Source organism: Streptomyces sp. NPDC002779, assembly GCF_042888685.1.
GTDB lineage: Bacteria > Actinomycetota > Actinomycetes > Streptomycetales > Streptomycetaceae > Streptomyces.
The window spans coordinates 1-114,120 of record NZ_JBIAQC010000008.1 but is presented as its reverse complement, the minus strand read 5'-3'; the positions used below and the strand labels follow the sequence as shown (position 1 = coordinate 114,120).

Annotated in this window: 97 protein-coding genes (1 of these 97 only partly in view); 47 read left to right on the top strand and 50 right to left on the bottom strand. The window is 72.2% G+C overall.

What is annotated here, in order from left to right:
- The 4 genes in view from ACFYW5_RS23195 to ACFYW5_RS23180 are tightly spaced (each overlapping or abutting the next) and all read left to right on the top strand, a layout consistent with a single transcriptional unit that may run on beyond the window.
- On the top strand, positions 1–198 hold the 3' portion of the coding sequence (locus ACFYW5_RS23195; RefSeq protein ID WP_389418969.1) for an L-fuconate dehydratase. 1,131 nt of this gene lie to the left of the window's left edge; 198 of the gene's 1,329 nt are visible here — the last part of the coding sequence; its start codon lies off the left edge, out of view; it ends in the stop codon at positions 196–198.
- Entirely contained in the window at positions 195–950 is a 756-nt protein-coding gene (locus ACFYW5_RS23190) for an SDR family NAD(P)-dependent oxidoreductase (protein ID WP_389418968.1), read from the top strand. Before ACFYW5_RS23195 ends, ACFYW5_RS23190 begins: the two co-directional genes overlap by 4 nt.
- Positions 947–1,888, top strand: coding sequence for an aldo/keto reductase (locus tag ACFYW5_RS23185; RefSeq protein ID WP_389418967.1), 942 nt, complete (start codon positions 947–949; stop codon positions 1,886–1,888). Before ACFYW5_RS23190 ends, ACFYW5_RS23185 begins: the two co-directional genes overlap by 4 nt.
- Positions 1,885–2,703 carry an amidohydrolase family protein gene (locus ACFYW5_RS23180; protein ID WP_389418966.1) on the top strand — a complete coding sequence of 273 codons (819 nt, stop codon included), beginning with the start codon at positions 1,885–1,887 and terminating at the stop codon, positions 2,701–2,703. The genes ACFYW5_RS23185 and ACFYW5_RS23180 overlap by 4 nt, the downstream gene beginning before the upstream one ends.
- Here the strand turns inward: ACFYW5_RS23180 and ACFYW5_RS23175 are convergent.
- Positions 2,691–4,115, bottom strand: a complete 1,425-nt coding sequence (locus ACFYW5_RS23175) for a lipase maturation factor family protein (protein WP_389418965.1) — start codon at positions 4,113–4,115, stop codon at positions 2,691–2,693. The two genes, ACFYW5_RS23180 and ACFYW5_RS23175, sit on opposite strands and share 13 nt — an antisense overlap.
- A 141-nt stretch (positions 4,116–4,256) precedes the next feature.
- Between ACFYW5_RS23175 and ACFYW5_RS23170 the strand changes: the two genes are divergently transcribed.
- From ACFYW5_RS23170 to ACFYW5_RS23160, 3 genes are all read left to right on the top strand, one after another.
- Entirely contained in the window at positions 4,257–5,531 is a 1,275-nt protein-coding gene (locus ACFYW5_RS23170) for a DUF6777 domain-containing protein (RefSeq protein ID WP_389418964.1), read from the top strand.
- Positions 5,532–5,596: 65 nt separating this feature from the next.
- Positions 5,597–7,684, top strand: coding sequence for a SpoIIE family protein phosphatase (locus tag ACFYW5_RS23165; RefSeq protein ID WP_389418963.1), 2,088 nt, complete (start codon positions 5,597–5,599; stop codon positions 7,682–7,684).
- Between the two features lie 26 nt (positions 7,685–7,710).
- Entirely contained in the window at positions 7,711–8,574 is an 864-nt protein-coding gene (locus ACFYW5_RS23160) for an Fpg/Nei family DNA glycosylase (RefSeq protein WP_389418962.1), read from the top strand.
- A gap of 13 nt (positions 8,575–8,587) precedes the next feature.
- Here the strand turns inward: ACFYW5_RS23160 and ACFYW5_RS23155 are convergent, their stop codons facing one another.
- From ACFYW5_RS23155 to ACFYW5_RS23140, 4 genes are all read right to left on the bottom strand, one after another.
- Positions 8,588–9,769 carry a PP2C family protein-serine/threonine phosphatase gene (locus ACFYW5_RS23155; RefSeq protein ID WP_389418961.1) on the bottom strand — a complete coding sequence of 394 codons (1,182 nt, stop codon included), beginning with the start codon at positions 9,767–9,769 and terminating at the stop codon, positions 8,588–8,590.
- A 94-nt stretch (positions 9,770–9,863) separates the two neighbouring features.
- Complete coding sequence (locus ACFYW5_RS23150) at positions 9,864–10,517, bottom strand: zf-HC2 domain-containing protein (protein WP_389418960.1); 654 nt, start codon at positions 10,515–10,517, stop codon at positions 9,864–9,866.
- A 181-nt stretch (positions 10,518–10,698) separates the two neighbouring features.
- Entirely contained in the window at positions 10,699–11,214 is a 516-nt protein-coding gene (locus tag ACFYW5_RS23145; protein ID WP_389418959.1) for a hypothetical protein, read from the bottom strand.
- 135 nt (positions 11,215–11,349) lie between these two features.
- Positions 11,350–11,895, bottom strand: a complete 546-nt coding sequence (locus ACFYW5_RS23140; RefSeq protein WP_389418958.1) for a sigma-70 family RNA polymerase sigma factor — start codon at positions 11,893–11,895, stop codon at positions 11,350–11,352.
- A 211-nt stretch (positions 11,896–12,106) separates the two neighbouring features.
- On the opposite strand from ACFYW5_RS23140, the gene ACFYW5_RS23135 reads away from it, so the two are divergent.
- Positions 12,107–13,255 (top strand): CapA family protein, encoded by a 1,149-nt coding sequence (locus ACFYW5_RS23135; RefSeq protein WP_389418957.1) that lies wholly within the window; start codon positions 12,107–12,109, stop codon positions 13,253–13,255.
- A gap of 40 nt (positions 13,256–13,295) precedes the next feature.
- On the opposite strand, the gene ACFYW5_RS23130 is transcribed toward ACFYW5_RS23135, so the two are convergent.
- A complete protein-coding gene (locus ACFYW5_RS23130; protein ID WP_389418956.1) occupies positions 13,296–13,769 on the bottom strand; it encodes a MarR family winged helix-turn-helix transcriptional regulator in 474 nt (157 codons plus the stop codon).
- A gap of 72 nt (positions 13,770–13,841) precedes the next feature.
- On the opposite strand from ACFYW5_RS23130, the gene ACFYW5_RS23125 reads away from it, so the two are divergent.
- Positions 13,842–14,657, top strand: a complete 816-nt coding sequence (locus ACFYW5_RS23125) for an alpha/beta fold hydrolase (protein ID WP_389418955.1) — start codon at positions 13,842–13,844, stop codon at positions 14,655–14,657.
- Between the two features lie 27 nt (positions 14,658–14,684).
- On the opposite strand, the gene ACFYW5_RS23120 is transcribed toward ACFYW5_RS23125, so the two are convergent.
- Complete coding sequence (locus tag ACFYW5_RS23120; protein ID WP_389418954.1) at positions 14,685–15,146, bottom strand: universal stress protein; 462 nt, start codon at positions 15,144–15,146, stop codon at positions 14,685–14,687.
- Between the two features lie 598 nt (positions 15,147–15,744).
- Here ACFYW5_RS23120 and ACFYW5_RS23115 point away from each other — a divergent pair.
- A complete protein-coding gene (locus ACFYW5_RS23115; RefSeq protein WP_389418953.1) occupies positions 15,745–16,596 on the top strand; it encodes a polysaccharide deacetylase family protein in 852 nt (283 codons plus the stop codon).
- A 30-nt stretch (positions 16,597–16,626) separates the two neighbouring features.
- On the opposite strand, the gene ACFYW5_RS23110 is transcribed toward ACFYW5_RS23115, so the two are convergent.
- Positions 16,627–17,292, bottom strand: coding sequence for a class F sortase (locus ACFYW5_RS23110; protein ID WP_389418952.1), 666 nt, complete (start codon positions 17,290–17,292; stop codon positions 16,627–16,629).
- A 342-nt stretch (positions 17,293–17,634) separates the two neighbouring features.
- Between ACFYW5_RS23110 and ACFYW5_RS23105 the strand changes: the two genes are divergently transcribed.
- Positions 17,635–18,120 carry a hypothetical protein gene (locus ACFYW5_RS23105; RefSeq protein WP_389418951.1) on the top strand — a complete coding sequence of 162 codons (486 nt, stop codon included), beginning with the start codon at positions 17,635–17,637 and terminating at the stop codon, positions 18,118–18,120.
- A gap of 96 nt (positions 18,121–18,216) precedes the next feature.
- Here the strand turns inward: ACFYW5_RS23105 and ACFYW5_RS23100 are convergent, their stop codons facing one another.
- The 3 genes from ACFYW5_RS23100 to ACFYW5_RS23090 form a co-directional block, all read right to left on the bottom strand.
- Positions 18,217–18,762, bottom strand: coding sequence for a hypothetical protein (locus tag ACFYW5_RS23100; protein ID WP_389418950.1), 546 nt, complete (start codon positions 18,760–18,762; stop codon positions 18,217–18,219).
- Positions 18,763–18,975: 213 nt separating this feature from the next.
- The gene (locus tag ACFYW5_RS23095; protein ID WP_389418949.1) at positions 18,976–19,740 is read right to left on the bottom strand and encodes a DUF4239 domain-containing protein; all 765 of its coding nucleotides are present in this window, start codon (positions 19,738–19,740) and stop codon (positions 18,976–18,978) included.
- Between the two features lie 15 nt (positions 19,741–19,755).
- Entirely contained in the window at positions 19,756–20,382 is a 627-nt protein-coding gene (locus ACFYW5_RS23090) for a hypothetical protein (RefSeq protein WP_389418948.1), read from the bottom strand.
- Between the two features lie 270 nt (positions 20,383–20,652).
- Here ACFYW5_RS23090 and ACFYW5_RS23085 point away from each other — a divergent pair, with 270 nt between their 5' ends.
- From ACFYW5_RS23085 to ACFYW5_RS23075, 3 genes are all read left to right on the top strand, one after another.
- A complete protein-coding gene (locus ACFYW5_RS23085) occupies positions 20,653–21,609 on the top strand; it encodes an SCO0930 family lipoprotein (protein WP_389418947.1) in 957 nt (318 codons plus the stop codon).
- A gap of 237 nt (positions 21,610–21,846) precedes the next feature.
- Positions 21,847–22,659 carry an SAM-dependent methyltransferase gene (locus ACFYW5_RS23080; protein WP_389418946.1) on the top strand — a complete coding sequence of 271 codons (813 nt, stop codon included), beginning with the start codon at positions 21,847–21,849 and terminating at the stop codon, positions 22,657–22,659.
- On the top strand, positions 22,656–24,791 hold the full coding sequence (locus ACFYW5_RS23075; protein ID WP_389418945.1) for a putative bifunctional diguanylate cyclase/phosphodiesterase: 2,136 nt from the start codon (positions 22,656–22,658) through the stop codon (positions 24,789–24,791). Before ACFYW5_RS23080 ends, ACFYW5_RS23075 begins: the two co-directional genes overlap by 4 nt.
- A gap of 114 nt (positions 24,792–24,905) precedes the next feature.
- On the opposite strand, the gene ACFYW5_RS23070 is transcribed toward ACFYW5_RS23075, so the two are convergent.
- Positions 24,906–25,790, bottom strand: a complete 885-nt coding sequence (locus ACFYW5_RS23070; protein WP_250077382.1) for a LysR family transcriptional regulator — start codon at positions 25,788–25,790, stop codon at positions 24,906–24,908.
- A gap of 121 nt (positions 25,791–25,911) precedes the next feature.
- On the opposite strand from ACFYW5_RS23070, the gene ACFYW5_RS23065 reads away from it, so the two are divergent.
- From ACFYW5_RS23065 to ACFYW5_RS23035, 7 genes are all read left to right on the top strand, one after another.
- The gene (locus ACFYW5_RS23065; RefSeq protein WP_389419213.1) at positions 25,912–26,583 is read left to right on the top strand and encodes a succinate dehydrogenase; all 672 of its coding nucleotides are present in this window, start codon (positions 25,912–25,914) and stop codon (positions 26,581–26,583) included.
- A gap of 1 nt (position 26,584) precedes the next feature.
- On the top strand, positions 26,585–28,531 hold the full coding sequence (locus ACFYW5_RS23060; RefSeq protein ID WP_389418944.1) for a fumarate reductase/succinate dehydrogenase flavoprotein subunit: 1,947 nt from the start codon (positions 26,585–26,587) through the stop codon (positions 28,529–28,531).
- Positions 28,528–29,277, top strand: coding sequence for a succinate dehydrogenase/fumarate reductase iron-sulfur subunit (locus tag ACFYW5_RS23055; protein WP_389418943.1), 750 nt, complete (start codon positions 28,528–28,530; stop codon positions 29,275–29,277). The genes ACFYW5_RS23060 and ACFYW5_RS23055 overlap by 4 nt, the downstream gene beginning before the upstream one ends.
- 103 nt (positions 29,278–29,380) lie before the next feature.
- Positions 29,381–30,406 carry a hypothetical protein gene (locus ACFYW5_RS23050; RefSeq protein ID WP_389418942.1) on the top strand — a complete coding sequence of 342 codons (1,026 nt, stop codon included), beginning with the start codon at positions 29,381–29,383 and terminating at the stop codon, positions 30,404–30,406.
- A 130-nt stretch (positions 30,407–30,536) separates the two neighbouring features.
- The gene (locus ACFYW5_RS23045) at positions 30,537–31,310 is read left to right on the top strand and encodes a GNAT family N-acetyltransferase (RefSeq protein ID WP_389418941.1); all 774 of its coding nucleotides are present in this window, start codon (positions 30,537–30,539) and stop codon (positions 31,308–31,310) included.
- Positions 31,310–32,266, top strand: coding sequence for a lysophospholipid acyltransferase family protein (locus tag ACFYW5_RS23040; protein ID WP_389418940.1), 957 nt, complete (start codon positions 31,310–31,312; stop codon positions 32,264–32,266). Before ACFYW5_RS23045 ends, ACFYW5_RS23040 begins: the two co-directional genes overlap by 1 nt.
- Positions 32,267–32,277: 11 nt before the next feature.
- Complete coding sequence (locus ACFYW5_RS23035; protein WP_389418939.1) at positions 32,278–33,261, top strand: BtrH N-terminal domain-containing protein; 984 nt, start codon at positions 32,278–32,280, stop codon at positions 33,259–33,261.
- A 12-nt stretch (positions 33,262–33,273) separates the two neighbouring features.
- Here the strand turns inward: ACFYW5_RS23035 and ACFYW5_RS23030 are convergent, their stop codons facing one another.
- The 4 genes from ACFYW5_RS23030 to ACFYW5_RS23015 form a co-directional block, all read right to left on the bottom strand.
- The gene (locus ACFYW5_RS23030) at positions 33,274–35,610 is read right to left on the bottom strand and encodes an ATP-binding cassette domain-containing protein (RefSeq protein ID WP_389418938.1); all 2,337 of its coding nucleotides are present in this window, start codon (positions 35,608–35,610) and stop codon (positions 33,274–33,276) included.
- Positions 35,611–35,706: 96 nt separating this feature from the next.
- Positions 35,707–36,711, bottom strand: coding sequence for an LLM class flavin-dependent oxidoreductase (locus tag ACFYW5_RS23025; RefSeq protein ID WP_389418937.1), 1,005 nt, complete (start codon positions 36,709–36,711; stop codon positions 35,707–35,709).
- A gap of 60 nt (positions 36,712–36,771) precedes the next feature.
- A complete protein-coding gene (gene rpmF / locus ACFYW5_RS23020; RefSeq protein WP_389418936.1) occupies positions 36,772–36,942 on the bottom strand; it encodes a 50S ribosomal protein L32 in 171 nt (56 codons plus the stop codon).
- 74 nt (positions 36,943–37,016) lie between these two features.
- Positions 37,017–37,418, bottom strand: a complete 402-nt coding sequence (locus ACFYW5_RS23015; RefSeq protein ID WP_389418935.1) for a (2Fe-2S) ferredoxin domain-containing protein — start codon at positions 37,416–37,418, stop codon at positions 37,017–37,019.
- Positions 37,419–37,484: 66 nt separating this feature from the next.
- On the opposite strand from ACFYW5_RS23015, the gene ACFYW5_RS23010 reads away from it, so the two are divergent.
- Positions 37,485–37,976 (top strand): hypothetical protein, encoded by a 492-nt coding sequence (locus tag ACFYW5_RS23010; protein ID WP_389418934.1) that lies wholly within the window; start codon positions 37,485–37,487, stop codon positions 37,974–37,976.
- A 31-nt stretch (positions 37,977–38,007) separates the two neighbouring features.
- Here ACFYW5_RS23010 and ACFYW5_RS23005 read toward each other — a convergent pair whose 3' ends face one another.
- The 5 genes from ACFYW5_RS23005 to egtA form a co-directional block, all read right to left on the bottom strand.
- Positions 38,008–38,214 (bottom strand): dodecin, encoded by a 207-nt coding sequence (locus tag ACFYW5_RS23005; RefSeq protein ID WP_389418933.1) that lies wholly within the window; start codon positions 38,212–38,214, stop codon positions 38,008–38,010.
- 66 nt (positions 38,215–38,280) lie between these two features.
- Entirely contained in the window at positions 38,281–39,243 is a 963-nt protein-coding gene (gene egtD / locus ACFYW5_RS23000) for an L-histidine N(alpha)-methyltransferase (protein ID WP_389418932.1), read from the bottom strand.
- Positions 39,240–40,031, bottom strand: coding sequence for an ergothioneine biosynthesis protein EgtC (egtC, locus tag ACFYW5_RS22995; RefSeq protein ID WP_389418931.1), 792 nt, complete (start codon positions 40,029–40,031; stop codon positions 39,240–39,242). Before egtC ends, egtD begins: the two co-directional genes overlap by 4 nt.
- Positions 40,031–41,347, bottom strand: coding sequence for an ergothioneine biosynthesis protein EgtB (gene egtB, locus ACFYW5_RS22990; protein WP_389418930.1), 1,317 nt, complete (start codon positions 41,345–41,347; stop codon positions 40,031–40,033). The genes egtC and egtB overlap by 1 nt, the downstream gene beginning before the upstream one ends.
- Entirely contained in the window at positions 41,344–42,639 is a 1,296-nt protein-coding gene (egtA, locus tag ACFYW5_RS22985) for an ergothioneine biosynthesis glutamate--cysteine ligase EgtA (RefSeq protein ID WP_389418929.1), read from the bottom strand. The genes egtB and egtA overlap by 4 nt, the downstream gene beginning before the upstream one ends.
- A gap of 280 nt (positions 42,640–42,919) precedes the next feature.
- On the opposite strand from egtA, the gene ACFYW5_RS22980 reads away from it, so the two are divergent.
- Entirely contained in the window at positions 42,920–43,744 is an 825-nt protein-coding gene (locus tag ACFYW5_RS22980) for a TIGR02452 family protein (protein WP_389418928.1), read from the top strand.
- On the opposite strand, the gene ACFYW5_RS22975 is transcribed toward ACFYW5_RS22980, so the two are convergent.
- A complete protein-coding gene (locus ACFYW5_RS22975; RefSeq protein ID WP_389418927.1) occupies positions 43,729–44,175 on the bottom strand; it encodes a type II toxin-antitoxin system PemK/MazF family toxin in 447 nt (148 codons plus the stop codon). The two genes, ACFYW5_RS22980 and ACFYW5_RS22975, sit on opposite strands and share 16 nt — an antisense overlap.
- A gap of 55 nt (positions 44,176–44,230) precedes the next feature.
- Complete coding sequence (locus ACFYW5_RS22970; protein WP_389418926.1) at positions 44,231–45,655, bottom strand: amidase; 1,425 nt, start codon at positions 45,653–45,655, stop codon at positions 44,231–44,233.
- A gap of 196 nt (positions 45,656–45,851) precedes the next feature.
- Here ACFYW5_RS22970 and ACFYW5_RS22965 point away from each other — a divergent pair, with 196 nt between their 5' ends.
- Positions 45,852–47,240: a glycoside hydrolase family 43 protein gene (locus ACFYW5_RS22965; RefSeq protein ID WP_389418925.1), complete on the top strand. Its 1,389-nt coding sequence runs from the start codon at positions 45,852–45,854 to the stop codon at positions 47,238–47,240.
- 22 nt (positions 47,241–47,262) lie between these two features.
- On the opposite strand, the gene katG is transcribed toward ACFYW5_RS22965, so the two are convergent.
- Positions 47,263–49,452, bottom strand: a complete 2,190-nt coding sequence (gene katG, locus ACFYW5_RS22960; RefSeq protein ID WP_389418924.1) for a catalase/peroxidase HPI — start codon at positions 49,450–49,452, stop codon at positions 47,263–47,265.
- A 234-nt stretch (positions 49,453–49,686) separates the two neighbouring features.
- Between katG and ACFYW5_RS22955 the strand changes: the two genes are divergently transcribed.
- Positions 49,687–51,774, top strand: coding sequence for a sigma-70 family RNA polymerase sigma factor (locus tag ACFYW5_RS22955; protein ID WP_389418923.1), 2,088 nt, complete (start codon positions 49,687–49,689; stop codon positions 51,772–51,774).
- A gap of 94 nt (positions 51,775–51,868) precedes the next feature.
- Complete coding sequence (locus tag ACFYW5_RS22950; RefSeq protein ID WP_389418922.1) at positions 51,869–55,243, top strand: pyruvate carboxylase; 3,375 nt, start codon at positions 51,869–51,871, stop codon at positions 55,241–55,243.
- Between the two features lie 2 nt (positions 55,244–55,245).
- Here the strand turns inward: ACFYW5_RS22950 and ACFYW5_RS22945 are convergent, their stop codons facing one another.
- Entirely contained in the window at positions 55,246–55,887 is a 642-nt protein-coding gene (locus ACFYW5_RS22945; protein WP_389418921.1) for a methyltransferase domain-containing protein, read from the bottom strand.
- 133 nt (positions 55,888–56,020) lie between these two features.
- Between ACFYW5_RS22945 and pgm the strand changes: the two genes are divergently transcribed.
- On the top strand, positions 56,021–57,661 hold the full coding sequence (pgm, locus tag ACFYW5_RS22940; RefSeq protein ID WP_389418920.1) for a phosphoglucomutase (alpha-D-glucose-1,6-bisphosphate-dependent): 1,641 nt from the start codon (positions 56,021–56,023) through the stop codon (positions 57,659–57,661).
- A 286-nt stretch (positions 57,662–57,947) separates the two neighbouring features.
- Here the strand turns inward: pgm and ACFYW5_RS22935 are convergent, their stop codons facing one another.
- Together ACFYW5_RS22935 and ACFYW5_RS22930 are read right to left on the bottom strand one after the other, a co-directional pair.
- A complete protein-coding gene (locus tag ACFYW5_RS22935) occupies positions 57,948–58,481 on the bottom strand; it encodes a DoxX family protein (RefSeq protein ID WP_389418919.1) in 534 nt (177 codons plus the stop codon).
- A 92-nt stretch (positions 58,482–58,573) separates the two neighbouring features.
- Complete coding sequence (locus ACFYW5_RS22930) at positions 58,574–59,095, bottom strand: GNAT family N-acetyltransferase (RefSeq protein WP_389418918.1); 522 nt, start codon at positions 59,093–59,095, stop codon at positions 58,574–58,576.
- 7 nt (positions 59,096–59,102) lie between these two features.
- Here ACFYW5_RS22930 and ACFYW5_RS22925 point away from each other — a divergent pair, with 7 nt between their 5' ends.
- The 6 genes from ACFYW5_RS22925 (at position 59,103) to ACFYW5_RS22900 (ending at position 65,188) form a co-directional block, all read left to right on the top strand.
- The gene (locus ACFYW5_RS22925) at positions 59,103–59,681 is read left to right on the top strand and encodes a helix-turn-helix domain-containing protein (RefSeq protein ID WP_389419212.1); all 579 of its coding nucleotides are present in this window, start codon (positions 59,103–59,105) and stop codon (positions 59,679–59,681) included.
- Positions 59,678–60,859 (top strand): MFS transporter, encoded by a 1,182-nt coding sequence (locus ACFYW5_RS22920; protein ID WP_389418917.1) that lies wholly within the window; start codon positions 59,678–59,680, stop codon positions 60,857–60,859. The genes ACFYW5_RS22925 and ACFYW5_RS22920 overlap by 4 nt, the downstream gene beginning before the upstream one ends.
- 64 nt (positions 60,860–60,923) lie before the next feature.
- Positions 60,924–62,582 (top strand): hypothetical protein, encoded by a 1,659-nt coding sequence (locus ACFYW5_RS22915; protein ID WP_389418916.1) that lies wholly within the window; start codon positions 60,924–60,926, stop codon positions 62,580–62,582.
- A 135-nt stretch (positions 62,583–62,717) separates the two neighbouring features.
- Positions 62,718–63,581 carry a trypsin-like serine protease gene (locus ACFYW5_RS22910; protein ID WP_389418915.1) on the top strand — a complete coding sequence of 288 codons (864 nt, stop codon included), beginning with the start codon at positions 62,718–62,720 and terminating at the stop codon, positions 63,579–63,581.
- A 70-nt stretch (positions 63,582–63,651) separates the two neighbouring features.
- Positions 63,652–64,269: a TOPRIM nucleotidyl transferase/hydrolase domain-containing protein gene (locus ACFYW5_RS22905; protein WP_389418914.1), complete on the top strand. Its 618-nt coding sequence runs from the start codon at positions 63,652–63,654 to the stop codon at positions 64,267–64,269.
- A gap of 49 nt (positions 64,270–64,318) precedes the next feature.
- On the top strand, positions 64,319–65,188 hold the full coding sequence (locus ACFYW5_RS22900; protein WP_389418913.1) for a fructosamine kinase family protein: 870 nt from the start codon (positions 64,319–64,321) through the stop codon (positions 65,186–65,188).
- 5 nt (positions 65,189–65,193) lie between these two features.
- Here ACFYW5_RS22900 and ACFYW5_RS22895 read toward each other — a convergent pair whose 3' ends face one another.
- On the bottom strand, positions 65,194–65,652 hold the full coding sequence (locus tag ACFYW5_RS22895) for a MarR family winged helix-turn-helix transcriptional regulator (RefSeq protein WP_389418912.1): 459 nt from the start codon (positions 65,650–65,652) through the stop codon (positions 65,194–65,196).
- Between the two features lie 174 nt (positions 65,653–65,826).
- Here ACFYW5_RS22895 and ACFYW5_RS22890 point away from each other — a divergent pair, with 174 nt between their 5' ends.
- The gene (locus tag ACFYW5_RS22890; protein WP_389418911.1) at positions 65,827–66,186 is read left to right on the top strand and encodes a hypothetical protein; all 360 of its coding nucleotides are present in this window, start codon (positions 65,827–65,829) and stop codon (positions 66,184–66,186) included.
- 15 nt (positions 66,187–66,201) lie between these two features.
- Here the strand turns inward: ACFYW5_RS22890 and ACFYW5_RS22885 are convergent, their stop codons facing one another.
- A complete protein-coding gene (locus ACFYW5_RS22885; RefSeq protein WP_389418910.1) occupies positions 66,202–67,221 on the bottom strand; it encodes an NAD(P)H-binding protein in 1,020 nt (339 codons plus the stop codon).
- Positions 67,222–67,323: 102 nt separating this feature from the next.
- Between ACFYW5_RS22885 and ACFYW5_RS22880 the strand changes: the two genes are divergently transcribed.
- Positions 67,324–68,379, top strand: coding sequence for a helix-turn-helix domain-containing protein (locus tag ACFYW5_RS22880; RefSeq protein WP_389418909.1), 1,056 nt, complete (start codon positions 67,324–67,326; stop codon positions 68,377–68,379).
- Here the strand turns inward: ACFYW5_RS22880 and ACFYW5_RS22875 are convergent.
- The 3 genes from ACFYW5_RS22875 to ACFYW5_RS22865 form a co-directional block, all read right to left on the bottom strand.
- Positions 68,288–68,752: a hypothetical protein gene (locus tag ACFYW5_RS22875; protein WP_389418908.1), complete on the bottom strand. Its 465-nt coding sequence runs from the start codon at positions 68,750–68,752 to the stop codon at positions 68,288–68,290. The genes ACFYW5_RS22880 and ACFYW5_RS22875 overlap by 92 nt on opposite strands.
- A gap of 253 nt (positions 68,753–69,005) precedes the next feature.
- The gene (locus tag ACFYW5_RS22870) at positions 69,006–69,962 is read right to left on the bottom strand and encodes an FkbM family methyltransferase (protein WP_389418907.1); all 957 of its coding nucleotides are present in this window, start codon (positions 69,960–69,962) and stop codon (positions 69,006–69,008) included.
- 49 nt (positions 69,963–70,011) lie between these two features.
- Complete coding sequence (locus tag ACFYW5_RS22865) at positions 70,012–70,257, bottom strand: hypothetical protein (RefSeq protein WP_389418906.1); 246 nt, start codon at positions 70,255–70,257, stop codon at positions 70,012–70,014.
- A gap of 104 nt (positions 70,258–70,361) precedes the next feature.
- Between ACFYW5_RS22865 and ACFYW5_RS22860 the strand changes: the two genes are divergently transcribed.
- Complete coding sequence (locus ACFYW5_RS22860) at positions 70,362–71,267, top strand: LysR family transcriptional regulator (protein WP_389418905.1); 906 nt, start codon at positions 70,362–70,364, stop codon at positions 71,265–71,267.
- Positions 71,268–71,322: 55 nt separating this feature from the next.
- On the opposite strand, the gene ACFYW5_RS22855 is transcribed toward ACFYW5_RS22860, so the two are convergent.
- Entirely contained in the window at positions 71,323–71,886 is a 564-nt protein-coding gene (locus ACFYW5_RS22855; RefSeq protein WP_389418904.1) for an NAD(P)H-dependent oxidoreductase, read from the bottom strand.
- Positions 71,887–71,984: 98 nt separating this feature from the next.
- Here ACFYW5_RS22855 and ACFYW5_RS22850 point away from each other — a divergent pair, with 98 nt between their 5' ends.
- From ACFYW5_RS22850 to ACFYW5_RS22835, 4 genes are read left to right on the top strand one after another with little or no spacing between them, the layout of a single operon-like run.
- Positions 71,985–72,665: a TetR/AcrR family transcriptional regulator gene (locus tag ACFYW5_RS22850; protein ID WP_389418903.1), complete on the top strand. Its 681-nt coding sequence runs from the start codon at positions 71,985–71,987 to the stop codon at positions 72,663–72,665.
- A 46-nt stretch (positions 72,666–72,711) separates the two neighbouring features.
- The gene (locus ACFYW5_RS22845) at positions 72,712–73,758 is read left to right on the top strand and encodes a LacI family DNA-binding transcriptional regulator (protein ID WP_389418902.1); all 1,047 of its coding nucleotides are present in this window, start codon (positions 72,712–72,714) and stop codon (positions 73,756–73,758) included.
- A 17-nt stretch (positions 73,759–73,775) separates the two neighbouring features.
- On the top strand, positions 73,776–74,954 hold the full coding sequence (locus tag ACFYW5_RS22840) for a 4-hydroxybenzoate 3-monooxygenase (RefSeq protein WP_389418901.1): 1,179 nt from the start codon (positions 73,776–73,778) through the stop codon (positions 74,952–74,954).
- A 29-nt stretch (positions 74,955–74,983) separates the two neighbouring features.
- Positions 74,984–76,420 (top strand): aldehyde dehydrogenase family protein, encoded by a 1,437-nt coding sequence (locus ACFYW5_RS22835; RefSeq protein ID WP_389418900.1) that lies wholly within the window; start codon positions 74,984–74,986, stop codon positions 76,418–76,420.
- 9 nt (positions 76,421–76,429) lie between these two features.
- Here ACFYW5_RS22835 and trxA read toward each other — a convergent pair whose 3' ends face one another.
- Positions 76,430–76,846, bottom strand: a complete 417-nt coding sequence (trxA, locus tag ACFYW5_RS22830) for a thioredoxin (protein ID WP_389418899.1) — start codon at positions 76,844–76,846, stop codon at positions 76,430–76,432.
- Between the two features lie 140 nt (positions 76,847–76,986).
- Between trxA and ACFYW5_RS22825 the strand changes: the two genes are divergently transcribed.
- Complete coding sequence (locus ACFYW5_RS22825) at positions 76,987–78,420, top strand: dihydrolipoyl dehydrogenase family protein (protein ID WP_389418898.1); 1,434 nt, start codon at positions 76,987–76,989, stop codon at positions 78,418–78,420.
- 2 nt (positions 78,421–78,422) lie between these two features.
- Here ACFYW5_RS22825 and ACFYW5_RS22820 read toward each other — a convergent pair whose 3' ends face one another.
- The gene (locus ACFYW5_RS22820) at positions 78,423–79,070 is read right to left on the bottom strand and encodes a peptide deformylase (protein WP_389418897.1); all 648 of its coding nucleotides are present in this window, start codon (positions 79,068–79,070) and stop codon (positions 78,423–78,425) included.
- A gap of 135 nt (positions 79,071–79,205) precedes the next feature.
- Between ACFYW5_RS22820 and ACFYW5_RS22815 the strand changes: the two genes are divergently transcribed.
- Complete coding sequence (locus tag ACFYW5_RS22815) at positions 79,206–80,618, top strand: PepSY-associated TM helix domain-containing protein (protein WP_389418896.1); 1,413 nt, start codon at positions 79,206–79,208, stop codon at positions 80,616–80,618.
- Here ACFYW5_RS22815 and ACFYW5_RS22810 read toward each other — a convergent pair.
- Together ACFYW5_RS22810 and ACFYW5_RS22805 are read right to left on the bottom strand one after the other, a co-directional pair.
- A complete protein-coding gene (locus ACFYW5_RS22810; protein WP_389418895.1) occupies positions 80,608–81,054 on the bottom strand; it encodes a MarR family winged helix-turn-helix transcriptional regulator in 447 nt (148 codons plus the stop codon). The genes ACFYW5_RS22815 and ACFYW5_RS22810 overlap by 11 nt on opposite strands.
- Positions 81,051–81,563 carry a MarR family winged helix-turn-helix transcriptional regulator gene (locus ACFYW5_RS22805; RefSeq protein ID WP_389418894.1) on the bottom strand — a complete coding sequence of 171 codons (513 nt, stop codon included), beginning with the start codon at positions 81,561–81,563 and terminating at the stop codon, positions 81,051–81,053. The genes ACFYW5_RS22810 and ACFYW5_RS22805 overlap by 4 nt, the downstream gene beginning before the upstream one ends.
- 110 nt (positions 81,564–81,673) lie before the next feature.
- Between ACFYW5_RS22805 and ACFYW5_RS22800 the strand changes: the two genes are divergently transcribed.
- Entirely contained in the window at positions 81,674–82,639 is a 966-nt protein-coding gene (locus ACFYW5_RS22800; protein WP_389418893.1) for a pirin family protein, read from the top strand.
- Positions 82,640–82,785: 146 nt separating this feature from the next.
- Here ACFYW5_RS22800 and ACFYW5_RS22795 read toward each other — a convergent pair whose 3' ends face one another.
- The 6 genes from ACFYW5_RS22795 to ACFYW5_RS22770 form a co-directional block, all read right to left on the bottom strand.
- A complete protein-coding gene (locus tag ACFYW5_RS22795; RefSeq protein ID WP_389418892.1) occupies positions 82,786–83,085 on the bottom strand; it encodes a cupin domain-containing protein in 300 nt (99 codons plus the stop codon).
- A 142-nt stretch (positions 83,086–83,227) separates the two neighbouring features.
- Positions 83,228–83,680, bottom strand: coding sequence for a hypothetical protein (locus tag ACFYW5_RS22790; protein WP_389418891.1), 453 nt, complete (start codon positions 83,678–83,680; stop codon positions 83,228–83,230).
- Between the two features lie 194 nt (positions 83,681–83,874).
- On the bottom strand, positions 83,875–84,549 hold the full coding sequence (locus ACFYW5_RS22785; protein WP_389418890.1) for an HAD family hydrolase: 675 nt from the start codon (positions 84,547–84,549) through the stop codon (positions 83,875–83,877).
- A gap of 10 nt (positions 84,550–84,559) precedes the next feature.
- Positions 84,560–85,498 carry an FkbM family methyltransferase gene (locus tag ACFYW5_RS22780; RefSeq protein WP_389418889.1) on the bottom strand — a complete coding sequence of 313 codons (939 nt, stop codon included), beginning with the start codon at positions 85,496–85,498 and terminating at the stop codon, positions 84,560–84,562.
- A gap of 106 nt (positions 85,499–85,604) precedes the next feature.
- On the bottom strand, positions 85,605–86,405 hold the full coding sequence (locus ACFYW5_RS22775; protein WP_389418888.1) for an SDR family NAD(P)-dependent oxidoreductase: 801 nt from the start codon (positions 86,403–86,405) through the stop codon (positions 85,605–85,607).
- A 399-nt stretch (positions 86,406–86,804) separates the two neighbouring features.
- Positions 86,805–89,030 carry an MMPL family transporter gene (locus tag ACFYW5_RS22770; RefSeq protein ID WP_389418887.1) on the bottom strand — a complete coding sequence of 742 codons (2,226 nt, stop codon included), beginning with the start codon at positions 89,028–89,030 and terminating at the stop codon, positions 86,805–86,807.
- Positions 89,031–89,167: 137 nt separating this feature from the next.
- On the opposite strand from ACFYW5_RS22770, the gene ACFYW5_RS22765 reads away from it, so the two are divergent.
- Positions 89,168–89,935: a GNAT family N-acetyltransferase gene (locus ACFYW5_RS22765; protein ID WP_389418886.1), complete on the top strand. Its 768-nt coding sequence runs from the start codon at positions 89,168–89,170 to the stop codon at positions 89,933–89,935.
- Here the strand turns inward: ACFYW5_RS22765 and ACFYW5_RS22760 are convergent.
- From ACFYW5_RS22760 to ACFYW5_RS22745, 4 genes are all read right to left on the bottom strand, one after another.
- Positions 89,909–90,856: a class I SAM-dependent methyltransferase gene (locus tag ACFYW5_RS22760; protein ID WP_389418885.1), complete on the bottom strand. Its 948-nt coding sequence runs from the start codon at positions 90,854–90,856 to the stop codon at positions 89,909–89,911. The two genes, ACFYW5_RS22765 and ACFYW5_RS22760, sit on opposite strands and share 27 nt — an antisense overlap.
- Positions 90,853–91,827 carry an acyl-ACP desaturase gene (locus ACFYW5_RS22755; protein ID WP_389418884.1) on the bottom strand — a complete coding sequence of 325 codons (975 nt, stop codon included), beginning with the start codon at positions 91,825–91,827 and terminating at the stop codon, positions 90,853–90,855. The genes ACFYW5_RS22760 and ACFYW5_RS22755 overlap by 4 nt, the downstream gene beginning before the upstream one ends.
- A gap of 105 nt (positions 91,828–91,932) precedes the next feature.
- Entirely contained in the window at positions 91,933–93,156 is a 1,224-nt protein-coding gene (locus tag ACFYW5_RS22750; protein ID WP_389418883.1) for a beta-ketoacyl-[acyl-carrier-protein] synthase family protein, read from the bottom strand.
- Complete coding sequence (locus ACFYW5_RS22745) at positions 93,153–93,443, bottom strand: acyl carrier protein (RefSeq protein ID WP_389418882.1); 291 nt, start codon at positions 93,441–93,443, stop codon at positions 93,153–93,155. Before ACFYW5_RS22745 ends, ACFYW5_RS22750 begins: the two co-directional genes overlap by 4 nt.
- 280 nt (positions 93,444–93,723) lie before the next feature.
- On the opposite strand from ACFYW5_RS22745, the gene ACFYW5_RS22740 reads away from it, so the two are divergent.
- Positions 93,724–94,509 (top strand): thioesterase II family protein, encoded by a 786-nt coding sequence (locus tag ACFYW5_RS22740; protein ID WP_389418881.1) that lies wholly within the window; start codon positions 93,724–93,726, stop codon positions 94,507–94,509.
- Between the two features lie 328 nt (positions 94,510–94,837).
- Here the strand turns inward: ACFYW5_RS22740 and ACFYW5_RS22735 are convergent, their stop codons facing one another.
- Positions 94,838–97,846: an AAA family ATPase gene (locus ACFYW5_RS22735; protein ID WP_389418880.1), complete on the bottom strand. Its 3,009-nt coding sequence runs from the start codon at positions 97,844–97,846 to the stop codon at positions 94,838–94,840.
- Between the two features lie 588 nt (positions 97,847–98,434).
- Here ACFYW5_RS22735 and ACFYW5_RS22730 point away from each other — a divergent pair.
- On the top strand, positions 98,435–99,832 hold the full coding sequence (locus ACFYW5_RS22730) for an FAD-dependent oxidoreductase (protein ID WP_389418879.1): 1,398 nt from the start codon (positions 98,435–98,437) through the stop codon (positions 99,830–99,832).
- 164 nt (positions 99,833–99,996) lie between these two features.
- Here the strand turns inward: ACFYW5_RS22730 and ACFYW5_RS22725 are convergent, their stop codons facing one another.
- Both ACFYW5_RS22725 and ACFYW5_RS22720 read right to left on the bottom strand, forming a co-directional pair.
- Positions 99,997–100,389 (bottom strand): nuclear transport factor 2 family protein, encoded by a 393-nt coding sequence (locus tag ACFYW5_RS22725; protein WP_389418878.1) that lies wholly within the window; start codon positions 100,387–100,389, stop codon positions 99,997–99,999.
- A 28-nt stretch (positions 100,390–100,417) separates the two neighbouring features.
- The gene (locus tag ACFYW5_RS22720; RefSeq protein WP_389418877.1) at positions 100,418–100,855 is read right to left on the bottom strand and encodes a nuclear transport factor 2 family protein; all 438 of its coding nucleotides are present in this window, start codon (positions 100,853–100,855) and stop codon (positions 100,418–100,420) included.
- A 366-nt stretch (positions 100,856–101,221) separates the two neighbouring features.
- Between ACFYW5_RS22720 and ACFYW5_RS22715 the strand changes: the two genes are divergently transcribed.
- A partial coding sequence (locus ACFYW5_RS22715) for an SDR family NAD(P)-dependent oxidoreductase (RefSeq protein ID WP_389418876.1) occupies positions 101,222–114,120 on the top strand: 12,899 nt, incomplete at its 3' end.

Below are 114,120 nucleotides of genomic sequence, written 5' to 3'. Positions count from 1 at the left end.
AACCGGGTCATCGAGTACGTCGACCATCTGCACGACCACTTCCTCGACCCCGTGGTGATCCGTGAGGGCCACTACGCGGCACCCACCGCTCCGGGCTTCTCGGCGGCCATGCGCCCCGAGTCCCTCGCCCGGTACACCTTCCCGGACGGCTCCTACTGGACCACCGCCCTCGACGAGGAGAAGGGGCACGCCGCATGAACGACTTCGCGGGACTCAAGGCGCTGGTGACCGGGGGCGCCTCCGGCATCGGACGGGCCACGGCGCACCTGCTCGCCGCGCGCGGCGCCCGGGTCGCCGTCCTCGACCTGGACCCGGCCCCGGTGGAGGAGCCGCTGCTCGCGTACCGCGCCGACGTCACCGACGACGCCGAGGTGCGGGCCGCTGTCGCCGCCGCCGTGGCCGACCTCGGCGGCCTCGACGTGCTGGTCAACAACGCGGGCATCGGCGCCCAGGGGACCGTCGAGGACAACGACGACGCCGAGTGGCACCGCGTCCTGGACGTCAACGTCGTCGGCATGGTCCGCACGGCCCGCGCCGCCCTGCCGCGGCTGCGCGAGTCGCGGCACGCGGCGATCGTCAACACCTGCTCGATCGCCGCCACGGCGGGCCTGCCCCAGCGCGCGCTGTACAGCGCCACCAAGGGTGCCGTGCACGCCCTCACCCTCGCCATGGCCGCCGACCACGTCCGCGAGGGCATCCGCGTCAACTGCGTCAACCCCGGTACGGCGGACACCCCCTGGATCGGCCGGCTGCTCTCCCAGGCCCCCGACCCCGCTTCCGAGCGCGCCGCACTGGAGGCCCGCCAGCCCACCGGACGCCTGGTGACGGCCGAGGAAGTGGCGGGCGCCATCGCCTACTTGGCCAGCCCGCTGTCCGGCGCCACCACCGGCACCGCCCTCGCCGTGGACGGCGGCATGCAGGGCCTGCGCCTGCGGCCGGTGACCCCGTGACCCGGCTCGGCTTCGGCGCCGGAGCCCTCGGCAACCTCTACACCCCGATCAGCGACGAGCAGGCGTACGAGGCGGTCGGCGCCGCCTGGGACCGCGGCATCCGCTACTTCGACACCGCCCCGCACTACGGCCTCGGCCTGTCCGAGCGCCGCCTGGGCGCCGCCCTGCGCGAGCGGCCGCGCGAGGAGTACACGATCTCGACGAAGGTGGGCCGCCGCCTGGAACCGTCGGACGGGGACGGCGACGACCTGGCCCACGGCTTCGCCGTCCCCGCCACCCACCGCAGGGTGTGGGACTTCACCGCCGACGGCATCCGCCGCACCCTGGACTCCAGCCTGGAACGGCTGGGCCTGGACCGGGTGGACCTGGTCTACCTCCACGACCCCGACGACCACGCCGAAGAGGCCTTCCGCGAGGGATATCCGGCGCTGGAGAAGCTGCGCTCCGAGGGCGTGGTCGGCGCGATCGGCGCCGGGATGAACCAGGCGGAGATGCTCACCCGCTTCGTCCGCGACACCGACGTGGACGTGGTCCTCTGCGCCGGCCGCTGCACCCTGCTCGACCAGAGCGCCCTCGCCGACCTCCTGCCCGCCGCCGCAGCACGGGGCACGTCGGTGGTGATCGGCGGGCCCTTCAACTCCGGTCTGCTGGCGGATCCGCGGCCGGGAGCGACGTACAACTACGCCCGCGCGCCGCAGGAGTTGGTGGACCGCGCCCTGCGCATGAAGGAGACGGCCGAGCGCCACGGCATCACCCTGCGCGCCGCGGCCCTGGCCTTCTGCGCGGCCCACCCGGCGGTCACCAGCGTGCTCGTCGGCGCCCGTTCGGCAGCCGAAGTGCACGACTGCGCCGACCAGTTCGCTACCGAGGTGCCCGCCTCCTTCTGGCAGGAACTGCGGGACATGGGCCTGCTGGGCGGGGTGGGGGAGCTGCCGTGACGGTGGTGGACGCGCATGTCCATGTCTGGGAGCTGTCCGTCCGCGACCAGGGCTGGATCGCGCCGGGCAGCCTGCTCCGACGTGACTTCACCGTCACGGAGCTGGCGCCTCGGGCCCGCGCGGCAGGCGTGGAGCAAGTGGTCCTCGTCCAGACCGTCACCGTGCCGGAGGAGACCCCGGAGCTGCTGGCCCTGGCCGCCGGGCACGACCTCGTCACCGGGGTGGTCGGCTGGACCGACCTGACCGGCCCCGGCGTGGCCGAGGAACTCGCCCGTCTGCGCGCACTCCCCGGCGGCCGGTACCTCAAGGGCATCCGCCACCAGGTGCAGGGCGAGCCGGACCCGCGGTGGCTGCTGCGGGCGGACGTACGCCGCGGCCTGGCCGCCGTCGCCGAGGCCGGGCTGGTGTACGACCTCGTGGTGCTGCCCTCTCAGCTCCCCGCCTGCGCCGAGGCGGCCGCCGCCCTGCCCGGACTCACCTTCGTCCTGGACCACGCGGGCAAGCCGCCCGTCGCCTCCGGCGCCCTCGAACCCTGGGCCACCGACCTGCGCGCCCTGGCCGCGCTGCCCAACACGGTCTGCAAGCTCTCCGGCCTGCTCACCGAGGCCGACCCCGCCTCCTGGACGGTGGACGACCTGCGCCCGTACGCCCACACCGTGCTCGATGCCTTCGGGCCGCACCGGCTGATGTTCGGCTCGGACTGGCCGGTGTGCACCCCACTCGCCCCCTACGGTGAAGTGCTCGCCCTCACCCGGAACTTGGCCGAAGGGGACGATATCTTCGGCGGCACCGCTCGCCGCGTCTACGACCTGTGAGACACCCCCGCCAGCCGGGTCGGCGGCAGATACTCCCGCACATACGTCCGGTCCCAGCACGCGCCCGTCTCCCGCAGCTCGCGCCACGTCGTGAAGCGGTAGCGGAACAGGCGGGCGCGGATGTAGCGGGGCGGCGCGTCGGGCGGGAAGGGGGAGCGGCGCAGCAGTTTCAGGGTGGCCGGGTCGTTCTCCAGGAGGCGCTCCACCAGGGTGCCGAACCAGGCGCCCGCGTAGGCGGGGGAGAGCGCGGCGAACCACATCATCCAGTCCAGCCGGAGGTGGTACGGCGCGAACTGCCGCGGCCAGTGCCGGGGATCGCCGGGCTTGCCCTTGAACTCGTACTCCCGCCAGTCGGAGTCCTCGCGCGGTACGTCCTCGTCCGTGCCCTCGATCACGACCTCGTAGCGGACCCGGCTGACGCTGCCGAACGCGCCGTAGGTGTTGACCAGGTGGAGGGGGTCGAAGGAGCGGTTCATGACCTGGCGGCGGGAGAGCATGTTGCGGACCGGGCGGTAGCTGAGGGCGAGGAGCAGGGCGGAGACGGCGAGGACCACGACCTGGTACCAGGCGGGGGCGTCCGGCACCGCCGAGGGGGAGGTGCCGGGAAGCGCGAGCGCGGACAGCGCCAGCACGATGGTGATCCAGTTCAGCCAGGAGAAGTTCCCCGACAGCACCAGCCACAGCTGGGTGAGGATCATCAGGGCCGCGGCGGCCGTGGCGACCGGCTGGGGGGTGAACAGCAGGAACGGCACCACGAGTTGGGTGACGTGGTTGGCGGCCACCTCCACGCGGTGCAGCGGTCGCGGGAGACGGTGGAAGAACCAGCTCAGCGGGCCGGGCATCGGCTGGGTCTCGTGGTGGTGGTCGAGACAGGTCAGCTTCCGCCAGCACTCGTCGCCCCGCATCTTGATCAGACCCGCCCCGAACTCGACGCGGAACAGGACCCAGCGCAGCAGGAACAGCACCACGATCGGCGGGGCCACCTCGTCGTTGCCGAGGAGGACGGCGAGGAAACCCACCTCCAGCAGCAGGGACTCCCAGCCGAAGGAGTACCAGGTCTGCCCCACGTTGACGATCGACAGGTACAGCACCCAGGGCACCAGCCACAGCAGCATGGCGCCCCACAGCGGCAGCAGCCCGTCCACTCCGGTGAGCAGCGCCGCCGACACCGCGCAGCCCGACCAGGCGCACACCGCGAACAGCCGGTCGGTGTAGCGGAAGTGGAACAGGCTCGGTGCCGCCCGGAACGGCACCCGCGCCACGTGAGCGGGCACCGGCAGCAGGCCGCGCTCGCCGATCAGCGCGCGGAACTGGAGCGCCGCCGTCAGGAACGCGACGAGGTACACGCCGGCCAGCGCCCGCTGGAAGACCAGCCGGCTCAGCCAGTACTCGGGTGCGGTGAACCACTCCACGGCCTGCGCTCCTTCGATCCGTTGTGCTGCCAGCCTCCGCCGTTCGGTCACTCTGCGTGCATCGCCCCTCCGGTTGCGTAACCCATGCGGGTGAAGCAGACAATGAGTGGCGAACTGCCCGATAAGAGGCGGGAGAGTGCGGTGCGAACCCCCACAGGAACCCTGGTCACGGCCGGCGCGCTCGCCGCGGCGCTGCTGGTCACCGGCTGTGGCTCGGAGAGCGACAAGGGCACGGCGGCGAGCGGGGAGGTCTTCCTCCAGCCGGTGGCGGCACCGGGACCCGATCCCTTCACGGACTCCACGGCCACCTCGACGGCTACCCCGCCGCCCGTCACCCGAACGCCGCAGTCCACCCCGACCTCCGACGGCGTGCGCTCCTACTCCGGGTCCACACCCGGCCTGTACAGCGGCACCGAGCGCGTCGGCAGCTGCGATGTGAACCGGCAGATCGGCTATCTCACCGCCGACCAGGGCAAGGCGCGCGCCTTCGCCGGAGCCGCCGGCATCTCGGAGGCCGGGATTCCGCAGTACCTGCGCGGCCTCGCCCCCGTCGTGCTGCGCGCCGACACCGGGGTCACCAGCCACGGGTACCGCGCCGGACGGACGACCACCTATCAATCCGTCCTCCAGGCCGGCACCGCCGTCCTCGTCGACGACCGGGGCGTGCCCAGGGTGCGCTGCGCCTGCGGCAACCCGCTGAAGCCGCCCGCGGCGACCCAGGGCAGCCCCACCGTCAGCGGCCCCGCGTGGGCGGGTTTCCGTCCGGCCCAGGTCGTCGTGGTGACTCCGGCACCCCAGGTGATCGCCGACATCACGATCATCGACGTCGTCAGCAACACCTGGATCGAACGCCGGGTCGGCCACGACGTGCGGCACGACCGCCCCGTACCGCGGCCGCAACCGCTGACGCCCGGCACCTCGACGCCCGGCACCCCGAGCCCCGACGACAGCCTCGCCCCGGACGACGAGAGCGCCGAGCCGTCCGACGAGCGCACCGGCTCCACCACGCCCGAGGCAACGCCTGAGGGAGTCCCCGACGGAGCGCCCGAGGGACCGCTGGAGAGCACACCGGCCGACTGCGCGACCCCCACCGTCACCGTCACCCCCGGCGCCACCGAGGACGCCCCCGCGGAACCGCCGACTCCGACGGACTGCCCCAGTGTCACCGTCACGGCCACCCCGCCGCCGACCGAGCCGCAGCGCCCGCCGGCGCCCTCGGACGAGGACACCGGGACCGAGCCCTCGATGCCTGATGAGCCGGAGCTCTCCCTCGACGCCTCGGACGAGATCGGCCCGGGGACCGTGCCGGACACGCCCGACGTGCCCGACGCCGGCGGGCTGATCCCCGACGCGCCCGGGGAGCGGTCCGCCTCCGGCAGCATCTTCGGCAGCCCGACGGATGTCTTCACCAGTTGACGGCTCGCTCCCCGAGTCCGCCCTTCCCGGTCGAAGAATCGGACAATTCCTGGCAAGGTGGGCGCATGGTTGATCGGGGAGCGAGCGCCCTGTCACTCCCGGACGACTGGCCCGCCCACCCGGATCCGATCCTGGCGCTCAACCGCATGGGCAGCTTCGACTGGGACCTGGACAGCGGTCTGTTCCACATGGACGCCCAGGCCCACGAGGTCTTCGACCTGCGCCCCGACGAGTACGACGGCCGCCCCGAGAGCCTCGGCGTCCGGGTCCCGCCGGCCGAGGGGCACCGCCTCGACACCATGGTCGCCCAGGCCATCAAGGACGGCAGCGAGAACTACGGCGCCTACTTCCGCCTGCGCCGCCGCGACGGCAGCCTGCGCTGGACCCACACCCAGGGCTACATCCGACGCGACGGGACCGGCCGCCCGCGCCGCATCATCGGCATCGTCCGGGACGCCACCGACGAGCTGGCCGAGAGTGCCGCGCGCCGGGACCGGGCCGAGGCGGACGAGGCGCGCCGGCAGCAGACCAACGTCGTCGAGCTGACCACCGCCGCGCTGGCGCACGCCCGCACGGTCCAGGACGTCATCGACGTACTGAAGGACACCCACGGCCTCACCCATCTGGGCGCCACCAGCCTGGTCATGGGCCTGGTCGAGGCAGGCCGGATCCGGCTGATCGCCGAGGGCCCGGCGGGCAGCTTCGTCCCCGGCACCAGCGTCACCCGCCTCGACGAGCCGTACCCGATGAGCGAGGTGGTGCGGACCCTCACCCCGCGGTTCATCGAGTCACCGCAGGAGTTCGCGGACGGCTATCCCCGGCTGTGGCAGCACATCACCGGCCTGGACATCACCTCGGCCGCCTATCTGCCGCTGATCGCCCAGGCCCGGCCGATCGGCGCCATGGGCCTGCTCTACAGCGACCGGCGCGGCTTCTCGCCCGAGGACCGCAACGTCCTGGTCGCCCTCGGCAGCAGCATCGCGCAGAGCCTGCAGCGGGCCATGTTCTACGAGCAGGAGAAGGACCTGGCCACCGGCCTCCAGCAGGCCATGCTGCCGCGCACCATCCCGAGCGTCCCCGGCGCCGACGTCGCCGTCCGCTACCGGGCCGGCACCGCGGCGGGCACCCTCGGCCGGGACATCGGCGGCGACTGGTACGACCTGATCCCGCTGCCGGGCGGCCGGGTCGGCGCGGTCATCGGCGACGTCCAGGGCCATGACACCCATGCCGCCGCCGTCATGGGCCAGCTCCGCATCGTGCTGCGGGCCTACGCGGCCGAGGGGCACACCCCCGCGACCGTGATGGCCCGCGCCTCGGTCTTCCTGCACGAACTGGACACCGACCGGTTCGCGACCTGCTTGTACGCCGAGGCCGACCTGTCCACCGGGGTGGTGCAGGTGGTGCGGGCCGGCCATATCGACCCGCTCGTCCGGCAGCCCGACGGCACCTGCCGGCGGGTGGCCGTGGACGGCGGCCTGCCGCTCGGTCTGTCGGCCGAGTTCGGGAGCCTGGAGTACCCGGTGCGCACCCTGGAACTCGACCCCGGGCACACCCTGCTGCTGTGCACCGACGGTCTGGTGGAACAGCCCGGCCTGGACCTCGACGAAGGCATGCAGACGCTCACCGCCCTGGTCGCCGACGGCCCGGACGACGTGCGCAAACTCGCCGACCGGCTGATCGAGGTGGCCGAGGAGCGCGGCGGCGACGACGATGTCGCCCTGCTTCTGCTGCGGCGCCGTGGCCTGGACGCCCCGCAGACCGGCGGGCGGCTGCAGCAGCACGTGGCGCCGGGCGACCCCGAGGCGCTCACCCAGGCCCGCCACATGATCCGCGCCGCCGTGCGGGCCTGGGGCTCCGGCGAGCGGGACGACGAGATCGAGCTGGTCGCAGACGAGCTGATCACCAACGCCCTCATGCACACCGAGGGGGCCGCGATCGTCACGCTGCGGGTGCTCACCGGCGCCGACCGCCGGCTGCGGGTGGAGGTCGAGGACTCCTCCAGCGCCCTGCCCCGGCGCCGGGAGGCGGGCGACGACGGGGTGTCCGGCCGCGGCCTGCTCCTGGTGGAGCTGCTCACGGACGTCTGGGGAGTGGAGGCCCGCGGCGGCGGCAAGTGCGTGTGGTGCGAGTTCGTGGTGCCCGGGCGGAACTGAGCCGTCCCCGGTGGCACTCTGGACGTATGCCGGAACTCCCCGAGGTGGAAGCGCTCAAGGACTTCCTCACCGAGCGCCTGGTCGGCCACGAGATCGTCCGGGTGCTGCCCGTGGCGATCAGCGTGCTGAAGACGTACGACCCACCCCTGGCCGCCGTCGAGGGGCACGAGGTCTGCGCGGTGCGCCGGTACGGCAAGTTCCTGGACCTCGAGACGGCGGACGGCCCCCACCTGATCACCCATCTCGCCCGCGCCGGCTGGCTCCACTGGAAGGACCGCCTCCCCGACGGCCCGCCCCGGCCCGGCAAGGGCCCGCTGGCCCTCAGGGTCGCGCTGGAGACCGGCGAGGGCTTCGACCTGACCGAGGCGGGCACCCAGAAACGCCTGGCGGTCTACGTCGTCCAGGACCCGCAGGACGTCCCGGGCATCGCCCGCCTCGGCCCGGACCCGCTGGCCGACGACTTCGACGAGCCCCGCCTGGCGGCCCTCCTGAAGGACGAGCGCCGTCAGCTCAAGGGCGCCCTGCGGGACCAGAGCCTGATCGCCGGCGTCGGCAACGCCTACAGCGACGAGATCCTGCACGCGGCGAGGATGTCCCCCTTCAAACTGGCCGCGAAGCTGACCCCGGCGGAGACGGGCACCCTCTACCGGGCCCTGCGGACCACGCTGACCGAGGCGGTGGAGCGTTCCCGGGGCCTGGCGGCGGGCCGGCTGAAGGCGGAGAAGAAGAGCGGGCTGCGCGTCCACGGCCGCACCGGCGAGCCCTGCCCGGTCTGCGGCGACACCGTCCGCGAGGTGTCCTTCAGCGACTCCTCGCTCCAGTACTGCCCGACCTGCCAGACCGGCGGGCACGTCCTCGCCGACCGGCGGCTGTCCCGGCTCCTCAAGTAGTCCGCGCTGGCCGTCACTTGGTGCGGGGCCACCACTCGAACATCACGATGGTCGCGTCGTCCCGCAGCCGGTTGCTGGGGGTGTCGGTGATCGAGTGGATGAGACGGCGCAGCGTCTCCGGCGCCAGCTCGCCGGCCGAGGTGGCCCGGATGACGTAGTCGGCGAACCGCTCCAGGCCGAACTCGCCGCCGTCCTCGGTCCGTGCCTCGATGACCCCGTCGGTGTACATGAGCACCCGGTCGCCGGGTTCCAGGGCGAGCTCATGGGTCTGCCGCGGCCGCGTCGAGAACCGGCCCGGCAGGCCCATCGGCGGCTCGGGGTCGCGCTCCATGGCGTCCACGATCAGCCGCCGATCGCGGATCAACAGGGGCATGGGGTGGCCGCAGTTGCTCCAGCGCAGCATCCCGGTCTCCAGGTCGAGCTGGGCGAGGATGCCGGTGCAGAACTGGTCCGGCAGCCACTCCGCCAGCGCCTCGTCCACGCACGACACCAGGTCCGGCAGATCCGCGCCGGTGCGCCGCGCGTTGCGGAAGGCGGCGAGCGACACCGCGGTGGTGAGCCCGGAGGCGAGGTTGTGCCCCATGGCGTCCAGCACCGCGATGTGCAGGGTCGTCTCGGTCAGCGAGTGGTCGAAGGCGTCGCCGCCGATCTCGTAGGCCGGTTCCAGCACCCCGGTGGACACGACGTGCGCGGTGCCGATCGTGCGCGGCGGCAGGAAGGCGCGGAGCATCTCCGCGGGCAGCTGCATCGGCTCGGAGCGGGTGCGCCGTACGAAGGAGTCCTTGTACAACCGCTTGGACGTGATCATCATGGCCAGCAGGGCGGCCAGGGCCCGGCCGCGGCGCAGGGTCCGCGAGGTGAGGGACGGGGCGTGCACCGCGAGGACGCCGAGCCGCTCGGCGCCGTCCAGCAGGGGGAACCAGGCCGTCAGGCCGCCGTTCTCGGACTCCTCCACGCGCAGGGACTGCGTGCGGTACGTCCAGCCGGCGAGGGTGGTGTCGATCTCCAGTGCCTCGGCCACGTCGGTGAGCGGGACGAGCTGATGCTGCTGGAGGTCGGCGAGGTAGACCACGGACTGCTGCAGGCCCAGGGCCTTGGAGCAGCGGGCCACGGCGGTGGCCAGTTCGAGCGCGGCGTTGGCCGGGTCGGCGAGGAACTCCTCCAGCGGACCGTCGTCGGCGTCGGGCGTCCCCACCTGCGCTCCCCTCGTCGGGACCTGGGCTCTCGGGTGTGTCCCCAGCAGTGTCACACCGGGGTGCCGGGCCCGCCCGCCGACGGGGGCAACGGGGTCACCGGGAGGGCAGGGTCACCAGATGCTCCCCGTCCGAGGTGCGGACCTCGTAGTGGGCGATCTCGTGCGTCCGGAAGGCGGCGGCGCCCATCATCGTGTTCTCGCGGGCGTCATGGCGGGCCACGCTCCAGCTGGTGATCACCTGCGCCGAGCCGTCGCGGCCGACGGCGATCAGCCGGCAGGCGCGGGGGCCCGCCCCGTCCTTGACCTTCAGCTCGACCTGGGTGCCCCAGGGCTCGCTCTCGGCCGTCACCTGCGCCCACACCCCGGAGCGTTCGTCGGTGGCCGAGACCGGTCGTGCCGTCGAGCCCTCGTCCGCCGCCGTCATCGCGACCCCCGGCGCGGCCAGCGCCACCGCCGCCGACGCGGCCAGGCCGGACAGCAGGCGCCTGCGGCCGGTGCGGTGGCGTCCCGCCACCTCGCCCAGCAGCCGGTCCAGCAGCCGGGGGCCCGGGCCGGCCATCGGGTGCACGGAGCGCGGAGTCGCCCTGCGGTACAGCATCAACTGCCGTGTCGCGGGGCCGAATTCCGTCACGTGTGCCGCGCAGCTGGGGCACTCCATGAGGTGATCCTCGAAGCGGAAGGCGTCCGCCTCGTCCAGCACGCCGAGCGCGTACGCGGCGACGTCGCGATGCCTCTCCAGGGACCTCATGCGGAATCCTCGTGCCGTTGGGTGCGGGGTGGGTTACTCCTTGCTCCCACCCGTACGCACCGGACAGCCGAATCACTCAAGCACCGCACAGAATCCCGACCAAGGGTTTCGGAGCGGCCGGGGCGGCGGATTGGTCCCGTCCCGGAAAATTTTCCACGGGGCTTCGGCCGCTCGGCCGCGCCTAGAACAGGTGGATCGCCAAGTGCCCGAGCGGCAGCCCCAGCTGCCAGGCCGGCGTCCACACCTTGGGGCCCTCGTCCTCGCCCCCGGGGGCGCCGCCGCCCGGCACCGCGTTCAGGTCCGGTGCGAGCAGTTCGGTCTCCTCCAGCCAGCGCCACGCCGCCTCGGCGAGGTCCAGATCGGGAGCGGGCGCGCCGGACTCGATCGCCTCGGCGGCCCTCCTCGCCATGCGCTCGCGCACCCAGTCCTGCCACGGCTGGTCGTACGCCGTCAGCGACAGCCAGGTGTCGAGCTGGGAGACGACGCGGATGCCCGAGAGCTCACCCCCGGCGTCGGACAGGAAGATCGTCAGCGCCAGCGCGTCCCGGCCGGCGCGGAACTCGAAGGACGTCGGCGGCATCAGATCGCCGGTCCGCAGCAGTTCGTCGGCGATGTACTCGGCGTACAACCACGCCATGGGAACGGTCAGTTCACCGCCGTCGGTGCCGTCGGTGCTCTCTTGGCCTCTGTGCTGCATCCCTTCCTGCCTTCCTCCGGTGCGTACGCGTCGCCCGAACCGGGCTTCCAGTCCGGAACACGGATGAAGACAGCCGATTACTCAACCATGGTCCACGGCAAGGCGCTTTACGGAGGTTTGACCCGGCCTTGGGTTTCACCGCAGGTCGGCCGCGTATCCGGGAAGCACCCGGCGCAGGGCGCGCAGCGCGTAGTACGCGCGGGACTTCACGGTACCGGCCGGGATGCCGAGGGTCTGCGCGGCTTCCGCCACACTGGCCCCCTGGAAGTACACCAGCACCAGGACTTCACGGTGCTCCGGAGTGAGTGTCTTCACAGCCTCCCGCACATCGAGGGCGGCGGCCGCTCGCTCCGCGTGGTCGGCGCAGACCCGGGCGTTCTCCAGGATCGCGTCGCCGACCTCCGGCGGCCGCGCCTGCCGGGCCCGCCGCGCGTCGATGGCGAGCCGCCGGCCGACGGTCAGCAGCCAGGGCCGTACGGAGTCGAAGTCGTCGGCGCGCAGGGCCTCGGGATGCTGCCAGGCGCGGACCAGGGTCTCCTGCACCAGATCCTCGGCGCGCTGACGGTCTCCGTCGCAGAGCCTGAGCAGCAGCGCGAAGAGGGGCCGGCCGTGCTCGCGCTGGAGTGCGGCGAGCTCGTGCTCGGCGGTCGTCCCGTTCATCAGAGTGGTTCCGGCCGTCATGGCCGTATGGCATCGCAGGGCGCCCGTCGAGGACAGGCCGCGCACAAGGGTCTGCGACGGACGGTCGATCGCGTCGACGAACGGTTCGACGAACGGTCTCGGCCATCACCGGCGCAGGGCCGGACGGGCTAAGAGGCGTGTCGGAACCAGGTACCGATGTGTGCTGATTCTTACCTATTGATGGGTAAATACGACTACATCGGGGTGAGAGATGATCGCACGCAGTAGACAGGTGGCCCTGGCCCTCACCGTGGTCCTGGCCGCGGGCGCGGCCTGCCAGGCCGACCGCCATGAGGCCCCGGGGCGTCCCGCCCCCTCCGCCACCGGCTCCGGTGGCTTCACTCTCGTCGCCTCCGGCGACGTCCTGCCGCACAGCTCGATCATCGACCGCGCCCGGTTCGACGCGGGCGGCCGGGGCTACGACTTCCGCCCCATGTTCGCCGGGGTGAAACCCCTCGTGACCCGCGCCGACCTGGCCCTGTGCCATATGGAGACGGTCTACGGCGAGAACGGGAACTACACCGGCTACCCCGCCTTCAAGTCCCCGCCGGAAGTCGCCGCGGGCCTCGCCGCCACCGGCTACGACGGCTGCTCGACCGCCTCCAACCACAGCCTCGACGACGGCGCCGACGGCATCCGCCGCACCCTGGACGCCCTCGACCGGGCCGGCGTACGGCATGCCGGATCCGCCCGCGCGGAGGCCGAGGCGCGCACGGTCACCGTGCTGCGCGCCGGCCGGGCGCAGGTGGCGCACCTCGCCTACACCTACGACACCAACGGCTATCCCCTCCCGCCCGGACAGCCCTGGGCGGTCAACCTGATCGACGAGGGCCGGATCCTCGCCGACGCCCGGGCCGCCCGCCGGGCGGGCGCCGACGTGGTCGTCGTATCGCTGCACTGGGGCACCGAATGGCAGGACGAACCCGACCGGCAGCAGCTGACCCTGGCCCGCTCGCTCACCGCGGCCCGCACCGGCGACCGCCCCGCCGTCGACCTCATCCTCGGCACCCACGCGCACGTCCCGCAGGCCTACGAGAAGGTGAACGGAACCTGGGTGATCTACGGCATGGGCGACCAGATCGCCGGCCAGATGTTCAACCACGCGGGCAGCCCCGACCCGCGCGGCAACCAGTCCACGCTCGGCCGCTTCACCTTCGCCGCGCCGAAGCGCCCCGGCGGGCGCTGGGAGGTGACCAAGGCCGAATTCGTGCCCCAGCTGTTCGACGTCGACGCCGGCCGGGTGGTCGACCTCAACCAGGCGCTCGGACAGGGCGCCGACGTCACGGGTGTGCGGGACCGGATCCGGGACGTGGTGTTCAGCCGGGGCGCGGCCGAGGACGGGCTGGTGATGGGGGAGTAGGCCCGATGCCCGGGGTCGGCCCCTGCGCCGGGGGCGGCGCTCAGTCCATGTCGACGTGGTCGAAGGTCTTGAGCATCTCCTTCAGCACCCGCTTGCACGCCCGCAGTTCGGCGTCGGTCAGATCGCCGCCGACCTGCCGGTTCAGGGCGTGCTCGCGGGCGAGGATCGCGTCGATCACCGCCTCGCCCGCGGCCGTGATCCGGATCAGCGAGGAGCGCTGGTGCGCCGGGTTGGGCGTGACCTCCGCCCAGCCCTCGGCCACCGCGTCGTTGACCATCCGCTGCACGAACTGCCGGGACAGCGCCATCAGTCGGCCCATCTGGGGCACCGTCATGGCCTCGTGCCGGCGCAGCAGCCCCAGGACGGATCGCACACCGACGGAGACCCCCTCGACCTGTTCGCCCTGCTCGACCTTCCGCAGCCCGCGGCGGTAGACCGCGCCGATCAGGTCGAACACCTCGGAGACATGGTGGCCGAGGGCGTCGGGGGGAAGCGGGGCGTCGTTGTCGTTCACCCGGACATCATGCACCGCCCCATCATGACAACCAGGTTGTCAAACCATCCAGAGAATGACACCTTGGTTGTCATGACTGCTGCCTCGGAGCTTCGCTTCTTCCCGTCCGCCGACGGTGACCTCGCCTACCTGGACACCGGCGCGGGGGATCCGGTGGTCCTCCTGCACTGCGGGTTCGTCGACCACCGCTACTGGGCGGACCAGATACCGGCGCTCGCCGCCGAGTACCGCGTGATCGCGCCGGACGTACGCGGCCACGGCTTCTCGGCCAACGCGAGCGCGCCGTTCCGCTGGGCCGACGACCTCGCCGGACTGCTGCGCCACCTCGACGCGGGGCCCGCGGTCCTGGTCGGCGTGTCGATGGGCGGGGTGATCGCCACGGACACGGTGCTGGAACACCCCGAACTGGTCCGCGCCGTGGTCACGTGCGGTGCCGCGACCGGCGATCACCAGTACACGGACCCGTGGACCCGCGAGATCCAGGCCGAGTTCGCGCGCACCCTGGGCGCCGGTGACATCGAGGGCTGGCTCGCGGCCTTCCTGCGGGTCGTGCCCGGCGAACACCGTAGCGCCGCGGACATCGACCCGGAGATCCTGCGCCGGCTCAGGGAGATGGCCCTGCACACGATCATGAAGCACACGCCGGGGGAGAAGGACTGGCACATGCGGGTGACCGACTCCTGGTCCCGGCTGGCCACGATCGACGTACCCGTGCTCGCGCTCAACGGCACCCTCGAACCGGCCGACATGATCGACGCCGCCGAACGTCTCGTCCGCGAGGTCCCGCACGGGCGGGCGGAGACGGTCGAAGGCGTCGGCCACTACCTCTCCATGGAGCGGCCGGACGCCTTCAACCGCGTGGTGCTGGAGTTCCTGCGCTCCCTCTGACGCCCCGTGAGACCCCGGCCGGGCCGGTCACGGCACCACAGTCACCGGCCAGCGCCCCGCCTTCACCAGCCGGATCGCGACCGAGCCGACGATCCGGTGCCCCGCCTGCTCCGAGGCGCCCACCACCACGGCGTCCGCCTTGAGGTCGTCGGCCGCCTTCACCAGGCCGTTGTAGGGGTCGCCGCGGAAGGTGTGGAACTCCCAGCGCACATCGAATATCCCCCTCGTGCGCTCCGTCGCGTCCCGGATCTGCGCCACCAGATCCTCGGCGATCTCGTCGGTCACCTCGGCGACCGGCGCCCCGAGGGCCGCCCCCGCCGCCATCACCGGCTGGACATACACCACGGCGAGCAGAGCGTGCTGACGCCGGGCGAGGCCACCGGCGTACGCCGCCGCCCGCAGGGAGGAGTCGGAGCCGTCCACCCCGACCAGGATGACCTTGGGTCCGTCCGTGCCCCGCTCGAACCGGTGCGTGTGCTGTTCCGTCACGCGCCGAGGCTATCGGAGCTCACGGGCCGGTCCCCGGGGAGAGGATGACGGCCCGCGCCCCGCGAGCACCGCGGTGCCGCGCGCCGACGGCGTTCGTCCTCCCCGCGGGCCGGGCCCCCGAGGGGAGGCTCGACCGGCGAGAACGCCGCCGCCCCCGCGGAGGCCGCCCGGCTCCGTCCCCTCGGCGAAGCCCCCGCCGCTCGCGTCCCGTTCACCCCGTCCCGCACCACCGCGTACGCCCCTGCGCAAACTCCGCGAAAACGGGCACCCGAACGACGGCCCGCGCCCCGCGTGCACCGCGGTGCCGCGCGCCGACGGCGTTCGGCCTCGCCGGAGGGGACCAGGCCGGGCGCGTCGAGCCGGACGCGGACCTGTCCGCACAGGTCCGCGTCCGGCATCGGCAGAGCGGCAGCCGCGCACCAGCAGGGCAGCGGCCGCGCGCCGGGGCGGCCTGACCATTCGGGAGACCTTCCCGTTCCCCCCGGTTCCCCCTGATGCGCCGCCGCTGACGGTCCGTCATGGGCCGGGCGGGTGGAATCGTGCCGCCGCTGAGGTGTCGTCGTGGTGCGCCGGTGCCCGGCCGGGCGACTGATGAGTCATGCAGAAGGATCCGTTGCTCACCCGGCTGCTCACCCGCCGCCGGGCCCTGCTCGCCGGCGTCACCGCCGTCGGGGCGGCCGGCACCGCCGGGCTGTTCGCCCTGGGCGGGGACACCGAACCGGTCAGGCCCTCCGCCGCCCCGGCCGCGGGCCCCCAGGCGCGCAGCGCCCTCAAGCCCTCCTCCTACCGACTCCAGCCCCTGACCGGCTACGGCCCGCCCCGGGCGGCGCCCCGCCGCACCCTGGTCCGCCGTACCCCGCTGCTGCGGGTCTCCGGCCGCGGCCGGACCATGGTGCTGACCTTCGACGACGGCCCCGACCCGCGCTACACACCCGCCATCCTGGACACCCTCGCGGAGTACCAGGTGCGGGCGATGTTCTTCGTGTGCGGAGAGATGGCCGCCGCCCGCCCCGATCTGCTGGCCCGGATGGCCGAGGAGGGCCATGTCGTGGGCAACCACACCTGGTCCCACCCGCTGCTGACCCGGCTGACCCGCGGTCAGATCCGCTCCCAGATGGAACGTACCTGCGACATCGTCGAGGAGGCCGGGGGCGAACGCCCCCAGTGGTTCCGCGCCCCCTACGGCGCCTGGAACCGCGCCGCCTTCCAGCTCGGCGCCGAACTGGGCATGGAACCGCTGGCCTGGACGGTCGACACCCTCGACTGGACCACCCCCGGCACCCGGACCATCGTCGGCCGGGTGGAGAACGGCGCCGCCCCCGGCGTCGTGGTGCTCTCGCACGACGCCGGGGGCGACCGCTCCCAGAGCGTCCACGCCCTGCGGGACTATCTGCCCGACCTGCTGGACGCCGGCTATCACGTCACCGTCCCCCGGCGGCAGTACGCCTGACGGGCTCCCGCCCGCCCGGCCGGGGAACGCTCAGCGGACCTCGACCAGGCGGGCGAAGGCCACCACATTGCCGTTGTAGCCGTTCTGCTTGGAGAAACCGCCGCCGCAGGTGATGACCCGCAATTCCGCGGCGCCCTTGGAGCCGTAGACCCGGTCGCCGGGGAAGTTGTTCTTCTCGAACACCTCGATGCCGTAGATCTCGAACACGGCCGTCTTTCCGTCCTTGCGCGCCACCTCGACGCGATTTCCCTTCTTGAGGGCGCCGAGCCCGTAGAAGACGGCGGGCCCCTGGCTGTTGTCGACATGGCCCACGACGACCGCGGTGCCCTTCTCGCCGGGCGAGACGGCGCCGGTGAACCAGCCCGCCAGGTTCGGGTCCTCCGGCGGCGGGGCGTCCACCCAGCCCTCGGCGTCCAGACCCACGGCCAGCATCGGCGCGTCGACCTGGATCGCGGGGATCCGGACCCGGTCGGGCACGGCGTACGGCAGCGGGGCGGGGGCGCCCCCGAAGGTGGTGGCGCCCTGCACCCGGCTGTCGGCGGCGGCGGCCGACGCGGGCTGCGGAGGGCCGACGTCGAATTCCCCCGAACCATTCCGAATGAGCGCGAGGCCGGTCAGCAGAACAAGCGCTATCACGCCCCAAGGAGCACGCTTCTTCCGCTGCTCCTCCTCTTCGGCCAGCTCGGACCCAGACATTCGTTACCCCTCTCGACGCGGCCGTCGCCCCGTCATTCGCGCATACGAGAACGCTAAGTCCCGAGCGGGAAACCGGCGACGGGTGCGGCTGCGAACGGGTGGCCCCGACTCCTTTCGGCATCCGGTGGTGCGCCATCCGAGTTGCCGTCGAAAGGAATTTTCTGACCGGCCGTGACCTGCGACAATATCCGATTGTGCGCTTTTCTCCCGGCGTGTCCTCTCACCAGGACGGACCATTCCCGAAATGCGGCCTCCTGATCGGCATCTGAGGGTCTGTCTGGGAGGCGCTTTCTCGCCGATCGACCGGGGACGGTTCCCGGGGCGTCTTCCGCGGAGGATCAGATGCGCAACTCTCGTGCCCTGGCGGTGTCAGCGGCGGCGGTCGCCGCCCTCGGGCTCGCCGCCCCCGCGGCCGTCGCCTGGGACCAGCCGAGCAACATCGTCGCCCTGCCCAGTGTCATCGCCCGCGGGGGCCAGATGACCATCACCGTCGACGGCTGCCGGGACGGCGGCACCGCGACCTCCAACGCCTTCCCCTCGACCCGGCTGTCGCCCATCCATGGCGCCAACGAGACCTCGAAGGGCACCGCGACGATCAACAGCCACGCGAGCCCGGGCACCTACGACATCACCGTCACCTGCTCCGGCAGGACCCTGACCCGTCCGGCCGCGTTCACCGTCATCGGTGGCGTGCGCGGCGGCATCGGCGGCAGCTCCTCGTCCGGGGCCACGCCGACCGACATCGCCATCGGTGGCGGTCTGGTGGCCGCCGCCGTGGTCGGTGGCGGACTGTTCTGGATGCGCCGCAGGTCCGAGAAGGGGATCTGATCCGCAGCCGTTCGGGGATCGCACGTCAGTGAAGGCCTTCGCCCCGGCCCCCCTTGCGGGGGGAACCGGGGCGAAGGCCTGTGCGCGCTGCCGGCGTCAGCCGCCGTCCTCCGAGGTGCGCTTGCGGGAGAGGTGGTACGCCGCCCCGATGGAGCCCGCGATGAGCGCGGCACCGAGCCCGATCTCCTGGAGGTCGAACCCGGCGAAGGTGCCGCCCTCGCCCGCGTGGACGCCCTTTTGCGGGTGCGGGTGCGGGTGCGGCTGGGGCGAGGGGCGGTGGGTGGGCGTGCGGCCGCCGGCGATGGTCAGATCCGTCGAGCCGCTGATGTTGTCGCAGGAGAACGTGACCTTGTACATCGCGCCCGGCCTGGCGTCCCAGTCCACGACCGCTGTCGCCTGGGACTGATGCGGGCGGATGGTGACCGTGTCGAAGACCGCCGAGGTGACCGTCGCCGGTCCTCTGCAGCCGCCGTCCCGTTCGAGTCTGAGTGCGACCTGCCCGCCCGCGGCGATCGTGGAGGGCAGGACGCTGAAGCCGAACGGCGTGATGTTCTCCTCGTCCGCGGCCAGGGCGGCCGGCGCGGTGAGGGTCAGGGCGGTCACGCCCAGCAGCGCGGCCGAAGCGACGCGTATCGCGCGCATGGTGGTTCCTCCGGGTCCCCGAGGAGCAGCTGCGGACCTTTTCCGCTTGCGCCAGAAATGCACCTCGATGATCGAAACGCTAGGAAGGTGCGCACACCCGCGCGAACGCAGTCGTACAAATGGGGCAAGCGTGTGGGCCGCTCGGGGGACAGCCGTTCCTGCGGCCGGGGGACGGTGGCGGCGTGGCGCCTTCGTCCCCCGGGTGCGTTCCCCTCAGCCCTTGGCGTCGGGGAAGAGGTTCAGGAACGGCTCAGCGGATGCCGTGATGCCACGGCTGTAGGGCGCGTCGAAGTCCCAGATCAGGAAGAGCAGGAAGGCGATCAGCGCCGAGAACAGCACGGCGAGGATCAGCTCGCGCGGGGTCCGCCGGATCTGCAGGGCGAGGATCATCCCGATGGTGACGACGGCCCCGGCGATCAGCCCGAACCACACCACCCCCGGCATGGTCTCCCCGGTCGAGTTGGCCCGGGCGTTGCGCGCCTGGTCCGCGGCGGCGACCTGGTCCACGATCGGCTGGTAGGCCTGGGCCTCGAAGTCGGTGCGCGGCTCGTAGTCGGTGACGTCCTCGCGGACCCGCTGGAGGAGCTGGGTGCCGCGCTCGGTGACCTCGCCGTGGTCGGCCATCGCCTGCCACTCGGTGGTGACGACGTGTCCGACATAGGCGTTGACATCCTCCCGAATACGGTCACGCACCTCCGGTGGGTACACCCGGACCCGCTCGGAGATCTCGTGCAGGGCGATCGCCTCCGACTGGACGTGGTCCTGCGCCGCACTGCGCCCCTCCCACACCCCGGCGATGGCCAGGCCCAGGACGATGGCGTAGACCACGCCGATCCACATCGTCATGTACTCGATGACGTCCGGCGTCTCGGAGGGGTCCTCGTCCTCCGCCGCCGTGCGATGGCGGACGAAGGTGATGGCGACCACCACGACGCAGGCGGCCAGCATCGCGAGGGTGAGAACAAGCCATTCCGGCAAGGGGTGCCTCCAGGATCAGCGCGGGCGCAGCGCGGCGACGGCGACGATCGCGGGCGCGGCGATGAGCAGGACGAAGGTGAGCGGGGCGGTGGCGCTGCGGGTGGGCGGCCGCTTGGCGGTGGGGCGGTGGCGCGGGTAGTGCACCGGGGCCGCGGAGGGGCCCGGGGCGGGCGTGGCCGACGGCGTCGGAGTCGGCTTCGGCTCGGGCTGCGGGGCGGGGATGGTGGGCGGGGGCGGTTGCGGGAGGAGGGCCGCGGGCGCCGGGGGCGGTGGGGGCTTCGGTGCTGGTGGCGGGGTGGGTGCGGGGATGGGCTCGGGCGGCTTCGGGGTGGGCTTCGGTGGGGGTTCCGGGGTGGGGGTCGGCTTGGGCGGCGCGGACGTGGGCGTGGGGGTCGGGCAGGGCGTCGGGGGAGGAGGGGGCGGAGGGGGAGGCGGCGGCGGTGGGGGGCACGCCGGGGGAGTGGGCCAGGCGGCGCTCCCGGCGACCGCCACCGCCTCGGTGCCGCCCGGTCCGGTCGAGGCGTAGGCGCAGGCGTCGGCCGCCGCGGGACCGGCCGGCGCCCCCACGAGCAGCCAGCTCAGCGCCAGCAGGGCCAATATCCGGGCGGCGAGGGCGGATTGGGTCGTTTCGGGTGCATGCACGACACAGGATCCTGCGGCCTGGCCGACGCCCAGAAACCTTTCTTCGCAGGGGAATGCCCCGAAGGGAGGACGGGAGCGGCGGGCCGTTTGATGGACGGCCCGCTCGCCCGTCCGCCGACCCGATCACCCGTGCGAGGGCGGCCGGTGTCACAGGTTCCGGAAAGAAAATCGCGCCCCGGTTGAACACAGCCGGGGTTCCCGTGCGTACCCAGTGTCGTGCGGCGGCGCAGCAGGGCGCTGCAACACCCGTACATATATGGGGAGTTGACGATGAAGACCTCGTGGCGGAGCGCTTCGCTCGTGGTGAGCGCCGTGGCAGCACTGGCGCTGACGACGGCGTGCGGTCAGGAGACCACCCCGCCGGCGAGCAGCCAGAACGTCGGTGCGACAGCGGCGGCCGGAGACTACGGAACCGCGGGGACCGGCCTGGGCGACGCCGCCGAGTCCGGCACCGCCGGGGCCGGTGCGCAGGGTGCCGCGACCCAGACGACCCCCGCCGGTGAGCTGGCCGTCTCCACCGACGAGGAGCTCGGCCAGGTGCTGACCGACAGCGCCGGGCTCACCCTCTACCGCTTCGACAAGGACACCGCCGAACCGCCCAAGACGAACTGCGAGGGCGACTGCGCCACGACCTGGCCTCCGGTTCCCGCGGACGACGCCGGCGCCGGCGCCGGCGTCGACAAGTCCCAGCTCGGCGAGGTCACCCGGCCCGACGGAACCAAGCAGCTGACGATCGGCGGCTGGCCGGCGTACCGTTACGCCAAGGACGTCAACGCGGGCGACACCAAGGGGCAGGGCGTGGGCGGCACGTGGTACGCGCTGGCCCCCGACGGCAAGAAGGCCCAACTGGCCGATTCTCCCGGCCTGTCCACCCGCAAGGACCCCGGCCTCGGCGAGATCGTCGTCGACAAGAACGGCATGACGGTCTACCGCTTCATGAAGGACGAGGCCTGGCCGGAGCCGGTCTCCGCCTGCACCGGCGCCTGCCTGGAGAAGTGGCCGGTGGTGGCGCCGGTGGCGAACAACGACACCAAGGGCGTGGAGAAGAAGGGCCTGATGAGCTTCACCCGGCCCGACGGCGCCAAGCAGCAGACGGTCGACTGCTGGCCGATCTACACCTTCGCCGGTGACAAGGCTCCCGGTGACACCAACGGTCAGGGCGTCGGCGGCACCTGGTACGCCGTGGCCCCCGACGGAAAGCCGGTCGGCGCGCCGGAAAAGAAGTAGAAGGCGGGTACTTCGCAGGCGAGAGAGCCGGACGAACGGCCGGCGCGCGCCCACGGGTCCACCCCCTCCGCACCGCACGGAGGGGGTGGACCCGTGGGTCGTGGTGCGGGCGAATTCGGCACGTGCCGCAGGCAGTGACCGGGAACGGATGGTCAATTTCCGTTTCCGCTCGCTCCTTTGGCGGGCGATCAGTAGCCTCAGCTCGAACACCGGATCGCCTGAGCCTTGGAGAGATAGATGGAGCGTCCCGCCTGGGCACCACGGAGCATCGACATCTCGGTGCCGAGCGTCTCGCGAATCTACGACTACTACCTGGGCGGTTCGCACAACTTCGAGGTCGACCGGGAAGCCGCGCGCAAGGCCATGGGGTTCATGCCGGGCCTCCCCAAGATCATGCAGGCGAACCGGGCGTTCATGCGCCGCGCCGTGCGTTACGCGGCCGGCGAGGGGATCACCCAGTTCCTCGACATCGGCTCGGGCATCCCGACCTTCGGCAACGTCCACGAGGTGGCCCAGGCGGCCAGCCCCGGCGCGCACGTGGTCTACGTCGACCACGACCCGGTGGCCGTCGCGCACAGCCAGGCGGTCCTGGACGGCGACGAGCACACCGACGTCGTCGCGGCCGATCTGCGCAAGCCCCGGGAGATTCTGGCGAGCCCTCAGGTCGAGCGGCTGATCGACCTGAACCGTCCGGTGGCCCTGCTGCTCGTTGCCATACTGCACTTCGTGGAAGACGCGGACGACCCGTACTCAGCGGTGGCCGAGCTGCGCGACGCGCTCGCGCCCGGCAGCCTGCTGATCCTCACGCATGCCTCGTACGAGGGAATCCCGCTTCCCGCGGAGCGGGCCGAGGGCACGGTGGGCGTATACAAGGACATTCGCAACCCGCTGATCATGCGCTCGCGCGAGGAGATCGCGCGGTTCTTCGAGGGGTACGACATGGTGGAACCCGGACTGGTGTCGATGCCGCGGTGGCGGCCGGACACCGCACCGGAGGATGAGGACCCCTGGGCCTTCTCCGGTTTCGCGGGCGTGGGGCGTACGGCGTGAGCGCGGAGCCGGACGGGCCGGAGGACAGACTGCGCCGGTTCGCGACCATCTGGAGCCGGGCGGTGTTCCCGGTGACCTCGACGTCGTCGACCCGCCCGGAGTTCGAGGAGCAGCTGCTGCCGCTCGCCCGCCGGTTGAGCGTGGCGCTCAGGGCCAGGACCTTCGACGCCGAGGAGGGCCGGGCGGTGGGCGCCGCCCTGGTGGGCGCGCACTGTACCGACCCCGAGGCGCTCAGCCGCAGTCTCGACTGCGTCGAGGCCTATCTGGTGCTGTACTGCGGCGGCGACGGCCCCCGGGAGGACCTGCGGGCCCGCTCCGCGCGGCTCCAGCACGCCATGGCCGCCGGGTACGCCCAGGCGCTGCGCGAGCGGACGCTGGCCGAGCAGGAGGCGATCTCCGTGGCCGCCCTGAAGGCGCAGGGCGTGGTGGCGCAGGCCCTGCACGCCAGTGAGGCCCGCTTCCGGGCGGTGTTCGAGGGCGCCGCCATAGGGATCGGCATCGCCGACCTCGGGGGCAACATACTGCAGGTCAATGGCGCCCTGGTGCGTATGTTCGGCGGCGCCGAGCAGATGGTGCGGGCCCGCAACGTCATGGACTGGACGCATCCCGAGGACGCGCCGCAGGTCTGGAAGCTCTACGAGGAGCTGGTGCGCGGCGAGCGCGAGCACTACCACGTGGAGAAGGCGTTCTACCGTCCCGACGGCACGGTCCTGTGGACCAATCTGACCGTCTCCCTGCTGCGCGACGCCGACGGCAACCCCGAGTACCAGCTCGCCCTGATGGAGGACACCACCGAGCGCCGGCTGCTCAACCTCCGGCTGCGCTACGAGGCTACGCACGACGCGCTCACCGGGCTGCCCAACCGCACGCTGTTCTTCGAGCGCCTGGAGAAGGCCCTCGGTGCGGGGGAGGGCCAGCGGTTCGGGCTGTGCTACCTCGACCTGGACGGCTTCAAGACCATCAACGACAGCCTCGGCCACGCGGCCGGCGACCGGCTGCTGGTGGAGGTCGCCGACCGGCTCCAGGCCTGCGCGACCGCGCCCGGTGAGATGGTCGCCCGGCTCGGCGGCGACGAGTTCGTGGCGCTGACCACGGGACCGGACACCGCCCGCGAGGTCGACGAGCTGGCCGCCCGGATCATGAACGCGCTGGTCGCCCCGATCAGCGTCGACGGCCGGGAGCTGACCGTGCGCGGCAGCATCGGCATCGTGGAGGGAGCGGCGGGCGAGCGCAGCCCGGCGGAGGTGCTGCGCAGCGCCGACATCACGATGTACCGGGCGAAATCGGCGGGGGGCAACCGCTACGAGCTGGCCGATCCCGAGGCCGACGCCCGCGCCATCACCCGGCACGGACTCACGACATCGCTGCCGACCGCCCTGGACCGGGGCGAGTTCTTCATCGAGTACCAGCCGTTGGTGCACCTCGGCGACGGCAGCGTCCGCGGCGCCGAGGCCCTGGTGCGCTGGCTGCACCCGCAGCACGGCGTCCTCGGTCCCGACCGGTTCATCCCGCTCGCCGAGCACACGGGACTGATCGTTCCGCTCGGCCGCTGGGTGCTGGAGCAGTCGGTGCGCCAGGCCCGGGAGTGGCGCGACCGGCACTCGGACGCGGGCCCGCTGCGCATCAACGTCAACCTCTCCCCGTGCCAGCTCACCCACCCCGGCCTGGTGCAGGACACGGTGGACATCCTGGAGCGCACGGGCGTCGACCCCGACGCGCTGTGCCTGGAGGTCACCGAGTCGGCGCTGATCGGCGCAGACGACGACCTGCTCAAGCCGCTGCGCCGGCTGGCCGAGATGGGCGTCGACATCGCCCTGGACGACTTCGGCACCGGCTACTCCAACCTCGCCAACCTGCGCCGGCTGCCGGTGAGCGTGCTGAAGCTGGACCGCTCCTTCACCCAGAGCATGCAGCAGTTCCCGGCGGACCCCGTCGACCTCAAGATCGTCGAAGGGATCGTTTCCCTCGCCCACAGCCTGGACCTCACGGTGACGGTGGAGGGCGTCGAGACCGGCGCCCAGGCCGAACAGCTGCGCATACTCGGCTGCGACACGGCCCAGGGCTGGTACTACGCCCGCCCGGGCCCCCCGGAGCGCCTGCACGAGCTGGCGCTGGTCGACGCGACGGGTTGAGCTTCCCGACCGCCCCTTGGGAAAACCCCCAAGGGGCGCGGGGAACTGCGCGAGCAACCACAGACGATCGGCATCCCGCAACGGCGATCCACCGAGCAGACGCCCCCCGGGACGTCACCGCTCCAGCAACATCCGCTGCAACTCCCGCGCGGCCCGAGGCGGAGCCACATCGCTGCGGTGGGCCAGCGCGATCGTGCGGTGCAGGCCGGGACGGGCCAGCGGGGTGACCCGTAGGCCCCGCCCCGCCCGCGCCGCCACCATCCGCGGGACCACCGCCACGCCCAGCCCCGCCCGCGCGAAGCCCAGGACCGCGTCCATCTCGCCGCCCTCCACCGCGAAGTCCGGTTCGAAGCCCTCCGCGCGACAGGCCGCGACGGTGAGTTCGCGCAGGTCGTAGCCGTGGCGGAACATCACCAGGCGTTCGCCCTCCAGGTCGGCGACGCTGATCGCGCGCTTGCCCCGGCCGGGCTTCGGGGCGTCCGGGGAGGAGACCACGACCAGGTCCTCGCGCAGCAGCTCCACCGTCGCCAGGGCCGGTGACGGGGTCGGCAGCGGGAGGACCACCAACGCCAGGTCCAGCGCGCCGCGGGCGAGCTCGCGTACCAGGTCGTGGGAGCCGCCTTCCTCGATCAGCAGGCGGATGCCGGGGTAGCGGTCGTGGAAGGCGCGCAGGACGTCGGGGAGCAGACCGGTGCACAGGCTCGGGGTCGCGCCGAGCCGGACCCGACCGCTGCGCAACTGCACCAGCTCCTGGACCTCGAGCCGCGCTGTATCCGCGTCGGCCAGGATGCGCCGGGCCAGCGGCAGCAGGGCCTCGCCCGCGTCGGTGAGCGTGATGTTGCCCCGGGCCCGCAGGAACAGGTCCGCGCCCAGCTCCCGCTCCAGGGCCTTGATCTGCTGGGACAGGGACGGCTGCGCCACGTGGACCAGGTCGGCGGCCCGGGTGAAGTGCCGGGTCTCGGCGACCGCCACGAAGTACTGGAGCTGCTGGAACTGCATGGCACCCACGATAGCCGTTGGCTATGGAAACGAGCCGGATGATGTCTTGGACCGATCGGTCACCCGCCCCGTACCGTCTGGTGACATGGCTCTGGCAACGCGGACGGACCGACGACCGTCCATGGCACGCACGGTGTGGGACAGCTCCGTCGGCAAGAAGACCGTCATGGCGGTCAGCGGGCTGATCATGCTGTCGTATCTGGTCGTCCACATGATGGGAAACCTGAAGATCTTCTTCGGGGCCGGGGAGTTCAACGAGTACGCGCACTGGCTGCGCACGGTCGGCGAGCCCTTCATGCACTACGAGTGGACGCTCTGGCTCGTCCGCGTCGTGCTGGTGGTCGCCGTGATCGCGCACGGCGTCTCCGCGTACCAGCTCAGCCGCCGCGACATCAAGGCGCGGCCCAGCAAGTACGTGCACAAGAAGCCGCGGGCGAGCTACGCCACCCGCACCATGCGCTGGGGCGGGATCATCCTCGCCCTGTTCATCGTCTGGCACATCCTCGACCTGACGACCGGCACCGTGCACTCGGGCGGATTCGAGGAGGGGCGCCCGTACCAGAACGTCGTGGACACCTTCTCCACCTGGTACGGCAACGTCATCTACATCGTGGCGGTGCTCGCCGTCGGCCTGCACATCCGGCACGGCTTCTGGAGCGCCGCCCAGACCCTGGGCGCCGGCAGCCGCACCCGCGACCGCGCCCTGAAGGCCGTAGCAAACGTTCTCGCGCTTGTGCTCACCTGCGGCTTCCTCGCCGTGCCCGTGGGCGTCATGACCGGAGTGGTGAGCTGAGATGACCTACACCGACTACCAGACCGGCGAGCCGGTCGTCGACAGCAAGGCGCCCAAGGGCCCGGTCAACGAGCGCTGGGACAAGCGCCGTTTCGAGGCCAAGCTGGTCAACCCCGCCAACCGGCGCAAGCACACGGTGATCGTCGTCGGCACCGGTCTGGCCGGCGGCTCGGCCGGCGCCACGCTCGCCGAACAGGGCTACCACGTCGTCCAGTTCTGCTACCAGGACTCCCCGCGCCGCGCCCACTCCATCGCCGCGCAGGGCGGCATCAACGCCGCGAAGAACTACCGCAACGACGGCGACTCCGTCCACCGGCTGTTCTACGACACCGTCAAGGGCGGCGACTTCCGGGCGCGGGAGTCCAACGTCCACCGCCTCGCGCAGATCTCGGTGGAGATCATCGACCAGTGCGTAGCCCAGGGCGTGCCCTTCGCCCGCGAGTACGGCGGACTCCTCGACACCCGCTCCTTCGGCGGCGTCCAGGTCTCCCGGACCTTCTACGCCCGCGGCCAGACGGGCCAGCAGCTCCTCCTCGGCGCCTACCAGGCCCTCAGCCGGCAGATCGCCGCCGGGAACATCGAGATGCACCCGCGCACCGAGATGCTCGACCTGATCGTGGTGGACGGCCGGGCCCGCGGCATCGTCGCCCGGGACCTCGTCACCGGCAAGATCGACACGTACTTCGCCGACGCCGTCGTCCTCGCCAGCGGCGGTTACGGCAACGTCTTCTACCTGTCGACGAACGCCATGAACTCCAACGCCACCGCGATCTGGCGGGCCCACCGGCGCGGCGCTTACTTCGCCAACCCCTGCTTCACCCAGATCCACCCGACCTGCATCCCGCGCACCGGCGACCACCAGTCCAAGCTGACGCTGATGAGCGAGTCGCTGCGCAACGACGGCCGGATCTGGGTGCCGAAGGCCAAGGGCGACGACCGCCCCGCGAACAAGATCCCCGAGGACGAGCGCGACTACTACCTGGAGCGCATCTACCCCTCCTTCGGCAACCTCGTGCCCCGTGACATCGCCTCCCGCGCCGCGAAGAACGTCTGCGACGAGGGCCGCGGAGTGGGACCGGGCGGGCAGGGCGTCTACCTCGACTTCGCCGACGCCATCAAGCGCATGGGCCGCAAGGCCGTCGAGGCCAAGTACGGCAACCTCTTCGACATGTACCAGCGGATCACCGACGAGGATCCGTACCAGGTGCCGATGCGGATCTACCCCGCCGTGCACTACACGATGGGCGGACTGTGGGTCGACTACGACCTGCAGACCACCGTCCCCGGCCTGTTCGCGATCGGCGAGGCCAACTTCTCCGACCACGGCGCCAACCGCCTCGGCGCCTCCGCGCTGATGCAGGGCCTGGCCGACGGCTACTTCGTGCTGCCGGCGACCATCAACGACTACCTGGCCAGGAACCCGCACCAGGAAGCGGTCACCACCGACCACCCCGTCGTCCAGGACGTGCTGGCCGAGACCGAGGACCGGATCAACCTCCTGCTCTCGGTGAACGGCGACCGCACCCCCGACTCCTTCCACCGCGAAGTCGGCGAACTGATGTGGGAGTTCTGCGGCATGGCCCGCACCGACTCCGGGCTGCGCAAGGCGCTGGAGCGCATCCCGCAGATCCGCGAGGAGTTCTGGCGGCGGATCAAGGTGCCCGGCACCGGCGAGGAGTTCAACCAGTCGCTGGAGAAGGCCAACCGCGTCGTCGACTACCTGGAGCTCGCCGAGCTGATGTGCCTCGACGCGCTGCACCGCGCCGAGTCCTGCGGCGGCCACTTCCGCGAGGAGTCCCAGACCCCCGACGGCGAGGCCGAGCGCCGTGACGACGAGTTCTCCTACGCGGCCGCCTGGGAGTTCACCGGGACCGGCGAGGCGCCGGCCCTGCACAAGGAAGACCTGGTCTTCGAGTACGTCCACCCCACTCAGCGGAGCTACGCATGAAGCTCACCCTGCGCGTCTGGCGGCAGAAGAACGCCGACGCCGACGGCGCCATGTCCACGTACGAGGTGGACGGGATCTCCAAGGACATGTCGTTCCTGGAGATGCTCGACACGCTCAACGAAGAGCTCATCCTGCGCGGCGAGGACCCGGTCGCCTTCGACCACGACTGCCGTGAGGGCATCTGCGGCGCCTGTTCCCTGGTCATCAACGGCGACGCGCACGGCCCCGAGCGGACCACCACGTGTCAGCTGCACATGCGGTCCTTCCAGGACGGCGACACGATCGACATCGAGCCGTGGCGGGCATCCGCGTTCCCGGTGATCAAGGACCTGGTGGTGGACCGGTCGGCGTTCGACCGGATCATCCAGGCCGGCGGTTACATCACCGCGCCGACCGGGGCGGCGCCCGAGGCGCACGCGACTCCGGTGCCCAAGCCGGACGCCGACTTCGCCTTCGAGCACGCCGAGTGCATCGGCTGCGGGGCGTGCGTCGCCGCCTGTCCGAACGGCGCGGCGATGCTGTTCACCTCGGCCAAGGTCAACCACCTGAACGTGCTGCCCCAGGGCGCTCCCGAGCGGGAGACCCGGGTGCTGGACATGGTGGCCCAGATGGACGACGAGGGGTTCGGCGGCTGCACGCTGGCCGGCGAGTGCGCCACGGCCTGCCCCAAGGGCATCCCACTGGTCTCCATCACCAGCATGAACAAGGAGTGGCTGCGGGCCACCCGCAAGGTGGGCAAGCGGTAGCGCCGCGGGCCAGGTGAACGTTCGCCGACAGGTGCGGACGAGCGGGGCCGGGAGGGTGCTCCCCGGCCCCGTTTCGCCTGACCGGGCTCGCTACGCTGCCCGTATGATCATGGGAAGTCACCAGCGGGAGTGGCTGGTTGAGGCCGTCGGCCGTTTCGAGGCCGCCGTGCGCGCACAGGAACCGGACCGGGCGGAAGACGCGTTCCACGAGCTGTACCGGAGCTTTCAGGACGCGGCACCGCAGGAGGCCGCCCAGGCCGCCCCGCGGCTGGCCGCGCTGCTGCCCGAGGTGCCCCCGGGGCCGCGCGCCACCATAGCCGTCATCGTCGGCGCCTGCGTGGAGCGCGGCGCCGACCCGGCGCCCTGCGCGCCGTACGTCTTCGTGGAGCTGGCCGAGACGCTGGCCGCGGTGGGGGAGTTCTGCGAGCGCTGGGCGGAGACCGGCGGCGGGGACTTCCCCGATCCGGAGCCCGGCGAGGCGGACCCGGCGCTCTTCGAACGCGTCGGGTGGGAGCCTGCCCTGGCCTGGCTGTCGATGCCCCAGTGGGAGATGGCGTCCCTCGCCATGCTCAACCACCCCGCCGTGCGCACCGCGCTGGACGGCTCGCTGCGCGCCCGGCTGCTGCGGGCGGTGCGGACCGTGGCGGAGGCGTCGGGCCACGAGTTCAAGTGCCTGACGTACGCCCTGCTCGTCCTCGACGACGAGCCGCTGGTCGTGCTGCACCGCCCCACCGGCACCGGCTACCGGCTGCGGATGAGCGGGATCGGCGACAACTTCCAGCTGCACACCCTGCTCGCGGACGTCCTCGTCGGCGGCGGCCATGTGCCCGGCCGGGCCCCCTCCCCGCAGGAGGCGGCGGTCTGCCGGGACGCGCCGGGGCAGGTGCACACCGTGGGATCGTTCAACCTGGTGGCGCCCGGCGGGGAGTGGGTGTGGAACGAGGGCACGCCCACCGACATCCCGGTCGTCGACGGCGTACGCCTGCTGGTCCTCGACCCGCCGCCCTACGAGCGCAGCTGGCCCTCGGGCCGGTTCTTCCCGCACATGAAGGGCGACCTCGTCCTGGAGCGGGTGCTCGACGCCGCGGAGACGCGGTACTGGCTGGAGGGGTGCGCGCCGCCCCGGTGACGGCGGCCCGAGCGTTCCGTTCAACAACCTCACATCCCCGCTCCTGACGCCGGTCACGCCCCGGACGCCCGGTGTCGGAAGAACTGGTTCGGCCGCTCAACCGTCCCCGGCCCGTGACCAGGAGTCAGCCATGACCGGCGTTTCCACGCTCGACCGCCCCCCGCAGCCGGCGGCCCCCACCCGCTACACCGTCAGCGTCGCCCGCACCGAGGACGACGTGCGGGCCGCCCAGCGGCTGCGGCACAACGTCTTCGCCGGGGAGATGGGCGCCCTGCTGTCCACCCCGCAGCCGGGGCACGACATCGACGCCTTCGACGCGTACTGCGACCACCTGCTGGTCCGGGACACGTTCACCGACCAGGTCGTGGGCACCTACCGGCTGCTGCCTCCGGACCGCGCCGCGGTCGCCGGAGGGCTCTACTCGGAGGGCGAGTTCGACCTCGCGCCCCTCGACCCGATCCGGCCGGGCCTGGTCGAGGTGGGGCGCTCCTGTGTCCACCCCGACCACCGCGACGGCGCGGTCATCGGCCTGATCTGGGCCGGGATAGCCCGCTACATGGTGGACAACGGCCACGAGTGGCTGGCCGGCTGCTGCTCCGTCCCGCTCGCCGACGGCGGCGCCCTCGCGGCTGGCACCTGGGACCGGGTGCGGGACAAGCACCTGGCGCCCGAGGAGTACCGGGTCCGTCCGCTGCTGCCCTGGAACGCCGAGGGCGTGGCCCGCCCCGAGGGCCGTACCGAACTGCCCCCGCTGCTGCGCGGCTACCTCCGCCTCGGTGCCTGGGTCTGCGCGGAGCCCGCGCACGACCCGGACTTCGGGGTCGCCGACCTGTACGTGCTGCTGTCGATGCGCCGGGTCAACGCGCGCTATCTGAAGCACTTCCTCTCGCTCGTCCCGGCCTGATGACCATGCTGCGCACGGTGCCGGTGGGGGTGCGGGTCCTGCCCCCGCGGAGTGAGCGCCGGGTGGCGGCGGCCGTGCCCCGCCCGGTCGTGCCGTCGAGCGCCTGGCTGCCGACCGCGCCCTGCTCCCCGCAGGTCTGCGTCGCCTCCGCCCGCTCCCTGGCCGACGTGCCGCGCGCGACCCTGCGGCTCGGGGCACTGCTGGTCACGCTGGCCGTGGGCATCGCCCTGCTGCCGGTGTTCGGGGCCGTCCCCGCCGCCCGCCGGGACCCGCTGATCCGGTGGTGGAGCCGGGCCGTGGTCCGGGCCAGTGGGGTACGCGTGCGCATCACCGGTGCGGCGGCGCCCCAGGGAGGTCTGCTGCTGGTCGCCAACCACATCTCGTGGCTGGACATCCCGCTGCTCGCGGCGGTGCGCCCGGCCCGGATGCTGGCCAAGGCGGAGATCCGGCGCTGGCCGGTGGCGGGCGGGCTCACCGCGCGCAGCGGCGCCCTGTTCATCGAGCGGGACCGGCTGCGCGCGCTGCCGGACACGGTCGCCCGGATCGCCGGGACCCTGCGCTCCGGTGCCGCGGTGGTCGCCTTCCCGGAGGGCAGCACCTGGTGCGGCCGGGCGCAGGGCCCCTTCCGCCGGGCGGTGTTCCAGGCCGCGCTGGACGCGGGTGTGGCGGTGCAGCCGGTGCGGCTGAGCTACCGGTTCGACGGCGGTCCGGCGAGCACCGCGCCCGCCTTCGTCGGGGAGGACTCCCTGCTCTCCTCGCTGTGGCGGGTGGTCATGGCCCGCCGCCTGGTCGCCGAGGTCGAGATCCGCCCCGAGATCCCGGCGGGCACCCACCCCGACCGCCGTTCCCTGGCACGGGCGGCCCAGCCGCGACCGGCCGGAGGAGAACTCTCCTGGGCGCACGCGGCGCCGGCGGCGGAGCGGTCGCGGGGGCCGAGGGGGCGTGCGGGACAGTAAGAATGAGCGGCATGACGATGGTGAAGGACCTCGACGTCCGCGGTATGCAGCACTGCGAGACGACGGCGCTGGGCGTGTTGCTGCGGCATGCAGGACTCGACTTGTCCGAGCCCGCGCTGTTCGGCCTCGGCTCCGGGCTGTCCTTCCTCTACTGGGACAGCAAAGCCATGGGCTTTCCCTTCCTGGGAGGCCGCGTCAAGCCGTTCGAACTCACGAGGAACCTGGCCGCCGAACTCGGGCTCGAACTGCAGGTCAGGGAGACCACATCGGCACGCAAGGCGTGGCAGGACGTGGCGGGACCCCTCGACGCCGGCCGGCCGGTCGGCCTGCAGCTCGACAGCTACCACCTGGACTACTTCAGCACCAAGGTGCACTTCGGCGGGCATGTCGTGGCCATGTACGGCTACGACGAACAGGACGCCTACCTGGTGGACACCGCCGCGCAGGGCGGAGCCGTCTCGACCGGGCTCGCCGGGCTGGCCAGGGCCAGAGCCGAGCGCGGCCCCATGACCGCCAGGCACCGCTCCTTCACCATCACGGCGCCCGGCAACGCGCCGTCACCGCAGGACCGGATCATCCCCGCGATCAAGAAGTGCGCCCACGCCTTCCTGAACCCACCGATTGCGAACCTGGGCGACCGGGGCATCGAGAAAGCGGCCAAAGAAGTACCGAAGTGGCTGCGGCGCAGCGCGAATCCGCAGGAGGACCTGCCCCGGGCGGCCGTCCTCATGGAGAAGGCCGGCACCGGCGGCGCCCTGTTCCGCAATCTCTACCGGGACTTCCTCGCCGAGTCCGCCCAGCTGATCGACAACAGCCACCTGCGCACCGGGCACCGTCTGTACTCCGAGGCCGCCACCCTCTGGACCCAGGTGGCCGGGCTCGTCGCGACAGCGGGGGAATCGGGCGACGTGGAGAACCTCGAGCAGGCCGGAACCATCCTCCACGAGCTCGCCCGCATCGAACGCGACGCGATGCGGGCCCTCAGCCTGCTCTAGGAGCCTGATCGGCTAGGAAGCGGCCATCGCGCGGGCCAGATACCCCGCCGTGGCGCTCCCCTCCGTCCGTGCCACCTCCGCCGGCGGCCCCGTCGCCACGATGCGGCCGCCCGCGTCACCGCCGCCGGGGCCGAGGTCGATCACCCAGTCCGCGCCCGCCACCACCGCCATGTCGTGCTCGACGACGACCACGGTGTGCCCGGCGTCGACCAGGCCGTGCAGCTGCCGCATCAGTACCTCGACGTCGGCCGGGTGGAGTCCGGTCGTCGGCTCGTCGAGGAGGTACAGGGTGTGCCCGCGCCGGCCGCGCTGGAGTTCGCTCGCCAGCTTGATCCGCTGGGCCTCGCCGCCGGACAGCTCGGTCGCGGGCTGCCCGAGCCGCAGATAGCCGAGGCCGACGTCGAGCAGCGTGCCGAGGCTGCGGGCGACGGACGGGGTGTCCGCGAAGAAGTCCGCCGCCGCCTCCACGGTGAGGTCCAGCACCTGCGCGATGTTCCGCCCCCGGTACGTCACTTCCAGCGTCTCGGGACGGTAGCGCGCGCCCCCGCAGTCGGGGCACGCCGCGTACGTGCTCGGCAGGAACAACAGCTCGACGCTGACGAACCCCTCGCCCTGACAGGTCTCGCAGCGCCCGCCGGCGACGTTGAAGGAGAACCGGCCGACACCGTAACCCCGCTGCCGCGCCTGGTCCGTGGCCGCGAACGCCTTCCGCACGACGTCGAACAGGCCCGTGTAGGTGGCAAGGTTGGAGCGCGGGGTGCGTCCGATGGGCTTCTGATCGACGCAGACCAGACGCCCGACGCCCGCGAGGTCCTCCGTGATCTCCCCGATCAGGGTGGACTTCCCGGACCCGGAGACCCCGGTGACCGCGGTGAACGCCCCGAGCGGGAACTCGGCCGTCACCGCGCGCAGATTGTGCCGGGTGACCGGGCCGACCTTCAACTGCCCCGTGGGGGTGCGCACTTCGCGTACGGGGGTAGGGGCGCGGTCGAAGAGGAAACGGGCCGTCGCCGACTCCTCGACCGCGGCGAGCCGCTCCGGCGGTCCGCTGTGGAGCACCTGCCCGCCGTGCTCGCCCGCGCGCGGGCCCACGTCCACCAGCCAGTCGGCGCCGCGCATCACGTCCAGCTGGTGCTCCACCACGAACACCGAGTTCCCGGCGGCCTTCAGCCGTGCCAGCACCGTCAGCAGCGCCTCCGTGTCCGCCGGGTGCAGTCCGGCGGACGGCTCGTCGAGGACGTAGACGACGCCGAAGAGTCCGGAGCGCAGTTGGGTGGCGAGGCGCAGGCGCTGGAGCTCGCCCGCGGAGAGGGTGGGGGTGGCGCGGTCGAGGCTGAGGTAGCCGAGGCCCAGCTCCAGGACCGGGGCGATCCGGGAGGCGAGGTCCTCGGTGAGGACGCGGGCGGTCTCGGAGGTGCCGTGCGGGATCCCGGCGAGCTCGACCAGGGGCAGCGCCGCGAGTTCGGCGATCGTCCGGCCGGCGAAGGTCACCGCGAGGGCCTCCGGGCGCAGCCTGCTGCCGCCGCAGGCCGGACAGGGCGCACTGACCAGGAAGCGCTCCGCCTTGGCACGCAAAGTCGCGCTCTTGGAGTCGGAGAACGTCTTCATGACGTACCGCCGGGCGCTCATGTACGTGCCCTGGTACGGCCGTTGGATCCGTTCGGCGTCCCGCACCGGATGCACCGTGACGACCGGCTGCTCGTCGGTGAACAGGATCCACTCCCGCTGCTCGGCCGGCAGCTCCCGCCAGGGCAGGTCCACGTCGTGGCCGAGCGCGTCCAGGATGTCCCGCAGGTTCTTGCCCTGCCAGGCGCCCGGCCAGGCGGCGACGGCACCGTCCCGGATCGACAGCGAGGGGTCGGGGACCAGCAACTCCTCGGTCGTACGGTGGACTTGGCCGAGGCCGTGGCACTCGGGGCAGGCCCCGGCCGCCGTGTTGGGGGAGAAGGCGTCGGAGTCGAGCCGTTCGGCGCCCGGCGGGTAGTCGCCCGCGCGGGAGAACAGCATGCGCAGCGAGTTGGAGAGGTTGGTGACCGTGCCGACCGAGGAGCGGGAGGTGGGCGCCGAGCGGCGCTGCTGCAGGGAGACCGCGGGCGGCAGTCCGGTGATCTCCCCGACCTTCGGCGCCCCCACCTGATGGATCAGCCTGCGCGCGTACGGCGCCACCGACTCGAAGTAGCGGCGCTGCGCCTCGGCGTAGATCGTGCCGAAGGCGAGCGAGGACTTCCCCGAACCGGAGACGCCGGTGAACACGGCCAGCACGTCCCGCGGGATGTCGACGTCCACGCCCTTGAGGTTGTGCTCACGGGCGCCCCGGACACGGACGTACGGGTCGTGAGGCTCGGGCATGGAGGGGACTCCGTGGATCGAAGGGACAAACTCCACAATTCTACGGGACCGGCCCGAAGAGTCGTCCGCGGGTCCACGACGCCGAGGCGGCATCGGTCACCCGGAAGCTCCCCTGATCCCGGCGAGGCGGCGGTAGGAGTCCAGCAGGGACGGGCGGTCGTAGGTGCTGGTGGTGACCAGGATTTCCTGGGCGCCCGTCTCCTTCAGCAGGATGTCCAGCTCGTCGGCGACCTGCTCCTCGGTGCCGGCGATGTGGCCGGTGAGGCCCTGCTCGTAGAAGCCGCGCTCTTTGGCGGTCATGGTCAGTGCCTCGACGCGTTCGGCGGGCGGCAGGGGCGGGAAGGTGCCGTGCGTGCGGGAGTACGCCATCGACCAGGCCTCCGGGATCAGCAGGCGCCGGGCCTTCTCGGGGGTGGCGGCCACGGCGATGGTGCCGGAGACGACGACGTAGGGTTCCGCGGCCCAGGGGGAGGGGCGGAAGTTCGCGCGGTAGTGATCGATGCCGCGCTGCATCTTCGGGCGGTTCCTGAGGTCACCGATGACCAGGGGCAGCCCGGCGCGGGCCGCGATGGCGGCGCCTTCCCCCATCGCGAGCACGAACGGCGGCACGGTCAGCCCCTCGGCGGGACGCGCGTGCACCCCGGTGGGCGACGTGCCCCGGAACCAGCCGAGCAGTTCGTCGAGTTGCCCGGTGAAGTCCTCGGCGTCGTCCTTGTCCCGGCCCAGCGCCCGGCGCACCCCGTCGGTGAAGCCGACGGAACGGCCGAGGCCCATGTCGATCCGGCCCGGGAAGAGGGACTCCAGCACCCCGAACTGTTCCGCGACGACGAGGGGCTGGTGGTTCGGCAGCATCACCCCGCCGGTCCCCACCCGGATCGTGCGGGTGGCCGAGGCGACCGCGGCGGCCAGTACGGTCGGGGCGGAACCGGCGACGCCGGGGACGCCGTGGTGTTCCGAGACCCACAGCCGGTGGTAACCGAGCCCTTCCAGCTCCCGCGCCAGGGCGATGGTGTCACGCAGCGCCTCGCCGTTCGAGTGGCCCTCGCGGGTGCGGGAGCGGTCGAGGACGGAGAAGCGGGTCTGCGCGATCACGGAACTCATACCGGGTACAACACCGGGCCGGCGTCAGGATTCCTGCCCGCCGGGTGAGCGCTTCTCCGCTCAGCCCTCGGGGTGCAGCAGCCCTCGCTCGTAGGCCCTGACCAGGTGCTGCGGCACCAGGTGCCGGACGCCGTCGACGGTGACCGGCACCAGGGTCGGGGTGGCGGCCTTCCACTGCGCTCGGCGGTGGCGGGTGTTGCTGCGGGACATCTTCCGCTTGGGGACGGCCATGACGAACCTCCTCGGTGGGTGAACGTCGAGGACGCTACATGAAAATGGATCCCATTAACAACTGAAGCCGGTGGTCAGCGGCGGGAGCGGACCCGCGCGTCCTTCGGCGGGTCGATGAACTGCAGCTCCAGCGCGACCGGCGGCTCGGCCACGCCGGGGCCGCCAGCCGCCAGCCAGCGCACGATCTCCTCGGTGCTGTCGTAATCCGTGGCGAACCCCACCCAGGTCGGCCGCCCTCCGGCACGCCGGCCCGCCGCCGAGGGGCCGACGACGATGACATTGGCCTGATCGCAGGGGCCCAGGCAGTCGGTCGTACGGATCCGGAAGCCGTGCTCCGCGGCCGCGGCGCGCAGCACCTCCAGTTGCCCCTCGTGATCGGTGCCCGGGTGCTTGCGGGCGTTGCCGCAGCAGCAGCCCCGGCAGACGACGAGCGTGCAGGCGGAAGCGGTCAGGGAGGTGCGGCGCGTCAAAGGCATGACAGAAGTGTGGCGCCTGCCGGGGCCGCCCCGGTCACCGGGCGGCCGCTGCGTAGGGTGGACGGCGTGACCGACAGCAGCAAGCGCCCGCTCGCCGTGTTCGACCTCGACAACACGCTCGCCGACACCGCCCACCGGCAGCGGTTCCTGGAGTCCCGGCCCCGTGACTGGGACGCCTTCTTCGCGGCCGCGCCCGCGGACCCGCCGATCCCCGAGGGCATCGCGCTGGTGCTGGACAGCGCCGAGGAGTGCGAGGTCGTCTATCTGACCGGGCGGCCCGAACGCTGCCGTGCGGACACCCTGGAGTGGCTCGCGGCCCAGCAACTGCCCGAGGGCCGTGTGTACATGCGGCGCGACACCGACCGCAGGCCCGCCCGGCGCACCAAGCTGGAGATCCTCCGCCGCCTGGCCAGGACCCGTCGGATCCGGGTCCTGGTGGACGACGACGAGCTGGTGTGCGCGGACGCCGAACAGGCCGGGTTCACCGTCGTACGGGCGCGCTGGACCGCCCCTTCCGCCGCGCTGAAGACCGCGCAGGAGCGGGAGGGGCGGACCTGAGCGGACCGGGGCGGCACGCCCGCCGGCCGGTCTACTCCAGGCGGAAGCCGACCTTCATGGTCACCTGCCAGTGCGCGATCTGCCCGTCGTTCAGCTGGCCGCGTACCTCGGTCACCTCGAACCAGTCCAGGTTGCGCACGGTCTGCGAAGCCCGCTCGATACCGTTGCGAATGGCCTGGTCCACGCCCTCGGGCGAGGTGCCGACGATATCCGTGACCCGGTAGGTGTGGTTCGACATGTGGGTGCTCCTCTCACACGCGTCATTCCACGGTGCCCCACGGTGGGACATCGCGCGAGCCGTCCGTCACCGCGCCACGCTCAGCGACAGCGCGAACCGGCCGTCCCGGTCCGTCCACCAGTGGGTCAGCTCCAGCCCCGACGCGGACAGTTCGCCGCGCACGCCCTCCTTGCGGAACTTCGCCGACACCTCGGTGTGCAGCTCCTCGCCGGCCGCGAAGTCGACGGCGAGGTCCAGGGCGGGCACCTTCACCGTCTGCGCGGCCAGGGACCGCAGCCGCATCTCGATCCACTCGTTGCCGGCGTCCCACAGCGCCACGTGCGCGAAGGCGCCGGGATCGAAGTCGGCGCCCAGTTCCCGGTTGACGACGGTCAGGACGTTCTTGTTGAACGCGGCCGTCACCCCGGCCGCGTCGTCATACGCCCTGACCAGCACCTGCTCGTCCTTGACCAGGTCCGTGCCGAGCAGCAGGGCGTCCCCCGGCGCCATCAGCGCGCGGACCCGGGCGAGGAAGGCCGCCCGCTCGGCGGGCAGCAGGTTGCCGATCGTGCCGCCGAGGAACGCCATCAGCCGGGGGCCCGGGGTGTCGGGCAGGGTGAGCCCGCCGGTGAAGTCGGCGATCAGCGCGTGCACGTCCAGGGCGGGCCGCTCCCCGATGAGGGCGTGCCCGGCCTGGGTGAGGGCGCTCTCGCTGACGTCGACCGGGACGTACGTGTGCAGGTCGGTGAGCGCGTCGATGAGGTACCGGGTCTTCTCCGAGGAGCCGGAGCCGAGTTCGACCAGGGTGCGGGCGCGGGTGGCCGCGGCGATCTCGTCGGCGCGGTCGACCAGGATCTCCCGTTCGGCACGCGTGGGGTAGTACTCGGGCAACTCCGTGATCTGCTCGAACAGTTCGCTGCCGTGGGCGTCGTAGAACCACTTCGGCGGGAGTGTCTTCGGGGTGCGGGTCAGGCCGTGCAGGACGTCGGCGCGCAGGGCGGCCTCCGTGGCGTCCTCGGGCAGCTGGCGGGTGAGAAGGAACGGGCTCACGTGCGGGGCTCCTTCGACGGTGCGGGGGCCGAGGACTCGCCCGGCTCCTTCAGCGGGGAGAGAGTGACGTCCGTGCGGCTCGCGACGAGGAGCGTGCGGTCCGGGACCTCGTGCCAGAGCGGATCGTCGTCGTACGGTTCGGAGGCCACGACCGTGCCGCGGCCGGGTGCGGTGAGGTACCACAGCGTGTCGCCCCAGGCGGTTGCCGTAATGCTGTCGCCGCTGGTCAGCAGCAGGTTCAGCCGGGCGTCCGGGGCCGCCTCGGCGACCTCCCGGACGGTGTCGGCCAGGGCCCGGGCCTCGCCGTCCCCGGCGCGCAGCCGGCCCAGGACCAGCGCCCACACGAACGCCGAGTCGTTGCGGGCCTCCAGCGACAGCAGGTCCGTCGCGGACAGGGTCCCGGCGAGCGGTGCGAGGGAGCCGGGCCAGCCCGGGACGGCGCCGTTGTGGCTGAACAGCCAGGTGCCGGAGGCGAAGGGCGCCGCCGCGGCCTCCGCGTCCGCCCCGGAGAGCGTCGCGTCCCGCACCGCGGCCAGCAGGGACGTCGTCCTGACGACGCGGGCGAGATCGGCGAAGGACAGGTCCGCCCAGATCGGCCCGGCCCGCCGGTACCGGGCCGGCACCGGATCACCGGCCGCGTACCAGCCGACGCCGAAACCGTCGGCGTTGACCGTCCCGTACCGCTGCCGTCCGGGGGCCCAGGACTGGCGGTACAGGCCGTGCGGAGGGTGCACCAGGCAGTCGGCGAGCGGCTTCTCGGGCCCCAGATACGCCACATGACGGCACATCAGACCGCCTCCGAGCGGGCCGTGCGGAACCCGGCGAAGATCTGCCGGCGGATCGGGTAGTCCCAGTTGCGGAACGTGCCCCGGCAGGCGACCGCGTCCACGGCGAACGAACCGCCGCGCAGCACCTTGTGGTCCGGCCCGAAGAACACCTCCGAGTACTCCTTGTACGGAAAGGCGACGAACCCGGGGTAGGGCAGGAAGTCGCTCGCCGTCCACTCCCACACATCGCCGATCAACTGCCGTACGCCGAGAGGTGATTCGCCCTCGGGGTAGCTGCCGACCGGCGCCGGACGCAGATGGCGCTGGCCGAGGTTGGCGTGCTCGGGGGCCGGGTCGGCGTCGCCCCAGGGGTAGCGGGCGGAGCGGTCGCCGGCCGGGTCGTGGCGGGCGGCCTTCTCCCACTCGGCCTCAGTGGGCAGCCGGCGGCCGGCCCAGCGGGCGTAGGCGTCGGCCTCGTACCAGCACACGTGCAGCACCGGCTCGTCGGACGGTACGACCTCGGTGACCCCGAACCGGCGCCGGAGCCACTGCTTGCCGTCCCGCCGCCAGAACAGCGGTGCCTGGATGGCGTGCTGCCGGATGTGGGCCCACCCCACCGGGGCCCACCAGCGCTCGTTGTCGTAGCCGCCGTCCTCGATGAACGCCTGGTAGGCGCCGTTGGAGACGGGCGTGGTGTCGATGAAGAAGGGTGCCACCTCGCGCCGGTGCGCGGGGCGTTCGTTGTCCAGCGCCCACGGCTCGGTGGAGGTACCCATGGTGAACGGGCCGCCGGGGACCAGGACTTCGGCCGGACCGGTGAACAGCGGGGCCGGTTCCGGGTCCGGGGCGGTGAGGGCCTGCGGCCCCTTGCGCAGCTGATGGGTGATCAGCATGGTTTCGTCGTGCTGCTGTTCGTGCTGGGCGATCATCCCGAAGGCGAAGCCCGCCTCGGTCAGCCGGGTGCCGTGGAACGCGGTGCTCTCCAGCAGGTCCAGGACCCGGCCGCGCACGTCGGCGGCGTACCGGCGGGCCTCGGCGGGCGGCAGCAGCGGCAGGGTGGGGCGCTCGGAGCGGGGGTGCTCGAAGGCGTCGTAGAGGCTGTCGATCTCGGGGCGCATGGCCTCCCGGCCCGCCACGGCCCGCAGCAGCCACTGCTCCTCCTGGTTGCCGATGTGCGCCAGGTCCCACACGAGCGGCGACATCAGCGGGGAGTGCTGCGCGGTGAGGTCGGGGTCCTCGACGCAACTGGTGAGCAGGGTGGTGCGGTCCCGCGCGGTGACCAGCGTGGTCACGGCCCGCTCCCGGAGCGTCTCGGGATCGATGGCGGGGTCGGTCATGTGCGGATGTCCTTCCCGGGCAGGCGGTCGAGCAGGTCGTCGGCGGGACATCGGCCCCGGGTGATGTAGCGGTCCCGGTAGGCCGCGACGGCTTCCGTGACCTCGGGGGTGGCGCCCATCCTGGGCAGCGCCTCCAGCGCGGCGGCAAAGCAGATGACGGCGGCCTCGTGCAGTTCGGGGTCGCTCATCGCGTGCCGGGCCGCGTCGGTCCACAGCGGGTTGTGCGGCGCGGGCACCGGCACCGCCCGCTCGGCCAGCGGCTTCACCGCGCGGTAGGCGGTCTCCGCGGCCGCGGGGTCGTCGAACAGGGCCGCCGTCACGGCAAGTGGGACGATCCAGCCGTCCTCGCCCGGCTGCGCGTCGATCATGCGCAGCTCCAGATGGCCCCGCGGCCGGACCGGTGGGAACAGGGTCGTCAGGTGATAGCCGAGGTCCTCCCGGGTGGGCGGTCTGGGCACCGCCGACCTGGTCCACTCCCGGAAGGTGAGCTCCTCCGGGATCTCCCACGGCCCGCTGTCCTGGCGTACGCACATCACCGGCGCGTCCAGCACATGCCGGGCCCATGCGGCGCGCGGATCGTCGTCCAGCGGGGGAGCGCCCGCCCGGCCCGCGCCGATCTCCATCCACAGCAGCTGCCGGGTGGAGCGCCAGCCGGTGGGTTCGTTCCCGGCGAGGGGGGAGTTGGCGAAGGCCGCCACCAGGACCGCACCGAGCTGATGGGCGAGCCACCAGCGCCGTACGTGACCCAGCGGGCCCGGCTCCTCGTGGCCGGCGTCGAGGCAGACCTGGACGGAGGCCGAGGTGCACATCATGGCGCGCCCGGCCGGACCTCTGCGGTCCAGGCAGGCCTCCATGGCGTCGTAGCGGGGCTCGCGCAGATAGCGGCGGGGTTCGTGCCAGGGGTCCTGGCCGATGCCGACCAGTCCGAGACCGTGCTCGCGCAGGGCCGCGCGGACGGCGTCGAGATCGGCGGAGACGGTACCGATGCACTCCATCAGGGAGGCGGCGGGCGGCGAGCTGAGCTCCAGCTGGCCGCCGGGCTCGACGGTGAGCGCCGACCTCAGGGGCACGGTCCGCAGGGCGGCGTAGGCCGCGCGCAGTCGTTCGGGTGTGACGGGAAGCTGCGGGCTGCGCAGCTCATGGACGAGCCATTCCACCTCGACCCCGAGGGTGCGCGGCGGGCCGGTCTTGAAGCAGATGCCGCGGACGAGGGCCTCGACCTCCGCCTCGGACACCGAGGTCCGGGGCTTGGTACAGCCGCTCGGCGGCGAACCGCCGGATGAATCTGGCATATCGGAATCCTCCTGATATTCCACCATGCCACCGGCCCGGCATTTCGGGTGGGCCGGGACGGCACACTCGTCCCACCCAAGACGCTGAGCGGGCTCCGCACAAGGGCGCCTCCCGGGATGTTCCGGATCGGACACATCCGGTTCCCGCCGGTTTCGGGGCCCGTTCGCGGGCCGGAAAAACTCCGTTGCACCACCCGTGGCCCATCGCCCACGATGCGTACATGAGCACGACGGGGGAGTGCGCCCGGCGCGCGCTCAAGGCGCTCACGGGGGTGGCGCCATGAGCGCGCGCCTGCGGGAGCTCGCACAGCAGACGGAACGGATCGTGGCCGCGGGTTCCTACCCCGCGTCCGACGGCCGTGAGGTGTCGATCGCCGCGGCGGTGGAAGCCGCCAGGCAGGGCACGCGCAGGTACGGGCCCGGCCCCGTGCCGGTGCCCCTGGCCTCCCCGGTGGACACGCACATCGAGGTCACGGGCGAGAGCAGCCTGGAGGCGGCGCGCCGCCTCGGCCCCGGGACGGCCGTCCTGAACTTCTCCTCGGCGCGCAACCCCGGCGGCGGCTATCTCAACGGCGCCCAGGCCCAGGAGGAGGCCCTGTGCCGGGCCTCCGCGCTCTACACCTGCCTGATCGAGCTCCGCGAGTTCTACGACCACCACCGGGCCCACCGCGACCCCTTCTACACCGACCGGGTCATCCACTCACCCGCCGTGCCCGTCTTCCGCGACGACCGAGGACGCCTGCTGGACGCGCCGTACACGGCCGGATTCCTCACCTCCGCGGCGCCGAACGCGGGAGTCGTCAGGCGTACGGCACCGGAGCGCGCCGCTGACCTCCCCGGGGCCCTCGCGGTGCGCGCCGAGCGGGTGCTGGAGGTGGCCGCCGTCCACGGCTACCGGCGGCTGGTGCTCGGCGCCTGGGGCTGCGGAGTGTTCCAGAACGAACCGGGGCAGGTGGCGGGTGCGTTCCGGGCGCTGCTGGGCCCGGGCGGACGGTTCGCGGGCCGCTTCGAGCGGGTCGTGTTCGGCATCCTCGACCGGACCCCGCGGACGACGACCCGGACGGCCTTCGAACGGGCGTTCCTGGAGCCTCAGCTCCAGCCGTAGCGCTCCCGCAGCCGGTGGCGGACCGCGTTGAACCGCATCCGGTCCAGCGCGCATGCCTCGCGCCGCATCCCCCGCTCGTGCAGCCGCAGCACTCGGTCCACGGCGACCCAGGAGTCCCGCCCGGACCGGTCCCAGGGCCCGCGCCCGATCGCCACCCAGTCCCGGTGCGCGTCATGCCGCTTGCTGGACAACTGCACGGCCAGGACGGTGCCGCCCGGCTCCCGGGCCACCACCAGCACGGGCCGGTCCTTGCCGCGGCCGTCGTTCTCCTCGTACGGCACCCAGGTCCAGACGATCTCCCCGGGATCCGGGTCGCCGTCGTGCGCGGGCGAGTACTCGGTGTGCACCCGGCCCACCTCGCGGGGGTCGGCCTCGACGGTGGCGAAGGGGCCCTGACGGCCGGGGATGTTCTCTTCGGTGGACGCAGTCACGGGGATCACGGTAGGGCGTGCGCGGAGGCGAACGGGCGTCGGGCACCCCGCCGGTCTATCCGGCCGGGATGTCCGAGGCGAGCTGCCCCGGCGGCCATGCCTCGTGCCAGCGCAGTTCCGCCTCCAACTGGGCGGCGAGCGACAGCAGAAGGGGCTCGCTGTGGGCCGGTCCCAGCAGTTGGGCGCCGACCGGCAGACCGCCTTCCACGAAGCCCGCGGGGACGTTCACGCCGGGCCAGCCCAGCACGTTCCACGGCCAGGCGAAGGGACAGGCGGCGATCATCGCGCGGTCGGTGGCGAGCCCGCCGAGCCCCAGCAGCGCGCCGATCCGCGGCGGGGGAGCGGCCGTCGTCGGCGCGAGCATCACGTCGTAGGCCTCGAAGAACGTGCCGATACGGCGGTGCAGCACCGCCTCGGCGCGCCGGGCCGCCCGCAGCGGTGCCCCACCGAGCAGCCGGCCCAGCCGGGCGGCGCCCAGGGTGCGCCGGTCCAGCAGCGCGGGAAAGGGCGACTCGCTCACGAACTCGGCGATCCCCATGGTGGCCCGCGGCACGAAGGCCAGCCCGATCTGTCCGTACGGCGGATCGGCCTCCTCGACGATGTGTCCCAGCGCGGCCAGTTTCTCGGCGAGTTCGACGACCTTGTCGCGCACCTCGGGCCGGAGCCGGGCGGGTACCGCGGTGAACGGGGGCTTCAGGGCCAGGGCGATGCGCAGTCGTCCGGGGTCGCGGCCCACGGCCGCCGAGGCGTCGATGGCCGGGGGACGGCAGGGGTCCCCGGCGTGGTTGCCGCTCGCCGCGTCCAGCAGCAGGGCCGCGTCGGCGACCGTACGGGCCAGCGTGCCGTTGACCGTGATGCCCTGGAAGGACTCGCCGCGCGGCCAGGTCGAGATCCGGCCGCGCTGCGGCTTGATGCCGACCAGGTTGGTCCAGGACGCCGGGATCCGCACCGATCCGGCGCCGTCCGAGCCGAGCGCGGCGGGGACCAGCCCGGCGGCGACGGCGGCGGCCGAACCGCCCGAGGAACCGCCCGGCGTGTACTCGGTGTTCCACGGGTTGCGGGTCTCGCCGAAGGCCGGGCCCTCGGTGAACGGCCACTGCCCCAGTTCGCAGGTGTTGGTCTTGCCGACGATCACGGCCCCGGCCGCGCGCAGCCGCCGTACCGCCTCGCCGTCCTCGGCGACCGGCGGGAACTCCCCCTGGCAGCCGAACGCGGTGGGCTCCCCGGCGACGTCCATGTCGTCCTTGACGGCGACCGGCACGCCGAGCAGCGGCCGCCGTCCGCCCGAGGCGAGTTCCCGGTCCGCCGCGTCCGCCTCGGCGAGCGCCGCCTCGGCGCGGACGATCCGGAAGGCGTTGAGGGAGCCCCGTGTCGCCTCGATGCGCGCGAGCGCCCGCTCGACCAGGGTCCGGGAGTTCACCTCCCCGTCGGCCAGCGCACGGGCGGACTCGGTGAGCCCTGCGGAACGGTCGAACGTCATACGGGGCACCTCCGGTGACGGCCTTGTCTACTGAACAGTAGCCTCTGGGGCGGCCTTTGCCTCGGCTTGTGTCGAGCGGTGCGCGGACCATTGACGCACTCTCGTCCCACCCCTACCTTCTGACCGATCTTCCGAACCGAGTTCGGTAAGTCGAACAACTCGGTGTGTGCCCCACGCGTCAGAGGGAGAGCCGCCCATGACCCCGCAACGCCCCACCCCGTCCCGCCGCACCCTGCTCCGGGCGATGACCGCCCTGCCCGCCTCGGCCCTACTGCTGTCCGAGGCGCCCGGACTGCTCGGCGCGGCCGCCGCCGCCGCGCCGCCGAGCGGTTCCGCCACCCGCTACACCATCGTGCCGTTCCTCAACAGCAACGACGGCACGGTCAACGTCTACCAGTCCGACGACGCCACCGACTTCCGGCTGCTGCGCTCCGCCGCCTACACCCCGCCCGCCGGCCGCATCCGCGACGCCAGCGTCATCCGGCACACCGACGGCTACTACTACGTCACCTACACGACCCGCACCTGGCAGGACACCAGCACCACCATCGGCTTCGCGCGCAGCACGGACCGGGTCAACTGGACCTTCCTCTACGACCATCCGGTCCCGATCGCGAACCTCTCCCGCGCCTGGGCACCGGAGTTCTTCGTCGACGGCGACGGCAGCGTGCACGTCATCGTGTCCTGCTCCACGACCAACGACGAGTGGATCTTCACGCCGTACCGGCTCAGGGCCACCAACTCCGCGCTGACCGCGTGGAGTTCACCGGTCGCCCTGACCGGCATCGGCGCCAACCACATCGACACCTTCCTGGTGCGGACCGGCTCGACCTACCACGCCTTCACCAAGAACGAGACCACGAAGTACATCGAGTACGGCACCGCGACCTCCCTCGCCGGGCCCTACACGATCTCCCGCACGGGCGACTGGGCCGGCTGGGGCAGCTACCGCGAGGGCCCGGCGCTGGTCCAGCTCGACAACGGCGCCTGGCGCATGTTCTTCGACGGCTACGGCGACGGCAGGTACTACTGCAGCGACAGCCACGACACCTTCGCCACCTGGTCGGCACCGGCCGCACTGCCCGCGATCTCCGGCACGGCCCGGCACTTCACGGTGGTCAAGGAGACCGTGCCGGGCGGTCCGAGCCTGGCCCGCGGCACCACCCGCTCCTTCCGGTCCGCCAACTACCCCACCCGCCACTGGCAGCAGCAGTCGGCCCTGCTCAACCTCCCCGTGGTGAGCGCCTCCAGCACCACCGCCGAGAAGCAGGCGGCCACCTTCACGGTCACCGCGGGCCTCGCCGACCCGGGCGGCTACTCCTTCCGCGACGCCGCCGGCGCCTACCTGCGCCACTACGACTTCCGCGCCCGCTTCGACCCGGACAACGGCACCGCGGCGTTCGCCCGGGACGCCACGTTCATCGCCCGCACCGGCACGGCGACGGGCGCGCTGCGCTTCGAGTCGTACAACTACCCGGGCCGCTACCTGCGGCACTACGGCTATCAGCTGCGGGTGGAACGGTCCGACGGGACGGACCTGTTCCGGCAGGACAGCTCCTTCGTGCCGGTAGCGGCCTGGGGTTGAGTCGTACGGCGGCCCGCTCCGCTCAGGACAGGTCGAACCGGTCCAGGTTCATCACCTTGTCCCACGCCGTCACGAAGTCACGCACGAACTTCTCCTCCGCGTCCCTGGAGCCGTACACCTCCGACAGGGCCCGGAGCTGGGAGTGCGAACCGAAGACGAGGTCGACGGCCGTGGCGGTCCACCTGACCTCGCCCGTGGCGCGCTCCCGGCCCTCGAAGACGTTCTCGTCCGCGGCCGACGCCTTCCACTCCGTGCTCATGTCGAGCAGGTTGATGAAGAAGTCGTTGGTCAGGGTCTCCGGCCGGTTGGTGAGGACCCCGTGCCGGGACTGCTTGAAGCCGGTGTTCAGGGCCCGCATGCCGCCGATCAGCACCGTCATCTCGGGCGCGGTCAGGGTGAGCATGTTGGCGCGGTCCAGCAGGAGGGTCTCCGGCGACAGCTTCTCGCCCGCCCGCAGGTAGTTGCGGAACCCGTCCGCCTGGGGCTCCAGCATGGCGAACGTCTCCGCGTCGGTCTGCTCCTGGGAGGCGTCCGTGCGGCCGGGGGCGAACGGGACCGTGACCGGGTGCCCGGCGTTCCTGGCCGCTTGCTCGACGGCCGCGCAGCCGCCCAGGACGATCAGGTCGGCGAGCGACACCTTCGTACCGCCGGTCTGCGAGGCGTTGAAGTCCCGCTGGATCCGCTCCAGGGCCGCCACCGTATCGGTGACCTCGGGCAGGTCGTTGACCTCCCAGTCCTTCTGCGGTGCCAGCCGGATCCGGGCGCCGTTGGCCCCGCCGCGCTTGTCGGTGCCGCGGAAGCTCGCCGCCGCCGCCCACGCGGTGGTGGCCAGCTGGGACACGGACAGCCCCGAGTCGAGGATCGTGGCCTTGAGGGCGGCGATGTCCTCGTCCCCGACCAGCTCGTGGTCGACCTCGGGCACCGGGTCCTGCCACAGCTGCGGTTCGGGAACCCACGGGCCGAGGTAACGCGACAGGGGACCCATGTCACGGTGCAGCAGCTTGTACCACGCCTTGGCGAACGCCTCCGCGAGCTTGTCCGGGTTCTCGTGGAAGCTCTTCGCGATCGGCCCGTAGACCGGGTCCACCTTCAGCGCGAGGTCCGTCGTCAGCATCATGGGCGCGTGCCGCTTCGACGGATCGTGGGCGTCGGGCACGGTGTCCTTGGCCGCGGCATCCGTGGGAGTCCACTGCTTCGCACCGGCCGGGCTCGTCGTCAGCTCCCACTCGTACCCGAACAGGTTGTTGAGGTATCCGTTGTCCCACCTGGTCGGCTCGGAGGTCCACGCGCCCTCCAGCCCGCTGGTGAGCGCGTGCGGGCCGACGCCGCGGCCGTAGGTGTTCCGCCAGCCGAGCCCCTGCTGCTCGATGGGGGCTGCCTCGGGCTCCGGGCCGATGTAACTGACGTCGACCGCGCCATGGCACTTGCCGAAGGTGTGGCCGCCGACGATGAGCGCGACCGTCTCCTCGTCGTTCATCGCCATACGCCCGAACGTCTCGCGGATGTCCCGGGCGGCGGCCATCGGATCCGGGTTGCCGCTGGGCCCCTCGGGATTGACGTAGATCAGGCCCATCTGCACGGCACCGAAAGGACCGGTGAGTTCCCGGTCGCCGCTGTAGCGCTCATCGCCGAGCCAGGTGTCCTCGGGCCCCCAGAAGATCTCCTCCGGCTCCCAGATGTCCTCGCGTCCGAAACCGAATCCGAACGTCTTGAACCCCATCGATTCCATGGCGCAGTTGCCGGTGAACACGAGGAGATCGGCCCAGGAGATCTTCCGGCCGTACTTCTGCTTCACCGGCCACAGCAGGCGGCGCGCCTTGTCCAGGCTCGCGTTGTCCGGCCAGCTGTTGAGCGGGGCGAAGCGCTGCGCACCGCTGCCGCCGCCGCCCCGGCCGTCCGCGATCCGGTACGTGCCCGCGGCGTGCCAGCTCATCCGGATGAAGAGCGGCCCGTAGTGACCGTAGTCGGCGGGCCACCAGTCCTGGGACGTCGTCATCACCTCGAGGACGTCCCGCTTCAGCGCCTCCACGTCGAGGGTCGCGAACTCCTTCGCGTAGTCGAAGTCCTCCTCCATCGGATTGGAGCGGGACGAGTGCTGGTGCAGAACTTGGAGGTCCAGCTGATTGGGCCACCAGTCCCGGTTCGTCCTGGGCCGAGTCGAGGTGGGACTCGGGGAGGGGATTACCGGGTTCTCGCTCTCACTGCCGGGCATGATTGTCCTTCTTCCTGTCACCGTGTCCGTTTCGTGCCGGGTCGGCGTCCGTATGGTCGCGTACCGCGGAGCGCATCGCTACGAACCACGCAGGGGCAGCCGATTCGGCGGCCGCAGGTCAGCGGCGGGGTTTCTGTTCCCGCTGGGGTTTCTGTTATGGCACCCCCCTGCCGGAGGTCTCCCCTTGTACCGGGCGAAAGAATGCGGCAACCGAAAGGGATGTGGTGGTCAGGCATGGCAGCGATGGGAGAGCACGAGTGCGCCGTGGTCGAGGCGGCTCGGCGGGGTGACCTCCGGGCGCAGGACGAGCTGGTCGGCGCGTATCTGCCGTTGGTCTACAACATCGTGGGCCGGGCGCTGAACGGACATGCCGACGTCGACGACGTCGTGCAGGAGACCATGCTCCGCGCCCTGCGCGCGCTCGGCTCGCTGCACCACCCCGCCAGCTTCCGGTCCTGGCTCGTGGCCATCACGATGAACCAGATCCGCACCTACCAGTACCGGCAGCAGACGGCACCGGCGGGCTCGGAACTGGAGGACGCCTACGACGTGGCCGACCCCGGCGCGGACTTCGTGGACCTGACGATCCTGCGCCTCGGTCTGGACGGCCAGCGGCGCGAGGTGGCGCAGGCCACGCGCTGGCTGGACGGCGACGACCGGATGCTGCTGTCGCTGTGGTGGCTGGAGGCCGTCGGCGAGCTGAGCCGGGCGGAGGTCTCCGCGGCGCTCGAGCTGTCCCAGCAGCACACGGCGGTGCGGGTGCAGCGGATGAAGGCTCAGCTGGAGACCGCCCGCCTGGTGGTACGGGCGCTCGCCGCGACGCCGCCGTGCGGTCACCTCGGCCAGGTGATCGGCAACTGGGACGGCCGCCCGTCACCGCTGTGGCGCAAGCGCATCGCCCGGCACGCCCGGGACTGCGTGCCGTGCTCGGGCCACCAGAGCGGGCTGGTCCCGGCCGAGGGGTTGCTGGTCGGCCTGGGACTGGTGCCCGTCGCCGCCGCGCTCACCGGCCTCGCCGCACTGACCGCCTTCGCGACCACCGAAACCGCGGCTGCGGCTTCGGGTGCGGCGGGGTATGGGGACTTCGGTCATGGTGCGGCTTCGGGTGCGGCGGGGCATGGGGACCTCGGTCACGGTGCGGCCTCCGGTGTGGCGGGGCATGGGGACGTCGGTCACGGTGTTGCTTCGGGTGTGCCGGGGTATCCGGACGCCGGTCATGGCGCGGCCTCCGGTGTGGCGGGGGTTGGGGACGTCGGTCACGGTGCTGCTTCGGGTGGGCTGGGGCATGCCAACGTGGGCCATGGCGCGGCCTCCGGTGTGGCGGGGCATGGGGACGTCGGTCACGGTGTTGCTTCGGGTGTGCCGGGGTATCCGGACGCCGGTCACGGTGCGGCCTCCGGGGGGCCGGGGTATCCGGAGTTCGGGCACGGCGCGGTCCCGGGTGTGCCGGGGTATCCGGATCGCGGCCACACCGGGGCCCCGGCAGAGCACGCCTCCGCTCACACCCACCCGGAGTCCGGCACCGCAGCCGCAGAGGGTGACCCCACGGCCGTACTCGCGCCGGTGCGCACCGCCCCCTCCCGAGGGCGCCACGGCCACGGCCGACGCAGACGAATATCCCAGCGCCGCCGCATCACCGGCGTGGCCGCCGCGGTCGCCGTACTGATCACCGGAGGCACCGTCGCGACCCTGAGCCTGCAGCCGGACGGCGAGGGCGACAAGGTGCAGTCCGCTGCCGACACACCCCCGGCCCCCTCCTCGGCTCCCCCCACCACCTCGGCGGCCCCCTCCCCCTCCCCGTCCCAGTCGCCGAGCAAGTCCCCCTCACCCGAGCCCAGCACCAAGTCCCCGAAGCCCACGCCGACAGCCTCACGCACGAAGCCGCAGCCGCAGCCGCAGAAGGCGACGACGCCCCCGCCCCGTCCGTCGGCGACCCCCGCCACCGCACCCGCGGGCACACCCTCCGCGCAGGTCCTCGCCCTCGTCAACAACGAGCGTGCGAAAGCCGGTTGTGGGCCTGTGACGCACGACGGCCGCCTCGCCCGGGCCGCTCAGCTGCACAGCGAGGACATGTCGCAGAACCAGTACTTCGACCACACCAGCCTCGACGGCCGCACCTTCGCCGACCGGGCCGCCGCCCAGGGACATCCGTCGCCCGGAGCCGAGAACATCGCCCGCGGCCAGACCACCCCGGCAGCCGTGATGGCGGCGTGGATGAACTCGCAGGGCCACCGCGAGAACATCCTCAACTGTTCCCTCACCACCATGGGCATCGGCCTCGTGGAGGACGACTGGACCTGGACCCAGGTGTTCGGCTACTAGGGGTGTCAGGGCTCGCCGTGGCCAGGTTCACATGGCGTCGGCGCGACGGGGCCGACACCATGGTGCACCTCACCCGCAGGCGAAGGGATCACGAATGTTCCGCAAGGTGCTGGTCGCCAACCGAGGCGAGATCGCGATTCGGGCCTTTCGTGCGGGCTACGAGCTGGGCGCGCGGACCGTCGCCGTCTTCCCGCACGAGGACCGCAACTCGCTGCACCGGCTGAAGGCCGACGAGGCCTACGAGATCGGCGAACCGGGACATCCGGTGCGCGCCTATCTCTCCGTCGACGAGATCGTCGGCGCGGCCCGGCGCGCCGGCGCGGACGCCGTCTACCCCGGCTACGGCTTCCTCTCCGAGAACCCCGAGCTGGCCCGGGCCTGCGCGGCGGCGGGCATCACGTTCGTCGGACCGGACGCGGACATCCTGGAGCTGACCGGCAACAAGGCCCGCGCGGTGGCCGCCGCCCGCGAGGCCGGCGTACCCGTGCTGCGCTCCTCCGCGCCCTCCAACTACATCGACGAACTCGTCCGCGCCGCCGAGGACGTCGGCTTCCCGGTGTTCGTCAAGGCCGTCGCGGGCGGCGGCGGGCGCGGGATGCGCCGCGTCGAGAACCCCGCCCAGCTCAGGGAGTCCATCGAGGCCGCCTCGCGCGAGGCGGCGTCCGCCTTCGGTGACCCGACGGTGTTCCTGGAGAAGGCCGTCGTCGAACCCCGCCACATCGAGGTGCAGATCCTCGCCGACGGCCACGGCAACGTCATCCACCTCTTCGAGCGGGACTGCTCGGTGCAGCGCCGCCACCAGAAGGTCATCGAACTCGCGCCCGCCCCCAACCTCGACCCGGCCCTGCGCGACCGGATCTGCGCCGACGCCGTCCGGTTCGCCCGGCAGATCGGCTACCGCAACGCGGGCACCGTGGAGTTCCTCCTCGACCGCGACGGCAACCACGTCTTCATCGAGATGAACCCGCGCATCCAGGTCGAGCACACGGTCACCGAGGAGGTCACCGACGTCGACCTGGTCCAGTCCCAGCTGCGCATCGCCGCCGGCGAGAGCCTCGCCGACCTCGGGCTCTCCCAGGAGACCGTCACCCTGCGCGGCGCCGCCCTGCAGTGCCGTATCACCACCGAGGACCCCGCCAACGGCTTCCGCCCCGACACCGGTCGGATCAGCGCCTACCGCTCACCCGGCGGCTCCGGCATCCGCCTCGACGGCGGCACCACCCACGCCGGTACGGACATCAGCGCCCACTTCGACTCCATGCTGGTGAAGCTCACCTGCCGGGGCCGGGACTTCGCCGCCGCGGTGGGCCGCGCCCGGCGTGCCGTCGCCGAGTTCCGCATCCGCGGGGTGTCCACCAACATCCCGTTCCTCCAGGCGGTGCTGGACGATCCGGACTTCCAGGCCGGCCGGGTCACCACCTCGTTCATCGAGCAGCGCCCGCATCTGCTCACCGCCCGCCACTCCGCCGACCGCGGCACCAAGCTGCTGACCTACCTGGCCGACGTCACCGTGAACCGGCCGCACGGCGAGCGGCCCGACCTCGCCGACCCGATGGCCAAGCTGCCCCCCGTACCCGAGGGACTGCCGCCCGCGGGCTCCCGGCAGCGGCTCGTCGAACTCGGCCCCGAGGGCTTCGCCCGGAACCTGCGTGAGGCGCCCACCCTCGGCGTCACCGACACCACCTTCCGCGACGCCCACCAGTCCCTGCTCGCCACCCGGGTCCGTACGAAGGACATGCTCGCCGTCGCCCCGGTCGTCGCCCGCACCCTGCCCGAGCTGCTCTCCCTGGAGTGCTGGGGCGGCGCCACCTACGACGTCGCCCTGCGGTTCCTCGCCGAGGACCCCTGGGAGCGGCTGGCCGCCCTGCGCGAGGCCGTCCCGAACATCTGCCTGCAGATGCTGCTGCGCGGCCGCAACACCGTGGGCTACACCCCCTACCCGACCGAGGTCACCGACGCCTTCGTGCAGGAGGCCGCCGCCACCGGCATCGACATCTTCCGCATCTTCGACGCCCTCAACGACGTCGACCAGATGCGCCCCGCCATCGACGCCGTACGCCAGACCGGGACCGCCGTCGCGGAGGTGGCCCTGTGCTACACCGCCGACCTGTCCGACCCGGACGAGCGGCTCTACACCCTCGACTACTACCTGCGCCTCGCCGAGCGGATCGTCGACGCGGGCGCCCACATCCTGGCCGTCAAGGACATGGCCGGACTGCTGCGGGCCCCGGCCGCCGCCACCCTCGTGACCGCGCTGCGCCGGGAGTTCGACCTGCCGGTGCACCTGCACACCCACGACACCGCCGGCGGCCAGCTCGCCACCTACCTCGCCGCGGTCCAGGCCGGGGCGGACGCCGTGGACGGGGCGGTCGCGTCCATGGCGGGCAGCACCTCCCAGCCGTCCCTGTCGGCGATCGTGGCCGCCACCGACCACTCCGCCCGCCCGACCGGCCTCGACATCCAGGCCGTCGGCGACCTGGAGCCGTACTGGGAGAGCGTCCGCAAGGTCTACGCCCCCTTCGAGTCGGGCCTGCCCGCGCCGACCGGCCGGGTCTACCACCACGAGATCCCCGGCGGTCAGCTGTCCAACCTGCGCACCCAGGCCATCGCGCTCGGCCTCGGCGACCGCTTCGAGGACATCGAGGCCATGTACGCCGCCGCCGACCGGATGCTGGGCAGGCTGGTGAAGGTCACCCCGTCCTCGAAGGTGGTCGGCGACCTGGCCCTGCACCTGGTGGGCGCGGGCGTCTCCCCGGCCGACTTCGAGGCGGAGCCCGACCGGTTCGACATCCCCGACTCCGTCATCGGCTTCCTCCGCGGCGAGCTGGGCACCCCGCCCGGCGGCTGGCCCGAGCCGTTCCGCAGCAAGGCCCTGCGCGGCCGCGCCGAGGCCAAGCCGCCCGCGGGCCTCACCGCCGACGACCGCGCGGGCCTGGTCAAGGACCGGCGCGCCACCCTCAACCGGCTGCTGTTCCCCGGCCCGACCCGGGAGTTCGAGACCCACCGCCAGTCCTACGGCGACACCAGCGTGCTGGACAGCAAGGACTTCTTCTACGGCCTGCGCCAGGCCAAGGAGTACGCCATCGACCTCGAACCCGGGGTGCGGCTGCTGATCGAGCTGCAGGCCGTCGGTGACGCCGACGAGCGCGGCATGCGGACGGTGATGTCCTCCCTGAACGGCCAGTTGCGGCCCATCCAGGTCCGCGACCGGGCGGTGGCCTCGGACATCCCGGCCACCGAGAAGGCCGACCGCTCGAATCCCGGCCATGTCGCGGCGCCGTTCGCGGGCGTGGTGACCCTCGCGGTCGCCGAGGGCGACCAGGTGGCGGCCGGGGCGACGGTGGCGACCATCGAGGCGATGAAGATGGAGGCGTCGATCACCGCCGCCAAGGACGGCACGGTCTCCCGGCTCGCGGTCAACCGGATCCAGCAGGTCGAGGGCGGTGACCTGCTGGCCGAGATCGGCTGAGGTCAGCGACGGCAGTACAGGAACAGGTGGGGCTCGGGCCCCGCTCCGGGGTGGTCCGGGGTGAAGACGGTGCTGTTCCGCGACAGCACCGTCAGCCCCGCCGCCTCCACCACGGCGACGAGGTCCGCCTCCGCGAAGCTCGTCGCGCGCACCGGAAGGCCCATGAAGACCACCTCGACGTCCGCCACGTCCGCGGGCACGGTCGCCAGCACCAGATGGCCACCGGGCCTGAGAGCCCGGGCCAGCCGGTCCACCACCGCCGTCTGCTCCGCGCGGGTCATCTGCAGCAGCGAGAAGAACACGCACACCCCGTCGAACGAGCCCTCCTCCAAGGGGAGTTCACGGATGTCGGCGCAGCGGAACTCGGCCCCGGGGACCTGCCGGGCGGCGAGTTCGACCATGACGGGGGAGACGTCGACGCCCAGCACCGAGTGGCCCGCCGCGGTGAGCGCGGCCGCGGTCGGCCGTCCGGTGCCGCTGCCCACGTCCAGCGTCCGGGCGGCGGGCGGCAGCCGTTCGAGCAGCCACTCCAGGGCGGACAGATGGGCGGGGGCGTGGGCGAACGCCTTCTCGTAGTCGGCACCCAGCGCGTCGAACAGCGCTGCGGCGGGCGGGCGTTGCTCCTCGTACGGCACGTCGCGCATCCCTTCGCTCGGCGGCCCGTATCGTCGCACCCGGCGGACTCGCGCCACAACGGCGGCCCGGTGCGCGTCCCCGCGCCCAGCAGGGAAGAATGGGGTCCGTAACCGACGGTCGAAGCGTGCTGAGGAGCCGGAGATGCAGGACGAGCGAGCAGGGCAGGTCGCCGGGCCCGAGGACCTCATCGATGTGGCCCGCCTGGTCACGGCGTACTACGCGCTGCACCCCGACCCGGCCGAGCCGGGCCAGCGGGTGGCGTTCGGCACCTCGGGACACCGCGGCTCGTCCCTCGCGGCGGCGTTCAACGAGGACCACATCGCCGCCACCAGCCAGGCCATCTGCGAATACCGCACGGCGAAGGGCACCGACGGGCCCCTCTTCCTCGGCGCCGACACCCACGCCCTGTCCGAGCCCGCCCGGATCACGGCGCTGGAGGTGTTCGCCGCCAACGACGTCACCGTCCTCATCGACCAGACCGACGGCTACACGCCCACCCCGGCGGTCTCGCACGCCATCCTCGCCCACAACCGCGGCCGCACCTCCGGCCTCGCCGACGGCGTGGTGGTCACCCCCTCGCACAACCCGCCCGCCGACGGCGGCTTCAAGTACAACCCGCCGAGCGGCGGCCCGGCCGGCTCCGACGCGACCTCCTGGATCCAGGACCGTGCCAACGAGATCATCACCGGCGGCCTGAAGGACGTACGGCGCATCCCGTACGCCCGCGCCCTGGCCGCGCCCGGCACCGGCCGCTACGACTTCCTCGGCACCTACGTGGCCGACCTGCCGAACGTGCTGGACCTGGACGCGATCCGGACCGCGGGCGTACGCATCGGCGCGGACCCGCTGGGCGGCGCCTCGGTGGCCTACTGGGGCCGGATCGCCGAGCAGCACCGGCTCGACCTCACGGTGGTCAATCCGCTCACCGACCCCACCTGGCGCTTCATGACGCTGGACTGGGACGGCAAGATCCGCATGGACTGCTCCTCCCCGTACGCCATGGCCTCGCTCATCGAACAGCGCGACCGGTACGACATCGCCACCGGCAACGACGCCGACGCCGACCGGCACGGCATCGTCACACCCGACGGCGGTCTGATGAACCCCAACCACTATCTGGCCGTGGCGATCTCCTACCTCTTCTCGCACCGCGAGCGGTGGCCGGCGGGTGCCGGGATCGGCAAGACGCTGGTGTCGTCCAGCATGATCGACCGGGTCGCGGCGGAGGTCGGCCGCCCGCTCGTCGAAGTCCCCGTCGGATTCAAGTGGTTCGTGGACGGCCTGGCCGACGGCGGCCTCGGCTTCGGCGGCGAGGAGTCGGCGGGCGCGTCCTTCCTGCGCCGGGACGGCTCGGTGTGGACCACCGACAAGGACGGCATCATCCTGGCGCTGCTCGCCTCCGAGATCACCGCGGTCACGGGCAAGTCACCGTCGCGGCACTACGCCGAACTCACCGAACGCTTCGGCTCGCCCGCCTACGCGCGCGTGGACGCCCCCGCGTCCCGCGAGGAGAAGGCGCTCCTCGCGAAGCTGTCACCGCAGCAGGTCACCGCCGACACCCTCGCCGGGGACCCGGTCACGACGGTCCTGACCGAGGCCCCGGGCAACGGCGCCGCCCTCGGCGGCATCAAGGTGTGCACCGCCAACGCCTGGTTCGCGGCGCGGCCTTCGGGCACGGAGGACGTCTACAAGATCTACGGCGAGTCCTTCCGCGGAGCGGACCACCTGCGCCAGGTCCAGGAGGAGGCCAGGTCGGTGGTGCTGGCGGCGCTGGGCGGCTGACGCGGGCCCAACACTCCACGGCACAGCGGGCATTCGGGGACGAGGCCCGCTGCGCCGCTCCCGCCTGTGCGGTGCGCGCCGGGCGGATAAGAACCGGGGTGCCCGAACCCGGGCGGACGTGCGGTGACCGCGGCGGCCGGCGCCGGTCAGGTGGGGACCGCGGTCAGCAAGACCGCAGGCCGGAACTGGCGGTGGCGACGCCCGGTCACCGCCGTGGTCTGCGGCGGTCAGCCTTGGCCGTCGTACGGCCCGACCGAACCTTGGCCCTGCATATCGCCGGGCGGCGTCAGCGGGAGAGCTTGGCTCGGGTGCTGGCCGCCCTCGCCGCCGGGCGGGCCGTCGCGCGCATGGAGCGGCTGACCAGGCGCGCGTCGCGGCGCAGGCCCTTGGCGGTGTGGCGGCTGCGCCAGGCCAGGGACGGGGAACCGCCGGTGTCGTCGGCGGCGATCAGCAGGCCGCCGAGCATCGACATGTTCTTCAGGAAATGGATGCGCTGCTGGGACCGCCGCTCCGGGTCGTCCTCCTCCCAGAAGCGGTGCCCGGCCAGCGTGGTCGGCACGAGCGTCGCCGCGATCGCGAGCGCGGCGATCCGGGGCATCCGGCCGATGCCGAGCATGACGCCCGCGGCGACCTGGACGGCGCCGTTGAGCCGCACCAGCTGCTCCGTGCGGTCCGGCAGGACCTCCACCCGTTCGGTGATCGGCTGGACGACGGGCTCCGCGGCCGGGGCCACGTCCTTGGGGTTGCGCAGGGAGTCCAGACCTCCGGTGACGAACATCGAGGCAAGCATCGGACGTCCGGCTACACGCAGCAGACTCATGGCACTCTCCGGATTCGTGGCGTACGGACTGCGGTGATCACCGTGTTCCCGCCCCGCCCGGGCTCATGCGCCGCCCTCGGAACGCCCGGCCACTACTCGCCGAGCCGCAGCTGCATCAGCGTCAGGTCGAACCAGCGGCCGAACTTGGTCCCGGCCTCCTTCAGGGTGCCGACATGGACGAACCCGCGGTGCTCGTGCAGCCGGATGGAGGTGCCGTTGCCCGACTCGATCGCGGCGATCATGCTGTGCTGGCCCGTCGCGCGCGCCGTGGCGATGAGCGCGGTGAGCAGGGAGCCGCCGATGCCCAGACCCTGGTGGCCGTCGCGGACGTAGACCGAGTCCTCCACCGTGTGGCGGTAGCCCTCCAGGGCCCGCCAGGGGGCGTAGGAGGCGTATCCGGCGATCTCCCCGGCCACCTCCGCCACCAGGGCCGAGCCGCGGTCGAGATGGTCGGCGAACCAGGCCCGGCCCTCGGCGGGGGAGTGCGGGACCTGCGTCCACAGGGCCGTCGAGTGCTCGACGGCGTGGTTGCGGATCGCGACGACGGCCTCGGTGTCCTCGGGCCGTGCCGCGCGGACCGTGACACCCCCTCGCTTCTCATATACTGGAATCATGTCCAATATGATAGATCCTCTGGTGGAGCGCATCGCCACCCGCATCCGTGCGGAGCGCGAGCGCCGCCGGTGGACGCTGGCCCAGCTCGCGGACGCCTCCGGGGTCTCCCGGGCGATGATCAACCGGATCGAGCGCGGCGAGAGCAACCCCACGGCCGTCGTCCTGGGCAAGCTGTCGGCGGCGTTCCGGATCAGCGTCGCATCCCTGCTCGCGCAGGCCGAGGAGCCCCCGGCCGAGACGCAGGCGATGGGCGTACGGCGGCGGGCCGACGATGCCGAGTGGACCGACCCGGAGACCGGCTACCGGCGCCGCCAGATCACCTCCCCGCGCTTCCCCGCCGAGATCGCGGAGATCCACCTGCCGCCGGGGGCCCGCGTCCCCTACCCGGCCGCCGCCTTCGCCTTCCTCCAGCAGCTCGTGTGGGTTCTGGAGGGCCGGCTCACCTTCCAGGACGGCGACACCGTCCACGAACTCGGCGCCGGGGACATCATCGAACTCGGCGACCCCGCCCCCCGCGTCTTCGCCAACACCGGCACGGACGCCTGCCGTTACGCCGTAGTCCTCAGTCGGACCGCCCGGCCGTGAACCGTAGTCCTCGCCGGGGCGGCACCGCCCTGCTCGCCGCCATGGCCGGTACGGCGATAGCCGACAACTACACCCTCCAGCCCGCCCTCACCGTCGTCGCCGCCGACCTGGACGTCCCGCTCTCCGCGATCAGCCTCGTCCCGTCCGCCGCCCTCGCCGGCTCGATGACCGGCTTCGCCCTGCTGCTGCCCCTCGCCGACCGCATCGCCCCGAACCGCCTGGTCGCCGCCCACTTCACCGCCCTGACCGCCGGCCTCGTCCTGGCCGCCACCGCCGCCGACGCGGCCGTGCTGGTGGCCGCCCACCTGATCATCGGCGCCGCCGCCTCGGTCGCCGCCCAGGCGAGCGTCATCGCGGGACGCCTGGCCGCACCCGGCCGCCGCGGCGCCGCCGTCGCGCTCGTGGCGACCGGCCTGTCCGCCGGCATCCTGCTCAGCCGACTCGTCGGCGGCGCCCTCACCGATCTGCTCGGCTGGCGCGCGATGCTCCTGGCCTGCGCCGCCCTCGCCCTGCTCGGCGCGGCCACGGCCGCGGCACTCCTGCCCCGCGAACGGCCCCGGGCCCGTGACTCCTACCGCTCCGCGCTGGCCATGCTGCCCCGGCTTCCGCTGCGCGAGGCGCGGTTGCGGCGGGCGGTCGCCACCGGAGGGCTGTGGTACCTCGCCTTCACCCTGCTGTGGGTCGGCCTCGCGCTCTCCCTGGCCCGGCCCCCGCACTCCCTGGACCCCACCGCCATCGGCCTGTTCGGCCTGGCCGGACTGCTCGGGTTCGCCGTCCTGCCGTTCACCGGGCGCCTCGTCGACCGTCACGGCCCGCACACCGTGATGACCGGCGCCGTGGCCGTCGCGGCGTGCGGCACCCTGCTGATCGCCCTCGCCCCGGACCACCTCGCGGCCATCGCCGTCGGCCTCGCGGTGTTCGACGCGGGCTGCTTCGTCGCGCAGGCCGCCAACCAGAGCCTCGTGATCGGCATCGACCCCGCCAACTCCGGCAGCCTCAGCGGCGCCTACCTGGTGCTGTACTTCGCCGTCGGCGCCCTCGGCACCGCCCTCGCCGGGCCGCTGCTGGACGCCATCGGCATGCGGGGCACCACGCTCGTCGCCGTCGGCGCGCTGGTCGGGGCCGCCCTCCTCGCGCGGGGCGCCGATCCCCTCGTACGAGTGAGACAAAAGCGTTAGTTCCCGGGCGGGTTCCGGGAACTCCGCAAGAATCCTGATTCCGAGTCGGCGTCAGGAGACACCCGTGGACTACTACGACCTCGGCCCGCACGGCCGGACCGTCACCACCGCGTCGCCCGCGGCGCAGCTCTGGTTCGACCGCGGGCTGACCTGGACGTACGCCTTCCACCACGAGGAAGCCGCCGAGTGCTTCCGGAGGGCCGCCGAGGCCGACCCCGACTGCGCCATGGCCCACTGGGGCATCGCCTACGCCCTCGGCCCGAACTACAACAAGCCCTGGGAGTTCTTCGACGAACGGGACCTGCTGCGCACCGTCGAACGCACCCACCACGCCGTGGAGTCGGCGCACGCCAAGGCGGCCGGCTGCACCCCCGTCGAACAGGCCCTGATCGGCGCCCTGCGCGCCCGCTACCCCCAGGCCGAGGCGGTCGAGGACTGCTCGGTGTGGAACGCCCCCTACGCCGACGCCATGCGCGCCGTCCACGAACTCGCCCCGGACGACCCGGACATCGCCGCCCTGTACGCCGACGCGCTGATGAACCTCACGCCGTGGCACCTGTGGGACCTGCGCACCGGGCAGCCCGCCGAAGGCGCCCGCACCACCGAGGCCAGGGAGGTGCTGGAGCGGGTCGTGGAGTCACCCCAGGGCCGACTGCACCCGGGCGTGCTGCACCTGTACATCCACCTCATGGAGATGTCCCCGACGCCCGAGGCCGCGCTGACCGCCGCCGACCGGCTGCGCGGACTCGTCCCCGACGCCGGACACCTCCACCACATGCCCTCCCACCTGGAGGTGCTGTGCGGGGACTACCGGCGGGTCGTCTCGGACAACACCACGGCGATCCTCGCCGACGAGAAGGTCCTCAGGCGCTCCGGGGCGATGAACTTCTACACCCTGTACCGCGCGCACAACTACCACTTCCGGATCTACGGAGCCATGTTCCTCGGCCAGTCCCGGGTCGCGCTGGAGACCGCCGACCAGTTGGAGGCCGCCATACCGGAGGATCTGCTGCGGGTGCAGAGCCCGCCCATGGCGGACTGGCTGGAGGCCTTCCTCGCCATGCGGGTCCACGTACTGATCCGCTTCGGCCGTTGGTCCGACATCCTCCGGCTGCCGAGGCCCGCCGACCCCGGGCTGTACTGCATGACGACCGCCATGCTCCACTACGCCCGCGGCGTCGCCCTCTCCGCCACCGGCCGGATCCCCGAGGCCGAGACGGAACAGCGCCTGTTCCAGGAGGCGGCGGCCAGGGTGCCCGAGACCCGCATGCTGTTCAACAACACCTGCGCCGACATCCTCGCCATCGCCGCGGCCATGCTGGAAGGCGAACTGGAGTACCGCAAGGGCCGGTTCGAGACCGCCTTCGCCGCCCTGGAACGCTCGATCGACCTCGACGACCACCTCCCCTACGACGAACCGTGGGGCTGGATGCAGCCCACCCGGCACGCCTACGGCGCCCTCCTCCTGGAACAGGGCCGGATCGCCGAGGCGGAGGCGGTCTACCGGGCCGACCTCGGCCTGGACGGCACCCTGCCGAGGGCGTGCCAGCACCCCGGCAACGTATGGGCGCTGCACGGCCTCCACGAATGCCTCACCCGCCAGGGCAAGGAGGGCGAGGCCCGCATCATCGCCCAACAGCTGAAGATCGCCGCCGCGTTGGCGGACGTACCGATCGAGTCGTCCTGCTTCTGCCGGCTCGACACGGGCGGCTGCTGCGCCTAGACGCCGCGCCGGCCAGGGTCTCGGTCCGGTCGGCGATCACCGTGCACCCCTTGCCACCGCCTCACGCAGGCGCTTCACTTGGCGCACCTCCCACAGGAGAACACCCGAGCCCACCTTGCAGAAGGGGTAGTTCTTTTGTCAGCGATCCGTGCCACCGCCGTCACCGCGGCGGCCTGTGCGGCCGTGCTCACCACCGCACTGCCGTCCTCGGCCATCAACTCCTACAACGCGACGCCCGCACCCGAGCGCACCGAGGTCGGCGCGCTCGTCGCGACGTGGGACCACGACGATGACCCCACCACCCCCGACCGGGTCGACTGGGTCTGCTCCGGAACCATGATCGACGCGAACACCTTCCTGACGGCGGCGCACTGCACCACCGACTGGCCGGACAACGTGCGCTTCCACGTGTCCCTGGACCAGGACGTGCAGTCCGGGCTCGACGCGGCCGCGGCGAAGTACCCGGGCGACCCGGCCGCGCAGGCGAACGCCGTCGCCGTCGCGGGCACCGCCCACAATCACCCCGGCTACCCGGGCCCCGCCTCCGACACCCGTGACATCTCCGTGGTCGAGGTGCCCGCGGCGAGGATGGCGGCCCGCTGGAGCTTCACGCCCGCCACCCTGCCCACCGCGGACCAGCTCGGCACCCAGGACCTCAATTCCGCCGACTGGCTCGTCGCCGGGTACGGCACCCAGGAGGCCGTGCGCGGACCGGGCGGCCACACCCACCCGGGCGGCGGCGTGCGCATGAAGGCGCCCGTCACCTTCAACGCCCTCAACCCCTCCTGGGTCCGCCTGGGCATGACCGCACCGCAGGGCAACGGCGGTGCCTGCTACGGCGACTCCGGCGGCCCCAACTTCGTGACGCTGGGCGGGAAGAGGATCCTGGCGGCCACCACGATCACGGGTGACACCCCGTGCTACGCGACGAATGTGACGTACCGTCTGGACACCCCGGGAGCACGGTCCTTCCTGTCGCCGTTCGTGAAACTGCCGTAGCTCGACGCGTCTTCGGCGGGACGGCCGTAAATCCCTCGCGTCGGGGGCGGAACTGGCCGAGACTCGGCTCATGGTGGACATGGGGGCGTTCCGGGACGCGGTCACCGCGTGGGCGGCGGGCGGCCCCGCCGGCCCCGCCCATGAGCTGGCCGCGCGGCACACCGTCCGGACGGTCGTCCTGCTCGAAGGGCTCAGCGACGTCGCGGCGGTCGACGCCCTGGCGGAGAGCCGTGGCCGGGATCTGGCGGACGACGGCGTCTGCGTCCTGTCGATCGGCGGCGCGATGAGTGTCGGGCGCTACGCCCAACTCCTCGGCCCACCCGGCCTGGGCCTGCGCCTCACGGGCCTGTGCGACGAGGCGGAACGCCCCTACTATGCCCGCGGTTTCACCCGGGCCGGCGCGGCGGAGCGGGACTTCTTCGTCTGTGCGGCGGACCTGGAGGACGAGCTCATCCGCGCGCTGGGCGTGCCCCGGATCGAGGAGCTCGTCCACGAGGAGGGCGACGCGCGCCCCCTGCGGACCTTCCTGCGCCAGCCCGCCCAGCAGGGCCGCGCCCCGCAGCAGCAGTTCAGGCGCTTCTTCGGAACGAAGAAGGGACGCAAGATCCACTACGGCCGGGTCCTCGTCGAGGCCCTGGACCCCGACCGCGTTCCCGCCCCGCTCGACGACCTGCTCGCCGCCCTCTGACCGCTCGGTGAGCCCCGTGCCCAGCGGGGCAGCGGCTTACGCTGCCGTCATGAGGGATGCACAGGAGCAAGCGGCTGCCGTGGCGGCCCGCTTCACCGGCGGTGCCGTGGTCGGCGCACGGCGCCTGTCCGGCACGCTGGCCGAAGTCACACTCGACGGCGGGCGGGTGGTGATGGTCAAGCGCGGCGACGGCGGGCCCGGCGCGACCCGGGCCGAGGCGGCGGGGCTGCGCTGGCTGGGGGAGTCCGGTACGGTCCGGGTGCCGACCGTGCACGGGCACGACGAGGAGTGGCTGGTGACGGACCGCGTCCCGGCGGGCCGCCCGAATCCCGAGGCGGCGGAGCAACTGGGCCGCGAGCTGGCCGCGTTGCACGCCGCGGGCGCCCCGGAGTTCGGGGCGCCGCCGCCCGGCGGCCCGAGGGACGCGTACATCGGCCTGGCCCCGATGGGGAACGTCGACGGCACGAACTGGCCGCGCTGGTACGCCGAGCACCGGGTGCTGCCGTATGTGCGCCGGGCGGTCGACGGGGGCACGCTGGACGCCCGCGAGGCGGTGGAGTTCGAGCGGGTCTGCGCCCGCCTGCCCGATCTGGCGGGCCCCGCCGAACCTCCGGCCCGGCTGCACGGCGACCTGTGGAACGGCAACGTCCTGTGGGGCGCCGACGGGCACGCCTGGCTGATCGACCCGGCCGCCCACGGAGGTCACCGTGAGACGGACCTGGCGATGCTCCATCTCTTCGGCTGCCCCCACCTGGACCGGATCCTGGACGGCTACCAAAAGGCCGCACCGCTCAGCGACGGCTGGCCCGCCCGGATCGCCCTGCACCAGCTCTTCCCGCTGCTGGTCCACGCGGTGCTCTTCGGCCGGGGCTACGCGGAACAGGCGCTGGCGGCGGCGCGGTCGGTGCTCACGCGCTGACGTGGTCAGGCGGGGACGCGCAAGGTCTCCACGGCCTTGACCAGGGGGGCGAGTTCGGGGTTCCGGGCCGCCTCGTCGAGGGCCTCGCGCAGGGCGGACTCGTTCGTGGGGCGGGCCTCCTCCAGCAGCTTCAGGCCCGCTTCCGTGACGTCGGTGTAGATGCCGCGGCGGTCGGTGGGGCAGAGGTAGCGGGAGAGCAGGCCGCGGTCCTCCAGGCGGGTCACCAGTCGGGTGGTGGCGCTCTGGCTGAGGACGACGGCGTCGGCGACCTGCTTCATCTGGAGGTGGCCGCCCTCGCCGGAGTGCTGCCGGCTCAGGACGTCGAGCAGCGAGTACTCCCGCACGCTGAGGTCGTGCCCGGACTGCAGGGCGCGCTCGATGTGGGCCTCGATCCGCCCGTGCAGCAGGGAGAGCGCGCACCAGCCCTGGGCGAGGGCGGTGAGTGCGGGGTCTGTGGCGGTCATGGGGCCTGGCTCCTCCGTCCCGGTGTGACTGGTCCCCAGGATATGCCATCCGTAAAATTGCCATCGTGCGCAATTATTGATCGCTCGCAAGTACCTACGGCAAACTCGATGGTGCCCCGTCGTCCTCCGCCGCTACGGTCATGATCTCCGGCCACGAGGAAAGCGACCGATCCGATGAACAGCCGCCCGCCCGCGACGACGACCCTCTGGCGCCCCACCGGGCCGGAGGAGCTGGCCCTGGTCCGAGAGCTGCAGTGGCGGGCCTGGCCGCCGCGCCTGCCGGAGCAGCCGATCTTCTACCCGGTGCTCAACGAGGACTACGCGGTGAAGATCGCCCGGGACTGGAACGTCAAGCACAGCGGCACCGGCTTCGTGACCCGTTTCGAGGTCGAGTCCGGGTGCCTCAGCCGCTACCCCGTCCAGCAGGCGGGCGGCGAGACGATCCTGGAGCTGTGGGTGCCGGCCGAGGAGCTCGACGAGTTCAATGCCCATATCGTCGGCACGATCGAGGTCGTGCACGAGTTCCGGCGCTGACCTGGTGACCCGCCCCTAGCGGGTCACCTCCACCGACACGTGCTCCGACAGTGACGCGAGGAAGTCCGCCGCGTCGAAGGCCGCCCCGGCCGAGGCGACGCCGAGTGTCCTCGTCCGGCCGGTGAGGATCCGGTGCACCGCCTCCACGGCGAGGGGCGCGGTGACCGCGTAGATGTCCCGGCCGCGGGCCACCGCCCGGCGCTCGCGGCCCGCCGAGCGGACGACGGCGTCGACGAGGAAGGTCTGGTCGGAGCGTCCCCGCTCGTCGGCGGCCGTCGGCGCGGGTGTGTCCGGGGTCGCGATGTCCGTGGCCGCCTCGGTCGTCATGTAGGTCCGCACCTCGGGCACGGTCAGATGGCTGGGCACGGTGACGACGTCGGCCATCGTGAACTCGGCGACGACCGGGCGCTCGCCCAGCGGCTCGGGGAACGGCCAGTCGACGACGGTCGTCGCGTCGTCGTGGTACTCCAGGCGCCCCTTGCTGAAGCGGACCCGGCGGCCCCCGCGCCGCTCCCGGGACACCTCGCCCGCGATCCGTGTCCCGGCGGTGGGGTGCCAGCCGTTCAGGCCGTACGCGATGTGGGCCTCGTCGGCGCTCGTCCAGTCGCCCATCGCCGAGGTGGCGAGCAGGTCGCCGAGTCCGCCGTAGAAGGCCATCGCGGGGACGACCAGCGTGCCCGCGGCCCGGGCGCGCTCGCTGAAGTGGGTGAAGGTGTCGTCGTTCGCCTCGATCTCGGCCGCCACGTCCACGTACGGGATCCGGGCCCGCAGCGCCGCCTCGATCACCGGCGCGGCGGTCGTCGCGAACGGCCCGGCGGCGTTGATCACGGCCGCCGTTCCGGCCAGCGCCCGGTCCAGCGCGACCGCGTCGTCGACGGACGCCGGACGGACCTCCAGGCCCGGCGCCGCCGACGCCCGCAGCTTCTCGGCGTCCCGCCCGGACAGCACCGGCACGAACCCCCGCTCCAGCAGTTCCGCCACCACGAACCGCCCGGTGTGCCCGTATGCGCCGAACACCGCAACCCGCTGTCCCATGATCTCTCCCCGTCCTCTTGTCCGTTCCGTTGTGATCATCCTGGCGAGGACGGGCACCCCACCGTGAGTGTCCGGAACGACACCGCCCATACAATTCCGGACATGAGATCAGTCGCGTTCGCCGTCACCGACGGGATGCTGCACTTCGAACTGTCCGTGGCGCAGGAGGTGTTCGGCGACGCCCCGGACGCGGTCCCGGGACCCTGGTACGACGTGACGGTGTGCGGCCCCGGTGCGGTGCGGGTCGGCCGGTTCCGGCTGGAGCCCGACCACGGGCTCGACCGGCTCGCGGACGCCGACACGGTGATCGTCCCCGGCTGGGCGGACATCGACGTCGACCCGCCCGCCGAACTGGTCGACGCGGTCCGCGCGGCGCACGAGGCGGGCAGCCGGGTCGCCTCCCTGTGCACCGGCGCGTTCGTGCTGGCCGCCGCGGGCCTGCTGGACGGCCGACGTGCGACCACGCACTGGGCGCACACCGACGCGCTGGCCGCCCGCCACCCCCGGGTGGAGGTCGACCCGGACGTGCTCTACGTCGACAGCGGCAGCGTGCTCACCTCGGCCGGAAAGGCCGCCGCCCTGGACCTGTGCCTGCACCTGGTCCGGCAGGACCGCGGTTCCACCGTGGCCAACGCCGTCGCCCGCCGGCTGGTCGTGCCCCCGCACCGGGCCGGCGGCCAGGCGCAGTTCGTCACCACTCCGGTGCCCGCCCGGGACGACCATCCGCTCGCCGCCCTGCTGCCCTGGGTGATGGAACGCCTCGACCAGCCGCTGACCGTGGAGGACTTGGCGCGCCGGGCCCGGACCAGCTCACGTACCCTGGGCCGCCACTTCCGGGCGGCCACCGGCACCACACCGTTGCAGTGGCTGCTCAACCAGCGCATCCGCCGCGCCCAGGAACTGCTGGAGACCACCGACGACAGCGTCGACGCCATCGCGACCGCCACCGGCATGGGCACCGCCACGACCCTGCGCCGCCACTTCAACCGCACCCTCGGAGTGCCCCCGGACACCTACCGGCGCACCTTTCGCGCATCCCAGCCGGCCGCGGGCCGACGTGTCCGGGTCAGGGCAGGATGGTCAGATCCAGTGGTCCCGCGGCACCTTGCAGGCCCTGCGGGCTCAGGCAGTCCAGCAGGTCGAGACTGGCGGAGGTGATCACGTAGAGCACATGCTGGCCGGCGAACTTGCCGGACTCGATGTCCGTGCTGATGGTGACCACCAGAGCGCCGGCGGCGTTGGTGGCCGTGGCTTCCGCCGCGGTCCACGAGAAGGTGGTCTTCTCTCCCGTGTTCCAGGTGATGGTCTCCCTGCCGGGGCTCGTCGTGAGCACCGAGAGGCAGGAGAGCTCCTCCTTGGAGGTGAACGAGGAACTCCCCGAGCTGATCTCCCCCGCCACGTCCAGACACGGACCCAGAGCTGTGCTGCCGGACGTGGTGATGGGCTGCGGTGTCAGCCGCAGACCGGGGTTCCAGCCGACCGTCTGATAGCCGGGGCAGGTCAGCAACGCGGCGTCATCCGCCGCAGCCACCGGGGACGAAGGTCCCCGACCCCGGTGTTGATCTGCGCCGCTTGAACGGGTGAGGAACGGGCACAGCTGTACCTTCCTGGTGCGGACGGTGTTGCCGATGGCGCGCACCATGCGCCCGCTTCGGCCGGACGGCAACAGCCGGTGGGACGGGCCATGCTGCGTGCGGCGCCTGGGGCTGATGAGGCGAAGCCAGCGCCCGTGGAGGGCGCGCGAAGGGCTGCGCGCGCTCCCGAATGCCCCCGCCCTCCGCAGCTCAACTCGTCTCGATCACCTTCCGGGCCGGCCTCTGACCCTGAAGAGCCTTCGCCCGCATCATCACGCAGTCGAACTCCACCACCCGCCCGGTGGCCGCCTCGCGGGTCACCGGGTACATGCCGGTGATCTCGAAGCCGCCGTCCTCGTACGCGGCGACGGACTCGCTCATCGGCGGGCTGCCCTCGTACAGGCGCAGCATGGCGACCTCCGACTGCAGGCCCACGAAGTCGGCGATCCGTTCCCCGGCACCGGCGTACACCTCCAGGTCGTAGCCCTGGGTGTCCATCTTCAGGAAGGGCCGCGGCTCCTCGATGCCGTCGAGGGCCTCGTCGAGTACGGCGTCCAGGCGCCGGATGCGGATCTGTTCGGTGCGGGTGGTGTGGAAGCGCTTGTAGCGGTCGCGGCCGTAATCGCTCGCCGGGAGAAGGGAGTTCATGGTGTTCCAGCCGACGTGGATCTCGGCCGTGGTGTCCTCGCGGCCCAGGGCGCAGTGGTGCACCTGCCAACGGGGGTCGTGTTCGGCGGCCTTGCTCAGCTTGGCGAAGGCCTCCGCGGTCGGTTCGAAGGACACGATCCGGCCCCGGTAGCCGTGCTTGCGCAGCCTCTTGGCGTACTGGCCGTGGTTGGCGCCCACGTCCAGCACGCAGTTCACGCCGTACAGCTCGAACATCGCGGTGACGTGCTGGGTGCACAGGTATTCGGCCGCCGCCATCTGCAGCTTGCGCTCGTCCGCCGCGGACGTCTCGCCGAGGACGAGCCGGGCCCCGCTCTCGCCCAGCGGGACGGTGGTCCAGGCGCCGGGGGCACCGCGGAGGACCATCCAGGCGTCCGTGCCGACGGATCTCACCGTGTACCGGCCGCGCCGGGAGACCAGCGCGGTCCCCGGGGCCAGGTCCGTCACCCGCACGCCGAGGCGGGGCATCAGCCGGAGCAGTCTGCGGTAAAGGGTCTGCATCCGCCCACCCTGGCAGAGTTGACCGGAATCGGTCCCCTGTTTGAACGCTTTACAACGGGCGGGTGGCGTTCCGGAGTTGGTGATACGGCCCGGCCTGAGCGGTCGCCGGCGGCCGGCTGCGCGAGACGATCCGGACCCCGCTCGCCTCGACGAGCCGGACCTGGAGCGAACCGCAGCCGCACCGGGTCCACACCGTGCGGCCCGCCGCGGTGTCGTGCCGGGAGACCACCTGGAAGGGCTCGGCGGCGTCGGGCCGGCCGCAGTGCGGGCAGGCGGTGCCGGTCGTGCTGGTCATGGCAACTCCTCGTAAGCCGTGGTCGGTTCACTGACCAGCGTGCGGCCCCGGGATCATGTACGTCCAGGTTGACTTTCTGCACGACACCTTGAAGCGTGGGCTTCATGATCGACCTGCGCCGACTGCACGTCCTGAGGGCCGTCGCCCACTACGGCACGGTCACCGCGGCCGCCCGGGCCCTGCACTTCACCCCGTCCGCGGCCTCCCAGCAGATCCGGCAGCTCGCCCGCGACCTGGGCGTCGACCTGCTGGAACCACAGGGGCGCGGGGTACGGCTCACCCCCGCCGCGGAGAGCCTGCTCGCCCATGCCGACGCCATCCAGGCCCGCTGGGAGGAGGCCGAACTCGAGCTGCGCGCGGAGGACGGCGCCCCCGCCGGGCCCGTACGCGTGGGCGGTTTCCCGGTCGCCGTGTCGGTGCTCCTCGCGCCCATGGCCGTACGGCTGCGGGAGCGGCACCCCAAGCTGCGCGTGCTGATCCAGGAGACCGCGGTGACCGAGAGCTTCGACCTGCTCTTCGAGGGGGCGCTGGACCTGGCCGTGGTCCAGGCGACGCCGTACAACCCGCCGCTCGGCGACGCCCGTTTCGACCAGCAACCCCTGCTCGACGACCCCTACGACCTGGTGGTGCCCGAGGATCACCCGCTCGCCGGGCGTGCGGCCATCGAGCTCGCCGAGGCCGCGCACGAGGACTGGATCGCGCCGGTGCCGGAGAACCCGTGCCGCACCCATGTGATCTCGGCGTGCCAGGAGGCCGGATTCACCCCCGGCGTGGTCCATCACGCGCAGGACTGGATCGCCACCGCCCATCTGGTGGCCCACGGGCTCGGGGTCGCGCTGATCCCGCGCCTTGCTCAGCTGACCCCGCATCTGCCGGTCACGCGGCTGCGCTGCGTCGGCGATCCGCACCGCAAGCTGCTCAGCGCCACCCGCAGCGGCTGCCGGACCCGGCCCGCGGTCGCCGCCGCGCTGGAGGAGCTGCGGGAGCTGTCGGCCACCGTGGCGGGCTGACATGCCGAAGCGGGGCGGGAACCGTCACGTTCCCGCCCCGCTCGGGGGAGGTGTCTCAGGCGGCGGCCGTCTCGCCGGCGTACTCGTGCACGCGGGTGATGACCTCGGTCAGCTGCGCGGCGATCTCGGTGTCGTCGGCCGGGTGGGTCTCGGCGAAGCGGGTGAGGGAGCCGGGGATGGACAGCTTGACGTCCTCCAGCACCTTGCCGCCGGCGATGCCCACGGCCTTGCGGGTCTCGTCCTGCGCCCACACACCGCCGTACTGGCCGAAGGCGGTGCCGACCACGGCGACCGGCTTGCCGCCGAAGGCGCCGGCGCCGTAGGGGCGGGACAGCCAGTCGATGGCGTTCTTCAGGACGGCCGGAATCGAGCCGTTGTACTCGGGGGAGAACAGCAGGAACGCGTCGGCGGCCTGCGCGGCCGCACGCAGCTTGGCGGCGGGCGGCGGGACGCTGCCCTCGACGTCGATGTCCTCGTTGTAGAACGGGATCTCGGCCAGGCCCTCGAAGAGCTCGACCTCGGCGCCCTCGGGCGCGAGCCGCACGGCCGCCTCGGCGAGCTGGCGGTTGTGCGAACCGGCGCGAAGGCTGCCGACGAGCGCGAGGATGCGAACAGACATGCGAACTCCAGGTGTGAAACAGCGACGGGAAAGCAAGCGGACCGGGGTCCGTTTAGTTTCTAGCATCCTAAGCGGACCGCGGTCCAGTTTCATTCCCGATGCTTTACGCTGGCTTCATGTCCGCCTCCCTGCCGCCCTTCCCGCTGCCCCAGGAGCCCCTCGGCGAGCCGGAACTGCTCCAGCTGGGCTCCCCGGAGGACGAGCCCTGCCTGCGCGCCGACGCCGCCCGCAACCGCGCCCGGCTGCTGGAGGCCGCCGCGCGGCTGGTGGCACAGCACGGCGCGGCCGGGGTCACCATGGAGGCGGTGGCCGCGGCGGCCCAGGTCGGCAAGGGGACGGTGTTCCGCCGCTTCGGCGACCGCACCGGCCTGCTCACCGCCCTGCTCGACCACTCCGAGAAGAACTTCCAGGCCGCGGTCATCTCCGGCCCCCCGCCCCTGGGCCCCGGCGCGCCGCCCCTGGAGCGGCTCAGGGCGTTCGGCCTCGCCCTGCTGCGCCGCTGCGTCGACCAGCTGGAGCTCCAGCTCGCCGCCGAGGCAGACCCCCAGCGCCGCTACGACATCGCCCCCCGCCGCTTCCTGCGCGGCCATGTCCTGATCCTGCTGCGCCAGACAGTCCCCGACGCGGACTGCGAACTGCTCGCCCTGACCCTGATGGCGTATCTCGATCCCCCGATGGTGCACTACCGCAGCAAGGTCCGCGGGATGTCGCAGGAGCGCGTCGAGGCGGGCTGGCTGGATCTCGTCGACCGCCTCACGAGGGCCGCCCCGCCCTGCTGACGGCGTGACAGCCCCGCTCGGACGTCTCTTCACAGCTTCTGCAAAGATGCCGTACGTCATGGTGCAGATACCGAATACGTCCGCGTCCGCGTCTCCCGCACCGCGCTCGGTTCCCACGAGCGCCGATGTGGCCCGCCTGGCCGGCGTCTCGCGCGCGACCGTCTCCTACGTCCTCAACAACACCAGTGCCGTACGGATCAGCGAGCCCACCCGGCGCCGGGTGCACGAGGCCGCGAAGGAGCTGGGCTACGTCCCGCACGCGGCCGCCCGCAGCCTGCGCGCCGGGCACAGCCGGATGGTCCTGATGCCCGCCCCGGCCTTCCCGGTCGGCCCCCTGTACAGCCAGTTCATCAGCGACCTCCAGTCCGCCCTCGGCCGCCTCGACTACACCGTCGTGCAGTACGGCAGCGTCGGCCTGCATGGCGACGAGGCCGCCCGCGCCTGGGCGGAGCTGCGTCCCGTAGCCGTCCTGGTGCCGGGCTCCGGGCTCGGCCCGCAGGGCGTGACGGTCCTCAAGCGCTCCGGCGCCCGGGCCGTGGTCACCATCGGCCCCGAGTGCGTCGAGGGCGCCCACACCCTCCAGATGGACCACTCGGCGGTCGGCCACAGCGCGGGGCGCCACCTCTACGAACGCGGTCGGCGCCGGATCGGCGTCGTGGTGCCCGCCGCGCCCGGCCTCGAGGCGTTCTCCGGGCCCCGCCTCGCCGGTGTGCGGCGCGCCCTGACCGGCACCGACGCCACGGTGACGGAGCTGCCCCTCGGCTACGACGAACAGGCCGCCGCCCTTCTCGCCGCGCGCTGGCGCGAGCTCGGCCTGGACGCCGTGTTCGCCTACAACGACGAGTACGCGATGCTGCTGATGAGGGCCCTGCAGGACGAGGGCGTGGCGGTGCCCGGGGACACGGCCGTCATCGGCGCCGACGACCTGATGCTCGGCAGGCTGCTGAGGCCCAGACTGAGTACCGTCCATATCGAGCTGCCGTCCGGCCGCGACCTCGCCGAACTGGTCGACCGCGCGGTGCGCGACCCCGCCGCAGCGCCCGAGACGCACAAGGTACTGGGGGCATCGGTGGTGCACCGCGACTCCAGCTGACGCACGGGAGGCAGTCCATGCGCACGACCGTCGGCATCATCGGCGGTGGCCCCGCCGGGCTGCTCCTCGCCCGTCTGCTGCACCGCGCCGGCGTCGACTGCGTCGTCCTGGAGAGCAGAACCCGTCAGTACGTCGAGCAGCGCCAGCGCGCGGGCATGCTGGAGCAGGGCACCGTCGACACCCTGGGGGAGGCGGGCGCCGCCGACCGCCTGCGGGCCGAGGGCATGGTCCACCGGGGCATCGAGCTGCGCTTCGAGCGGGAACGGCACCACATCGACTTCCCGTCCCTCACCGGCGGCCGTACCGTCACCATCTACGCCCAGACCGAGATCGTGCGGGATCTCATCGCCCTCCACCTGGCCGACGGGCCCCCGCTGTTGTTCGAGGCCCGCGCCACGGCCGTCGAGGGCGCACAGAGCGAGCGGCCCGTCGTGCGGTACCTGCGCGCGGGCCGACAACAGACGCTGACCTGCGACTGGGTCGTCGGCTGCGACGGCTTCCACGGGGTGTCGCGGGAGGCCGTACCCGCCGCCGTGAGCCGGGCGTACGCCCACGACCACCCGTATGCCTGGCTCGGGATCCTCGCCGAAGTGCCGCCCTCCTGCGAGGAGTTGATCTACGCCCGGGGCGAGCGCGGCTTCGCCCTGCACAGCATGCGCTCGCCGTCCGTCTCCCGGCTGTACCTCCAGGTGCCGGTCGGCACCGACCCGCGGGACTGGCCCGACGGCCGGATCTGGGACGAACTCTCCGCGCGCTTCGCCATCGACGGCGACTGGACCCTGGAGCGTGGGCCCATCACCGCGAAGTCCGTGACACCGATGCGCAGTTACGTCCACGAGCCGATGCGGCACGGGCGGCTGCTGCTGGCCGGGGACGCCGCCCACATCGTCCCGCCGACCGGCGCCAAGGGCCTCAACCTCGCCGTCTCCGACGTCCGCGTGCTGAGCCGCGCGCTCGCCGCCTGGCGTTCCACAGGCGAGACACAACTGCTCGACAGATACTCGGAAGTGTGTCTCGCACGCGTGTGGCAGGCGACGCGTTTCTCGTACGACATGACTAAGATGTTGCACGCTCAACCAGACGGGGATGCGTTCGATCAGCGGATGCAGCTCGCACGTCTGCGCCGGATCACCGCATCCCGCCACGCGGCCGCCGAGCTGGCGGCGAACTACACGGGACTCCCGCTCCCCGAGTGAGTCCCGCGGTGACCGAACGGAGAGCCGTCATGTCGTTGCTCGACCCCAAGTCCTGGCAGCCCCGCCCCCTCGCGGGCCCCGAGCACACCGTCACCGAGCCCGCCACCGGCGACGCGCTCGGCACGGTCACGCTCGCCGCCGCCGAGGACGTCGCACCGGCCGCCGAGGCCGCCCGCGCGGCACAGGCCGAGTGGGCGCGGCTGCCGCACTTCGTGCGCGCCGGGGTCCTGCGCAAGGCGGGGGACCTGTTCGCCGCGCACGCCGACGAGCTGCGCGAATGGCTGGTGCGCGAGTCCGGCTCCATCCCCGGCAAGGCCGACTTCGAGCTGCACGTCGCCGCCCAGGAGTGCTACGAGGCCGCCGCCCTGGCCTCCCGCCCGGCCGGGCACGTCCTGCCCAGCGAGGTGCCCCGGCTGTCCTACACCCGCCGGGTCCCGGTCGGCGTGGTGGGCGTGATCGCCCCGTTCAACGCTCCGCTGATCCTCTCCATCCGCTCCGTGGCCCCCGCTCTCGCCCTCGGCAACGCGGTCGTCCTCAAGCCGGACCCGCGCACCGCCGTCTGCGGCGGCCTGGCCCTCGCCGCGCTCTTCGCCGAGGCGGGCCTGCCCGAGAACCTGCTGCACGTGCTGCCCGGCGGCGCGGAGACCGGAGCGGCCCTGGTCGCCGACCCGCGGGTGCCGGTGATCTCCTTCACCGGCTCCACCGCGGCGGGCCGGGCCGTCGGCGAGGCCGCCGGGCGCCATCTCAAGCGCGCGCATCTGGAGCTGGGCGGCAACTCCGCCCTGATCGTGCTGGAGGACGCCGACCTGGACGCGGTGATCTCCACCGCCGCCTGGGGTTCCTTCTTCCACCAGGGTCAGATCTGCATGACGACCGGGCGCCACCTGGTCCACCGGTCGCTGTACCAGGAGTACGTCGAGCGGCTGGCCGCCAAGGCCGACTCGCTCGCCGTCGGCGACCCATACCGCGACCAGGTCCATCTCGGCCCGCTGATCGACCGCCACCAGCTCGCCAAGGTGCACGGTCTGGTCGAGGCCAGCGCCGCGCGCGGCGCCAGGCTCGCCGCGGGCGGCACGCACGAGTCGCTGTTCTACCGGCCGACGGTTCTCGCCGACGCGGCCGACGACACCCCCGCCTACGCGGAGGAGGTCTTCGGACCCGTCGCGCCCGTACGGTCCTTCAGCACCGCCGACGAGGCCGCCGCCCTCGCGGCGGACGGACCCTACGGCCTCTCCCTGGGCATCGTCACCAGGGACGCGGCCCGCGGCCTGGACCTCGCCGAGCGCATCCCGACCGGCATCGTGCACATCAACGACCAGACCGTCAACGACGAGGCGGTCGCGCCCTTCGGCGGTACGGCGGCCTCCGGCACCGGCGCGCGGTTCGGCGGCGAGGCCAATCTGGACGCCTTCACCGACGTGCGCTGGACGACGGTACGCGGCGACGTGGCGCCGTACCCCTTCTAGGACCGGAAGCTACTGGCCGTCCTGCTGGGGCTGCGCCTGCCCTGACTGCGCCTGCTCGGCCTTCGCCTGCTGGGCGGCCACGGACTTGCGGACCTCGTCCATGTCGAGCGCGCGGGCCTGCCCGATGACGTCCGTCAGGGCGGCCTCGGGCAGCGCGCCCGGCTGCGCGAACACGGCGACCTGGTCCCGGACGATCATCAGCGTCGGGATGGACTGGATACCGAAGGCCGCGGCCAGCTCCGGCTGCGCCTCGGTGTCCACCTTGCCGAACACCAGATCGGGGTTCTCCTCCGCGGCCTTCTCATAGACCGGGGCGAACTGCCGGCACGGGCCGCACCAGGCCGCCCAGAAGTCGATCAGGACGAACTCGTTGTCCGTGACCGTCTGGTCGAAGTTCTCCTTGGTGAGTTCCACGGTGCTGCTCATGGCGTGCTCCCTCTTCCTGGTGTCGGGCGAAGCCGTCGGCACAACACGGCCGGACCGGCGGGTATTCCGTGCGCGGACAGGCACGCATCGGCGCACGTACCCATGTGGCCATGGCGCACACCACCCACCAGACTGACCCCATGACGGAAACGGAATCCATCGCGTACGACGTCGTGGTGCTCGGGGCCGGGCCCGTGGGGGAGAACGTGGCCGACCGCACCCGCGCGGCCGGTCTGTCCACCGCGGTCGTGGAGAGCGAGCTGGTCGGCGGCGAGTGCTCGTACTGGGCCTGCATGCCCAGCAAGGCCCTGCTGCGCCCGGTCATCGCCCAGGCCGACGCCCGCCGCCTGCCCGGCCTGAGCGCCGCCGTGCAGGGCCCCCTCGACACCTCGGAGGTGACGGACCGGCGGGACGGCTTCACCTCCCACTGGACGGACGACGGCCAGGTCGGCTGGCTGGAGTCCATCGGCGCCGACCTCCACCGCGGCCACGGCCGTATCACCGGGACCCGCACGGTCACCGTGACCGGATCCGACGGCACCGAACGCGTCCTGACCGCCCGGCACGCGGTCGCCGTCTGCACCGGCACCCGCGCCGTCCTGCCCGACCTGCCCGGACTCGCCGACGTGAAGCCCTGGACCAGCCGGGAGGCCACCAGCGCCAAGCTGGCCCCCGCACGCCTGGTCGTGGTGGGCGGGGGAGTGGTCGCCACCGAAATGGCCTGCGCCTGGCAGGGCCTCGGCTCGCGGGTCACCCTGCTGGTCCGGGGCAAGGGCCTGCTGCCCCGGATGGAGCCGTTCGCCGGTGAACTGATCGCCGAGGCGCTCACCGAGGCGGGCGCCGACGTCCGCACCGGCACCTCGGTGCGGTCCGTGACCCGCGAGAACGGCACCGTCGTGGTCGTCACCGACGGCGGCGACCGGATCGAGGCCGACGAGATCCTCTTCGCCACCGGCCGCGCCCCGCACACCGACGACATCGGCCTGGACTCCATCGGCATCGACCCCGGCTCCTGGCTGCCCGTCGACGACAGCCTGCGCGTCACCGGCAGCGACTGGCTCTACGCCGTCGGCGACGTCAACCAGCGCGCGCTGCTGACCCACCAGGGCAAGTACCAGGCCCGGATCGCGGGCGCCGCGATCGCCGCCCGCGCCTCGGGGGTGCCGCTGCTGGAGACGGACCCGTGGGGAGCCCACGCGGCCACCGCCGACCACGCGGCCGTCCCCCAGGTCGTCTTCACCGACCCCGAGGCAGCCGCCGTGGGCCTGTCCCTGGCGGAGGCCGAGCAGGCGGGCCACCGGGTCCGCGCGGTCGACTACGACCTCGCCAACGTTTCCGGCGCCTCGCTCTACGGCGACGGCTACCGGGGCCGCGCCCGCATGATCGTCGACCTGGAACGCGAGATCGTCCTCGGCGTCACCTTCGTCGGCCCCGGCGTCGGCGAACTCATCCACTCGGCGACCGTCGCGGTCGCGGGCGAGGTGCCGATCAGCAGGCTGTGGCACGCGGTCCCGTCGTACCCGACGATCAGCGAGGTGTGGCTCAGGCTGCTGGAGACGTACCGGGACAGCTGAGCTCAGGCAGGCAGGTCGAACCCGAGCGCCGCGGCGGCCCTGGCCGGGGTCGGCTGGGCCCAGCGGTCGGCCATCGCCTGGTTCGACGACAGCGAGCGCGGTTCGGCCCGGTCGAGGTAGAGGGTTCCGTCGAGGTGGTCCGTCTCGTGCTGCACGATCCGGGCGGGCCACCCGGTGAACACCTCGTCCAGCGCGCGGCCGTGCTCGTCCGCACCGGTCAGGCGTACCTCGGCGGCCCTCGCCACCACCGCCTGCCAGCCCGGCACGCTCAGACAGCCCTCGAAGAAGGCGGCCCGGGCCGGGCCCACGGGTTCGTACGACGGGTTCACCAGCACGCGGAACGGCTGGGGCACCCGGCCCCGGGCCAGGCGTACCTCCTCCGGCACCGGCGCCGGGTCCTCCAGCACGGCGATCCGCAAGGGGACGCCGACCTGCGGTGCCGCCAGGCCCACGCCCGGTGCCGCGTGCATGGTCAGACGCAGGGCCTCGATGAACCGGGCCAGCAGCGCGGGGCCCAACTGGCCGTCGTAGCGCTCGGTTTCCCGCCGCAGCACCGGATCACCCGCGGCGACGATCGGCAACGGGCCCCCTGTGGACAGGAGTTGTTCGACCTGCTCGGCCAAGGACGCGTGGGCGTGGGGTGATGCCATCGGGCCAGGATGCCATGAGCCCGACCTGTGTGACCCAAGTCACTTTCCTCGCCGGGAACTCCGGGGTCGTGCGCCCCGACTACTGGACCGCTACCGCACATCAAGCGTCCCCAGTCCCCGGAGAGGCACCCGCCGATGTCCACCGCTCCCCCGACCTCCCCCACGTCCGGCTCCGCTCCAGCGGGGGGACCCCGACCAACCGACGGCGACCCGGCGCCGGCCCGCCGCACCTGGGCGCCCCTGCGCCCGCTGATCCTGCGGCTGCACTTCTACGCCGGAGTGCTCATCGCCCCGTTCCTGCTCCTCGCCGCCGCGACCGGCTTTCTCTACGCCGCCTCCTTCCCGGCCGAGAAGATCGTGTACGCGCATGAGCTGACCGTCCCCGTCGGCGACGAGAAGCTGCCGGTCTCCGAGCAGGTCGCCGCCGCCCGCAAGGCCCACCCCGAGGGCGCGGTCGCGGCCGTACGCCCCTCGCCGGAGGACGACGCGACCACCAGGGTGATGCTGTCCGGCGTCGAGGGCGTCGACGCGGACTACACCCTCGCCGTCTTCGTCGACCCCTACACCGCCGAGGTCCGCGGTTCGCTCGAACAGTACGGCTCGACGGGCGCCCTGCCGCTGCGGACCTGGATCGACGAGTTCCACCGCGATCTGCGGCTGGGGGAGACCGGCAGGCTGTACAGCGAACTCGCCGCGAGCTGGCTGTGGGTGGTCGCCCTCGGCGGTCTGGTGCTGTGGTTCTCCCGGCGCCGGGCCCGCCGCAAGCTGCGCGGCACCACCGGCCGCCGCCGCACCCTGGGCCTGCACGGCACGGTCGGCGCCTGGGCCGCCGCCGGCTTCCTGTTCCTGTCGGCGACCGGTCTGACCTGGTCGCAGTACACCGGCGCCAACATCGACGAACTGCGCACCTCCCTCGGCGGGGCCACCCCGTCGATCTCTGCGGGTGCGGGGGGTGAGCACTCCGGCCACGGAGCCTCGGCCGCCGCCGGGGACGCCGCGCACGGCGTCGGCCTCGACAAGGTGCTCGCGGCGGCCCGCGCCAAGGGACTCGGCGACCCGGTCGAGATCGTGCCGCCCGCGGACGCGGAATCGGCGTACGTGGTCAAGCAGATCCAGCGCAGCTGGCCCACCAAGCAGGACTCCGTCGCCGTCGACCCCGCCAGCGGCCAGGTCACCGACGAACTGCGGTTCGCCGACTACCCGGTGCTCGCCAAGCTGACCCGCTGGGGCATCGACCTGCACACCGGCGTGCTGTTCGGACTGGTCAGCCAGATCGCCCTGATGCTGCTCGCGCTCTCGCTCATCGTGCTGATTCTCTGGGGCTACCGGATGTGGTGGCAGCGCGGCCGGGGCTCCGCCTTCGGCCGGCCGGTCCCGCGCGGTGCCTGGCAGCAGGTGCCGCCGCAGATCCTGGTGCCGCTGGCGGTCGTGGTCGCGGTGATCGGATATTTCGTCCCGCTGCTGGGGATCTCGCTGCTGGCCTTCCTCGCCGTCGACATCGTGCTCGGCGAGATCGCCCACCGGCGCGGGCGGGCGGCTACTCGCTGAGCGCCGCCAGCTCGGCATCGGCCCGCTCGGTGATGAGGGTGAGCACCCGGCCCGCGACGGCCAGGTCTTCCTTCGGTATGTCGGCGTAGACGCGGGCGGTGATGGGGGCGGTCTCGGCGGAGGTGGTGTCGAACCGCTCCCGCCCGGCGTCCGTGAGCCGCACGCGGGACGCCCCGTCGGGAGCGAGCAGTCCGGCGGCGAGCAGCTCGTCGAGCACGCCGTGCGCGTCCGCCGCGTCGATCTTCAGCGAGCCGACGAGGCCGTCGACGAGGTGCTCGCGCTCGGTCGGCCCGTCGGCGACGGCGGCGAGCCGGAGGGTGACGGACTGCTGGAAGGTCATGCCGTGGCGGGCCAGGACGCGTTCGAGAACCGCGCGGGCGGCGTAGTGGGCGAGCGCGATGACGCGGGGGTCGACGAGGGGAGTGGTGGTGGTCATGACTGCTCCTCGGTGATTGCGGTGCTGTTCCTGGGATCGGCTGGGTTCTCGCTGAACGGATCGAGTGGTGTGTCGAGCAGGGTGGCCAGGTCGGCGGTGAACTCCCGGGCCCGGGGGCTGGCGAGGCCGCCGAGCGGTTCCAGCAGCTGCTGGAGGAGACGGTGGACGACCTGGATCGCCTTCCGGGTGACCTCCCTGCCCTCTTCGGTGAGGGCGAGCTGCACGGCGCGTGGGTCCTGCGGGTCGCGGGTGCGCTCCAGCAGGCCCGCGGACTCCAGGGCGCGGGCGAGCTTGGAGACATAGAGCGGTTCGAGTCCGGTGTGGTCGGCCAGGCGCCGCTGGCTGGGACGCAGTCCGGTGCGGTGCATGCCGTACAGCGAGGCCACCAGGGCGTACTGGGCGTGGGTCAGCCCCAGGGGGGCCACCCCGCGGTCGACCGCGACCCGCCACTTCATCGACAGACGCCAGACCAGGAAGCCGGGCGTAGCGCCCGCGGATGCCGTACTCATGACCGATACAGTACATGGCTACTATATCCATGGCTACTAATTTGAGCGCGGGGCGTGAACCGCCGGAGTCGGCCTGACGCGGTGGCCCCGGCGCGGCTAGTTTGGGCGACATGAGCAATCTTGATCGCGAGGCAGTGCCCTCGGTGTGCGGCGGCCGCGGCTTCGTCGTGGCGGAGCCCGTGCGGGAACTCCTCAGCCCGCGCCGGGTCCGGCTCGGCGAGTCCTCCGAGGTGCGCCGACTGCTGCCCAACCTGGGCCGCCGCATGGTGGGCGCGTGGTGCTTCGTCGATCACTACGGCCCTGACGACATCGCCGACGAGCCCGGTATGCAGGTCCCTCCGCACCCGCACATGGGCCTGCAGACGGTGAGCTGGCTGCACGAGGGCGAGGTGCTGCACCGCGACTCCACCGGCAGCCTCCAGACGATCCGCCCCCGCGAGCTGGGCCTGATGACCTCGGGCCGGGCCATCAGCCACTCCGAGGAGAGCCCGAGGTCGCACGCCCGCTTTCTGCACGGCGCGCAGCTGTGGGTCGCCCTGCCCGACAGTGACCGGTACACCCAGCCGCGCTTCGAGCACCACTCCGAGCTGCCCGTCGTCACGGCGCCCGGGATCACCGCCACCCTGATCCTCGGCGACCTGGACGGCGCGCGCTCACCCGGAACGACGTACACGCCCCTCGTCGGCGCCGACCTGGCACTCGCCCGCGGCGCGGACGTACGCCTGCCGCTGGAGCCGGACTTCGAGTACGCCGTGCTGTCCATGTCCGGGGAGGCCCAGGTCGACGGGGTGCCGGTGCTGCCGGGCTCGATGCTCTACCTCGGCTGCGGCCGCACCGAACTCCCGCTGCGCGCCGAGTCGGAGGCGGGCCTGATGCTCCTGGGCGGCGAGCCGTTCGAGGAGGAACTGATCATGTTCTGGAACTGGATCGGACGGTCCCAGGAGGAGATCGAGCAGGCGCGGCAGGACTGGATGGAAGGGAACCGGTTCGGAGAGGTCAAGGGGTACGACGGTGCTCCGCTGCCCGCCCCTGAGCTGCCGGTGACACCGCTGAAGCCGCGCGGACGGGTGCGCTGACCTGCGGTACGGAGATCAGCCGGCTCCGACGCTCAGCCCGTCGACCCGGGACTCGAGCCAGACCGGCAGATCCAGCAGCCGGACGCCCTCCTGCTCGTCGGGGTCCGTCCGCGCCACTAGGCACACCATGTCCTCGGCGCCGCTGTTCACCGGCAGGTGGGGGTGTCGGCGGGAATGTGGATGTAGTCGCCCGCGCGCAGCACCACATGCTCGGTCAGGTCCTCCCCGTGCCACACCTCGACCTGGCCGGACTGGATGAAGATGGCCGACTCGTGACCCTCGTGCAGGTGAGGGCGGCCCCGTGTCCCGGCGGGCATCACGAGCCGGTGGAGACAAAGCCGCTCGGATCCGGCGGACTGCGCGCTGATGCCCACCCCGAACGTGCCGCCCTGCAGTCCCTCGTACCGGCCCGCGCGGACCACCGTGCACCGCTTCTGATCTGTCATGGGCGGCAGTACAACAGCCCATTTGCGGCGTTCGAGCGGTTTCGGGCATCTCTGCCGGTTGGTCCTGTGGCAAGCGTCGGTCTCGCCGCAGCCATTCACGGGCTGGAGCGAGGCCGACGGTCGATGAGTCCGGTGCGGTCGGTCAGATGCGGTACAGGTGGAGGGTGACCGACCCGTCGTCGCCCGAGATGGTGTATTCACCAGGGCCCTCGAACGGCACGCAACCGGCGGCGAGTTGGTCGTCGATGTTGATGCCGGTGTCGTCCTCGTCCACGAAGGCGCACACCTCCAGGACGAGGTGGTCGACGAACCTCATCTCGTAGGGAGCGGAGTCCGGATAGCGAGGCAGGGTCGGGGTGTTGATGCCGACGTCCGGGTGCTCCCACAGAGTGGTCTGCTGGGGCCAGGGTGCCTGGAGGTAGACCCTGCCGTAGGGCTCGGGCAGGTTGTTGTCGTCGCGTTCCTGGGGGTTGGAGAAGTCGATCGAGTACACGACGGGCCCGGGCTCCGCCTGCGCGGAGGTGGCCGCGCCGCCGAGCAGCAGCAGGACTGTCGAGGCGACGGCCGCCAGTCGGCCCAAGGTGTTGAAACGCATCCCTCTCTCCTTTCACTTGCTGTAGTCGTCCGACTACACAAAGGAAGATAGAGGGAGGGTGGCTGCCTCCCGTCGGGAGCGTTGGCTAAACCACACAGCAGACTGACGCGGAGGCTCAACTCGCGCTCCGTGCGCGCCGGGACCGGTTCCCCAGCGCTGCGTGCCGTGCCCGACGCAGGCCCCCTGGCGACGGGTCACCAGCTGGTGAGCCAGTGCTGGAGCGCAGGGTCGTCGAGGGTCGGGACGTAGGCGTGTACGTGTGGGCTTTCGGCCAGGGCGCCCACGCCGAGCACGGTCATCCCGGCTGCCACGGCCGCCTGGGCGCCGACGGGGGAGTCCTCGACCGCCACGGACCTGTCGGGCCGTACGCCGAGGGCGGCGCAGGCCGCGAGGTAGCAGTCGGGGTGGGGCTTGGGGGCGGGGACGTCGTCTCCCGAGACGGTGATGTGCAGCAGGTCGGACAAGCCGCCCTGTCTGAGGGAGCTGTCCAGCAGGGGGCGGGGGCCGTTGCTGGCCACCGCGACCGGCACCGCGGCGGCGACCTGACGTACCAGCTCGACGGCACCGGGCATCGGCCGGGCCCCCGCCGTGACCGCGGACAGGAGTTCCTCGGTCAGCTCGTGGGCCAGCTGTACGGCGCAGCCGCCGACGAGACGGGACAGCACCTCACCGCCGGGGCCGACGGCCAGACCGATCAGGGCGTCGCGCGCGGCGACGTCGTAGACGCGCCCGCGGCGGGTGAGGACGGCACTGCGCGCCGCGTCGGCGCAGGGCTCGGTGTCCATGAGGGTGCCGTCGCAGTCGAAGACCACGGCGGCGGGCGGGGCGAGCCGGTGCAGTGCCGAAAGATCGGCTGCCTGTGTCGTCATGTGCGGTCCTTCAGTGCTTCACGTACAGCTCGACGGGGTTGAACCCGGCCGGCTCGGGGAGGCGTGGCGGAACGTGCCGGAATCCCGCCGCGCCCAGAGTGGCGCGCACGGCGGCGCCGTCGATGTACTTGTCGTGGACTTCCAGGACGATCCGGTCGACCTGCTCCATCCACGGCTGGACCGTCGCGAACACGTCGGCCTCACTGCCCTCGATGTCGACCTTGAGCAGGTCGACATGGTCGATGCCGTGCTTGGCGAGGAGCTCGCCCACGGTGATGGCGGGTACCCGCACGCTCGGGCGGGCCAGTACGTTCTCCAGCCGGTAGGGGCGGGTGCGCCGCAGGTCGGCCACGGCGGGCACGGCCGTACAGGTGTCCCAGAAGCCACTGACCGTGAACTCCAAGGGTTCGGCGGTGGCGGCCACCGCGGCGGGCTCGATCCTCCAGTCGAGGCCGGACAGGGCCGCGTTGCCACGCAGGACGCGGAGGTTCTCGGGAATCGGTTCTACGGTGAGCAGGGTGCGGGGGCTGTAGCGGGCGGTGAAGTAGGAGGCGGCCAGGCCGGTGTTGCCGCCGAGGTCGACGATGGTGTCCAGGGTGTCGATGTCCTCGGCCAGCCGGTAGTGGGCGCCCAGTTCGTAGAACCTCTTCAGGAAGACCTGCCACAGGATGAGCAGGTCGCTCTGGTTCTTGCGGATCCGCACCCGGGCCGGCCGCCGTGGGGTGGCCAGTTGCAGGCACACCGGTTCGTCGGCGTCCAGCGGACGTCCCGCCGCGCCCAGGAACCGGCGGGCCATCCAGTACGGTGCGGTCGCCTTGCTCGTCCCCTGGCCGCGGCGCAGGGCGAGGGCCATGTCCCTGCCGCAGCCGACCGTCTCACGCAGCAGTACGCGTGCGAGGCCGATGCTCAGCGCGCGGTCGGCGTCCGTGCGCAGGTATGCAAGTCCCATGGGGTGCCTTCTTGTTGATCGGTACGCGGCTCGGCCGGTACGCGGACGTGCGGGGGACACAGCGACCGGAGCGTGGGGCATGAGACCCCGCGGGTCGACGAGCCGGTCACACGGCGGTGTAGCCGCCGTCGACGAAGACCACTTGGCCGGTCATGAAGGCGGATGCCTCGCTGGCGAGGAAGACCAGCGCCGGGGCGATCTCCTCGGGGAGCGCGCAGCGTTGCTGCGGGACGTCGTCGATCCACCGGCGGCGAAACCGCGGGTCGTCGACGGCGGCCATCTGGGTGCGCACATAGCCCGGGGCGAGTGCGTTGACCCGGATGCCGACGGGGGCCCACTCCACGGCGAGGGAGCGGGTGAGCTGGTGCACCGCCGCCTTCGAGGCGTCGTAGGCGGCCTGGGCCTGGGGGCGCAGGGCCACCTGCCCCGCGATCGAGCCGATGTTGACGATGCAGCCCCCGGAGCGGGCCGCCATGTGCCGGGCGGCGGTGGTGGCACACCACCACACGGCATCGACGTTGAGGGCGAACACCGCCCGCCACGCGGCGTCGTCGGCGTCCAGCGACGGGGTGTGCACGCAGACGCCGGCGTTGTTCACCAGGACATCGATCGCCCCGAACTCCTCGGCCACTTCGTCCAGGACCTGCCGCAGGTCTTCCTTCTTGGTCAGGTCGACTTCCCGGTGCGTCCCGCGGACGCCTCGTTCCTGTACCTCCCGGACCACGTCGGCATTGCGGTGGCCGTCGCGGGCCAGCACGGCGACGTCCGCCCCGGCATCGGCCAGGGCGAGCGCGAAGGCCCGCCCCAGCCCGCGGTTGCCGCCGGTCACCACCGCCGCCTTGCCCGTCAGTCGGAACCGCTCCATCACCGGGGTGACGGCTGGTCGGTCTCCTGCTGCCTGGTCCACCGCACCTCTCAAGGGCCGCTGTCGTGTCATACATGGACAAACCGGGCCAAGACTAGAGAGTGATGGCCGTACGACCGGTTCGACACGACGCCGATGAACGCAATCATGATCACGGCGACAGTGACGGGCTGCTCCAGGGGTCGGTGCAGAGGTATGGGTGCGACTGCCCCCGGCCCAGGCTGACGGGGAGCCCAGCGCGCCGACGGACGCGCGTCTGGTGCTGACAGCCGTCCCGCAGACGCCCGCCGCCGGCCTCCGGCCTCCGGAACCGCTGTAGTGCGGAGCGGCTCTGTTCGGGGGCAGGCACACCGCACTTGCCCCCAACGTCCGCGGCTCAGGCGGTCAATTGAGATCCGGCAGGAGAGCTGTTCTACGTGCGACTGCGACGGTTCGGGGAGGTCAAGGGGTACGGCGGTGTTCCGCTGCCTGTCCCTGAGTTGCCGGTGCCACCGCTGACGCCGCGCGGGCGGGTGCGCTGAGGAGCCACGCCGGTCGCCACCAATTCGCCCGCCCCGCCAGCTGCATGGCCGCCGGCACCAGGAGTGCGCGGACCAGCGTCGCATCCAGCAGGACCGTCAACGCCAAACCGGCACCCAGCATCTGCAGCGAGGTGATGCGGGACATCGCCAAGGCACTCATCGTCGTCACCACCACCAAGGAGGAGGCACTGATGAGACGCCCCGTACTGGCCATTCCATGCACGATCGAGGAGCGGACGTTTCCCGTCGATCGGTACTGTTCCTCGATCCGCGCCAGCAGAAAGATCTCGTAGTCGACGGAGAGGCCGAGGGCGAGGCAGATCATCAGCAGGAGCATGCTGATCTCCAGCTGCCCGGTGAGGGGGACCAGGCATCCCACGCCGGCGCTGAGGCTGAGAACGGCCAGGGCAACCGCCTTGACGGACACGAGCAGGCCTCCGGTGAACGACATGACCACCAGGAGTGCACTGACCCCGGCCAGGAGTGCGGCGAGAGGAAGACGTCGGGACAGCTCCATCTTGGTGTCCACGGTGCGCGCGGTAGCTCCTCCGACCACCCGCGGCGCAAAGGCGGGCAGCGCGCGAATTCGTTCCAACACCCGCTCGGAACTCGACGCTTGCGCATCCGTGGGAACGCGGACATTCAGCAGCGTCACACCGTCACCGGCGAACGCCTGATGGGCCCGAGTCGCAGGGGCGACTAGGTTGCCGTCACGGTAGGAACCGGTACTTGAGTCCACCCGGGCGACACCGTTGACTTCTGACAGCTGACGAGCGTAACGGTCCACCCCCGCCGTCACCTGAGCAGACTGCGGATCAGCCACGCTGAGCACGACGGGGATCTTGGTCCCGACAGCCTCCGGGAACTCCCCGCGCACTCGCTCAGCGGTCTGGCGCACCAGCGTGGACGCGGGCAGGACGCGTTCGTCGGCAATGCCGAACTGGGCCCTGTCCAAAGGCATAGCGCACATCAGCAGGAGCATTGTCGCGCAAGCGCCGACCAGCACTGGGCGCTTCGTCGCCTTGTTTCCCAGCCATGCCCACGCTCTGCTGTAACCGGGAACGGCCGGGCCCTTTGTCGGCCTGACGGAGAATTCTCGCCCCGGGCGCAATCGGCGTACCCGATCGAACAACCACCGGTCGAGCCGAGAAGCGGGAAGCAAACTGAATCGCAGCAGCACTGGATAGATCAGGACCGTGGTCAATGCGGAAAACACCACAACCGCGATGCCACCGGTCGCCAGTGAACGCAAGAACGGCACGGGAAAGATCAGTAGCGCTGCCATGCAGGCCACCACCGTGGCGGCGGAGAACAGCACAGCGCGTCCGGCCGAACGGACCGAGCGGGCGACGGCTTCTCCCACCTCCGTCCCGCCCGCCATCTCCTCGCGGCACCGCATCATGACCAGGAGGCCGTAGTCCACCGACAAGCCGAATCCGAGGGCCGCTGCGACATTCACGGCGAACACGGAGACCGGCATGACCGACGTCAGCGCGCCGAGCACTCCCAGCGTCGCCGAGACCGAGACGACTCCGATCGCCATCGGCAGCAATGCCAAGGCCGCCGAGCGCAGGGTCACCATGAGGATGAGCAGCACCACCGGTGCGGCGAGGAGCTCGGCGGTGCGCAAGTCCTCTCTGCTCAGCCGGACCGCCTCCGCGCTGCTCCACACGGGTCCAGCCGCGGCTACGGCGACTTCCCCTCGCTTTCCCGCGAGCCCCGGAACAATTCGCTCCGCCGTCTTGACGGCCTCGGCCCCCGTTGTTGTCAGTTCGACACCGATCAGGGCTTTCCGCTCGTCACGGGACAGCAATGCGGGATCAGCCGTGTCCCAATAGCTCCATACTCGTGCCACTCCCGGCTGATCGGCCGCCGAACGGGCAAGAGCGCGGCCGGTCGCGGCCACCTCTCCGTGCTTCATCGAAGTCGGGCCGGATACCAGGAAAAGCAAGTCGGCGGCGGGCTCGTCGAACTGTTCCTTGACCACACGGTCAGCTCGCTCGGATTCGGTCCCGGTGGCGGTGAATCCGGACGGGGTCAACCGGGCAAAACATCCGATCATCGCTGGTAGCAGAGCCAACCCCAGCACCGTGACCACCAAGAGAACCCGCCACGGATGCCTGAGAATCCAATTGACCGAGAGCATGAGGGCGACTGTATCCGGATTCCTCCGCCGGATGTCAGCCCGTCTCCGAAACGGGTCCGGAGGTGCATGGTAAACAGGTCGTATCGAATGGTCGACGCGCCCTGCGCGTCATCGCCGAACCCGCCGCGAGGACAAATATGAGTATCTCCGCCGCGCCCCGTATTCACGAGGAAAGACGCTACACGGTCTCTGTCACGCGCGACGAAAATGCGATCCGTGAAGCCCAGGAGCTGCGTTATCTGGTCTTCAATGAAGAACTCAAAAGTCCCTACCACGCGGAGGGGGGCCGGGAGATCGACGGATACGATCCGCATTGCGATCATCTCCTCGTTCGGCGCACGGACACCGGTGAGGTGGTCGGCATGTACCGCCTCCTCCCGCCCGACGGTGCGGCCCGGACCGGCGGACTGACCTCGGAGGCGCTGTTCGACCTCAGTCCGCATCGCGCCCTGGAGCCGGACCTCGTCGAACTCAGCCGAGGCTGCGTTCACCCCGACCACCGCGCCGGAGCCGTGATCACCATGCTGTGGGGCGGAATCACCCGGTACATGACCCGCAGCGGTCACACCTGGCTCACCGGACGTATGACGGTCCCCCTCTTCGACGGCGGGGCGCTGGCCGCGGCCTGTTGGGACCACGTGGTGGCCGGCGGCTATTTCGCACCTGAGCGTTATCGCGTTCGCCCTCACACCGTGTGGGATCCCGCCGCGGCCGACCGCCGGCCCGGTCTCCAGATCGCCCCCAAGCTGCGCGGGTACCTGCTGGCCGGCGCGTGGGTGTGCAGCGAGTTCGCGTACGACCCGGACCACAACGAGGCCAGTCTCTACCTCTTGCTCTCCATGGAGAACACCGACCCGCACCGTCGCAAGCTCCTGCGGTCACTTGGGGAGAGCCTGACTGCCTGACGGCCCTGCGAGGCCCCGGCGGGCGGGCCAGCGGCGCAGCGTGAGGCGGTACAGCGTGGAAGCCTGGCGCAGGAAGACGATCTCGCTGGCTCGGAGATAGGTGCGGTACCGCCGGTAGATGTCGGGGCCGACGAGCAGTTGCGCCTGTTCCCGGGCCTGGAAGAGGCGGGTGGACCAGGCGCGCACGGTGCGCGCGTAGTGCGCGCCGTCCTCGCGCAGGCCGGTGATCGCGAAGTACGGCTCACAGGCGGTGGCGATCTCGGACAACCGTGGCAGTGCTGATCCGGGAAAGATCTCGCGGGCGAAGAACTCGGGTACCGAGTCGTCGTGGTCGGCGTCGGCGTGGTCGGTGAGCGCGATGGTCTGGAGACTGAGCCGGCCGAGCGGCGGCAGCCATCCCGCGCACCGCGCGAAGAAGGCACGGTAGGCCTCGATCCGTTCGTCACGGGACATGGCCGGATGGGTGAAGTGCTCGAACGCGCCGATGGAGACGATGCCGTCGTACACGTCGTCCGGCTCGTGGTCGCGCCAGTCCTCGACTCTGGCATCCACCCCGGGCAGCCCGAGCGAGCGCACATGTGCGTGCTGGTCGGTGCTGAGGGTGAGCCCGACCGCGTGCCGTACACCGGTCTCCTCCGTGGCCATCCGCAGCAGACTGCCCCAGCCGCAACCGATGTCCAGCAGTCGGCTGTTCGCTGTGATGCCCGCTTGGCCGAGGTGGTAGCGGAGCTTGGCCTGCTGGGCCTTCCTGAGCACGTCCGTGTTCCCGGGCGCGCCCTCGATGCCGTCCCACAGGGCGCAGGAGTAGGTCAGGCCGGGGTCGAGCCACAGGGCGTAGAAGTCCTTGCCGATGTCGTAGTGGGCCTCGATGTCCGCGGTGGTGGCGCCTGCGCGATGCGGCTGGTCGGTCCGGGAGTTCACGGGCCGCCTCTCTCGTCGTGGGGAAGGGGTGAGGCCGGGCGAGGAAGGGGAGCAGCGAAAGCGGCTTCTCTCATCCGGTCGAACAGCCGGCCGGCGCGTTCGGCCCGCGTCTGCAGCTCGTCGAGGTGGCGCCCGATGCGGTCAAGGGCCTGCTCGCCGGCGGCGCCGAAACCGGAGCGGGTCATCACGCCCAGGGCACGCAGCAGGGGCTGCAGCACGTGACGGCGGTGGACGTCGAGGTTGTAGATGCCGGATGCGGCGATCCGCAGGGCGCCCTGCCGGAAGCCGGGGATGGTGGTACCCGGCATGTCGAAGGCGCAGATGACATCGGCGAGGGCGGCCACGGCGCCGTCGGGATCCAGCTCCACCGCGGCGGCGTACAAGTCGCGATAGAAGATCATGTGGAGGTTCTCGTCGGCTGCGATCCGCGCGGTCAGCTGACGGGCCACCGGGTCGGCACAGGCCAGGCCGGTGTTGCGGTGGGCCTCTCGGGTGGCCAGTTCCTGGACGGTGACGTAGGCCAGGCTGTGCAGCAGGGACGCATGGTTGCTGGTGTAGCCGGCGGACACGTGCTGCATGCGCCGGCGCTCCAGGGCGACGGGGTCCACGGCGCGGCGGGCATGGAGGTAGCCGCGCAGTGCGTGGGCGTGGCGGTCCTCCTCGGCCGTCCAGCGGTGCACCCAGGCGCCCCAGGCGCCGTCGCGGCCGAACAGGGTGGCGATCTCGAAGTGGTAGCTCGGCAGGTTGTCCTCGGTCAGCAGATTGATCGTCAGCGCATCCGCCACGGCCTGCGGGAGCTGGGACTGGTCGGCGTGCCAAGGGGTGCCGTCGAGGAGGCCGTCGAAGTCGGTGGCCTGGCTCCAGGGGATGTAGGCGTGGGGGAACCAGTCCGGTGTGGTGGCCAGATGGCGGTCCAGCAACCGGGCCACGGTCGGCTCCAGTTCGGACAGGTGATCGTGAGGAAGGGTCATCAGGGACTTTCGGCCTCCGGGCGGGCGGTCGGCATCGGGTGCGGCCCTGTCCGACGGGGGCTGCCGGGGCAGGCTGCCCGCGTCTCGCAAGACTCGTGCACCGGTTCACGAGCGCTGGAACACCAGGGCCGCGTTCTGGCCGCCGAAGCCGAACGAGGTCGACAGCACCGCCTCCTGGCGGGAAGGCCGTGGCAGGCCTGTGACGACGTCGAGGTCGATCTCGGGGTCCATCTTGTCCAAATTGGCGGTGGGTGGGATGAGTTGATGATGCAGCGAAAGCACCGAAACGACGGCTTCCACGGCTCCGGCAGCGCCGAGGAGATGCCCCAGGATGCTCTTGACCGCAGTAACAGGGGGCGGAGTGCCGAAGACCCTGCTGAGCGCTGCGGCTTCTGCGCGGTCGTTCAGCCGTGTGGCGCTGGCGTGGGCATTGACGTGCCCTACGTCGCCGGGCGCCAGATCGGCACCGGACAAAGCGGCGTTGATGGCCCGGACCGCGCCGGCGCCCTCGGGGTGGGGGACCGTGGGATTGTGCGCGTCGCCGGAAAGGCCGTAGCCGGTGAGCCGCGCGTATTCCTTGGCCCGCCGGGCCTGAGCGTGCTCGGCCCTTTCGAGGACGAGCATTCCGGCGCCCTCGGAGAGCACGAAGCCATCGCGGTCGGTGTCGAAGGGACGGGAGGCGCCGACCGGGTCGTGGACGCGGGTGGACAGCGCTCCCATCCGCCAGAACAGTGCCGAAGCCGGTCGGTTGCGGCCGGAGTCCGTCCCGCCGGCCACCGCGATGTCGCACGCACCGGTCCGGATCAGCATGCTCGCGATGCCGATGGCGGTGGCACCGGACGCACAGGCGGTGCTGATGCCCAGGGTGGGACCCAGCGCCCCGAGCATGGTCGCGACCTCACCGGCGGCCATGTTCGGCAGACTGCGGGGCAGCGCGGCGGGCGACAGGGCCAGGAGACGGCCCTTCTCCATGATCTGGCAGACCTTCAGGGTGCCGTCGAAGCTGGTGCCTCCGGTACCGATCACCACCGCGACGCGACTGCCGTCCCACAGCGCGGAGTCGAGACCGGAGTCGATGACGGCCTCCTTGGCCGCCGCGTGAGCGAATCGGATGAACCGGTCGGTCCGCCATGCCAGGCCAGGAGCCAGGACAGCCTCGAGGTCGGCATCAGCCACCTGGCAGGAGATCGACACCGGCAGCCCGTCCAGCAACGGATCGTGGGTGGCCGTGGGGTCGCCGCTGCACAGGCGGTCCCAGGTGGCACCGACGCCGACTCCTGCGGGCGTGACCATACCCAGTCCGGTAACGGCCACCGCGTGCCGGTTCATGCGTCGTTCTTCGCTGCGGCCCCGCTCGTGCACAAGGCCTGGTCCACGGCCTCGACGGCCTGGGCGAGCGTGGTGTCGAGGGTCATCTGTTCGAGGAGGCTTTCCTGGACGTCGACTCCGGTCTGCTCTTCGATCACCACGACCAGTTCCATCACGGCAATCGAATCCAGCTCCAGATCCGAGAACCTGACCGACCCCTCCAATTTTTCCGGATCGATCTGGAAGTAGGACTGAAGAAGACCTTTCAGGCGATCCTCGGTGAATTTCTCGGCGACTGGAGATCCCATGAAAACCCATCGATTCTGGTATTCCCGCCGGTACTTCCGGTGGGGGCACGCCCCTCCATCATGCCCGCGACCTGCAGAAAGGCTACTTCCTCAAAACACATGCTGGTCATATTCATTCGTATGCAGCAGCTGTCCCGTGCAGAGCGGCTCGGATCGAGTGGTTTCCCGGAGTAGGGGTGGCAAGGGGTTCTGCCGCGGCCGTTCCGCTCGTAGGGTGGTGATCATCTGGCGTTCCGTCCGCGTGTTCCGTCGCACGCCGATCGCAGGAGGTAGGGCCCGTATGCCGGCAGTTTCCGGTCAGTTCGACACCTGGTTCCGCCGGTACGAGCCCGGCCCGGCCGGTGCGGTCAAGCTCCTCGCGCTGCCGCACGCCGGTGGTTCCGCCCCCTACTTCCTGCCGCTGGCCCGGGCGCTCGGGTCGGAGCTGGACGTGCTGTGCGTCCAGTACCCGGGGCGGCTCGACCGGCACCGCGAGCCCCCCGCGACCGATCTGCGAGACCTCGCGGACCAGGTGTACAAGGCACTCGTCTCGGCCCCGGCCGGACCCGTGGTGCTCTTCGGGCACAGCATGGGCGCCGTTCTCGGCTACGAGATCGCGCGCCGCCTGGAGGACTCCGGCGGCGGCGAGCTGCTGGGCGTCATCGCCTCCGGGCGGCGCGCCCCGCACCGCTTCCGCGAGGAGACGGTCCATCTGCGGGACGACGACGGCATGATCGCCGAGATCCGTGAGCTGAGCGGCACCGAGCCGGGCATCCTGGACGACGAGGAACTGCTGCGCATGGTGCTGCCCGCGCTGCGCGCCGACTACCGGGCCGTGGAGACCTATCGCCCCGACGCCGGTGCCCCTCCGCTGGCCGCGCCCGTCACCGTGCTGACCGGCGAGAGCGACCCCCGGGTGTCCCTCGACGACGCCCGCGCCTGGCAGGAGCTGACGAGCGGCACCTTCCGCTTCCGCTCCTTCCCCGGCGGTCACTTCTACCTCAACGCCCAGCCGGGGGCCGTGACGGCGGCCATCCGCGAGAGCGTCGCCGCATTCCGCTCCGCGGGGGCCCCGACGTCGTCCTGAGCCGGGCTCATGCGCGGGGCGTGGCTGGGCGGGGGTGTCCGGGCGGGGTCTGGGGGAGGGGTGATGCCTTCAGTGCTGGTCTCTGCTGAGCCGGGCCCATGCCGGGCGTGCCTGGGCGGGGGCGAGGGGTGGTGTCTTCCGTGCCGGTCTTTCCTGATCGGGGCTCATGCGCGGGGCGTGCCTGGGGCGGGTGCGTCCGGGCGGGGTTTTTTGGGGGGATTCCTTCCGTACTGGGCTCTCCTGGGCCAGGCCCATGCGCGGGGCGTGGCTGGGCGAGGGCTGGGAGAGCGTCGGCGCTCGCCCGGTCGGCGTCGTCCTGTCGCGAGCGTTACTTGCCGAGTGCGCCCGCGGCGGCCAGGCGGGTTGCCAGGTCTCTGCGGTGCTTGACGTTCAACTTGCGGTAGATGCGGGTCAGATGCTGCTCGACCGTGCTCACGGTGATGAACAGCTTGCTGGAGATCTGCCGGTTGGTGTGGCCCTGCGCGGCCAGCGCGGCGACCCTGCTCTCCGCCTCGCTCAGCCCGCCCACCGGTTCCGCGCGCTCGGGCCGCTCCCGGCCCTCCTGCTGTTCCGGACGCTCGGGCCGCTCCCGGACCTCTTGACGTTCGGGGCGTTCGGGCCGCTCCCGCCCCTCCCGCCCCTCCTGTCGCTCCGGGTGCAGGCTGCCGGGGTAGTACGTCACCTCCGCCGGGGCCCGGGAGTGGGAGCGCCGGGCCGGGGGCGGGACGGCCGCGCCCGTCGGGTCCGGTGCGGTCCCCTGCCGTGGGGTCCGGGACCGGTCGGCCAGGGCGCGGGCCAGCTCCCGGCGGTCCCCGCAGGACTCCAGCAGCGCCACCGCCCGCGCCAGCAGCGGAGCGCCCTGCTCCGGCGGCAGCAGACCGGCGAGCAGCCGCAGCGCGGAACCCCGGGTGCGGTCGTCCACCGGGCGGGCGGAATCGAGCTGCTCCCGGAGCAGTCGTACGGCCTCCTGCCGCTGCCCGCGGGCGATGTGCACCCGGGCCAGGTCGAGCCGCCACGGCACCAGGGCCGCGGAGCCGATCCGCCAGGCCGCCATCTCCCGCCGTACCCACCGCAGATCGTCGGCGGCCGAGCGGCGGGAGCCGACGGCGAGCTGATACCGGGCCCGTGCCGCCAGATAGTGCAGTCCGAGCGGGGTGCGGAAGGACTCCGCGGGGACGGGCCGGGCGAGCCAGCGGTCGGCGTCCTCGAACCGGCCCGCCTCGGTGGCCGCGGCCACCAGGGTGCCCAGCGGCGCGACCACCGCGACCCCCCACGCCTGCGGGGTGATCACGGTCAGCGCGGCGCGGGCCTGGTCCTCGGCCTCCTCGGGGGAGCCGAGCCGGAGCGCGGCCTCGGCCCGGATGGCGTGCAGGACCGCCTTCCAGCTCGGCACGTGTCCCACCGAGGGCCGGGCCAGCAGCATCCGTGTCCACTCGCGGACCGGGGCGGGACGCCCCGCGTACACCATCGCCAGCAGCAGGGCCGACAGCAGCCCGAGCGCACCGTCGTCGTCGAGGTAGCGCTGGATCATCAGCTCGGCGCTCGCCGCCGCGTCGCCGGTCGCCTCGCCGGGGAAGAGGGTGTCGGCGAGCAGCACCAGCGCGTCCAGATAGCGGCCGGTGACGGAGGTGGCGATGCCGGAGTCCGTGATGGCCCGCGCCTCGGCGCGGGCCTGCCGGCAGTGGTCAGGGCGGAACAGCGAGATCAGCAGCCGCGCCGTGGCGAGCCGGGTACGGGTCTCGGCGGTGGGGTCGGGCAGCGCCGCGACGGCCGCGACGATCGCGCATGCCGTCTCGCTGTGCCCCTGCCACAGCAGCGCGGGCACCCCGGCGAGCGCGGCCGGCGGGTAGTCGTCGGGCCGCTCGGCGGCGGCGAGCGTGCCGAGGTGAGTGGTGGCGGACAGCGGGTTCAACTGCCAGCGGGAGCGCAGCAGCAGGCTGTCGGACGAGGTCCACCACGGAGTGCGCGGTCCCCGGCGCCGGCTCAGCCGCAGGCAGGCGGAGGTGATGTCGGGGCGTCCGGAGTCCAGCGCCTGGGCGGCGGCCCGGAACAGGGCGGGCTCCGCCCAGTCGGGCTCGGCCCAGTCGGCGCTGATGAGATGACCGGCGAGCACCTCGGGCTCGGCACCGAACTCGTGCAGCGCCTCGGCCGCTCTGCGGTGCAGCCGGCGCCGGTCCTCGGCGGGCAGGTCCGAGAGGACGGCGGCGACGAGCGGGCGTCTGATCCGGTCGCCGTCCACCAGCCCTGACTGGCCGAGCAGTTGGAGCGCCTGGGCCGTCAGGTCGGGGGTCAGGGAGAGCAGCCGGGCCAGCACCGGAAGCGGCGTGGGCCGGTCCAGTACGGCCAACGCCTGGGCGGTGGCGCGGACTTCGGGCTCGTGGCGGTAGAGCGAGCGGAGCACGGCCTGGGCGAGCGGTCCGTCGCTGCCGCCCAGCGCGGGGTCGGGCCCGACGGCACCGGCCACCGGCGCGGCGGGCTGCTGGGCGGTGCCGGTCGCGGCGGGGTCGTCCAGCAGGGCGCGCATCAGCAGGGGGCTGCCGCCGGTCAGCCCGGGGGCCCGCCGGGCGATGCGGGGGCGGGCCGAGGGGAGCGGGTGGGTCTCGGCGAGCAGGCCCAGCGCCTCGTCGGTGAGGGGGGCGAGGTCGATCCGGGAGAAGCACGGCTGGCTCATCAACTCGGCGCGGAAATGCGGGTGAGGGGTGTACAGCGTGGAGGACTCGGTCAGCACCACCATGATCCGCCGGTGCCGCAGTCGGCGGACCGCGTAGAGCAGACACTGTAAGGACGCCTGGTCGGCGTGGTGCACATCGTCCACGGTGATCACGAGGGGCGCGGGGCGGGACAGGTCGAGCAGGGAGGCGAACGTGGCGTGCGCGGTGGGCACGGGGGAGGGGTGCGGCTGTTCGGTGCCTAAGGACGGCGTCGGCGGAAAGGCGGCGGCCGCTTCCGTCGCCGTAGGGGCCGTGCTGTCCGCGGGGGCGGCCGACGTACCGGCCCTTCCCGCTGCGGCGTTGCCGGGCGGCGCCTGGGGCGTGGGGAGCGCGAGATGGCGTACGGCGGTGGCGAGTTGGCGCATCGAGGCGCGGCTGAGGCCGGAGCTGTCGATCAGCTGGTCCATCACGGCGAACTGGAGACTGCGTTCGGCTCGTGAGCCGACCGCGCTCAGCAACTGGGCCGAGCGTCCGGTCACGTGGCGGGCGAAGGCCTCCAGCAGCGTGGTCTTGCCGCTGCCGACGCCGCCGCTGATCAGGCATACCTGACCGTCGTGCTGTTCATTGCAGTGGTCGAATGAACTGCGCAGCCGATCGAGCTGTGCTTCCCGCTGTATCAGGTCCACTCGCGTTTTGTCCCCCTCGAACGCAATGACATGGAATGAATCGCCGTTTTCCATGTGCGTTGCCATGCATGTTCGTTCGGCCGCGCGCGGCGGCCGGCGCTTCCCGGTGACGGGATACGCCGAGTGCTTCTCCAGGTGCGGTCGACGGTAGTCCTCGCGTGGTGGAGTCCGAGTCGAAGCGGAGCGGAGGCTCGCGTATACGGCTCGACCACGCTGGTTTCGGGACCACCTCCGACTGTCCGCCCGTACGCCCCGCTTGGTCAGGCTTGCGCCACGGGGCCGTCGTTGAGTGCCGTCCGGGCCGATAGCTTACGACAGATCAAGGACCGGATACTTGCCGAATCTTTGCCGACTCATGGCTTCTTATGTCGCTCTCCGACACTCTGTTGTACCGGTACGACATATTCCGGATGTCGGGTGATCGCATACCCCTGTTGATTCGTTTAGGGGTTGACGGCGAGCCGCTTGTTCAGCCCGGTATGAGTGAGTGGCGCGCGATAGGGGAGCGGGGACTTTAGGGGTTGGTCCGCCGCCTTCGGCTCCCTACATTTCGAGACCTGATCCGGGCGGCGGCGGAAGGAATCCCCAGTGTCGACAAAGCCCAGCCACGGCATGGTGATCGGTGGCGGACTCGCCGGAATGCTCACGGCCCGGGCCCTGCGCAGGCACCTCGACCGGGTCACCGTCATCGACCGCGACGACCTCCCGGGCGGCCCCGAACCGCGCAAGGGCGTCCCCCAGGCTCGCCACGCCCATCTGCTGTGGTCGGGCGGCGCGCGGATCGTCGAATCACTGCTGCCGGGCACCGTCGAACGCCTGCGCGCCGCGGGGGCGCACCGCATCGGCGTCCAGTCCGACCTGGTCAACCTGTCCCCCTACGGCTGGCAACGGCGCTTCCCCGAGACGCAGTTCCTCATCGCGGTCGGCCGGCCCCTGCTGGACTGGACCGTCCGGGACCAGGTGCTCGCCGACGAGAACATCACCGTCCTGGAACGCACCGAGGTCCACGAACTGCGCGGCACCAGCGGGCACCTCACCGGCCTCACGGTCCGCGCCCTCGACGGCGGCGAGACCACCGCACTGGACGCCGAGATCGTCGTGGACGCGAGCGGACGCGGCTCGCGGCTGCGCCAGTGGACCGCCCCTCTCGGCGTCCCGCAGCCGGAGGAGGACGTGGTCGACTCCGGCATCACCTACTCCACCCGCGTCTACCGCGCGCCCGAGCGGGCCGCCGCCCGCTTCCCCATGGTCAGCGTGTACGCCGACCACCGGTCCGGAGTCCCCGGCCGCAGCGGGCTGATCCTGCCCATCGAGGACGGCCGGTGGATCGTCACCCTCTCCGGCACCCGGGGCGCCGAACCCCCCACTGACGAGGCCGGGTTCACGGCCTTCGCCGAAGGGCTGCGCCACCCCCTGGTGGGCGAGGTCCTCGCCACCGCGGAACCGGACGGCCCCGTCCGCGGCTCCCGCTCCACCGCCAACCGGCGCATCCACTACGACCGGCTGGAGCGCTGGCCGGACAACCTCGTCGTCCTCGGAGACGCCTTCGCCGCCTTCAACCCCGTCTACGGCCACGGGATGAGCTCCGCCGCCCGCTCCGTCGCCGTCCTCGACCGCACGCTGCGCCGCCAGTTGGGCAAGCCGGAGCTCGCGGCCACCGTGATGCGCGGCATCGCCACCGCCATCGACGACCCGTGGATCCTCGCCGCCTCCCAGGACGTCTTCTACCCCGACTGCCGGGTCGAGGCGAAGGACCCCCGCCTGTCCGAAGAGCTCCACAGCCGGCAGGACTTCTCCGAGCGCGTCGGCACGGTCGGTCTGTCCGACCCGCTGGTCAGCGCCGCCTCCGCGGGCGTCACCACGCTCGCCGCGCCCGTCTCCAGCCTCCAGTCACCCGCCGTGCTCAACGCCCTGCGGACCGGCCCGGCCCAGCCACCGCTGACCGAGCCGCCCCTCACCGACGCGGAGTGGGCGCTGCTGCGCTGACCGGGCGCGGGGATGTCGTGCGCGTCAGGTGACCGGCGGGCGTGGGGATGTCGTGCGCCTCAAGTGACCAGCGGGCGTGGGGATGTCATACGTCCCAGGTGACCGGCGCGCACGGGGGAGTCGTACGCCTCAACTGACCGGCGTACGCCGGGATGTCGTACCCCTCAGGTCACCGGTGTGAGATCGGAACCGCCCGCGATGACCCGGGCCTCCGAGATCAGTCCCGTCTCGTCCACCCGCATCAGACTGACCAGCCGGAACGCCATCCGCTCACCGTCGGCGCCGCCCGGCACGGACATCGTCCCCGAGACTTCCAGGGTCACACTCGACCCGTCCAGCGCCGCCGTCAGCGTGCCCGGCCGCTCCTCGATCCCCGCGGCGACGGCCGCCCCCAGATGCCGCCGCAGCGCCTCCCGCCCCACCAGCACCGGGGCACCCACCGGGTCCTGGAACCGCACATCGGGCGTGAAGAGGGCGAGAACACCGTCCAGATCCCCGGCGTTCATCAGCCGGCAGTACTCCAGAACCACCGCTTTGCGCTTCGTCTCGTCCAGCATCGCGGCACACCTTCCTGAAAGCGCGGAGTCATTCGAGAAACCGGACGTCCGACCTGCCCCAATAAGCGCGCATCTCCTCGATCAACCCGCTCTCGCCGACCTCGATGACCAGCATGCAGGTGAACTCCATACGCGCCTTTTCCGGCTCCTCGGGAGCCGCCAGAATTCCGTGACGCACCATCAGCGGCCCGTTCGGCAGGAAATTCATCGTGGAGGTCACGGGAACGGCGGCATGCCGCCCGTCGGGCGCCGCTACAGGCTCGCCATAGGCATCGTGGACCCCGGCGGCCACCGCGCCCCCGATGTGCGAACGCAGCGCCCCGTGACCGACGCGCGGACCGGCACCCACCGGGTCCTCGAAGCGCACGGCAGGGGAGTACAGAGCCAAGAGCCCCTCCACGTCACCTGCGTTGATGCGCTCACAGTGCGCGATGGCCAGGGCTTTGCGCGTCGCTTCGTCGGGCACGGTCCACGTCCCTCACGGCTCGGCAGCACACGGACCGGAGCAGTGTCACAGCCGGGCCGCGGGCCGCGGTACCCCTACCCGGCCCCACCCCTATTCCCGCCACCCCTGAATTGCGTGCCCGCGGAACATGAGATCAGGGGTTGGGTCATCCCTCAGGGGTTCTTAGTGTGGGGCCATCTTGGCCGGAGCAACGGGGTGACGAAAAGGCCGGGCCACAGAACCACCGCACCACTTGTCCGGGTGGCCGGAACTCCGCGTTTCGAGCCACCCGGGATCGGTGCTCCGCTCCCGGACACCTCACCTCGGTCCGGTCCGAACCGCTACTCGGCTCCGCGTTACGGGAGCCGAGCGTCAATGGGAGACCTGGTGGCGAAGACGGGAAGTTCTGTCGGACACGCGAACTCCGCGGACGCGCACGCGGCACAACCCGAGCAGATCGCCGTGATCGGCCTTGCCTGCCGGTTCCCCGGCGCCCCGGACCCCGCTGCCTTCTGGACACTGTTGCGCGAAGGCCGCGAGGCGGTGACCACCACCCCACCCGAACGCTGGGACGCGAACGCCCACTTCGACGCCGATCCCACCGCCAAAGGCAAGATCAACACCACGCGGGGCGGCTACCTGGACCAGGTCGACCGCTTCGACGCCGCCTTCTTCGGCATCTCGCCCCGCGAGGCCGCCGCCATGGACCCCCAGCAGCGGTTGATGTTGGAACTGGGCTGGGAGAGCCTGGAGGACGCCGGAATCCTCCCCGACACCCTCGGCGACCGCAGCACCGGCGTCTTCGTCGGCGCCATCTGGGACGACTACGCCTCCCTGCTGCACCGCCAGGGCGCCTCGGCCATCGGCGCGCACAGCGTCACCGGCCTGCACCGCAGCATCATCGCCAACCGCCTCTCCTACACACTCCGGCTCAGCGGCCCGAGCATGACCGTCGACACCGGCCAGTCCTCCTCCCTGGTCGCCGTCCACCTCGCCTGCGAGAGCCTGCGCAGCGGCGAGAGCGACATCGCCCTCGCGGGCGGCGTCAACCTCAACCTCATCCCCGACAGCACCATCAGCGCCGCCAAGTTCGGCGCCCTCTCGCCCGACGGCCGCTGCTACACCTTCGACACCCGCGCCAACGGCTACGTCCGGGGCGAGGGCGCCGGTCTCGTCGTACTCAAACCCCTCTCCCGCGCCCTCGCCGACGGCGACCACGTCCTGTGCGTGATCGAGGGCAGCGCCACCGGCAACGACGGCGGCGGCGAGGGCCTGACCGTCCCCACCTCCGAGGGCCAGCGCCGCGTCCTCACCCAGGCGTACCGGCGGGCCGGCATCGACCCCACCGGCATCCAGTACGTCGAACTGCACGGCACCGGCACCCGGCGCGGCGACCCCGTGGAGGCCGCCGCGCTCGGCGCCACCGTCGGCACGGCCGCCCGGGCCGCCGGCCGCTTTGTCGCCGTCGGCTCCGTCAAGACCAACATCGGGCACCTCGAAGGCGCGGCCGGTATCGCCGGACTCCTCAAGACCGTCCTCGCCCTGCGCCACCGCCAGTTGCCCGCCAGCCTCAACTTCGAGCAGCCCCACCCCGACATTCCCCTGGACGAGCTGGGACTGCGCGTCCACACCGCGCTCGGCGACTGGCCCCGGCCGGACGAACGGCTCCGCGCCGGAGTCAGCTCCTTCGGCATGGGCGGCACCAACTGCCATGTCGTACTGGCCGAGGCCCCGGCCGCACCACCCTCACCGGCCGCCGATTCCGAGCCCGCCGCCCCCGAGCCCGTTATGCCTGCTGGGCCCGCTGTACCCGTCGCCTGGCCGCTGTCCGCCCGTACCGCCACCGCCCTGCGCGCCCAGGCCCGACGCCTCCGGGAACATCTCGACACCCACCCCGAGCACACCGCCGCGGACCTCGGCCACTCGCTGGCCACCATCCGGACCCCCTTCGCCCATCGCGCCGTCGTCCTGACCCCCGACCGCGACCGGGGCGCCAAGGCCCTCGCCGCCCTCGCCGCCGGCCGCCCCTCGTCCGACGTGATCCGCGGCACCGTCACCGAGGGCGGCACCGCCGTCCTCTTCTCCGGCCAGGGCAGCCAACGCCTCGGCATGGGAGGCGAGTTGTACGCCGCCCAGCCCGCCTTCGCCCGCGCGCTCGACGCCGTCTGCGACCACCTCGACCCCGAGGTCCGCGAGCTGCTCCTCACCGCCGAACCCACCCCCGCCAACTCCGCCCGCCTGGACCGCACCGCCCTCACCCAGACCGCCCTCTTCGCCCTCGAAGTCGCCCTGTACCGCCTCGCCGAATCCCTCGGCATCACCGCGGACCACCTGCTCGGCCACTCCGTCGGGGAACTGGCCGCCGCCCATGTCGCCGGGGTCCTCTCCCTCGCCGACGCCTGCATCCTCGTCACCGCACGCGGCCGGCTCATGCAGGCCCAGCCCGAGGGCGGCGCCATGGTCGCCCTGGAGGCCACCGAGGCCGAGGTCGCCGCCGAACTCGCCACCGTCGGCGGCCACATCACCATCGCCGCCGTCAACAGCCCCGGCGCCTGCGTCGTCTCCGGCGATGCCGACGTCGTCACCGCGTACGCCGCCACCTGGGCCGAGCGCGGCCGCAAGACCCGCGCCCTGCGGGTCAGCCACGCCTTCCACTCCGCCCACATGGACGGCATGCTGGAGGAGTTCCGCGCCGTCGCACGGGACCTCACCTTCCACCCGCCCACCCTCCCCGTCGTCTCCAACCTGACCGGCCGTCCCGCCTCCGCCGACGAACTGTGCGACCCGGACTACTGGGTACGACACGTCCGCCGAGCCGTGCGCTTCGCCGACGGCGTCGATTGGCTGCTGGACCACGGCGTCACCACGTTCCTGGAGCTCGGCCCCGACGGCACCCTCACGGCCATGGCCCGCGAATGCCTCGCCGCCCGCCCCGACGACGGCCGCCCGGCGGACACCGCCTTCCTCACCGCGTTGCGCCGCGACCGCCCGGAGCCGCAGACCCTGCTCGCCGCGGTCGCGGGACTGCACGTCCGCGGAGCCGCCCCGGCACTGCCCGGCCTCGCCGCCGGCCCGGACGCACGCCGCGTACCCCTGCCCACCTACGCCTTCCAGCGCAAGCGCTACTGGCTGACGGGAAGCGAGAACGCCGGTACGGGGGACGGGCACACCGCCTCGGCACCCGGGCAGGACACCGGAACCGTCCCGGCGGGCGATGGCCCCGCCACCACCGACGCGGGCGATGGCTCTGTCATCACCGACGTGAGCGATGGCCCCGCCACCGGCTGGCGGGCCCGTCTCACCGGGCTCACCAGCACCGCCGAGCAGACCCGTGCCGTCCTCGACCAGGTCCGCGAGGACATCGCGATGATCCTCGGCCACAGCCCCGACGACACCGACACCCTCGACGTCACCTGGACGTTCAAGGACCTCGGCTTCGACTCCCTCACCTCCGTCGAACTCCGCGACCGGCTCGGCACCGCCACCGGCCTGCGCCTGCCCTCCAGCCTCCTCTTCGACCACCCCACCCCCACCGCCCTCGCGGACCGTCTCCGCGCCGAACTCCTCGGCGTCACGGACACCCCCCGCACCGCGCACCCCACCACCGCCCACACCGGCGAGCCCATCGCCATCGTCGGCATGGCCTGCCGCTACCCCGGCGGCATCGCCTCCCCCGAAGACCTGTGGCGCGTCGTCCGCGACGGACTCGACGTCGTCTCCCCCTTCCCCGCCGACCGCGGCTGGGACATCGACGCGCTCTACCACCCCGACCCCGCCCACCACGGCACGAGCTACGCCCGCGAGGGAGGCTTCCTGGCCGACGCCGCCGGGTTCGACGCCGAGTTCTTCGGTATCTCGCCGCGCGAGGCGCTGGCCATGGACCCGCAGCAGCGCCTGCTGCTGGAGACCAGCTGGGAGGCGATCGAACGGGCCGGTATCGCCCCCGGCTCGCTGCGCTCCAGCCTGACCGGCGTGTTCGCCGGAGCCATGTCCCAGGACTACGGAGACCGGCTGCACGAGGCCGCCGAACCCGTCGAGGGCTTCACCCTGACGGGCAACGCCGCGAGCGTCGTCTCCGGCCGCCTGTCCTACGCCCTCGGCCTGGAGGGCCCGGCCGTCACGGTCGACACGGCCTGCTCCTCGTCGCTGGTGGCCTTGCACCTCGCGGTGCAGTCGCTGCGGAACGGCGAGTGCGACCTCGCCCTGGCGGGTGGTGTGACGGTCATGCCCACCCCCGGCATGTTCGTGGAGTTCAGCCGCCAGCGCGGTCTCGCCGCCGACGGCCGGTGCAAGCCCTTCGCGGCGGCGGCCGACGGCACGGGCTGGGCGGAGGGCGTCGGCATCCTGGTGGTGGAGCGCCTGTCGGACGCGCGCCGCAACGGTCACCAGGTGCTGGCGGTGGTACGGGGCTCGGCGATCAACCAGGACGGCGCGTCCAACGGCCTGTCCGCCCCCAACGGTCCCTCGCAGCAACGGGTGATCCGCGCCGGACTCGCCAACGCCGGGGTCCCGGCCACCGAGGTGGACGTGGTGGAGGCCCATGGCACGGGGACCACCCTGGGCGACCCGATCGAGGCGCAGGCGCTGCTCGCCACCTACGGCCAAGGGCGAGAGCCTGAGCGGCCGTTGTGGCTGGGATCGGTGAAGTCGAACATCGGGCACAGCCAGGCCGCGGCCGGTGTCGCCGGTGTCATCAAGATGGTGATGGCGATGCGGGCTCACGTGCTGCCCCGCACCCTGCACGTGGACGAGCCCACGTCCCACGTGGACTGGGCGGCAGGCCATGTCTCCCTGCTCACCGAAGAACGGGAATGGTCGGCGGACGGCCACTCGCGCCGGGGCGCGGTGTCGTCCTTCGGCATCTCCGGGACGAATGCGCACGTGATCCTGGAAGAGGCGCCGGTTGAGGCCGGGTTGGGTCCGGTCGTGGTCTTCGGTCCTGAGGGGTTGTCGGGGTCGCCGGTGGTGCCGTGGCTGGTGTCCGGGCGTACGGCTGGGGCGTTGGCTGCGCAGGCGGGGCGACTGGCGGGGGTGTCGGGTGAGCCGGTGGATGTGGGCTGGCAGCTGGTTTCAGGGCGTACGGCGCTGGAGCATCGGGCGGTGGTGTGGGGGCGGGAGCACGCTGAGCTGACAGCGGGGCTGGAGGCGCTGGCGTCGGGCGGTGCGGCCGGCAATGCCGTGGCCGGGGTGGTGGGTTCGGACGCGGGTGTGGTGTTCGTGTTCCCCGGCCAGGGGTCGCAGTGGTTGGGGATGGGGCGGGGGCTGCTCGACTCCTCGCCGGTGTTCGCGGCGCGGATCGCCGAGTGCGAGGCGGCGCTCGGGCCGTTCGTCGACTGGTCGCTGACCGAGGTGCTGACCGGTGACGATGACGGGTGGATGTGGCGGGTGGACATGGTCCAGCCCGTTCTGTGGGCCGTGATGGTGTCACTGGCGGCTGTGTGGGAGTCGTTGGGCATCGAGCCCGCCGCTGTCATCGGTCACTCGCAGGGTGAGATCGCCGCTGCTGCGGTGGTGGGTGCGCTGAGTCTGGAGGATGCGGCGCGGGTGGTGGCGCTGCGGTCCGCTGCGATTCGGGATGAACTGGCGGGTCGTGGTGGGATGTTGTCGCTGGCGACGGGTGCTGAGCAGGCTTCGGCGTGGGTGTCGTCGTACGGTGATCGGGTCTCGATAGCCGTCTATAACGGTCCGGATGCCACGGTGGTGGCGGGTGATCCGGAAGCCCTGGATGAGATCTCGGCGCGGGCGGAGGCCGCTGGTGTTCGGGCCCGGCGGGTTCCGGTGGATTACGCCTCGCACTCCGCCCATGTGGAGGACATCCGTGAGCGGTTGCTGGAGGCCCTAGCCCCGGTGGTGCCGCAGGTGTCGCGGGTGCCGATCATCTCCACCGTCACCGGTGGCCTGTTGGACACCGTGACCATGGACGCCTCGTACTGGTACGAGGGCCTGCGTCAGCCCGTGCGCTTCACCGAAGCAGTGCAAGTGGCTCTGACACAGAACCACTTGCGGCTCATCGAGGTGAGCGCGCACCCCGTGCTCACCATGGGCGTGCAGTCGATTGCGGAGGCTGCGGAGAAGCGGGTCACGGTCGTCGGCACCCTGCGTCGGGACGAGGACGAGGACGCCCGCTTCCTCGCGAGCGCGGCCGAACTGTGGGTCCACGGCACCGACATCGACTGGTCCGCCGTCTACGCGGGCCGCGTCGTAAGCCATGTCGACCTGCCCACCTACGCCTTCCAACACCAGCGCTACTGGCTGGAGCCCAGCACGGGCACCGCCGATGTCAGCGTTGCAGGGCTGGCCGCAACCGATCATCCGCTGCTCGGGGCCGCGATGAGCCTCGCCGCCGGGGACGGCGCGCTTCTGACGGGGCGGCTGTCTCTGCGCACGCACCCCTGGCTCGCGGACCACGCGGTCGCGGGTACGGTCCTCTTCCCCGGTACCGGGTTCGTGGAACTGGCGATCCGCGCCGGGGACGAGGTCGGCTGCGGCTGCCTCACCGAACTCACCCTCCAGGCGCCGCTGTTCCTCCCCGAAAGCGCCGGAGTGCGGGTGCAGGTCGTCATCGGGGACGCGCAGGGCGACGGACAGCGCTCGATCGCGGTGTACTCCCGTCCCGAGGACGCCGCTCCCGACCAGGAGTGGACCCTGCACGCGGAGGGCACCCTCGGCGCCGAGGAGCCGGGGGCGGGGGCGGCCCCCTCGGTCGACATGGTGGCCTGGCCTCCGGTCGGTGCCGAACCGGTGGACATCAGCGACCGGTACGCCCGTCTGCGCGACACCGGCTATCACTACGGGCCGGTGTTCCAGGGGCTGCGTGGGGTGTGGCGGCGTGGTGACGAGGTTTTCGCCGAGGTGGTGCTGGAGGAGGGGCAGCAGGGCGAGGCGGCCAGGTTCGGGATCCATCCCGCTTTGCTGGACGCGGCGTTGCATGCGGTGTTGCCGGTGGACGGCACCCAGACCCGGCTGCCGTTCGTGTGGTCGGGTGTGTCGTTGTCGGCGGTGGGGGCGTCGGCGGTGCGAGTGCGGCTGGCTCCGGTCGGAGAGGGCGCGGTGTCGGTGTGGGTGGCCGATACCGAGGGCGCTCCGGTGGCCTTCGTGGAGTCGCTGGCGCTGCGTCCGATTGCGGTGGAGGAGCTGGAGAAGGCGGGTTCCGCCGTACGGGACGCTCTGTACTGGGTGGAGTGGACTCCCCTCGCCGCTGCGGCCGGGCAGGACGAGCCCGGTTGGGCGCTGCTCGGCGACGCCGACCCGTTCGGCTTCGGGGTTCCCTTCTTCGGCAGCCTGAACGAGATCGCGGACGGTCCAGAAGTACCCTCCGTGGTGGCTGTCCCCGTGGACGGCGGCGGCTCCGGATCCGCCGACGCCGTTCACCGTGCCGTGCTGAACACCTGGGAGGTCGCCCGAGCTTGGCTCGCGGACGAGCGGTTCGCCGAGTCGCGTCTGGTGGTGGTGACGCGGGGTGCCGTGGGAACGGACAGCGGCGGGCCCACCGATCTCGCGGCCTCGGCGGTGTGGGGGCTGGTGCGTTCGGCTGAGGCAGAGAATCCCGGGCGGTTCGGCCTGGTCGATCTGGACGTCGACACCGATGGACTCGCGTCTGTCCCTGTTGCGTTCGGGGCGGGGGAGTGGCAGATCGCGGTGCGCGGCGGTCACGTACTCGCCCCACGCCTGGCCCGCTCCACCGCCTCTGCCGGGCCGGTCGACTTCGGTGACGGGGCGGTGCTGGTCACGGGCGGTACCGGGACGCTGGGCGGGTTGGTCGCCCGGCATCTGGTGGCGGAGCATGGCGTGCGGCGGCTGGTGCTGGCCAGTCGTCGGGGGCCCGCGGCTCCGGGGGCGGCGGAGTTGGTGGCCGAGCTGACGGCCGCGGGTGCGGTGGCCGAGGCCGTGGCATGTGATGCCGCCGATCGTGAGGCGTTGGCGGCGCTGCTCGCCTCGCATCCCGTCACGGGCGTGGTGCATCTTGCGGGCGTCCTGGACGACGCCGTGGTCACCGGGCTGACCCCTGGGCACTTCGACCGGGTCCTGCGTCCCAAGGTGGACGCGGCCGTGAACCTGGACGAGCTGACGCGGGGCCTCGACCTCTCCGCCTTCGTCCTCTTCTCCTCCGTCGTCGGCGTCTTCGGCGGCCCCGGACAGGCCAACTACGCCGCTGCCAACACCTACTTGGACGCCCTCGCCCAGCGGCGCCGGGCCGAAGGGCTGCCCGCGACCTCCATGGCGTGGGGGCTGTGGGCCGACGCCAGCGGGATGACCGGGCACATGGACCAGACCGCCGTCGCCCGCATGGCGCGCGCCGGCATCGTGGGCATCCCCGCCGACCAGGGCCTGGCCCTCTTCGGCGCCGCGCTCGCCACGGACGAACCGCTGCTCGTCACTGCCAGGCTGAGCACCACTTCTGTACGCGCCCAGGCCGCCGACGGTGTCGTACCGCCGCTCCTGCGCGGGCTGGTGCGGGGAGCCGCGCGCCGCACTGCGACCGGCCTCCAGGGCGGCGCTGCCGCCGACTCGCTCACCCGCAGGCTGGCCGGGCTCTCCCGCGAGGAGCAGCAGCACGAACTTCTCGGTGTGGTCCGGTCCAGTGTGGCGCTCGTGCTGGGGCATGCCGCGGACCGGACGGTCGACACGGACCGGACGTTCAAGGAGCTGGGCTTCGATTCGCTGCTGGCGGTGGAGCTGCGGAACCGGCTGGGTGAGGCGGTGGGGCTGCGGCTTCCGGCGACGTTGGTGTTCGACTATCCGACGCCGGCGGCGGTGGCGGGGCTGCTGTTGAGCGAGCTGGTGGGAGCGGCCGACGGGGTGGACTCCGGTGGTGCGGCTCCTGTGGTTGCCGCTGGGGTGATGGATGATCCGGTGGTTATCGTCTCGGCTGCCTGCCGTTATCCGGGTGGTGTGTCGTCGCCGGAGGATCTGTGGCGGTTGGTGGCGGACGGCCGGGACGCGGTCGGGGACTTCCCCGACGACCGGGGCTGGGACTTGGAGGACCTTTACCACCCCGACCCGGCGCACGCCGGTACCACTTACTCCCAGCAGGGCGGATTCCTTTACGACGCCGCCGAGTTCGATGCCGGTCTGTTCGGGATCTCGCCGCGTGAGGCGGTGGCGATGGATCCGCAGCAGCGGTTGCTGTTGGAGACGTCGTGGGAGGTGTTCGAGCGGGCGGGCATCGCGGTGGACTCGGTGCGGGGCAGCCGTACCGGAGTTTTCGCGGGCGTGATGTACCACGACTACGCCAGCCGACTGCACCACGTCCCGGAGGAGGTCGAGGGCTACCTCGGCACCGGCAGCTGGGCCAGCGTCCTGTCCGGCCGCCTCGCCTACACCTTCGGCCTGGAGGGGCCAGCGGTCTCCGTCGACACGGCGTGCTCCTCCTCACTGGTCGCGCTGCACATGGCCGTTCAGGCGCTGCGGAGCGGTGAGTGCGACATGGCGCTCGCCGGCGGTGTCACTGTGATGCCCACCCCCGGCACCTTCCTGGAGTTCAGCCGTCAGCGTGGGCTGGCCGCGGATGGTCGCTGCAAGTCGTTCGCGGCTGCGGCGGACGGTACGGGGTGGGCCGAGGGCGCGGGTGTGCTGCTGCTGGAACGGTTGTCGGACGCGCGCCGTAATGGCCATCAGGTGTTGGCGGTGGTGCGGGGTTCGGCGATCAATCAGGACGGTGCGTCGAATGGTCTTACGGCGCCCAATGGGCCGTCGCAGCAGCGCGTGATCCGACAGGCACTGGGCAGCGCTGGGCTCTCCACCGTTGATGTGGATGCGGTGGAGGCGCACGGCACGGGTACGACGCTGGGTGATCCGATCGAGGCGCAGGCGCTGTTGGCCACCTACGGCCAGGGGCGTGAGGTGGATCGGCCGTTGTGGCTGGGGTCGGTCAAGTCGAACATCGGGCACGCGCAAGCGGCTGCCGGTGTCGCGGGTGTCATCAAGATGGTGATGGCGATGCGGGCGGGGGTGCTGCCGCGCACGCTGCACGTCGATGAACCGTCCCCGCACGTCGACTGGACGATGGGCTCCGTCGAGTTGCTGACCGAGGGTGTCGAGTGGCCCGAGACAGGTCGTCCGCGGCGGGCTGCGGTGTCGGCGTTCGGCATCGGCGGGACGAATGCGCACGTCATTTTGGAGGAGCCGCCGGAGGTCGCGGAGGAGGTGGCGTCTCCGTCTCCGGTGGGTGGGGTACTGCCGTGGGTGTTGTCCGCCGGGTCCGCTGAGGGGTTGGTGGCGCAGGCCGGGCGGCTGTCGGGGGTCGTTGCCGAGCTGGATCCGGTGGATGTGGGGTGGTCGCTGGCGACCGGTCGGGCCGGGCTGGGGCATCGGGCGGTGGTGTGGGGCTCGGCCGCGGAGGAGTTGACGGCGGGGCTGGGCTCGGTGGAGTCCAGCGGCGGTGTGGTGGATGGTCGCCTTGCGGTGTTGTTCACGGGGCAGGGGTCGCAGCGGGTGCGGATGGGTGCGGAGCTGGCGGCTGAGTTCCCGGTGTTCGCGCGGGCGTTGGATGAGGTGTGTGCCGGGTTCGAGGGGTTGCTGCCGGAGTCGCTGGCGGACGTGCTGTCGGCCGATACCGACCTGTTGGACCAGACCGTGTTTACGCAGGCCGGGTTGTTTGCGGTCGAGGTGGCTCTCTATCGGCTCGCTGAATCGTGGGGTGTTCGTCCCGACTTCGTGATGGGGCATTCCATCGGTGAGTTGGTCGCCGCGTATGTGGCGGGGGTGTTCTCGCTGGAGGATGCCTGCCGCCTGGTCGCTGCCCGCGGTTCGTTGATGCAGGCGCTGCCCGAGGGCGGGGCGATGCTCGCGGTGCAGGCCGGTGTCGAGGACGTTCGCGCGGAGCGGGTTGATGTGGCTGCCGTCAACGGGCCCACGTCGGTGGTGGTTTCGGGAGCCGAGGCGGATGTCGAGGTGGTGCGGGAGCGGCTGGCGGCGGCCGGGGTCAAGACGCGGCGGCTGGCGGTCTCGCACGCCTTCCACTCCTCCCTGATGGAGCCGATGCTGGCGGACTTCGCTCAGGTGGCCGCGAGCGTCGACTACGCCGACCCCCGCATCCCGGTGGTGTCGAACCTCTCGGGCCGGGTGGCGGGCGAGGAGATCCGTACCCCCGAGTACTGGGTACGGCATGTCCGCGAAGCGGTCCGTTTCGCTGACGGGGTCGCTGCGCTGGCCGAGTCCGGGGTGACGAAGTTCCTGGAGCTGGGCCCCGACGCCACGCTCACCGCGATGGCCGCCGAGAGCGTCGAGGGCCTGTTCGTCCCGGCCACCCGGCGGGGCCACGCTGAGGTGGAGACGTTCACGCAGGCCCTGTCCCAGCTCTGGGTCAGTGGCGTCGACGTGGACTGGGCCGCCCTCTTCGAAGGCCGCAACCCGCACCGCGTCGACCTGCCCACGTACCCCTTCCAACGCGAGCACTACTGGCTGACCGATGACGCCACGACGGGTGACCCCGTCGGGCTCGGGCTTGGTGAGGCCGGGCATCCGTTGTTGGGTGCGGCGGTTCCGTTGGCGGGTGGGGACGGGGTGTTGCTGACGGGCCGGCTGTCGACCCGTACGCATTCCTGGCTCGCCGATCACGCGGTGGCGGGGACTGTGCTGCTGCCGGGGACGGCCTTCGTGGAGCTGGCGGTGCGTGCCGGTGACGAGGTCGGTTGCGGGAGTGTGCGCGAGCTGACGCTTCAGGCGCCCCTGGTCCTGCCTGAACAGGGTGGTGTGCAGATCCAGGTCGTCGTCGGTGCAGCCGAGGAGGACGGGCGGCGCCCGATCACCGTGTACTCGCGTCCCGAGTCGACCGAGGCCAGTGGTGCGTGGACGCTGCATGCGGAGGGTGTGCTTGCGGAGGCTCCGGTCGCGGCGTCCGCGGATCTGTCGGTGTGGCCGCCTGCCGGGGCGGAGCCGGTGGATGTGTCCGGGTTCTACGCGGAGGCCGAGGCTGCCGGTTATGTCTATGGGCCGGTGTTCCAGGGTCTGTCGGCCGTCTGGAGGCTGGGCGACGAGGTCTATGCCGAGGTGGAGCTGGCTGAGGAAGCGCATGGCCGGGCGGGGGCGTTCGGGGTGCATCCGGCGCTGTTGGACTCGGCGCTGCATGCGGTGCTGGCGGCCTCGGAGTTGGGAGAAGGGCTGCGGCTCCCGTTCCTGTGGGAGGGCGTGTCGCTCCTGGCGTCCGGTGCCACCGTCGCTCGCGTCCGTATCGCGCCCCTGGGTGGGGACACGGTCTCCGTGGAGCTGGCGGACGCGACCGGCGCTCCGATAGCCGTAGCCGAGTCGCTGATGCTCCGTCCGGTGGCCATCGACCAGCTGGCCGCAGCGGCCACGAGCGGCCCCGACTCCCTCTACCGGCTGGAGTGGATGCCGGCTCCGGTCGCCGACGCCGGTTCCCTGCATCCGACGCGGTATGCCGGAATCGACGCCCTACTCGCCGCACTCGACGCGGGTGACGCGGCCCCCGAGGCGGCGCTGGTCGAGGTCTCCGGCGCCGGCGACGGCTCAGCGCTCGCCGACGCTGCCGCCCGGGTCACTGCTGAGGTGCTGGCGCTGGTGCAGGGATGGTTGGCAGAGGAGCGGTTGGCCGGGTCGCGGCTTGTCGTGGTGACGCGGGGCGCGGTGGCGACTGACGGCGGTGACCTCGCTGATCTGGCGACCGCATCCGTATGGGGGCTCGTGCGGTCCGCGCAGTCCGAGAACCCTGGCCGCATTGTGCTTCTCGACGCCGATCAGGCCGTCGAGGAGGCCGCTGTAGGGGCGGCATTGGCCAGTGGTGAGCCCCAACTGGCGTTCCGTGAGGGCCGGGTGCTGGTGCCGCGTCTGGTGCACGCGGCCGGTTCGGGCGGGAGCCTGGCGGTTCCGGCGAGGGAGTCCGCGTGGCGACTCGATACGTCGGGCACCGGCACGCTGGAAGGGCTGGCTCTGGTTCCGGCACCGGGGGCGTCCGCGCCGCTGGAGCCCGGTCAGATACGGATCGCCGTCCGCGCGGCCGGGGTGAACTTCCGCGACGTACTGATGAGCCTCGGGATGTACCCGGGGCGCCCTGTGCTGGGCAGCGAGGCCGCGGGTGTTGTTCTCGAAGTGGGGGAGGACGTCTCCGACTTCGCCCCTGGCGACCGGGTGATGGGTCTGGTCCTGGAGAGCTTCGGTCCGTTGGCGGTGGCGGATGCGCGGGTGGTGGTCCGTGTGCCGGAGGGGTGGTCGTTCGAGCAGGCGGCGACCGTGCCGGTGGTGTTCTTGACCGCGTATTACGGGCTGGTGGATCTCGGTCGTGTGCGGGCCGGGGAGACGGTTTTGGTGCACGCGGGTGCGGGTGGGGT

Excerpts from the sequence above, each read along its gene's own strand:
- ACFYW5_RS22785 (WP_389418890.1), bottom strand. The coding sequence starts at position 84,549 with ATGACGACACAGGCAGCCGATCTTTCGGCACTGCACCGGCTCGCCCCG.
- ACFYW5_RS22945 (WP_389418921.1), bottom strand. The coding sequence starts at position 55,887 with ATGCGCGACGTGCCGTACGAGGAGCAACGCCCGCCCGCCGCAGCGCTG.
- ACFYW5_RS22765 (WP_389418886.1), top strand. The coding sequence starts at position 89,168 with ATGAGTATCTCCGCCGCGCCCCGTATTCACGAGGAAAGACGCTACACG.
- ACFYW5_RS22895 (WP_389418912.1), bottom strand. The coding sequence starts at position 65,652 with ATGACCGCCACAGACCCCGCACTCACCGCCCTCGCCCAGGGCTGGTGC.
- ACFYW5_RS23105 (WP_389418951.1), top strand. The coding sequence starts at position 17,635 with ATGCGCAACTCTCGTGCCCTGGCGGTGTCAGCGGCGGCGGTCGCCGCC.
- ACFYW5_RS23025 (WP_389418937.1), bottom strand. The coding sequence starts at position 36,711 with ATGAGTTCCGTGATCGCGCAGACCCGCTTCTCCGTCCTCGACCGCTCC.
- ACFYW5_RS23150 (WP_389418960.1), bottom strand. The coding sequence starts at position 10,517 with ATGAGGTCCCTGGAGAGGCATCGCGACGTCGCCGCGTACGCGCTCGGC.
- ACFYW5_RS22845 (WP_389418902.1), top strand. The coding sequence starts at position 72,712 with ATGCCGTACGTCATGGTGCAGATACCGAATACGTCCGCGTCCGCGTCT.
- ACFYW5_RS22880 (WP_389418909.1), top strand. The coding sequence starts at position 67,324 with ATGAGATCAGTCGCGTTCGCCGTCACCGACGGGATGCTGCACTTCGAA.
- ACFYW5_RS23160 (WP_389418962.1), top strand. The coding sequence starts at position 7,711 with ATGCCGGAACTCCCCGAGGTGGAAGCGCTCAAGGACTTCCTCACCGAG.
- ACFYW5_RS22860 (WP_389418905.1), top strand. The coding sequence starts at position 70,362 with ATGATCGACCTGCGCCGACTGCACGTCCTGAGGGCCGTCGCCCACTAC.
- ACFYW5_RS23115 (WP_389418953.1), top strand. The coding sequence starts at position 15,745 with ATGCAGAAGGATCCGTTGCTCACCCGGCTGCTCACCCGCCGCCGGGCC.
- ACFYW5_RS23005 (WP_389418933.1), bottom strand. The coding sequence starts at position 38,214 with ATGTCGAACCACACCTACCGGGTCACGGATATCGTCGGCACCTCGCCC.
- ACFYW5_RS22840 (WP_389418901.1), top strand. The coding sequence starts at position 73,776 with ATGCGCACGACCGTCGGCATCATCGGCGGTGGCCCCGCCGGGCTGCTC.
- ACFYW5_RS22755 (WP_389418884.1), bottom strand. The coding sequence starts at position 91,827 with ATGACCCTTCCTCACGATCACCTGTCCGAACTGGAGCCGACCGTGGCC.
- ACFYW5_RS22740 (WP_389418881.1), top strand. The coding sequence starts at position 93,724 with ATGCCGGCAGTTTCCGGTCAGTTCGACACCTGGTTCCGCCGGTACGAG.
- egtA (WP_389418929.1), bottom strand. The coding sequence starts at position 42,639 with ATGCCAGATTCATCCGGCGGTTCGCCGCCGAGCGGCTGTACCAAGCCC.
- ACFYW5_RS23165 (WP_389418963.1), top strand. The coding sequence starts at position 5,597 with ATGGTTGATCGGGGAGCGAGCGCCCTGTCACTCCCGGACGACTGGCCC.
- ACFYW5_RS23055 (WP_389418943.1), top strand. The coding sequence starts at position 28,528 with ATGAAGCTCACCCTGCGCGTCTGGCGGCAGAAGAACGCCGACGCCGAC.
- ACFYW5_RS22835 (WP_389418900.1), top strand. The coding sequence starts at position 74,984 with ATGTCGTTGCTCGACCCCAAGTCCTGGCAGCCCCGCCCCCTCGCGGGC.
- ACFYW5_RS22950 (WP_389418922.1), top strand. The coding sequence starts at position 51,869 with ATGTTCCGCAAGGTGCTGGTCGCCAACCGAGGCGAGATCGCGATTCGG.
- ACFYW5_RS23035 (WP_389418939.1), top strand. The coding sequence starts at position 32,278 with ATGACGATGGTGAAGGACCTCGACGTCCGCGGTATGCAGCACTGCGAG.
- ACFYW5_RS22725 (WP_389418878.1), bottom strand. The coding sequence starts at position 100,389 with ATGCTGGACGAGACGAAGCGCAAAGCGGTGGTTCTGGAGTACTGCCGG.
- ACFYW5_RS23125 (WP_389418955.1), top strand. The coding sequence starts at position 13,842 with ATGACTGCTGCCTCGGAGCTTCGCTTCTTCCCGTCCGCCGACGGTGAC.
- ACFYW5_RS22825 (WP_389418898.1), top strand. The coding sequence starts at position 76,987 with ATGACGGAAACGGAATCCATCGCGTACGACGTCGTGGTGCTCGGGGCC.
- ACFYW5_RS22780 (WP_389418889.1), bottom strand. The coding sequence starts at position 85,498 with ATGGGACTTGCATACCTGCGCACGGACGCCGACCGCGCGCTGAGCATC.
- ACFYW5_RS22750 (WP_389418883.1), bottom strand. The coding sequence starts at position 93,156 with ATGAACCGGCACGCGGTGGCCGTTACCGGACTGGGTATGGTCACGCCC.
- ACFYW5_RS22815 (WP_389418896.1), top strand. The coding sequence starts at position 79,206 with ATGTCCACCGCTCCCCCGACCTCCCCCACGTCCGGCTCCGCTCCAGCG.
- pgm (WP_389418920.1), top strand. The coding sequence starts at position 56,021 with ATGCAGGACGAGCGAGCAGGGCAGGTCGCCGGGCCCGAGGACCTCATC.
- ACFYW5_RS22965 (WP_389418925.1), top strand. The coding sequence starts at position 45,852 with ATGACCCCGCAACGCCCCACCCCGTCCCGCCGCACCCTGCTCCGGGCG.
- ACFYW5_RS22885 (WP_389418910.1), bottom strand. The coding sequence starts at position 67,221 with ATGGGACAGCGGGTTGCGGTGTTCGGCGCATACGGGCACACCGGGCGG.
- trxA (WP_389418899.1), bottom strand. The coding sequence starts at position 76,846 with ATGAGCAGCACCGTGGAACTCACCAAGGAGAACTTCGACCAGACGGTC.
- ACFYW5_RS22770 (WP_389418887.1), bottom strand. The coding sequence starts at position 89,030 with ATGCTCTCGGTCAATTGGATTCTCAGGCATCCGTGGCGGGTTCTCTTG.
- ACFYW5_RS23045 (WP_389418941.1), top strand. The coding sequence starts at position 30,537 with ATGACCGGCGTTTCCACGCTCGACCGCCCCCCGCAGCCGGCGGCCCCC.
- katG (WP_389418924.1), bottom strand. The coding sequence starts at position 49,452 with ATGCCCGGCAGTGAGAGCGAGAACCCGGTAATCCCCTCCCCGAGTCCC.
- ACFYW5_RS23145 (WP_389418959.1), bottom strand. The coding sequence starts at position 11,214 with ATGCAGCACAGAGGCCAAGAGAGCACCGACGGCACCGACGGCGGTGAA.
- ACFYW5_RS22745 (WP_389418882.1), bottom strand. The coding sequence starts at position 93,443 with ATGGGATCTCCAGTCGCCGAGAAATTCACCGAGGATCGCCTGAAAGGT.
- ACFYW5_RS22930 (WP_389418918.1), bottom strand. The coding sequence starts at position 59,095 with ATGATTCCAGTATATGAGAAGCGAGGGGGTGTCACGGTCCGCGCGGCA.
- ACFYW5_RS22850 (WP_389418903.1), top strand. The coding sequence starts at position 71,985 with ATGCTTTACGCTGGCTTCATGTCCGCCTCCCTGCCGCCCTTCCCGCTG.
- ACFYW5_RS22805 (WP_389418894.1), bottom strand. The coding sequence starts at position 81,563 with ATGAGTACGGCATCCGCGGGCGCTACGCCCGGCTTCCTGGTCTGGCGT.
- ACFYW5_RS22800 (WP_389418893.1), top strand. The coding sequence starts at position 81,674 with ATGAGCAATCTTGATCGCGAGGCAGTGCCCTCGGTGTGCGGCGGCCGC.
- ACFYW5_RS22905 (WP_389418914.1), top strand. The coding sequence starts at position 63,652 with ATGGTGGACATGGGGGCGTTCCGGGACGCGGTCACCGCGTGGGCGGCG.
- ACFYW5_RS23070 (WP_250077382.1), bottom strand. The coding sequence starts at position 25,790 with ATGCAGTTCCAGCAGCTCCAGTACTTCGTGGCGGTCGCCGAGACCCGG.
- ACFYW5_RS23050 (WP_389418942.1), top strand. The coding sequence starts at position 29,381 with ATGATCATGGGAAGTCACCAGCGGGAGTGGCTGGTTGAGGCCGTCGGC.
- egtC (WP_389418931.1), bottom strand. The coding sequence starts at position 40,031 with ATGTGCCGTCATGTGGCGTATCTGGGGCCCGAGAAGCCGCTCGCCGAC.
- ACFYW5_RS22970 (WP_389418926.1), bottom strand. The coding sequence starts at position 45,655 with ATGACGTTCGACCGTTCCGCAGGGCTCACCGAGTCCGCCCGTGCGCTG.
- ACFYW5_RS23065 (WP_389419213.1), top strand. The coding sequence starts at position 25,912 with ATGGCACGCACGGTGTGGGACAGCTCCGTCGGCAAGAAGACCGTCATG.
- ACFYW5_RS22810 (WP_389418895.1), bottom strand. The coding sequence starts at position 81,054 with ATGACCACCACCACTCCCCTCGTCGACCCCCGCGTCATCGCGCTCGCC.
- ACFYW5_RS23135 (WP_389418957.1), top strand. The coding sequence starts at position 12,107 with ATGATCGCACGCAGTAGACAGGTGGCCCTGGCCCTCACCGTGGTCCTG.
- egtB (WP_389418930.1), bottom strand. The coding sequence starts at position 41,347 with ATGACCGACCCCGCCATCGATCCCGAGACGCTCCGGGAGCGGGCCGTG.
- ACFYW5_RS22855 (WP_389418904.1), bottom strand. The coding sequence starts at position 71,886 with ATGTCTGTTCGCATCCTCGCGCTCGTCGGCAGCCTTCGCGCCGGTTCG.
- ACFYW5_RS22900 (WP_389418913.1), top strand. The coding sequence starts at position 64,319 with ATGAGGGATGCACAGGAGCAAGCGGCTGCCGTGGCGGCCCGCTTCACC.
- ACFYW5_RS23140 (WP_389418958.1), bottom strand. The coding sequence starts at position 11,895 with ATGACGGCCGGAACCACTCTGATGAACGGGACGACCGCCGAGCACGAG.
- ACFYW5_RS22795 (WP_389418892.1), bottom strand. The coding sequence starts at position 83,085 with ATGACAGATCAGAAGCGGTGCACGGTGGTCCGCGCGGGCCGGTACGAG.
- ACFYW5_RS22890 (WP_389418911.1), top strand. The coding sequence starts at position 65,827 with ATGAACAGCCGCCCGCCCGCGACGACGACCCTCTGGCGCCCCACCGGG.
- ACFYW5_RS23040 (WP_389418940.1), top strand. The coding sequence starts at position 31,310 with ATGACCATGCTGCGCACGGTGCCGGTGGGGGTGCGGGTCCTGCCCCCG.
- ACFYW5_RS22865 (WP_389418906.1), bottom strand. The coding sequence starts at position 70,257 with ATGACCAGCACGACCGGCACCGCCTGCCCGCACTGCGGCCGGCCCGAC.
- ACFYW5_RS23030 (WP_389418938.1), bottom strand. The coding sequence starts at position 35,610 with ATGCCCGAGCCTCACGACCCGTACGTCCGTGTCCGGGGCGCCCGTGAG.
- rpmF (WP_389418936.1), bottom strand. The coding sequence starts at position 36,942 with ATGGCCGTCCCCAAGCGGAAGATGTCCCGCAGCAACACCCGCCACCGC.
- ACFYW5_RS22925 (WP_389419212.1), top strand. The coding sequence starts at position 59,103 with ATGATAGATCCTCTGGTGGAGCGCATCGCCACCCGCATCCGTGCGGAG.
- ACFYW5_RS22955 (WP_389418923.1), top strand. The coding sequence starts at position 49,687 with ATGGCAGCGATGGGAGAGCACGAGTGCGCCGTGGTCGAGGCGGCTCGG.
- ACFYW5_RS22820 (WP_389418897.1), bottom strand. The coding sequence starts at position 79,070 with ATGGCATCACCCCACGCCCACGCGTCCTTGGCCGAGCAGGTCGAACAA.
- ACFYW5_RS22790 (WP_389418891.1), bottom strand. The coding sequence starts at position 83,680 with ATGCGTTTCAACACCTTGGGCCGACTGGCGGCCGTCGCCTCGACAGTC.
- ACFYW5_RS23100 (WP_389418950.1), bottom strand. The coding sequence starts at position 18,762 with ATGCGCGCGATACGCGTCGCTTCGGCCGCGCTGCTGGGCGTGACCGCC.
- ACFYW5_RS23060 (WP_389418944.1), top strand. The coding sequence starts at position 26,585 with ATGACCTACACCGACTACCAGACCGGCGAGCCGGTCGTCGACAGCAAG.
- ACFYW5_RS22935 (WP_389418919.1), bottom strand. The coding sequence starts at position 58,481 with ATGAGTCTGCTGCGTGTAGCCGGACGTCCGATGCTTGCCTCGATGTTC.
- ACFYW5_RS23110 (WP_389418952.1), bottom strand. The coding sequence starts at position 17,292 with ATGTCTGGGTCCGAGCTGGCCGAAGAGGAGGAGCAGCGGAAGAAGCGT.
- ACFYW5_RS23015 (WP_389418935.1), bottom strand. The coding sequence starts at position 37,418 with ATGCCTTTGACGCGCCGCACCTCCCTGACCGCTTCCGCCTGCACGCTC.
- ACFYW5_RS22980 (WP_389418928.1), top strand. The coding sequence starts at position 42,920 with ATGAGCGCGCGCCTGCGGGAGCTCGCACAGCAGACGGAACGGATCGTG.
- ACFYW5_RS23085 (WP_389418947.1), top strand. The coding sequence starts at position 20,653 with ATGAAGACCTCGTGGCGGAGCGCTTCGCTCGTGGTGAGCGCCGTGGCA.
- ACFYW5_RS23080 (WP_389418946.1), top strand. The coding sequence starts at position 21,847 with ATGGAGCGTCCCGCCTGGGCACCACGGAGCATCGACATCTCGGTGCCG.
- ACFYW5_RS22870 (WP_389418907.1), bottom strand. The coding sequence starts at position 69,962 with ATGCAGACCCTTTACCGCAGACTGCTCCGGCTGATGCCCCGCCTCGGC.
- ACFYW5_RS23190 (WP_389418968.1), top strand. The coding sequence starts at position 195 with ATGAACGACTTCGCGGGACTCAAGGCGCTGGTGACCGGGGGCGCCTCC.